Here is an 85360-nt window from a genome sequence, read left to right as displayed (position 1 = left end):
GCCCGGATCCGTGTGATCCCGGGCGACACACCAGCCCCGAATCCGCTGCCGCAGACACTTACCGCTTAACCTGCAGAAACAGGATCACGCGGAGATCGACTCATACACCACGTGCGTGGACGCGACCACGCGGCGCGACGGCGAGTGCTCGGGCACCTCGTATCCACCTGCATCCACCTGCATCCACCTGCAGGGTCACCTCGCCTGTCAGTCGAGGAGGCCGCCTCGGAGACGGCGACGACGGGCCCGGCCAGGCAGACGCACCAGGTTGCGGCGCACCGAGCCTCACCCTCAGACGGCTGGCGTGCGCCTCAACCGCTCCCAGGCTCACGTATTGGGCCGCGGCAACCTCCAGGTTGAACCGACCGTTCGCGACCACGACCACCTCCTGCTCGCGGGAGGTAACGGAATCCGGAACGACCCCGCACGTGACGCCTTCTCAGCATTAACCGCCTCGGTCCCGACACTTACCACTCGGCCTCAAAGCGGTGAGACGGCAGTCGAGTCATGCGCCAGGGATACGCCGACCACATGGCGCCCAGCTATGGGCCGGCCTGCTGCATGAAGATGGCATGCGATGCCAGCCAAGAGACCGGCCACCTGGTCGTATCCGATCCGGGTTCATTGCCACCTTCACGGCGTGGATCCGAACCGAGCAGCCGCATGTAATCCCGCACGGCGACCACGCCGGGCCGGTTTCCGCCCATGAGTCCGGCCGGACCTGCGGCGATCACCTATCGTGCCGGACCCCCCACAATCGCGACACCGGCGAGGGCGCGAGCCGTACAGAACACGGGCTACAGAAGCGAGCCGACCTTGGGGTCGTACTCCCAGTGCCACGGCTCGAAGGGATTGCTGTAGGCCCACTCAGGGTGAATCCAGCCGAACCGCTTACTGTTCGCCTCAAGCCAGTTGAACTCCGCCGACCGGAACCGCTCAACCCCGCCACACAGATCGACGGCCATCCCCAGCCCATGATTGCTACGCCCGGGAACGGCCGCGAACCCCGGTCGCCGGTAATAGACCGACTGCTGGTTGGCGAGACTCCGGTAACTGTCCGTGACGCAGATCTGCTTGCCGAACCGCCGGCGATAAGCCTCGCTCAAGCTGACGAACGCGATCGCCGCATCCGCCCGAAGCTCCTGCCCCTTCTGCTGGAGCGGGCACAGGTACTCCGTGGGGATCAGCCCATTGGGGAACTTGTCCGCCGACTTCACCTTCGTCGGGTCACACCCGAGAGCCGCCCGGCCCACTTTGTCGATCTTGATCCCCAGCTTGACCATGGCCTTGGTCAACGACTTCACGATCTTGTCCGACCGCTTCCTCAAGATGTCGATCTCCACCGCCACCTGAGCCTCACCCAGCAACTTCCCCGAACGCAGTTCCTGCGCCTCAGCCGCCAGCCGTTCCCGCTCCCCCTGCAGCCGCCCCGTATCCGCGACCACCTGGTTCCGCGCCGCGACAAGCTGCTCCATGCTGCCCATCGCCCGCAAGGTCGCCCCGTCCGACTGACCGGATGCGAACGGCGCGATCTCTCCCGCCCCCGCCTGCTGATAAAGAAGCTCCACCATGTCGGACAGCGGCTTCCGCACCTGCCCCAGGGCCTGATCGGCGTTACGCAACTCCTGCAGCTTGCTGTTCAGCTCCTTGTCGGCGTCGCTGAGCTGCTTCTGCCGCTTCTTCAGCGCCTTCGACGCCTCCTCGAGATCACGCGCCGCGATCTCGGCCTCTTTCCTGAGCTCCGTCAGGTTCGTCGGATCCTGCTTGACCAGGGAACTCACCCGCCCCCCGGCCCCGGCATCCGCCTGATCCTCGACACGGACCTCCGCCACACCCGGCACTTTCACCGAAACCGCCGGATCGGGCTCGTCAACCGCCTGACTCGCCGTCCCCTGAACCAGGGAAGTCATCACCGCGACTACCGCGACCAGGCACGCTGATCGAGGAGATGGCACCGTCGACTCCTCCGTTTGCGAACTCGTGACCTGAGCCAGGCACGCACGTTACTACAGCTCCCCGAGTGCCCGGGCCTGAGTAGCCAGAGCTGCAATGTTCCCTTTGCCCCATTCGCCACCTAGGTTCCATAATCTCACCCTCATACACCCCCTCACGCTCTACCCCACGCACCCCTTCACCCCCAGATACGCCACCACCCCCCATACCGTTCACTTCCACGTCAACCGCACAGACCCCGCATAACCCCATCTATCGGCCGCAGACGTCCAGCACCGCCCGGCATCAACGCCAGCACGAGCAACTGATCGAGGACCTGCCTTCGATTCCGGCAATTCGGGGACACCTCGTCGGAGCCAAGCAGCTCGGAGCCAAGCAGCTCGGAGCCAGGCAGCTCGGAGGCAGGCAGCTCGGAGCCAGGCAGCTCGGAGCCAGGCAGCGTCGCCCTAACGCGACCACTGGTACTGCTCCTGACAGACCTCCCACATCCACGTCCGCCGCCACTCCTCGGGACACTTCCCACGAGAGATTCCCTGCCGCCCCACCTCTCCCTTCCGAGACCACACCGATCCCTCCCGGGACCAGCCCGATCCCTTCCGGGACCAGGCCGACGATCCGCCCTCAGCCCGTCCGGACCACACCGACGAGTCCCCTCCAGCCCGAGGCAACACCGACCGCCCCCTCCCCCGAGGACGCACCTCACCCCAAGGCCGCCCGACAACTCCCCCCTGAACCGGCGCCACCAACCCCCCACCCGGAGCCCTCAGCGAACGCCCCATCAACCGCGCCGGCACCGACCGCCCATACTCAACATCCGCCCGCACCGGCCCACCCACCAACACCGGTTCCGGCACCGGCTCCCTCGCTGGCTCCGATACTGGCTCCGGCACCGGCTCCAACACCGCCCCTTCACCACCCCGCCCACCCTCAGACCGAACCGTCACCGCCACCGGGCCTCGCTCACTTTCAGACCGAGCCCCCACCGGTCCGCTCCCACTCTCAGACCGAACCACCGCCCCCACCGACCCACCGCCCACCTCATAACCAGCCATCTCACCCACCACCAACCCCCCACCCAGTACGGCCGGCACCACCATCGCAACCCCCAACACAACCACCCGCCCCCGCCGACCCGCCCGCCGTCTAATCACGGACCGTGACAGTAGCCACCCACCCCCATCAACACCCCCTCCGCTTGTCATGCCTTTACCGCAGCTCAGACCACCCATGACACCCCCACCCCACTCCATCCGCCCTCCCATTCACACAACCGCCTCCACTTTCGCTAGGCTTAGCCCAGGATCCCCGCCTCCGTAGCTCAGGGGATAGAGCACCGCTCTCCTAAAGCGGGTGCCGCAGGTTCGAATCCTGCCGGGGGCACCGATTTGATCAGGCGTTTCAGCCTCCGACCTGCAGCTTCTCCGCCGCAGGTCTTCTGCTTGGTGGACCTTGATAGGCAGTCGAGTGTGCCCGCAGGCAGCCACAGGACCATGATCGTGGGACATGTGCGGGATGATCTTGAGGGCGTTTCCCCAGGTCAGATCCTGATCCTGAGCCATTCTGGTCTCTGGCAACCCGCTACGACCGCCCGGCATGGGACGAACACAGCCGGTGATCGTGCCGAATACGTGCGTAGAATCCGAGCGTCCTTGCCGATGAGTTCGTCGCGAGCCACCACAGCCGTAGACGGTGGCGAGGTAGTTCAGGCTCTTACGGGGCAGGTCCGTCAACGATCAGGTCAGCCCAGCCGCCGCCGTTGAGGTCGTCGGCGCGCCACTTGCCCTTGGCCAGGCGAGGGGCGTGGGTGCTGACGGCCCGGCGATCTCAGTACAGTGTCGGAGTGGCAGGTGAGCAACTGAGTGCTCGGGTGGACAGCTGGATCTGGTCGGTGCGACTGACCAGGACTCGTTCGATCGCGTCCGACGCCTGCCGGGGCGGTCACGTCCGGGTCAACGGGGTGCGGGTCAAGCCCGCGCACGTAATCCGGGTCGGTGACGAGGTCCGACTGCGGCACGAGGGGCGCGAACGCATTGTGGTCGTCTCCCGGATTATCACCAAGCGCGTCGGCGCCGCCGTGGCCGCCGAGTGCTACGTCGACAAGAGCCCGCCGCCTCCTCCGCGCGAGGAGTCCGTGACGGTGGCCGTACGGGCTCGTGGCGCGGGTCGTCCCACCAAACGCGAACGCCGCAGCATCGACAGGCTGCTCGGGCGCCCGGTGGTGGAGGGGCGGAGCGCCGGGCCCGCTCCGGAGTGAACGGGCATGCTCGCATCGAACTTGATGCGCGACTCTCCCGCAGCCACCTCACCGGCGCTGTTCTCCGCCGGTTTTCTCGCCCGCCAGGAACAACGCCACCGGCGAGACCACGCAGGGCTCGGGGCAGTGGCGAGACTGGATCAAGTCCAGGACGACAGCGACCCGTTTGTGGCCGCGCCGTTTCGAACGAATGGTCACCCAAGCCGGAATGGCGCCCTGCTCCTCACCGATATCCCATGGCGGTTGATCCACAGCCACTGCCACGATGCCCCGATGCGCAATGAGACCGCTTACCACGACGCCCTCGGCCACTTCTTCGCCAAGAACGCCGACACCAGCCCCTACAACGCGCACACCGACAGACCCGCGATGCTCCAACTCGCGGGTGACGTCGCCGGGAGGAGAGTCCTCGACGTCGGCTGCGGGGCAGGGCATTACGCCGCCGAACTTGTGTCACGTGGCGCCGAGGTGGTCGGTATCGACGGCAGCGCCACGCTCCTGAACTATGCACGAGCACACGTGAACGGCGGGGCAGAACTACACCTCCACGATTTGGAAGAACCACTGCACTTCGCCGACGACGAGTCGTTCGACGGGGCCGTATGCGCCCTGGTGATCCATCACGTCACCAAGCGCGCGCAACTCCTGAACGAAATACGTCGCGTCCTGCGGCCCGGTGGCTGGCTCCTTGTCTCGACCACTCACCCGACGGCCGACTGGCGTCGCTTCGGCGGCTCGTACTTCGCTCACGAGTGGAGTGAGCTTCCTGTCGCAGACGGCGAGTTGTCGATCCGCTATGAGCGCGTACCGTTGGAGACATTCCTGGGCGAGCTGCTGGACGCGGGGTTCGCGCTGGAGCGACTCATCGAACCGCGCCCGGCGGCCGGCCTTCAGGAGATCGACGACGCTGCCTACGCCAAGCTTCACACCGCCCCGTGCTTCCTCGCCGTGAGGCTTCAACGTCCTTGATCATGAACGAGCCTCTCCCTTATGAAGAGCAGCATTCCGGCTCCGCGATCATCAGGCGGGCTCTCTGCTTCTCCCGCCTCTGCGAGAAGTCGAGCGAGCGCAGTCCTATCCACGAGAGCAGCGTACGCACGGCACAAGGCCTGGTACGCCTGCAAAATGACGTCGGCTGTGTGCTCAAGCCTTGGGTAGCCACCAGGGATCATCGAAGTCGCCGATTCTCGTCCGAAGCACGCGAGCGTCCTTCTTGGGCAGGGCATGAAGTACGGCATCCACGAGCGAACGGAGCTCGACGGGATCGGGGCAGCACAGCATTTCTCCGCAGGATTGCGCAGAATCGAGAAACCGATGCCATGGGTCGCGTAAGAGCAGCGACCAGGTGCGTAACGCTTCTTCCGCCGCACCGGGCCAATAACGGTCGTGCTCCAGACGGAGCACTACGATACGGCCCCGGTAGGACAGGCCCGGGATTGCGGGGGGTTTCGCGGTGGTTGCCGGTGAACGCCACGGACCGCCAGCGCGGATCTGTGCCGGACGCCTACGCGCCATGGACCTTTCGGATGATCGACATAGTGTCATCCTCCCACAGGCTGGGCTTCAGGAAACAGGTCCTGGAATGCTAAGAGGATTTAACAAATAGGTCAGCAGGTGAGGCGCCGCCAGCAGATGATCGCGGCGGCGAGGATCCACGGGGATTACTTGGCGGCCTTCTACTCCCGCTACCGTGTCGGCCACGACAACAGGTTCTGGGTGAGAATCGAGAACCGATTCCACCTCGAATCGGATTCAGCGAGGTGGAGATCGGTTCAACCCTGTTGCTGATCGGCAGGGTCACCGGCAGGCCGCTCGACCACGCCTGGCTGGAGGCCGAGCACCGGCGTTACGTCATCCCGTCATCGGCGCGACCCGTCTGGGCGCCGGACCCACCCGGCGGCCTCTTATCCGGTGAGCTCTGAGAGCGCTGGCCACACCTCCACGGCCGCGAAGGCGCCGGGAAGGGAGGACACCAGCCGGCCGTCCGGGGCGAAGGTCATGGTGCTCATCGGTATCCAGCCCGGCCCTGGCTCCGGCCCCATCACCGCGAGCGGTCGCCCACCCTGGTCCAGGATGAATGCGCGTCCGCCGTAGTCGACGGCGACCGTCCCGTCCGCCGGGTTCACCGCAGCCAAGCAGGTGTGCACCATGTCCTTGCTCGGAATCATGTTCACTCTTTCGTGCCGCGGTATCGTTCCCCAGCGCGCAAGGCGGCGATCGCCCTCAAGACCGCCCGCACACAGGTAGCCGTCGGCCGCCAGCACGCGATCGCGAGCGGAGTCCACCAGCACGGTCCGGATCCAGACTCCGCGGTCACTCGCGGGCGACCTCAGGGCGGGAACCTCGCGGTCGGCGTCCCGCAGCGTCCGGATCGGTGTGCCTTGGTGCAGGTCCCACACCACGACCGAACGATCCCAGGCCATCGTGACCACGCGGCGCTGGTCGGGGGTCACCGCGATCCACATCACCTCTTCGGTGCCCGGCAGCACGAACCTGCAGGAACCTGTGTCCAGATCCCACACCCGCGTGCCGTCCATGGCCGCCGTGACCACGACCTGACCAGCCGCCGAGATGGCCTGGATCGGGTGGGAGTGCCCGGGCAACTCCGTGATCACCGTCCAGTCGGTCGTGTCCCAGATCCGGATGCCGTACTCCCCGAAGGCGTGCATGCTCGTGGCCATCAGCCCACCATCCGGCGTCAACGAAGTCAGATCGACCCCCGGCGCGCCCGTTTCCACCCGGGTCTGCCCGCCGGTGGACAGCGATACTGTGAACAGCCGGCCGTAGGCGTCGACGACCACGCAGGTATCCCCATCAGGGAGAACCGCACGCGCCTCGGGGATGTGCGTCCGCTGGACCTTGATCGTGCGACGTGGTGTCAGGACTTCGATCATGGCCCTCTCCAGAGTCAGTCCCAACGCGCCGACCGCTGAGCCGGCCGGTGGTAATGAAGCTTCAACACTGCGTCAAGAGGATTCTCCTGCACACGGCGAATCCGCCAATAGCCCGCCAAGATCAAGGAAATCCGCCACGAAACTGAGACCCTACAAGGCCTGTGGATAAAGAGCTTCCCGGCACGGTAATCCCCGTAGCGACGGCCAAGGGCAAAGTAGCCGAGTGGATCCAGTAAGAACGGACCGGTGACCCGGCGAGATAGGCCGGGTCACCGGTCCGTGCAGCCCGTTCAGACCAGTAGCAGCGTCTTCCCCAGAGCGCTGCGCGCCGTGATCGCGGCGTGGGCGTCCGCGGCCCGCTCCAACGGGAAGGTCTGGCCGATGACCGGCCGGATCCGCCCCTCGGCCGCGAGCGACAGCGCCCTCTCGACCCGCTCCTTCGTCTCCGCCGGCGCGGAGTTCTCCAGCTCCATCAGGCCGGTCGCCCGTACCCCGCGCTGCTCGGCCGTGTGTGGATCGACCTGGGCGAACCCGCTGGACGTCCCGTAGCTCACGAACCTGCCGCCGTGGGCCACCGCCTCGAACGCCTCGGTGCCGAGCTGGCCGCCGGCGCCGTCGAGGACCACGTTCGCCCCATTGCCGCCGGTCGCGGCGCGGACCTTGTCGATCCACCCTGCTTCGGTGTAGTCGAACGCCTCCTCGGCGCCCACCTCCCGGACCAGCTCCAGCTTGCGCGCACCGCGAGCCGCGGCGATGACGCGAGCTCCGGCCGCGCGCGCGAGCTGCACGACCAACGTGCCCGTACCGCCAGCGGCCGCGGTGACCAGCACCCAGTCACCTTCCTTGATCCCGGCGGCGTCGATGATGTTCACCGCCGTGGGACCGTCGTGCAGAAGCGCCGCCGCCTCCGGGAGCCCCAGACCATCAGGCACCGGCGTCAGATCTTCGACGGCGACCGCGATCTGCTCCACATAGCCGCCACCCGATGTCCCCACAGCGACGCGGCGTCCCATCCAGCCGGGGTCGACGCCCTCCCCCACCGCGATCACTTGTCCGGCGCCACCATGGCCAGGCACGTACGGCGGGCGGAGCGGAAAATAGTCCTTGCCCGCGCCGCTGCGCAACAGCGTGTCGAGAAAGATGATGTCGGCAACGGACATGCCCACCACGACCTGCCCCGGACCCGCGACAGGGTCGGGAGCTTTGTCCACCTCCAGCACCTCGGGACCGCCGAATCGGTTCACCAATATCTGCCGCATGACCAACACTCCCCTCGCGCCGACCATCTCGACGTCTTCGCCGAGCAGTCTGCAACCTCAATCGGAGTTGAGGTCAACTCGGAGAACGGCGCGTCACCGATCAGCCAATGGCGATGCTTAACCAGGGCCGGAGACCAACGCGTAGGCGAATCCCTTGATCTCAACTCCGTACAGGTCTAGTCCGGCCCACGACACGAGGCGGCTCACGTCGTCACGGAGGTTGTCCAGGTGATGGAGATCCTGCATGGCGAGCGCTGACCGAGTGGCCGCCCGGTAGTTCGTCGGGAAGCCGATCCGGACCTTCTCCGGTGCGGCGCCAGACCCCGTCACCGCATCCCTGCCGCTCCGCCGGAGCATCGGTAAGGTGTCGCTCTCAAGCGAAAGGATCATGGTGCTGCGGTTCTCCCGATTATCGCGGTCAGCGTCGTCGGCATGGGTGGCGGCTGCGGCCGTCGCCGTCTTCCCAACATGGGAACTGTGGCGCGAGCGACGCGCGCTTGAGGAGTTCGACCGGACCCATGGAGAGCCCACCGTCTACGGGTACGTGTGTCAGTTCGGTAGCGGATCGACGCTGTCCCCACTTGCTCCACTGCGTCATGATCTCGACGCGATCATGATGATTTCGACGGAGTGGGCGGTTCCGGCGCTGGTGGTCTTCCTCGGCATTCTTGCGTGTCTCTGCGGGAGGGATCCTGGGGCCGTGGGGCGACGGGTGGCGGGGCTGCTCGTCCTGGCCGCGGCCATCGGACCTCTGGCATCGTTGTACAGCGATCGGGGGATCTGCCGCGAGACGATCCCGCTGTTCAGCGTCGACTGGCTCAGAGGGGCGGCCGGTGGCTGGGGAATCACCCAGCTGTGTCTCCCGGCGGCCGCGGCGCTGGTGTTCGCCGTGTCGCGGGCGACGCGGCCCCTCACCGCCGGCGAGCCGGGCGAGTCACAGGCCGGGATGGTGTGGCGTCGGCCGGTGGCGGCCCTGACCGACTATTTGATCGTCGTTGCGGTCATCAGCGCTGTCGCCGGGGCGGCCTGGCCCTTGATCGGTATGGGCTTCAAGATCCACATGGGAGACGGACTCCTGGAGCGGGTCGACGTGTTCCAGACCAGCGTGAAGCCCGCGGAACTGGCCATCTTGGCCGGGCTGTTCCTCTACGTCTGGATGCAGCACGCCCTGTGGGGGCGGACACTGGGCAAGCGGCTGCTGGGTCTGCGCGTCGTGGCTGCGCGGACGGGCGGACGATTGGGAGCGGGCAAGGCGGCTCTTCGCACGCTGTTCTTCCCCACTCTCGCCTTTGTCCCCGATATAGGACTGCCGTGTCTCCTCGTGGGCGGGCTGTGGATGCTCATCGATCCGGAAGGCCGTGTTCTTCATGACCGCTGGCTGGGCGCTGCGGTGGTGCGTGACCAGGTGAAGAACGCTCAGCCTCAGACATGACCGGCCATCATCCGCATGATCTTGCCAACGCGCTTGCCGTCAAACAGGTCTGGACTGTCCTGGACGACCGTGGGCCGAGGGGACCGCCCGAGCAGGCCCAAAGACGACAGTGGACGGTTGTGCCTTCACTGGGTGAAGGGCGTCTGAGGTTAACCGGTAGGACGTGTCCCCCGTTCTACTTCGCGCGTACGGTCACCTCTGCTCGCGGTGCGTGGAAGGCCAGGTACAGCGTGAAGGTGTACAGGGTGAACAGGTCGGCGCCATCCCAATCCAGGAGCTCGACCTGCCCAGGCGGGGCATCGGGGTGGGCGATCACACAGTCATGGCCCTCCTGATCCTCGCGCCACTCGACAAGGCGGACATCCTCGAATCGGAAGGCCACAACAGGCGTCTTCGCCAACTCGGGTGGAGTCCACAGAGGAGCGTAGACAAATTCCAGTTCCAGCACCGGCGGCCTGCCGGGCTGGTAGGTCAGGCGTCTGAAGTCGGTGTCGTGCAGGTAGACGTGGGCGCCGTCCTCGGTCCAGAACTCATACAGTCCTCCCATGGAGGTGACGCCACGATCCTTGTCCATGGTCACGCCGGCGAACTCAGTGACTGACATGAGGACATGGTCCCGCGGACCGAAACGCTCTAGGAAGCCCTAGAGATCATGTAGCGGCGGAACGCAGCGGGGCGAGACTGTGCCATAGAGCAGGGTCACGGTCCACTACCTCTCGTAAGGCTGGACAGGACAGGACTTCAGCGTGGATGTAGGTCAGGTCGGCCACCCACAACCGGTGCGGCGCGCGGGGGCAGCGAAGTCCCGCTCCACCAGATCGGCCGGGCGCGGACGCTGCGGCTCGGCGAGGCTGGGGCGTAGTCCGAGCAGCCTGCCATTCGCAAACCATGAAAGGATCTTCCGGCAAACGAGGTGGCCGGATGGGTGTCGGCGCATCCGGCACGACAGGAGAACGTAGTGAGTTCGCACCGCCCCGGCGCACTGCGCCCCGCTCATCCGGATGCGTTCTTCGCGGGCGGCATCCGGTTCGTCGGCTCAACCGGCCAATCGGTCGTCACCGAGATCCACGACAAGGGGGAGCTGGTGCTGCCGACCGGCGGCCTCATCGCCGGCGATCCCACGGGACTGGAGTTCCCGGAGGATTTCACGGCCTTCACGCAGACGGTTCCTTCCGGGCGCTATCCGCTGCGGCTGTCGGTCGTACGGTTCTCCGACAACCCCGACCACGTGCGGGTCTGCGCCGCCGTCCTCATCGTGCAAGACGTGCCGACCGTCCACTGGGAGCAGGCGTTGCTTCCCGGACAGGATCTCAGCAAACTCGGCGACGGCGAGTTCTTCGGTTTCGGGGTCGACGGCGCAATGGGGTGCCTGTTCGACGCATCGCTGCTGGACCACTTCGCCACTGTCCTGGAGGACCGCGAGGACGGCGCCGGCTGGGTCGAGTTGCTGTGCGGCGACGGGCCCGACCTGCTCGTCGGGGGAACCCGAACCGTGACACTGACCGGGCCCGCCGGCGAACCGGCCTTGACCGCCTTCGAGTCCGGTTTCGGCGACGGTGCCTACCCGGTGTGGTTCGGCCGCGATGACAACGGCTGGATCACCGCGGTGGTCGTCGACTTCCTCGTCCTCGACGCGATCGAACGCCTCGACCCGATCGGGCCGTGAATCACGCCGCCCTCGACCGAGCGGCCTAGCTCCCGGCGCAAGGGCTGCGGCCGGATCGTGTCGAGGCCACACTGCTCCGAGCCCATGTGCCCGTACGGCGGGTCGGATCGCCCGCTGGCACTTTGTCCGTGATCAGATCTGGCCGCCTCGCCACTTGCCGAGGAGCACCCCGGCCCCGCGGCGACGGCCGCCACCCCGCCCGCCACGAGCCCGCGGGGCAGCCCGAGATCCTGTCGCCGGCTGGCACCCCTGCACTAGGTCATACAGAAACGCAAGATCAACATAGTCTCTGACCAGCCGAAACCTCTGGCGAGGAGGGGCCGGCTCGGAAACTCCGGCTAATTAGAAGTACGACGTCCAGCCGGTTCCGATCGTCTGGCGGCTACCGAAGGTGTTTTTGCCCTTGCCGTTCCACAGGTACAGCGTGCCGCTGGCGGTCGCGGCGATGTCGGTGCGGCCGTCCTTGTTGACGTCGCCGAGGGACATCAGGGTGGGGGCGTACTGCCCCCAGCCCGGTCCGACTTGGATGGGCATGGTGAAGTCGTTGGCGCCCTTGCCGTTCGCGATGTGCAGGGCCCCGGTGTCCTTCTTGACCGCCATCAGGTCGCCGATGCCGTCGCCGTTGAAGTCGCCGGCGATCGGCGTGGTGAAGGCCGTCCAGGTGCCGGGGACTTTGTTCGCCTTGCCGTCTTTGGAGCTCACGACGTAGATGACGCCGTCGCGGCTGGCCGCGATGTCGGCGAGGCCGTCTTTGTTGACGTCGGGTAGGGCCGCCAAGGTTTCCGCGTACGGGCGGCCGTCGTATCCGAGCTTGACCTTCCCAGGGCTGCCAAACGCGTTGCCGCCCTTGCTTTTCCAGCCGTACAGTAGCCCGTCGCTCTTCTTGACCGCCATCAGGTCGGCGATGCCGTCCCTGCTGGCGTAGTCACCCGAGATCGGCCGGCCGTAGGCCGCCCAGCCGCCGCCGATCGTCTTCCGGCCGGAGAACTTGTTGTTCCCCTTGCCGTACCAGATGGTGAGCGCCCCGGTCTTGGTCGAGAAGATGTCGCCCACCCCGTCGCCGTTGAAGTCCGGGATGGCCGCTCCCTTCGTGCCGTTGGCCGCCGTCGCGTTCGCGGTCGCGGGCAAGATCACGGTTGACGCCGCCATCGCGACGCCCACCCCTGCTATGAGCGCCAGCCTGCCGAATCGCGTCCCCGTCATTGAACTTCACGCCTTCCAGTTGATTTTGTTGATTTTTCTTGTACGGCCCAGCAACCTACGAGACAGCGGTATATCGGCGGTATGCGCTCCGATCGGCAGGACACCATCACGCCCGCGCACAAACGCCTCTGCTCCGCAGCAGACCTCACCGTCTTGAGGCCCCCGGCACGACGGCCACCGATGGTGTCCGCCTGCCACGTGTTCCTGGCCTCGACGGTGACCGTCGTCGGATGGCAGCTGCTGGCCTTCACCCTGTACGAGGGGCTGATCTGCGCCTTCTTGCGACTCCGCAGCGGCGTCATCGCCGCCCTCGCGCACGGAATCGCAATCTTCCTGCTGGCCGGCGCGCTGATCTGAGCCGCCGAGCCGGCCCAGGCGTGAGCGTTCTCAGAAATGATCAGTCGTGCGAGCTCGAAGAACTTCAGCATGCGCGCTCAGGGAGCGTCACACCGAGAACTGCCATGCCCAGGCCGCACCCCCGCGATCGGCAACCGAGACGAGCACCTCCAGTTCAGTAGCCGATCGTGAAGCGCCGCTGGACGAAGCGGGGTAGTTCCGTCTCGTCGACAAGGGCGACGGCGGCATCCTCCGAGGAGATGCGGCTGCGTCCGTCAGCGTCGAGGACCGGCTGGTCGCCACCGATCCGGAACCGGCCGGTGCGCCGGCCGGGAGCGATGTCCTCCGCCGGGCTGAAGTAGGTCCAGAGCCGGTTGGACGTGCGCAGGACGTTCAGGGCATCCCGATGCCCGCGTACGGCGGCGGCGTACTCTCTCGGCAGCCCTACCTGATCGAGGCTCTCGTGCATGAGGTCGTCGGAGTCGGCTCGTACGAGGCCAGGCTCGATCTCCAGGCTGCCGGCGCCGCCGATCACGATCAGCCGGGTCCGGGGGTGGCTCTCCAGCGCCTTGAGCAGCGCTCGGGCGGCGGTGGCGTAGACCGTGGGATCGGCGATCGAACGCGACAGGGTGTCGGCGAAGTCATTGGCGGCGTTGCCGGGCTGGAATCCGCTGATCAGTACGTCCAGTCCGGGCAGAACCGCGGCGATGCTTTTGGCGTCGAGGACGTCAATGCTCCTCCAGACGACGTTCTCCCGCTCTTCGCTGATCCGGGTGGCATCGCGGGTGAACGCTGTGACGTGGTGCCCTCGGCCGATGGCCTCGGTGACGACGCGGCTTCCGATGCCGCCGGTGGCTCCGATGATTCCGATGTGCATGGGTCTCCCTATAAAGTCTGGCGTGAGGAAACTATACGGCGTGAAGTTTTTGCACGGCAACCAGTCCAGTGACGGTGTAGAGTGACTGCCGTGGGAGGCACGGGAGGACGCCGCGAACGGCTGCGGGCCGAGACGACAGCGGAGATCAGGCAGGTCGCGCTCAAGCTGATGGCCTCGGGGGGACCTGACGCGATCACGCTGCGGGCCATCGCCCGCGAGATGGGCATGACCGCCAATGCCATCTACGGCTACTTCGCCACCCGCGACGATCTGGTCACCACGCTGATCAACGAGGTGTACGCCGCGCTGGCCGACGCTGTGGACGCTGCATGGGCCGACGCTCCCGCCACGGACCCAGCTAGTCGGATCCAGACATGGGCGCGAGCCTTCCGGGGCTGGGCCCTGGCCAACCCCGAGGGATTTCGCCTCATCTATGGCGACCCCGTGCCCGGCTACCAAGCCCCCGAGGGCGGCGCCGCCCCGAACGCCGCGTACCGGGTCTGCACGGGCATCGCCGGCCTCGCAGCGGCCGCTTGGCCGTACGCCGAGCAGTTCTACGCGGACAGCGACTTCCAGTGGTCCGACTTCGACGGCGGGCTTCTCGGCAAGGTCCGCCCCGCGTACCCCGACCTGCCGCCGGCCGGCGTGGCACTCGCGCTGCGCATCTGGGGCCACCTGCACGGCCTGGTGTCACTGGAGATCTACGGACATCTGCGCACCCAGACGATCAGCCCTGACAAGCTCTTCCGAGAAGAACTGGCCCATCTCGTCCGGTCGCTGGGCATTGACTCCGAGGGATACCGGCCCGAGCCACCGAGGTAGCGCGCAGGAGAATCAGGATCGAAGACGCCTGCCCGGTGCGCCCGGCGAGTTTCTGCTCCGGCAGAACGCCGAACCTGGCTCATGAGCATCTCGTAGGCCCCGATCAGGGCGAAACTCGGCCATGCGGCGATCGCCCGGCCGATCAACGTGGGCTCGGCCACCGCAACGTCGGCCCCAAACTCGCCAGCCCACCGACCACCAGAAGCGTCCATGGCAAAACCCCGCCACCCCTGCCAAACCGGCCCATCAGGAGAAGCGACCCTTTACTGTCCTTCGAGGGGCTACCCCAGCTGGTTGCGCACTTCCTGGATGAAGTCCCACCATTCGCCGACGCGTCCACCTGTGAAGCCGTGACGCTTCAGCGTCAGTTGGAGGGTCCGCTTCAGCGGATGAGGCGACTGCATGATCGCCTCGTTCCGCCGCGCCAGACGGGTGAGCTGGCCCTGCGTGGGCGGTTGGTTGCTCTTCTGTCCGTTGCAAGGCCTGTGTGCAGGGGCAAGGTTCCAGATCGCGTCCAGGTCTATGTCTGCACCAGGCAAGAGCCGCTTGAACGAGTACGGGAACACGTGGTCGACCGCGACGTCATCGACGCCGGAAGTGAGCGGTTCGGCGCAGATGATGCAGCGGCCATGCTGAAACCCGATGACGGCCTCGGTAACCCCCGCGACCGAGCGCCGCCGTTCTTTGTCGGTTATCTGCAGCGCCTCCAAGTCGACAACGACCCCCTCCTCGACCAGGCTCCGGCCCACCCCGGCGGCGAAGGACGTTTCAACGATGCTCCACCGCGCGGCCAACTCCGCCTGCAGACTCGCCTTCTGCTCGGACAGAGCAACCTCGCGAAGATGGTCCGTCAGCTTGACCACACGTTCCCGAGAAGTGCCTGTCACTTCGTAGAAGCGGTGGGGCACTTCAGCGCCGCCGTCGCCACGCAGATTATGAAACTTCTGCATCACCATGGCGGGCATCGACTTCATCGCGGCAGCGAGCAATTTCTCACTTGGAGAACCGAGCCCTACGGACTCGGCTGCTTCCTCTCGAGCCACGGACAGGAAATCCGCTCCGCCGGCAACGACCCTCGGCGACGCCTGCGGCGCTTGAGCCAGATGCTCCACCAGACTCATCGCGTACGGCTTGGCCAAGTCCCTGAGGAGGATGTCGGTACGTCCCTCGGCGGCGGCGCCCAGCAATACCTCTCCCAAGGCGAACTTGTAGGTGCGCACGTTTGCGCCCATGAGCACCGCCAGTCGCCATGAGGAGCGAGCGGTCGGCTCTTCGCGAAAGAACTCCACAGTCATCCGTACACGCCACCCTTGATCATGACATCGACCGGTTTAGGGTAGTTCGCGATCATGGGGGATGCCACTGAGGCTCGATAGGCTCATAGGCCTTGCATGTAGACCTTGGATGGAGGGCGTCGGGGCATGGGCAAACTGGTACGGGACAACATTCCAGACATCATTCGCCAAAACGGCGGGGAGCCGGTCATTACCGTGCTCGACGAGGTCGAATACCGCAAAGCCCTGCTCGCGAAGTTGTTCGAAGAGACCACCGAGCTCAACGAGGCCTCCCCAGCCGAGGTGACGGGGGAGATCGCCGACGTGTATGAGGTTCTTCGCGCGCTAGCCGCGATCCACGGGCATGACTGGACTGTGATCGAAAAGGTGGCAGCCATCAAACGTGAGGAGCGCGGCGCCTTCCGTGACCGCCTCTACCTGGCGTGATGAGGCCATAGCGGCCGCGCCTGGGAGACTTCCCGCACTGCAATCCCATGAGTGTCACCGCCCTCCAGAGGTACACCGGCGCGCATCCGCGACGGCCCGCTTCTTCGGAGAGCCGGGCGCGGGTGCCAGGTACGGACCGATCGAACTCGGCATCCGTGAGGCCGTTGACTGTGCCATGTGCCATCCGGCCGTCCACGGGTCGTCGTAACGGGTCTGCCCGCCAAGCAGACCACCGCCGATCACGTCAACATCGCCCTCGACACCGCTCTTCGCTCCCGCCGATGGCCCACGCCGGGCCATCGGCTCAACACGAATACGAGCCCCCCGCACGGCGCAGCCAGCCCAAACCGTGTCTGTCCCTGGCGTGGGCTCCCCGGCCGGGGAGGCATTCTGCATACCTCAAAACTGTTTGCACTGTTATAGTGAATACCAAACAGCTGGAGGTCGGGCCATGTTCATCCGCACATCCCCTGAGGCTCCCCCTTACCTCGATCACGCCGGGCCGGGCAGGCTCCGCCGCCTGATCCTCACCGCAATCGGCCCGCTGCTCCTCCTGATCGTGCCCATGACCCTGGTCGCTCTGTACGGCGAGCACCTTCCCGACCGCGTCTACATCCACAACTGGGCCATCGACACCGATTACGAGCCCTGGCGCGGCTGGCTTTCCCAGCCCCTTTTCGGAGTGGCGCTATGGCTCGAAGCACTGATCACCGTCGCGTTCCTAGCCTCCTGGCGCCTACCCAAAGCCCAGCGCTGCCTGGTGGTCTGCAGCTTCTTCATCGGCGTAGCCATACCCGTCTCCGCCGCATTGTGGTGGCTGACCCTGATCAACGCGCCGGGAGCCGTTGCCCGGCCCCTCTGGCACCTTCCCGTGGAGATCGCAGTCACCGCAGGAGCCCTCGCGCTGGGCTGGATGGCGGCGGGCCCGCTGCCGCCGGCGCCCGAGGCGCACACCGCACCACCGCGGCACGCACCCACCATGACACTCGGCCCATGGCAGCGTGCCATGTTCGTAGCCTCCGCCTGGTCGACGCGCCGGCTGCTGGCCGCCGCAGTGATGGCCGCGGCCATCGCATGGGTCGCCTCCAACGGCCTCTCCGGATGGCAGGATGCGGCCCTGCTGGCCTTACTGACCCTGTGGTCGATTTTCGAGATGGCACAGACACGCACCCGGCTGCAAATCGACGGCTCGGGCGTAACAGTGAGGGTCCCTTGGCTGCCCATGCTGCGCCGTACCGTGTCCTACCCAAGCATCCGGTTCGCCGAAGCCATGAGCGAAGCTCCCCCCGGGAGATACAAACTGAACGACAGCGATGCAGGCTGGGGCGTCGTCAGCGGGAAAGGACCGGTGCTCGCCCTCGCCCTCGCCGACGGCCGCTACTTCATCTACTCCACACGCGAAGCGAAGACGGCCGCCGCCCTCGTCAACGGATGGCTGAACAGGCAACGACAAGGAGAGACGGCATAGTGCTCATCACCGTCGACCCCTCATCGGCCCAGCCACTCGCCGACCAGGTGGCCCGCTCCGTACGCGCCGCGCTGGCCAACGGCACCGCCTCACCCGGAGACCGGCTCCCCTCAGCACGCAACGTGGCCGCCACCCTCGGCATCAACCTGCACACCGTCCTACGCGGCTACCAGCAACTCCGCGACGAGGGCACGGTGGAACTACGCCGCGGCCGCGCAGCCGTCATCACCGGCACAGCCGACCAATACCGCATCCAACTCACCGCGGCAGCCGAAGAGTTCGCCAAGGCCGCACGGCACACAGGAGCCACCGAGAAAGAAGCACTCGACGCAGCACGAGAAGCCCTGCACGCCCTACAAGACTAACCAGATGACGAGAAGCCGCCCGACTCGTCCCCTCCCCTCCTGATGTGACGGGCGTCAATCCGGCCTCGCTCTGTCGCCATTACGTTCAATCCACCAACGTGACCGCGGTCTGGGTAGTGGTGCGGTTCTACGGCGAGTAGCGGCTAGCCATTGCTGCCACCCGGATACGTACCCGGGTGGCAGAGTCCGGTTGCTTATACGACCCACTGAGGCATTTACCTATACTTGCTCCTGTGCTTTACTTTCGCCGTGTAACCACACCCTTTGGGAGGGTTGCATGGGGGAATTCGTCGGGATCGATCCCGCGGGGGCCGCACAGCTGATTCAGCAGATGGAGAACGCCAAGTTCGTCCTGGGCCGCACCCGGCCGGGGTTGGAGGCGGCGATCGCCGAGGCCGACGCGGAATGGGCAGGCGGTCAAGGGACCGCCGCCATGCATCGGGCGTGGGCGTTCTTCCACGACTCTCAGCGTGAGCTGAAGTGGCGGATCGACACCATCACCCAGGTCCACGGGGGTCCCTCTGGCGGAAAGCTGCTAACCGCGCAGTTCCCGTTCAGCGGGGAGGCGCAGGCTGCCGCGGCCGGGAAGAACGCAGGGACCCAGATCGCGAGCGCCCTGTCTGCCTATCAGCACGACAACGCACCGAAGGACTGGCTCAAGGTGGAAGCCGCCATGACGGCGGCCAAAGGCGGCATCGGCGATCCCGCCTACGCCGCAGCACTGCTGGCGACTCTTGGACCAGTCGCCTTCCAGCAGTTGTTCCGTCAATGGAAGAACGTCAACGCGGCCGGACACGACCGGGGCCTGCCACCTGCCGTCAGGGAACGGGCCCGCGTATCGCTCGGAGTCATGGCGGGTGCCCTCGCCAGCGCCGACCGGGCCAAACGAGTCGGCGAGCCATGGCGCAAAGAGCTCCTGGAGAAGGGCGAACTGGACACTCTCTCCACCCTCGTGGCCCTGGCCGACCAGTCCGACACTTTCCTCAACCAGGTAGGCACACGCCTGCTGAACCTTCCTCTAATGGCGCGCCGGGCGCACATGTCAGACCCTGACTGGAACACCTACGCCTTGATGAAGGCATACGACGCCAACCCTAAGGCGTTTCAGCGGCTACTCGCCGAGCAGAAAAACACGGCGTTCTTGCTGCTTTTGCCAGACAGGGTGAAGATGAGCGGAATTCCAGACTTCCAGCCGACGCTGGCCAAAACGCTGGACAAGGCATTACGGCCTGGCGCAGGTGACAACGCGTTGCGCGCCCGGGCATGGGTCAACCTCATCAACGGTCTGGGGTATGAGGGCAGCCACGAAAGCGGCGGCCACTTCGACACCTTGAAGAACTCACCCATCAACGCGGTTCTCGCCAGGAACCTGGCGCCCTACCTGGGGCAACTCGCCTCGGTCCAGGCAGCGGCCACCTCACCCGCCTTGGTCAACGCGGTGACCCCTGGAGGTCCGTGGAACTCCGTTCGGCCGGATGTGGCGTCTCGATTCTTCGGCGCCGTCATGCAGGATCCCGCTGCCGTGAAGACCCTTACGCAAACCGCGCAGAACTTCGGGCGCAGGCTGGATATCGGCAGATTCCACCCCTTCAGCTCAGACGAAGCCGAACGCGCCACGTACACCAGACTCAGCGCACAGGCAGGAGGGCTCTCCAACCTCCTCCTCGGCGGCTCCACGTACGCGGAGCTGAGCGACGACCAGTACCGCGACTTCATCACCGACATAATGCTGCTACCCGTGGACTACGGGGTGAACAAGTACTGGAACATCGCCCAGCCATCCAAAGCCACCGCCAGGGATTACGGCGTCGACCAAACCAAGGGCACGATGGGCGACCTCATCAACGACTACTTCGATGACAAGACTCCTGCAACCGCTGAGAAGATCTCAGAGGCACTCATCGACCAACAGGTCCGACTAGTGGTCGAGTCGCTCAAGCAGCACGGCCAGAGGCCACTGACGCCTGAGGACGTGGACCAGGTACGGCAAGCATTTCGAGGTCGGCTCCACGAGGCCCTGGTCAACGCCCTGAAGGAGCGAGGAGGCTGACTACCACCGTGCCCAGCAAACAAGAGCTACTCCAACAGGCGGCCAAAAGAGAAGCCCTGGCCGACAGCTTCGACAGATATGGTCAAGATCTGGGTCTGGTATTCGGCCAAATACCAACGACACCGGCCCGGAACAACGCAACCTGGAAGGGCCCTGCCGCTGACCGGTTCACTCAGATGGCAGCGAAACTCGACCGGGAGGTGAATGAGCTGGAAGAATCATGCCGTGCCACCGCTAACAACCTACGCAAGCAAGCCGAACAGCTCCGCGCACAAGCGGCACAACTCCCGTCGTGACGTGGCCTCAGCCGCTGCGTTTGTAGCAGCCGGTCTTGCCGACCAGCACAATGTTGGGTTTCTGCGCCGTGCGAGCGGTCAGCACGAATGTCAACCCGGTCTCTGGATTATGAAGCACTGACACCCCCAGGTTCTGGTCACGAAGGTCAAGGTCATCCACGACCTCGTCATATCCCATCGACTCCAGCTTGCCCTGCATGAGACCCACCGCATTGAACGGTAATTGTTCGTTCGCCGGTCCCGTAAAGTCACCCGCCGCTCGGAAGAAGCGCTGCACCTCATCCGGAGTGCATGACCCAGACTCATCCGTATCGGCACGTTTCGTGGCCGTCGCCTGTCCTGATGTCCGAAGCTCGAAGGAACCAAGCAGCTTGTCACCATCGCTGATCAGGTGCTTAGCCGCCTCTTCCAGGGTCGGCTTCTCAGGTTCCGCCGTACACCCTGCCAACAGGGCGCAACAGACGAGCGAAACAACGACACATATTGAACGCGCGCCAGGGTGCACGACCTGGACCCTACCCGAACTCCCATCCGCCGTACATACGATGCGGATCTACCGATATCGATGCTGCCAGCCGAAGATCTCGGCCACGGTGACACTCTGTCACAACGAACGCGAAGCCCGACCACGTCGTCTCCGATGGCCTCGAACGGTGACCATCCTTCGCATATAGGAAAGGCCCCGGTGAAACCAGGGCTGCGTGGTCGTGCATCTCCCGATCACTCTTCAAGCGCGTGGTTGATCTTCCCGTTGATGGCCTCTCGCTGGCCGTCCAGGCACTTGGCCCGGTACAGGACCTCGACGTTGTTGCCGGCCCGAAGGGCGACCTCCACCGGCGCTCAGCCAGTGCGAGCGCCGCAAGACGTACGGCCCGGCCAGTGGCGAATTCACCTGCGCCTCGGCGAACACGAGGGTTCGTGCCTCCTGCCAGATGTAGGAGTAGGCGGAGTTGGAGTACGTGCGCCCCTTGGACGTGCGGAACAGCCAGCCATCGTCGGCCGTGCCGTATGCCCTGACGTGCTGGCGAAGGATAGTGACTAGGACGAGCAGAATCAGGAGGTCTTCGGCCGTCGCGATCGTGGCTCGAACGCGGCCTGCCCTCGGCGCGGTAGCGGGCGAGGAGCTTGGACACCCAGCCCTTGGACACCCTGTAGGAGCGGGCGACGTCTGCCTGAGAACGGCCTTCGACGATAAGGCGGAATGACAAGCCTGGCTTTCGACACAACGGCTCTTGATCGCAAGTGTTTCCCATGTCCTGAATCAGCACACTGTGAAGTGCTTCTCATAACGAGGAATTGTTGCGGTGTTGCTGAGCGGGAGGCAGTGTCGTAACCGCCGATGATCGGCATGCCTCTAGGACGTAGTCTTCTGTGATGCGGGCAGGGCTTGCCACAATATCTGTAATTAGCCATAAACATCGGCCATTGGCAGTCTACCAACTTCAGCCCCACCGATCTCTGAAACCGCCTTGGCGCCCACCAACAAGTCGCCTAAGATCAACCCAAGGCACTACCTCCTTGAGTCTCATGGCACCGCTGCGAGACTGCGGCCAGCATGTGGGGGACATGTGAGAAGCAGCGCCTTCATCGACCGAGCGGAACATGTGGGTGCACTGATGGAGCTGGTCGAGAGCGTCTGCTGTGGGCAGAGCCGCGCCTTGGCCATCGAAGGTCCGCTCGGGATTGGCAAGTCTGCCCTGCTCGACGAAGTCGCACGTCGGGCACAGAAACGCACGGCAAAACCGATTCTCCGGGTTATTCGCACCAGATGTCAGGCGTTTGTGGGCGAGGCCAATGCCTACGGGCCTGTGATAACTCTCTTTGACGCCCTTCAGCCGCCAAAGACCACTCGTCGCATCAAGCATGCGACAGTGCAGCATCTGCCGCAGCTCGTAGAGACGCTGCCTGCAGTGGGGCCGGCACTTGCGGCTGCGATGCGAATTACTCGATCGGCCATTGATTCCGGCTCTGTGCAGGGTGACAGTCTGCTGCCGTACCGGCAGAGCGCGGCCCATGGCATTGCATCGGCGTTGCTGGATGCCCTGGAGAGAGCGGGACCAGCGTTGGTACTGATCGACGATGTGCAGTGGATCGACCCCAGCAGCCTGTTGGTCTTCGATCATTTGATGGAGGAGTTCTGGGGCGGCCCAGTGGGACTTGTAATGGCTCACGAAACGGATCAGGACAGCGACTCTCCGCTCACGGGAGCAGCGGTCAGGGAGCTGCTCGATCGGTGGCACCTGCAGGGGCGCCTGGAGCGGGCTACGCTCGGTGCTCTGCCGGACGACGCTGTGGCTGAACTCGTACATCTCCACCATGACGGTCCCGTATCCCCAGCGCTACTGGCTCGGCTAAGTCGGCTCACCGGTGGGCGGCCCGCCTACATCACTCAATTCCTGCCACTGATCGGTACCGACAACGGGCTCGACGGCCCGCTACCAGACGCCCTGCACCGCGCAGTTCTGCGGCCGGTGTCGCGCTTGGAGCCCTCTGCTCGGGAACTGCTGATCACGGCTGCTACCCAGGGGCCATTCTTCCTGGCGTCAGTGGTGGCTCGGGCGGCCGATCGAGAGGAAGAGGAGGTTCAGGACCAGTTGCACTGGCTCTCGCGAGAGCGTGGGCTTATCACGGCGGTGCCGAGTCCTGACTGGGCGCCCGATGCTGACTGCTATCACTTCGACAACCTTCTGCTTCAGATGGAGCTGTACGCAGAGCAGAGTCCTGGCCGGTGTCGGCAACGTCATACGCGGATCGCCGAAGCGCTTATGGCGTTCAGCGGCGAGCTTCCACTGGTGGTCCGACTCGATTGCGCCCGCCACTTCCGCGCGGGCGCCCCACATCCGGTCTCTGGAGCCGAGCACCTCAAGCTGGCCCGTGATGTGGCGGTCAACGGCCTGTCCTTTGCCGAGGCGGAGTCACTTTGCCGCTTTGCGATCCACGAGATCGAGCGCCTGCCAGAGCAGACCGCTGACCGGGATTGTCTGCTGGCGAAGGCCATAGAGCTTCTGCTCAACCTCACCGAGGTGCACTGGCACGCACGGCGGCGTCCCGAGGATGACGACTTAGAAGGACTAGCCGCACAGGCAGAGGAGGCGGCCCGCCGCTGCGACGATCCAGTGCTGACTGCCCGCACGGTCATGCTCCGTGGCAAGGTCCTTCTACACACCCAGGGATTGCTGCCTTCCCTGGAGAAGCTAGGACAAGCAGTCGAGCTCGCCCGGGACACTGATGATCCTCTGGCGCTCTTCGTCGCCCTCGCGGAGTACGGACGCCAGCTGCCCAAGCGCGATTTAACCGACGGCCTTACGGTGCTCCGGGAAGCCCAACGGCTCTACGAGACCGATTCGCGGCTGCACGATCTGTCCGATCCGGTCCTTCGCCATGCCCGCAATCTCACCGACATGCAGCTCGGGGTTAACCTCTTCGACGCTGGAGATTTTGGTACTGCCCTGGAACATCTCACCGCATGCGTGGAACGGCTCCGCGAAGATCCACTCCGCGCTGAGCTGCCCATTGCGCTCAACTATCTTGCTCAGCTGAACTCGGCCATGGGGGATTCAGACGCGGCGGGGAGCATCCTGCGTGAAGCCCTCGCCTTCGAGGAAGACCGGGGTGGGCCCAGTGGCTGGCACGCCTACAACAGCGCCCTCCTCGCAAAACTGATGGCGCGCGATCCGGCCCGCCACCACGCCTGTCGGCCGATGCTCGCCGAGGCGTGGCGGGAGACCGAGGAGACCTGGCTGCTCAACCTGGTCCCCATCGTCCGCAATCTATACGCCGAAGTACTGCTTATGCTGGGTGACACCGATCCTGTGCTGCTGGACGAGGCGCTGCGACTGGCTGGAGACACGATCGAGGAGACCCGGCGAACAGGCATGATCCGAAGTGAAATCGCCGCGCTATCCCTATCTAGCAGGATCCGTCACTTGCGTGGCGAAACTGAAGCCGCCGCGACATTGGCCCGGGAAACACTCGGTATTCTCCAGCAAGTGGGGGATCTTCCCGCGCTTCGTACCGAAGAGGTCCTTCACCACGCTGCGGAGGTGCTGGAAGCCGTCGGTGATCATGAAGCTGCCAGTCGGCTACGCACGGACGCCCAAGGCCGCGTACGCCGTATCGCCGATACCCTCAAAGATTCAGCGCAACGAGGCCGTTACCTGCAGGAGGCACTGCTTAACTTCTAGATGTACGGCCGCGCCAACCTTGCCTCTATGCAAGCGCGTCCAGCCTGCCGAAATAGCCCGATCACATCAAGCCCCACTTGATGGTTCAGGTCAGTTGGCGCTGGTCATAACGCGGTGGTGACCCAACGCGGCGGACATGTGCGGGATCATTAGACGAGCGGTGCAAGCCGCACAGAGCTTTTTGCAGCTCATACCAGGCGACAAAGCAGTACCGCCCCCTCTTCTAAGTCGGTGCTCTGACGAGGTTGGCTTTGAGGCAAGCGAAGACAGCCGAATACAGCCTGCTCGCTGATCTGCGTCACTTGGAGATCCAAGCATCTGCCCAGACGGCAACTCCATTTGTGCTATTCAAGCAAGGTGACAGCAGTTGAGCCCTAAGCAAAAGGCGCAGGCCTCCAGTCACGTCCAACTTGAGCTTCTTTGTGTGCCCGACTCCCAGGTCATGCTGCACTAGCCTTTTTCCGTCCAAGAAAGCTTGAAATCGAATGCTGTACCCAGAAGGGGCCGAATCGGAAAGACCTATTAGCGTACCGAATTCCTTATGTTGACGATTAAGATCATAGCCAACATAGCTCTCGCTGTAACAGCTCCGCAGAGACAGGCTACGTTCGTACGTTTTTCCATTGACCTTCTGGCTACCGACACTCCAAGCGGGCCCCATCAAGCCGCCTTGCTCCCCTTCCACCGGATCCATATCGAACAGATATGCTCTAGTCGGGGTCGACTTCGCAACCGCTTTTACGCTCTGAGATGGTGCTACCGACGTCTGGATACTCGGGTGTCCGGTGTCGAGACTCCCAGGCGAGCTGCTGGGCTGTGGGCGCTGGAATTGAAGCCACCCTGTCGCAAAGGCACCGGTTGCCGCGATTACTGCTCCCAGGACTGTGGCGAGACCGGTAACGATGGCCGCCTTGACGGCGGGATCTCGCTTCTGGTCAGTTTCACCGCAGAACGTCATCGCGAGTGCCCAATGCTGGAATAGGAACCACCCTTCGAAGTGCGGAACAGTCGGCCATCGGCTGCTGTGCCGTACGCCTTGACGTGCTCGTGCAGCTTGTCGCAAGGGCGGGCGGGATCGGACTGTCAAGGTCTCCCCCGAATTCGTCCAGCGCTTGTTGCTGTGGCCTTGTTTTCTCCCAGACATGAGCAACCACACGCGGACTCAGGCATAGGTCCGCCGCTTCCTCCGGCCGGAGACCTGCGTAGATGCAAGCGAACATCGCCTTGAGCCCCGGACCTGCAAGTACGACCGGCCTTGGACAGAGTGTCCAGAAGCTTCTTCGCTCTCGCCTTTCTGGCTCACGTCCTTGCTTGACTTCATGTGTACATGAAGGCTCATCGTCGGGACATGACCAAGCAATCGATCGCCGTCACCCGAGTGGTCAATTCCTGCGTGCTGCTTGAGCTGGGCGGCCACACGGTGCTCACCGATCCGTGGTTCACCGAGCGATGGTGGCTGCGGCGCGGTGAACCGCTGGGCCTGGGGGTCTCCGAGTTGCCGCCGCTGACCGCCATCGTCGTCACCAACCGGGCCACCAACCACTGGGACCTACGCGCGCTGCGCCCGTTGCCGCGCAAGGACTCCACACCGCTGTACGTCCCCACCGCAGGAATGGCCCGCCGCGCCAGGGCACGGGGCTTCCGGCGCGCCGAAGAGGTGCGCTGGGGGCAGACCCGCGAGATCACGCCCGGCCTGACGATGCATGTGGTGCCCTCGGGGCGGACTCTGGTGTGGCCCAATAACGCCTACGCCTTCAGCACCCCCGACGCCCGGGTGTTCTTCGGCGGGGAGGCCGGCGAGGTCGAGCCGCTGGAGCGGTACCGCGCCGAGCACCCGCCCGTGGACCTGACCCTGCTGCCGGTCAACGGCCTGCAGCCGCGCTTCGGCCCACGCCTGGTGATGGACCCCGCTCGCGCCGTGGCCGGAGCCTCTGCGCTCGGCGCGGGAGTACTCGTTCCGGTGCACGACGCCCACGGGCGTGATCCACTCTCGAGGCTGTTCCGCACCAACGGGACCGCCGCAGACGTGATCGCCCTGGCCGGCCCGGACCTGCACGTGGCGGACCTGCCCACGGGCAAACGCTGGGAACTGGCACGCTGATCCCGTTGCCGCCGCCGATCTGGCCCCGGCTCGCCGTCGTGGAGGTCTAGTGCGGGTCCAGTAACGTTCACTGGCTCCAGAAGCCGTGATCGCCGAGGTCGGAGCCGCTTGGACCCGGCGAAGGTTGGTGGACACCGCTCTAGGAGTGCCGGGCAGGCGGCGTTTCGGCGGAGAGCGTCCTGGCCCCTCTTGGGGAGCGCGAGCCGTCCGGTCATCCGCATGCCGTCCCGCGCGTTGAGCCACAGCAACCACAGATTGACCGCAGGCGAAAGATCCCGCCATCGGCGGCGCGAAGAGCGGCAGAACGCAGGCGTGTACCGAGCCCCGCCCGCTACTCCTGAAGCGCGGCGGGCTGGTCGCCCTCCTCAAGGTTCGCGATCATGCGGCCGAGCGTGCGCATGAAAGCCTCGCGCTCCTCCCCGCCGACCCCCCGCAGGGCGCGAGCGTTGGCCTCCCGGGCGCCCTGGGTGAGCGCGGTCTGGATCTGGCGGGCCCGTTCAGTGAGCATGTAATGGGAGCGCCGCCGGTCTTGAGCGTCGGTGACGCGGACGACCAGGCCGTCGCGTTGCATGCGCTTGAGCGTGTGGGCCATCGTCGACTGGTCGATCCTGACCCGTTCGCACAGTTCCTGCTGGGTAAGCCCGTCCTCCTCGTACAACGCCAGCAACTGGGCGAACTGTCCCGGTGTCACTCCGGTGTCGGCGATGTTGATCCGCAACCCGTTGCCGAGCAGCCGGGCCAGGTGGTTGATCTGATAGCCGAGGGACGACTGTCGGGGCAGTGAGGTCACACACGTTCCTTTGCGCGGATCAACCGGCGGATGCGCGGCCACTGCCACATGGCCACGCCCGAGGCCAGCAGGACGGGCACGATGACCCAGCGTATCGCCGCATGGGCGGGGGAATCGGCAGGCGGTGCCAGGTAGATGTGACCGGTGATCGCCAGTCCGGCGGCCAGATGTACGGCGCGCTGGATCGTACGGATCTGCTTGGCCTTCATGGTGCCCCCTCCAAGTTTCCATGGCTTGCCATCTATTATATATGGCAAGCCATGGAAAATCGGGAAGTCCCGCCGGTCTCACGAGCCGAGCCGGGCATCCCGTACGGCAGGCTCGCGCGACTACGCGATCGACCGCCTGGGTGCCCAGCGGAGCCACCGGCCGGCGACGATCATTGAAGGGAAGCGCCCGATCGGCGCGGGCAGTGGGCTGGGAAGGGCGCGGAACCCCAGGGTTATCCCTCGAGGGAAAATACGGATCTTGAACGGTTGGCCGAGTGTGCCGGAGTATCGAGCCCGCCCCCTACCAACCGGAGCTCCCCCATGCGCAAATTCCTCGGCCATCCGCTGCCTCAGGCATTCGCCCTGCTGTTCGTGGTGCTGGCCGTCTTCTTCGCCCTGCAGGCCGTCCTGGTCGCGGTCTTACAGATCGGCCCTGAGGGCCTGACCCCGGCCTTGGGACTGCTGCTGGGCTTGGCGGGAGTGGTGGCAGCGCTCGTCACCGTTCCGCCGGCCCGGCGTATGGAGGGCGAGTCGCTCGCAGGCCTCGGCTTCCCGGCCAAGAACGCGGTCCGCCACCTGTTGGGCGGCATAGCGGTCGGCGCGGTCGTTCAGGCGTTGGTGTTCGGGATCATGGCCGTGGCGGGCTGGTACACCTTCTCGGCGGTCACGGTGAACGTCGGTTCGCTCGTCATCATGACGGTGCTCGCCCTGTGCGTCGCCTTCTGGGAGGAGTGGGCCTTCCGCGGCCTGCTGCTGCGGCTGCCGGAGAAGGCCCTGGGCTCCTGGTGGGCGCTTGTGCTCAGCGCCGTGGTCTTCGGGCTCATCCACGCGCCCAACGCCAACGCCACGGCCCTGACACTGGTCGGCATCACCGTGGCGGGCGGGCTCGTGCTCGGCGGCGGCTTTCTGCTGACCCGGTCGCTGTGGCTGCCCATCGGCATCCACACCGGCTGGAACCTGTTCCAGAACTCGGTGTTCGGGGCGGGATCGACCGGTGCCGGCGCCATCAGCGAAACCCCTTTGCTGCGCGGTCATGTCAACGGCCCGCAGCTGTGGGTCGGCGGCCCCGGTGATCCGGAGTCCGGGCTCGTCCTCATCCTGGTCGCCGCAGCCGTGGGAGCCGTCCTTCTCGTCATGGCCGTACGGGCGGGCCACATCCAGCCGCCGCGCCGGAAGACGGCTGCGGCTACCGTGTGACCGTGCAGGTGATGATCGCCGACGACTCCGCGTTGTTCCGCGAGGGCCTGGCCGTCCTTCTGGAACGCGCGGGTTTCACCGTCACCGGCCTGGCGGGCGACGGGGAGACGCTGGCGGGACTGGTTCGAGCCCGTCCGCCCGAGGTGGCGGTCGTGGACATCCGCATGCCGCCCAGCTATACGGTCGAGGGGCTGGAGCTGGCAATTCGGCTACGCCGGGAGCATCCGTCCGTCGCGGTGCTGCTCCTGTCCAACCATGTGGAGACCCATCACGCGGGAGAGCTCTTCGGCGGTGCCCCGCACCGGACGGGCTACCTGCTGAAGGATCGGGTCGGGGCGCCGGACGAGCTGGCCGACGCGCTGCACCGCGTGGCGGCCGGACAGACCGTACTCGACCCCACCGTGGTCGCGCGGTTGGTGTCCCGGCCCCGTGAGCCCGGCCCGCTCGACCGGCTCAGCCCACGCGAACGTGAAGTGCTCACCCTCGTCGCGGAGGGCAGATCAAACCAGGGCATCGCTGACCTGCTCGGACTCACGCAGAAGACGGTCGAAGGCTACGTCCGTGGCATTTTCGGCAAGCTCGGCCTAACGGACACGGCCGCCGACAACCGGCGGGTCCTGGCCGTCCTCCGCTATCTGCGCGGGTAACACGGCTCGCACGGTGGTTCCCGCCCCGGGCGGGCTGTGCAGCGAGAGACTCCCCCCGCACGCCTCCACCCTGTCGGCCAGGCCGCGCAGGCCTCCTCCCCGAACGGCACCCCCGCATCCGTCATCGGTCACCTCCACGGTCAGCAGGCCCTTGTCCAGCACAGCAGTGATCGCCACGGTTGCCGGGCCGGCGTGCCTGCTCGCGTTGGCCAGTGCCTCCGCGGCCACGAAGTACGCGGTGCGCTCGACCTGCGGCGCCGGCCGTACGGGCAGGTCGGTCCGTACCCGGACGGGCAGGGCGGCCCGCTCGGCCAGCGAGCCGAGCGCGGGACCCAGCCCAGCCTCGGCCAGCACCGCGGGGAACGCGCCGCGCGCCAGCTCCCGTAGCTCCTCCAGGGCCCGGCCCAGCTCGGCGACGGCCTGACCGAGGCGGGCCGGCTCGTCACGCGCCAGCCCCAGCAACAGCCGCACGTTGACCAGCCGCTGCTGGGCGCCGTCATGGAGGTCCCGCTCGATCCGGCGCCTGGCCTCATCGCCCGCGTCGAGGAGCTCGGCCATCCGGCGCGCCGCTTCCGTACGGCCGAGCACGACACGATAGGCCAGCGGCCAGACGATGTAACCCAGCACGACCAGGCTGTCCAGCAACCCGCCGGTGAAGTAGACCGCGAGTCCGCCGGCCTGCGCCAGGTTGCCCGCCTCGAGTGCCAGCACCAGCAGCATGAGCACCAGCCCGGAGAACGTGACGGCCGCGTTCCGTTCCTGCCGCGGCAGCCGAGACCAGCGCAGGTACACCGCCGCCGACAGCGCGACCACGTATCCGCCGGCCATCGCCACCCCGAAGAGGGCCAGCGGCGTCCCTCCTGTTCCCCAGCCGAACGCCTGAGCCAGGCAGAGGCACCCCCCGTCGGCCGGTTCTCCGTACGCCATCGACATCGCGGCGGAGAGGAGAGGCACCGCGTAGCCGAGCGCCACGACCCCTCGACGGAACGGCGTGTCCGCGCGGCCGTGTGGGAGCACGACCATCACGTGTCCGAGCAGTCCGTGCTGGAGGGCCGACGCCGCCGCGCCCAGCGCGAGACCCGCGGGCGTGCCCCCGTAGCTGACCCCGGTGGCCAGCCACATCACCCCGCTCCAGGCCAGCAACGATCCCACCGGACTGTCCGGCCACCGCACCCTCGCCCACAAGCCACCCGTCACCGCGGCAGCCCCCGCCGCATATCCCATGAACAGCAGCGGGACCTTCGTCACCACGAACTCCGCGCCGATCATGGCCACTGTTCCCAAGGCGGCGAGCACGACCGCGAGTAGGATGATCAGCCTGTGCACCCGACCATTGTGGAGCCTGGCCGGTGCCCGCCCACCCTGTTCCCTTGCAGACGCGCAGACGCGCAGACGGGCGAGCGGGCGACCACGGGTCCGACGGCGTTCCCCATGACGCCGATCTTGACGTCGACACGGAGGGCATCGGCTCGTGGCGACCCCATGCCCGGCCACCGACCCCCCGGACGCCCCGCGCACCGAGAAGCCGCCAGGCGCCGGGGAGCCGGGTCAGCGCAGAGTGGCGGTGAAGGTGCGGCCGTGGGCCCGCCGGGTCAGCGAGGGTGGCGGTGAAGGTACAGCCGTGGGCCTGGCGGGTCAGCGCAGAGTGGCGGTGAAGGTGCGGCCGTGGGCCCGCCGGGTCAGCGAGGGTGGCGGTGAAGGTACGGCCGTGGGCCTGGCGGGTCAGCGCAGGGTGGCGGTGAAGGTGCGGCCGTGGGCGTGGCGGGTCGCCGCCTGGATCAGGGTGCCGCCCGGCACGCGCCGTACCGTCACCCCCTCGTCGGCTGTGACGACGCGGAGGGGTGCGCCGTGCACGACGACGGTGACGCGGTCGCGTTTCATCGTGGGGTCGGAGAGGGCGACGACCGTGCGTTCGCCGGACTGGACGATGACCGAGGCGGGACCGTCGACGAGCAGGCGCTCGGCGTGGCGCGGGCCGTCGGCGAAGACGTTGGCGGCGACGATCCGCAGCGTCTTGTGCTTGATCGCTTGCACGTGCCGGTTGTTGGCCAGGACGGTCAGCGGGCCGTCCGCGTAGCCGCGCAGCCGGGTCTCGGTCGCGTTCGGGACCAGGGCGTAGGCGAGGGCGGGGGCGTCGCCGGTGGCGGGGTGGGCGACCGAGGCGGTGAAGACGTTCTTGGTCACGCTGGTGTCGGGATTGGCCGTGCGGACGGCTCTGCGGCTGCGGGTCACCGTCTCCAACCCGGCCGCGACGCGCTGTTTGGTGAAGAAGGCGTAGCCGACCGCGGTACGGCGGGTGCCGTTGGCGTAGCGCAGCCAGCGCGGCGGCGTGGTGTCGTCCGACTGCCAGGCCCCGCCGTTCCAGCCCTCGCCGGTGAGCACGACCGCGTCGCCGGGAGCGGCGATACGGCTGTCCACGGAGGTCACCGCGCCGCGACCGCCCTGACCGGAGACGCCTGCGGCCAGGACCACGATCTCGTCGTCGAGCATGAACCAGGACTTGGTCGCGCGGGCGTTCCGGTAGGCGACGAAGTCGTCGGGCAGGAGGCCCGCCTGCTTGGCGGTGTACGCGGCGTCGTCGGACTGGACCATGCCGGCCGCGCCGTACGCGCCGAGCGTCGCGCCGCCGGAGAAGGCGTTCTGAGCGCGGGGGAAGTACACGTAGGTGTTCTGGGACTCCGAGGAGGAGGTGAAGTTCAGCGGATGGCCCGGGTTCTCGTACCAGAACCGGCCGTACAGCTCGGGCACCGTCCGCCGCTCCTCCACCGGCGCGGTGACCCCGGCCAGGCGGTACGGCGAGACGGTCGTGTAGTAGTCGACGCCGAAGACTTCGCGCTGGTCCTCGCCCGCGAGGTAGAGATGGTACGCGCCGTCGCCCTGGAACCAGGGCATGAGGTTCTCGCCGTTCATGTACTCGTACTTGCTGATCCGGTCGGAGCTGCGCGCCAGGGCGAAGGCGTAGCCGGGACGCCGGTGGACGGTCCGGTCCATGGCGTTGAACGCCACGGAGCGCGCGGGCGGGTTCAGGTCGGCGGCCGGGATGGCGGGGTCAGCGCGAATGGCAGCGTAACGGGCGACGCTGATCGGGGAGACGAAGGCGGCGATGTCGGCGGCCGGCAGGTGCCTGACGTACTTCTTCAGGGCGAGCGCGCCGGCGCCCTCGACGTGGTCGGCCAGGTCGGCGATGGCCTCAATGATCACCCCGACGTCGGTGTAGCCGGTGTTGGTACGCGAGACCGCCCGCCCCTTGACGATCTCCATCATCCAGCCCTCGAAGATCAGCGGGGCGAAGCCGTCGGCGATCCAGCGGTACACCACGCCGGCCAGGTCCGAGGCGCCTCCGCTCGTCGCGCCCTCCAGCATCTTGAGGGTCTGCACGACACGGGACAGCAGGCTGCGCCCGTAGGAGCCGGTGTAGGCGACCGAGTGGTGCTGGATGAAGGAGCCGTCGCGGTAGTAGCCGTCGGTGACGCCGTGCTGGAGGTTGTAGGGGTCGATCGTGGCGAAGACGGTGGCCTGGTCGGAGATGGCCTTGCCGACGCGGGCGTCGTCGCCGGTGAGCGCGCCCTGCAGGATCCGGTTGGCGGCGATGTCGGCCAGGTTCGCCCCGGTGTGGAAGCGCGAGTCGAGGTCGACGTCGCCGTTCTTGCCGTTGCGCAGGTAGGCGTCCATCGAGGCGAGGTAGGTCGCCGTCAGGTCGGGCCGTCCCGCCCGCAACCGTTCCGCCAGCAGGATCAGCGTCCTGCTCACGTGGGTCGGGATGCCGATCTCCCAGTTGTGCCAGTTGCCGTAGTAGCCCTTCGACTGGTCGCCGAAGTAACGCTCGTGCAACCACGACAGGCCGTCGACGACCCGCCCCTGGACTGCGGTGTCATCGATGAGCCCGCCACCCGGTGTGCGGGTGGCGAGCGCGATCTCGTACAGGTACTGGAAGGCCAGGCGCAGGTTGGCGTCGTCGGTGCCGAGCTTCAGGCCGGCGAACAGCTCGCCATCGCCCGCCTGGTCCATGGCGGTCAGCCGCTGCCTGGCGGTGCTGACGATCGCCGCGAGCTTGCCGGCGACCTCGGGCCGGGCGTTGACCTCCGGGGTCCCCGCGAAGATCGCCACGGTGTTGGTGAGCAGCCGCGCGTGATCGATCCCCGCCATGGCACGCGAGGGGGAGGCTACGGTGAGCAGACCGGCGGCGGGGAGCAGGGAGAGAACCTGGCGACGAGACATGTGCGGCACGGCGGGCTCCAGGCCGTTGGGGGGTATGCCGGGCTTACCCTACATGATCCGTTTTCGTCGGCCAGTGCGGCGCCCACGAAACTTTCCCCGGTTCGAGCGGCCCCTGACCTCGGGCGATCACGCCTCCCGAAGGCGGCGAACGTCTACCTCTATGTCAAGCCGCTGCCCCTCTCCGGCGCACTTGGTCTACACCCCGAATCGAGGGATCAGCAGTTGCTCCAGCGCCCCCACTTGATGACGTGCACGGTCCTTGTACGGGAAAGGTCGTCCCAATCACCCCTGCGGATGCAGATGATGAAGTTGCCGTTCTTGTCGTACAGGCTCACCTGATCCTTACCGGGCTCTGCATAGCCTCGGTTCCATGCCGACGTGATGTTCTTGCAGACCCTCCACGTCGTGTTGGGCGTCGCGCACGGCATGTTTCCCTTGGTGTCGAACAGGCAGACGGAACCCTTGGAACAGCCGCCACTGGTACTGCTCGCCTGCGCCGGCGCGGCTAGTCCTACAGTGGCCAAGACTGCGGCCGCGGCGAGTACCGTAATGCGACGCATATATCTCCTTCAGAGGCGTATCGCTGACAACACGCATCCTTGGCCAGGAGGCTTTCGATTCGCTTTCGGCAGCGCTGAACGAGATCTGCAGCCGACGGCCCCGCAAGGACATCCCGATCGACCGGCTCCGCGACCGGGTGCTGTTCGAGACCGCCGAGGTCTGCGGCCTGTACGGCCCTTGAGGAACAGTGAAGAGAAACGTACGCCAAGGAATGATCTTGAGGATGGCCGAGGTCCTCCCGATCGTCCGGGCGTCGGGCTTGACGTGCGTTTCCGCGACGATGCGCTGCCGTTCTCCAGCTGCAGAGCCAGTGGGGACGGCAGCCCTTCAGGCGTGCAGGGCGTGCATCTCGGAAGTGGCGCTCGTCTGGCGGCTGTGCTCGAGGAGCTGCTTGTAATCGCTGGCGACGCCCCGGAGTAGCGTTTCGACTGCGTGCTCGATCTCCCTGTTGTCGACTGGGCGGTGACTGAACAGAGCGCGGTAGTAGACGAACGAGCCGATGAGGTCGAGGACGACGGCCGGGTCGACCTCCTCGCGCAGGTCGCCGCGCTCGTAGGCTCGGGCGAGCGTCCGCTCGACGGCCGCGCGCGGGGGGTCGAACAGTGTCGTCATGAACGCCTCCCGCAGCCCGCGGTCGCCGGCGCAGTCGGCGAGGAGCGGTCCGAGCACGTCTGGCGAAATGCATTGGAACGCCCGAGCGAACAGCTTCAAGCATTCGTCGAGGTCGCAGAGTGTGCAGCCGGTGTCTGGCGCCTTGACAGCGCCGAGGCGGGAGCCAAGCGCGGCGAGCACGAGGTGCGAGCGGCCCGGCCAGCGCCGGCGGATCGCCGGCTTGGTCGTCCCAGCTCGTCGTGCCACGTCCTCCAGACTCAGTCGGGTGTAACCGACGCTGAAGAGCGCCGCCAGTGTCGCCTCGAGCACCGCGCCGTCGATCGCGGCATCGCGCGGACGCCCGACCCGCACGGTGCCTGGGGAGGTCTCGCTTGCCGCCATCATCGCCTACCACCATACGGCAGTTGCGTTGCGGTCAGGAACGCAATTAGGCCAGCGTCACGTCTCCAGAAGAAGCGTCGTTGCACGCCTGGAGGGATTGCATTACGTTAGGTATCGAAACATTATTCAGCTTCGCCATTAGACGACGGAGCGAGAACCGAGGGCCGGCCTGGTCTCAAGCTGGCGCCGCACCGGCCGACCGAGGAGCACCAGGTATGTCCGTTAGCGCATCGCGGCCCATCGCCATGCGGGCCGGTCCGCGGGAGTGGATCGGCCTCGCCGTTCTGTCCGTGGCCAGCGTGTTGATCGCCATGGACAACACCGTGTTGTTCCTCGCACTGCCGCACGTCACCGCGGATCTCGGCGCCTCGGGACCGCAGATGCTGTGGATCCAGGACGTTTACGGCTTCCTCGTCGGTGGGCTGCTGATCACCATGGGCACGCTCGGCGACCGGATCGGGCGCAGGCGGCTGCTGGTCCTCGGCGCGGCCGGGTTCGGAGTGGCGTCGGTGCTGGCCGCGTTCTCCGCGAGCGCGGAGATGCTGATCGCCTCCCGCGCCGTCCTGGGCATCGCGGGCGCGGCGCTGGTGCCATCGATCCTGGGCATCCTGCACAACGTCTTCGCCGATCCGAAGCAGCGCATCGCGGCCATCTCGGTTCTGATGACCTGCTTCACAGCCGGTAGTGCGATCGCCCCCCTAATCGGCGCTTTGTTGCTGGAGAACTTCTGGTGGGGCGCGGTGTTCCTGGCCGCCGTCCCGGTGATGGCGTTGATCCTGCTGCTCGCGCCGATCTTGCTGCCCGAGTCCGCGGACCCCGATCCCGGAAGGCTCGACCTACCCAGCGTGGGCCTATCGGTGGTCGCCATCCTGCCGATCATCTACGGCGTCAAGGAGTTGGCCAGCCACGGCATGTCCTTGCCCGTGCTGCTCGGCCTGATGATCGGCGCCACCTTTACCGTGTTGTTCGTCCGCAGACAGAACCGGATGGACAGCCCGCTGCTGGACCTCCGGCTGTTTCGCGGCCGTGCGTTCAGTGTCGCGCTGGGAGCGTTGCTGGTGGGGCAGTTCGCGATCGGCGGAGTATTGTTCCTGATGCCGCAGTACTTCCAGTTGGTGCTCAACGAGTCACCGATCCAGGCGGGGCTGTGGCTGCTACCGGGAACCGGGATCTTCGCGCTGATGGCCCTGGTCATCCCTGCCATCGCGGCGAGACTGCCACGCGCATGGCTGATCGCAGGCGGCCTGATCGTCGCAGCTGCCGGGTACAGCCTGCTCGCCATGGTCGACACAGGGTCAGGAAACGGGAACCTGGTCGTGGCGATGGTGCTTGTCCTGGCCGGCATGGCCCCGCTGGTGCTGCTGGTTACCGACCTGGTGGTGGCCAGTGCTCCGCAAGACAAGGCGGGCTCTGCCGCGGCCATGTCGAGCACCAGCATCGAGCTCGGGCTCGCGCTCGGCGTCGCGGCTCTCGGCAGCGTCCTTGCCGCCGTCTACAGCAACGGGATGAGCGATGTGCCAGCCGGCGTGCCCGCGGAGAGCGCCGATGCCGCACGAGCAAGCCTCGCAAGCGCGAACGGCGTGGCCCAGCAGTTGCCCGACCCGGTAGCCACGATTGTGCTCACAACGGCCAGGGAGGCGTTCATCGCCGGGTTCAACGTCGTCGGCGTGATCAGCGCTATAACCGCAGTCAGCGCGGCGGTCGCGGTCGCTTGGCTGCTGCGAGACATCACCGCGATCGCTAAGACTGAACCGGCCAAGAACCCCACACCGTGAGGTCCTCAATCGCACCCAGGCACGACAAATGGGCGGCCCTCACGGCGCCTTCGCGAGCACTTCATCCCTGATCACCTTTCTGCCCCACGGCGTCAGCCGCTCCAGGGGAATGGCGGCGGAGAGCCGTCATGCGAGGCAGTATCGCCCTCGCGGGCAGCGAGCTGGGGTTTGAGCCGACCGCCTCCCGTCGTCGACCACCGCGGCGGACGCGAGCCCGGTTGGACTCTCCCCTTGTGGGAGCGTCCATGCTGGCGTGGTGAACGAGGGATATCTGCCGATCGGGCGGTTCGCACGGCTGTGCCGGCTCAGCGTCAAGCAGTTGCGTAACTACGACGAGCTGGGCCTGCTGACTCCGGCTCACGTCGATCCGGACACCGGGTACCGCTACTACCGGCCCGACCAGGCGCGCACCGCGCTGACGATCGGCCTGCTGCGGTCCCTGGACGTACCCCTCCCGTCGATCGGGCGGGTGCTGGCCGGTGAGCCGGAGGCGCTCGGCGGCGTACGCGACCGGATGGAAGCCGAACTGGCGCGCACCAGACGTAATTTCGCCGCGCTCGAACGCATCGTCTCCGACGGCCTGCCCCGCGCGGAGGTGACCGTCGTCCGCGAGGCCGCCAAGCGGGTCGCCATCGTACGGGACATCGCGTCACCGGAGCGGATCGGCTCCGTCACGTCGGCCTGCGTCGCCCGGTTGATCGCGGCCGTGGGCGAGCCGAAGGGCCCGCTGATCGGGCTGTTCCCGCTCGACATCACGCAGGAGGTCGCCGTGGCCGTCGCGATGGAGACATCCTCGGACGTCCCGGGGACGTTCTCGGACGTCCCGAGGACGTTCTCCAATGTTCCGGGTATTTCCTCAGATGTCCCAAGAACGTCCTCCGACGTCTCGAAAACTTTCGCGGACGTGCCGGGGACGTCCTCGGACATCCTGCCTGGTGGCCTGTTCGCCTCGGCGACCCATGTCGGGCCGTACGACCAGGTTGCTCTCACCGCGCATCCGCTGCTCGCCTGGGTGAGTGAGCGCGGGCACACGCCCTGCGGCCCGCTGCGCGAGGTGTACGTCACCGACCCCACGACCACGTCACCGGACCGACTGGTGACGCATCTGATGATCCAACTGGAGGACCCGCGATGAACTGGTATTCGGCTGCCGACGAGCCGGAAGAGGTCGAGTTCGGCCCGGTCCGCGGACTCTCGATCACGGGACAGGGCGAGCCGGCCGGGCCCGTTCACCTGACGAGCATTGCGGCGCTGTACGGCGTCGCCGGGTCGTTGCTCGGTATCGCGGCGGGTCATGGCCGCATGTTCGAGATGCCGTACCTCGAAGGCCGGTGGTGGGTCGAGGATGAGCGCCCGCCGTTCGACGTGCCGCGCGAGGAATGGTGGTGGCACCTGTTCCTGCGGCTGCCCGATTCGGCGGAGGCGGTGTGGGCCGACGAGGCACGTGAGGCCGCGGAGCACCCGGCCGCCGCCCGCGTGCAGCTTGTCACCTTCACCGAGGGTTTGTGCGTGCAGGCACTCCACTCCGGACCGTACGCCGAGGAGCCCAAGACCCTCGCCCTGATGGACGCCCACATGCGGGACGCCGGCCTCGTCCTGAACGGCCTGCACCACGAGATCTACCTGTCGGACCTGCGGGAGACCGATCCGGAGAAGATGCGAACCATCCTCCGCCACCCGGTACGGCCGGCGCGCTCCTGAGGAGGTTGAACGGCCTGGCATCGACCGATATGACGATGCCAGGCCGTTCGCCGACACCATGGGCGCCTGAACCATGGGACCCGGTGCGGCAACGGCCATGGCGGTTCGCCACCTGGAGGCCGGCGTCGGCCGTCGACCTGAAAGTTTCAGTCACCGTCGCGGCTGACCCGCAGTGCGGGGAGGCGTCAGGGGCGGATCCTTGACAGGGCCGATGTGGCCGCTAACGCTACCGAGGGCCAGCACCCCGAGACCGTCCCGAACGTCGCCGATTCGCTGATGTTATCGCTCACATCACTGAAGGGGCAGGCCATGATCCGTAGCACCCCCCGCGCCGCAGTGGTCGCCGTGATGATCTTTCTGGTCACGGCCCTGGGCACCTGGTGGCAGCCCACTTCCGCTGCCGCTCCCACGGTCACCAACCCCATCAAGTCGGTCAAGGGCGCCGACCCCTGGTTGCAGTACCACGAGGGCAACTACTACCTGATCAACACCACCTTCACCAACACGCTGGTGATGCGGAAGTCGCCGACGCTGGCAGGGCTGGCGACCGCACCGAGCGTCCAGGTCTGGCAGGACACGACGGCGTCCCGGGGCACCAACTTCTGGGCGCCGGAGATCCATCTGGTCAACGGCCGCTGGTACCTCTACTACTCGGCCGGCCAGGTCGGCGCCACCTGCTGCGACAGCCAGCGCACGCACGTGCTGGAGAGCGCCGGCGGCGACCCGCTGGGCCCGTACACGTACCGGAACATGCTGACCGGTTCCAACCTCGACCCCGGCGGCTGGCTCATCGACGCCAGCCTGCTGCGCCTCAACGGCGCGTTGTACCTCATGGGCAGCGGATCCATCGTAGGCAGCACCCAGAGCCTGGTCATCGCCCCGATGTCCAATCCGTACACGGTCAGCGGCGCGTTCAGCCGGATCTCCAGCCCGACGCTGAGCTGGGAGACCCAGGGCGGCACCGTGAACGAGGCGCCCGAGGCGCTCCAGCGCGGCGGCCGGACCTTCATCGTCTACTCGGCGAGCGCGTGCTGGGGGCCCGACTACAAGCTGGGGCAGCTCGCCTACACCGGCACCAACCCGCTCAGCGCCTCCTCCTGGACCAAGAAGTCCACCCCGGTGTTCCAGCGGTCGGGCTCCGTCTACGGGCCGGGGCACAACGGTTTCTTCACCTCGCCGGACGGCACCGAGAACTGGATCGTCTACCACGCCAACAACTCCGCCGGCGGCGGCTGCGACAACAACCGGACGACCCGCGTCCAGAAGTTCACCTGGAACGCCGACGGCACCCCCAACCTGGGCACCCCCGTCGCCCTGGGCGCCACGCTGACCGCGCCCTCGGGCGAGACCGCCGCCACCCCGACGAGCCACCGCCTGGTCAACCGCAACAGCGGCAAGTGCCTGGAGGTCGCCGGCTCCGCGGACGGGGCCGCCGTCCGGCAGTGGGCCTGCAACGGCGGGACCACCCAGCGCTGGCGGATGGAGGACCAGGGCGACGACACCAGCCGGCTGGTCAACGTGGCCTCCGGCAAGGTCCTCGACGTGGCGGACTGCGGAACCGCCGACGGAACCGCGATCCGGCAGTGGTCCTGGCTCAACAACACCTGCCAGCGGTTCCGCCTCGTCTCGACCAGCAGCGGCTGGATCCGGCTGGTCAACGCCAACAGCGGCAAGGTCGCCGACGTGGCCGACTGCGGAACCGCCGACGGCACGGCCGTACGACAGTGGTCGTGGCTGAACAACAACTGCCAGCAGTGGTCCATCCAACCCACCTGACCTGGTGAGGAGTGCAAGATGTCAACTCGCACCCTGTTCGCCGTCGTGACGGCCGTCGTGGTCGGCGCGAGTGTGGTGACGACCGCGGCGACCCAGAGCGCGGCCGACGCGTCCCGTCCGACCGTGGTGGCGACGCCCACAGTGCCGCCCGCGGCCTACCCCAACCCGGGCTATGTCACCGGGAACACCGACGCGCACGATCCCGCCGTGGTCAAGACGCCGAGCGGCGGCTACCTGCTCGTGCACACCGGCAACAACATCTCGATCAAGACCTCTGCCGACCGGACCGCCTGGCGCAACGCCGGGTCCGTGTTCCCCGGCGGCGCACCGTGGACCACCTCCTACACCGGCGGCAGCGCCAACCTGTGGGCGCCCGACATCACCTACCGAAACGGCCAGTACTACCTCTACTACTCGGCCTCGACCTTCGGTTCGCGCAACTCCGCGATCTTCCTGGCCACCAGCACGACCGGCGCGTCCGGTAGCTGGACCAACCGGGGTCTGGTGATCTCGACCACGAACTCGAGCAACCACAACGCCATCGACCCCAACCTCACCATCGACGACCAGGGCCGGTGGTGGCTCAGCTTCGGCTCGTTCTGGACCGGCATCAAGCTGATCCAGCTCGACCCGGCGACCGGCAAGCGGCTGGACGGCACGATGCGCGGCATCGCCCAGCGCACCGGCGGCAGCACCGCGATCGAGGCGCCGTTCATCGTCAAGCGGGGGTCGTACTACTACCAGTTCGTCTCCTTCGACACGTGCTGCAACGGCGCCGCCAGCACCTACCGCATCATGGTCGGCCGCTCGACCAGCATCACCGGCCCCTACCACGCCCGCGACGGCGTCGCGATGACCGCGGGCGGGGGCACGCAGATCCTGGCCGGGCACGGCAGCGTGCACGGCCCCGGCCACCAGGCGGTGATCAGCGACACCGACAGCGACGTGCTCTTCTACCACTACTACGCGAACAACGGCTCCGCGCGGCTCGGCATCAACCTCATCGGGTACGACTCGGCCGGCTGGCCCTTCGTCTACTGAGGTCCCGACAGCCGGTGATCACGCGTCTTTCGTGATCACCGGCTCGTAGTGCCGCATCTCCTGAATGTTCGACACATAAGGCTTGATCTCAGCGAAGAACTCCATGAAGTGCTCGCTGTGGCGGAACCCCTCCAGATGATCCTTGGCCGAGGTCCAGATGATCCGGAGAATGTAATGGTCGGACTCGTCCACGCAGCGTGACAGCTCGTAGTCGAGGCACTGAGGAGACTTCTCCAACGGCACGACCGCCCGGCGATAGGCGGCCTCGAACTCCGCGTTCTCGGCGACCTCATAACGGATGTACTCAACGATCATTCTCGGTCTCCAGAGCTAGCAGGGCGGCCTCGATGGACCGGTGAAACGTCGGAAACGCGCAGATCATGGTACGTAGCGTCGCCACGGGGACGCCCGCGTGCACGGCGACGGTGAGCGCGCCGAGCAGTTCGCCGCCGGACGGCCCCGCGCTGGTGGCTCCGACGAGCACGCCGCCGGACTCCACCAACTTAACGAATCCATCGTTTCCTGGCCCATGTATCCAGCCACGGGTCGACTCCGACATCGGCACGGTGGCGACCCGCACCGCGAGCCCCCGCTCACGGGCCTGCGCCTCGGTCAGGCCGACGGCGCCGATCTCGGGGTCGGTGAAGGAGACCCGCGGCACGGCGTGGTGCCGCGCACCGGGGCCGGGAAGGCCCAGGACGTCGCGGACCACGATCCCCGCGTGGTACATCGCCATGTGGGTGAAGCCGCCGCCGGCCGCGTCGCCGACGGCCCACACGCCGGGCGCGGCGCGCATCCGATCGTCGACGGGCACGGCGCGGGCGTTCCCGTCGAGACCGATCCTGCCGAGGCCGAGCCGGGTCAGGTCGGCCCGCCGCCCGGTGGCCACGAGCAGCCGTTCGGCGGTCAGGGTCGCCCCGCTGTCGAGCCCGACCTCGAACCGCCGCCCGTCGCCGCGCACCCTCGCGGCGCGCGCGCCCAGCCGTACGTCGATGCCCTCCCTGGTGAACACCTCGGCCACCACCTCGCCCGCCTCCGGCTCCTCGGCCGGGAGCAGCCGGGGGCCGCCCTCGACCACGGTGACGTACGCGCCGAAGCGGGCGAAGACCTGGGCCAGCTCGGCGCCGATGGCACCACCGCCGAGCACGATCAGCGAGCCGGGGACCCGCTCGGTCTCGATGGCCTCACGGTTGGTCCAGTACGGCGTGCCGGCCAGCCCGGGAACCGGCGGGATGACCGGTTGGGAGCCGGTGGCGATGACGATCCCGCGCCGCGCCCGCAGGACGTGACCGCCCGGTGTGGTCGCGTCGCCGGTCACGGTGACCTCGCCGAGGCCGGTAATCGTGCCGGCGCCGCGGACCAGGTGACCGCCGAGGCCGGTGAACCTGGCCACGGCGATCTTGTCGTCCCAGTAGGTGGTGGCCTCCTCGCGGATGCGCAGCGCCACCGGGGCCCAGTCGGGGACGACGGTGGCCGTACCGGGGATGCGCCGGGCCTCGGCGAGCATGCCGGCGGCCCGGACCATCATCTTCGATGGCACACATCCCCAGTACGGACATTCACCGCCGACCAGCCCGGCCTCCACGCCGGCCACGGACAGCCCGGCCTCGGCGAGCCGTCCGGCGACCTCCTCGCCCCCGGGCCCCATGCCCAGCACGACGACGTCGAAGTCCCGGTGTTCAGACGACGGCACTGTCGCCTCCAGCCCGGACGGACCGGACGCTGCCGGCCAGGGCCGCGGCGCAGACGGCCGCGACCACCCCGACGAAGATCGCGGTCGCCTGGTGCAGCCCGACCTGGTCGGTGATCAGGCCGGCGCTGATCGAGGGAACGCTCATCGCCAGATAGGCCACCACGTAGACGCCCGCGAGCAGTTCTCCCCGGTGCGCCGGCTCGGCGAGCGCCGCCATCGAGCGGAACACCCCGAGGAACGCCAGGCCCCAGCCGAGCCCGAGCACCGCCGTACCGAGGAAGAAGATCACCGGCCAGTTCACGGCGAGGGTCAGCAGGATCGAGCCGAGACCCGCCAGCAGCAGCACCAGCCCCAGGATCAGGGAACGGCGTTCCGACCAGTTGTGCGCGACCAGCTGCCCGATCGTGGCGACGCCGGCGAGGATCGCGATCACCAGCCCGCCGAGCAGCCGGTCCCCGCTCTCCAGCAGCTTCATCACGAGGGACGGCCCCAGCGAGAGGTAGAACCCGCCGACCGCCCAGATCGCGATGAGCCCGAGCGAGAGCAGGGCGAACCTGGAGTGCACCGCCTTGGGAATGTGCACCCGGTGCGGCCGGAAGCCCCCGCCGGTACCGGTCACCGTCTCCGGCATCATCCAGACCCCGGCGAAGATGACGGCGAACCCGGCGAGCATCAGCACGTAGACCAGGACGGTCGGCGCGGGCGCGTACTGCACGAGCACCCCCGCGCCGATCCCGCCCAGGGCCAGGCCGAGGGTCGGGCCCGAGGCGTTGACGAGGGTTCCCCTGCCGGGCGCGCCCGGCGGCGTCAGCTCGATCAGCGCCGCGCCCATCGCGCCGGTCGCCAGGCCGACGGCGAGTCCCTGGACGGCCCTGGCGACCAGCAGGGCCGCCACTCCCTGCGCGGTGATGAAGATCACCATGCTGACCATCATCACGGAGAGCGAGATGAGCAGCACCCGGCGGCGTCCGATGGCGTCCGACAACGAGCCGAACGCCAGCAGACCGGCCAGTACGGCCAGCGCGTAGATCGCGAACACCACGGTGAGCACGGCGTCGGAGAATCCCCAGCGCTGCTGGTAGAGCCCGTACATCGGGGACGGAGCGGAAGCCGACAGCAGCATCAGCACCAGCATCGTGCCGACCAGCCAGAACGCCGTGTCGCCCGAGATCTGGCCGCGGCGCGCCGCCGGGCGACTGCCCACCCCGGTCATGAGATGTCGACCCAGATCGACTTGACCTGCGTGTAGCTCTCCATCGACTCGGGCCCGCACTCACGCCCGAACCCCGAGGACTTGAAGCCGCCGTACGGGGTCGTGCTGTCGTACTTGTTGTAGGTGTTGATCCAGGTGGTGCCGGAGTGGATCGCGTGCGCGACCGTGAGGGCCTTCTTCAGGTCGCGCGTGTGCACGCCCGACGCGAGGCCGTACTCGGTGTCGTTGGCGATCTGGACCGCCTCCTCCACCGTCGTGAACGGGATGATGCTGAGCACCGGCCCGAAGATCTCCTCCTGCGCGATCCGCATCCGGTTGTCCACGTCGGCGAAGATGGTCGGCAGGAAGTAGAGCCCGGAGGCGGACCCGTTCCGCTGGTACGGCCGGCCGCCCACGGTCAGCCGGGCGCCCTCGTTCACGCCGACTTCGACGTAGGACGAGACCTTGTCGAACTGGCCCTGGTGGGCGAGCGGGCCGAACATGGTGGCGGGGTCGAGCGGGTCGCCGGGGAGCAGCGACCCGGCACGATCGGTGAGCCGTTGCACCACCTCGTCGTAGATGGGCCGTTCGACCAGCAGCCGGGACCCGGCCGTGCAGATCTCGCCCTTGTTGTAGAAGATCCCGAAGAAGGCGTACTCCAGCGCGGCGTCGAGGTCGGCGTCGGCGAAGATGATGTGCGGCGACTTGCCGCCCAGCTCCATCGTCACCTTCTTCAGGGTGTCCGCCGAGTTCCTGATGATCGCCTTGCCGACCTCGGTCGATCCGGTGAAGGCGATCTTGTTGATCCTCGGGTGCTTGGACAGCGTCTCGCCGAGTTCGACGCCGGGACCGGTGATGACGTTCATGACGCCGTCGGGGAAGCCGGCCTCCGCGAACAGCTCCGCCATCTTCAGCGCCGTGAGCGGCGTCGCCGGCGACGGTTTGTGGATGACCGTGTTGCCCGCCGCCAGCGCCGGAGCGATCTTGGTGAGGGCGAGGAGCAGCGGGAAGTTGAACGGGGTGATCGCCGCGACCACGCCGAGCGGCTGCCGCAGGGTGTAGTTGAGGGTCGGGGTGTCGGCGCCGCGGGTGGAGCCGTCGAGCTGGGTCGCCATGCCGGCGTAGTAGCGCAGGAGCTGGATCGCGATGGGCACGTCCACCGAACTGGAGAACATGATCGGCTTGCCCATGTCCACCGTCTCGCGGTAGGCCATCTCGTCGGCGTCCCGTTCGACCAGGTCCGCGACCCGGTACAGCAGCCTGGCCCGTTCGTGCACCGACATCCGGGGCCACGGCCCCTCGTCGAACGCCCGCCGCGCCGCGTCGACCGCGGCGTCCGCGTCCGCCTCGCTCGCCTGCGCGATCTGGGCGATCTCGGAGCCGTCGGCGGGGTTGATCGTGGGGGCCGTCTGCTTGTCGAGAGCGGCCCGCCACTTGCCGTCGATGAAGAGCCGTCCTTCAGTGATCACGTAAGAGGTCACGGTCTGTCCCATCTCCTTGGGCAGGTCCGAGACAGGGCCATTTCAGATCGCCCGGTCGCGAGCACGGGCGACCGCCCGTTTCGCGAGCACGAGGGCGAGGTGGGCGCGGTACTCACCCGAGGCGACGTCGTCGGACTCGAAGACGTCATCGAGCGGCAGCCCGGTGGCCCTTTCCGGAATAGCGGTCATGGCACGTTCAAGTGCTGGCAGTCGGCGGGCGGGCGTGCGCCCGCCGCAGACGGCCACCTTGCAGGTGTCGATCGCTCCATCGGCACGGAAGGTCACGCTCACCGCCACCCCGCAGAGCGAGGTGAGGGTCGCGGGTTCCGGCTGCCTCTCGTGCGCGCCGGAGGCGGTCGCCGCCGAGACACCCACGGCGGTGATCACCTCGTCGGGCGCCAGTCCCGGGGTCGCCGGGTCGAGAAGGTCCTCGACGGAGATCCGCCGATGCCTCCCGTCCCTGCTCCGGATGTGTGTCTCCGCGTCCAGGACGATGAGCGCCGCCGCCACATCGGTCCCGGCGAGCACTGCGCCGCCGATCGTCCCTCTGTTCCGCACCTGGGCGTCCGGCAGGGTCGCGGCGGCGTCCGACAGCAGTCCGTGGACGTGCGACTGCCGCACGAGGGGATCGGCGACCAACTCGGTGATGGTCGTCATGGAGCCGATCTCCAGCTCGCCCCGGGGGCGGCGGCGCACCCCGCGCAGTTCCGCCAGTCTGCCGAGATCGACGAGCAGCGGCACCCGTCTCACCCGGCTCTTCAGATCGAGGATCAGGCTGTGCCCGCCGGCCAGCGGGCGAGCACCGGGATTGGCGTGCAGGGCTTCCAGCGCGTCGTCGAGACTGGACGGCGCCGTGTATTCCAACCGCTCCATGGTCACCCCTTGGCCTCGTTGATGGCACGCCAGATCTTCTCCGGGGTGAACGGCATGTCGATGTGCCGGACTCCCAGCTCGCGCAGCGCGTCGCAGACCGCGTTGGCGACGGCGGCGGTCACCGGCACGGTCGCGATCTCGCCCGCGCCCTTGACGCCGAGCGGGTTGTGCGGCGAGGGCGTGACCGTCCGGTCCAGTTCGAGCGGGGGCAGGTCGTGCGCGCGCGGCATGGCGTAGGTGGTCAGGTCCGCGCTGAGCAGGGCGCCCGTCGCGTCGTATCTGGCCTGCTCCATCAGCGCCTGGCCGAGGCCGTGCACGATGCTGCCCTCGAACTGGCCGGTCACCACCATCGGGTTCCCGACGGGGCCGACGTCGTGGACGGCGGCGTAGTCGACGACCTCCACCTGGCCGGTGTTCTCGTCGATCTCGACGACGGCCACGTGCGAGCCGAACGGGTAGTTGAAGTCCGGCGGGTCGAAGAAGGTCGTCACGTCGACCGTCGGTTCCATGCCGGGGGGCAGGCTCCAGCCGTACCACAGGGCCATCGCCATGTCCTGGAACGACTTGGCGGCGTCCTCCTTGCCCTGCACGGTGAAGGTGCCGTCGGCGTACTCGATCAGGTCCTCCGACACGCCCATGAAGTGCGCGGCGGCGGTCCGCATCTTGGCGATCACCTGTCTGGCGGCGATCGCCACGGCGGGGCCGCCGACGCTGTAGGAGCGGCTGCCGTAGGTGCCCTGGCCGTACGGGGCCTTCCGGGTGTCGGCCTGGGTCACCACGATGGCGGCCGGATCGATGCCGAGTTCGTCGGCGGCGATCTGGGCGAAGGTGGTGGTGTGGCTCTGGCCGGTGGAGGTCGATCCGATGGTGACGGCCACCTCGCCGTTGGGGTGGACCCGGATGTTGGCGCTCTCCCAGGTGCCGCCGAGCATGCCCTCGGCCTGCATCCGCGTCGAGGGGCCGACGCCGCAGATCGCCACGAACGAGCCGACGCCGATGCCGAGCAGTTTGCCCCGCTCCCGCGCCTCGCGCCGCAGCACCTCGGCCTTGTGATAGCCGGCGAGTTCGAGGGCGCGGCGGAGCGCGGCCGGGTAGTCGCCGGAGTCGTAGGTCCAGCCGAGGCCGTTGTCGTAGGGGAACCGGTCCGGCGGGACCATGTTCCGGAGCCGGACGTCGGCCGGGTCGGCGCCGATCTCCCTGGCGTACAGGTCGATCACCCGTTCGGTGATCATGGTCGCCTCGGCGCGGCCGGAGCCGCGCTGGGCGCCCAGCGGCACCGTGTTGGTGAACACCGCGTGGACCTCGCAGAAGGCGCTCGCGATCTCGTAGGGCCCGGTGATGCTCCGGCCCATCAGCGCGGTGGCGACGCCGGGACCGATGGTGGAGGGATAGGCCCCGAGGTTGGCGTAGCTGGTGCAGCGCAGTCCGGTGATCCGCCCGTCGCGGGTGCCGGCCAGGGTGATGTGCTGCCGGTGGTCACGGCCCTGGACGGTCGAGCGCATCAGGCCCTCGCGGGTGTCGGCCCACCGCACCGGACGGCCGAGCTTGTGCGCGAGGTGCAGGACCAGCGGCATGTCGGGATAGAGGTAGCCCTTGGTGCCGAAGCTGCCGCCGATGGGCGGCGCGATGACCCGGAGCTTGTTGAACGGGATGCCGAGGACCAGCGCCGACAGCAGGAACCGGTGGTTGTGCGGCGACTGGGTGGTGGCGTAGAGGGTGTACTCCTCGGTGATCGGGTCGTAGTCGCCGATGGCGGCCCTCGGCTCCATCGGGTTGTTGATCGTCCGCTGGTTGTAGAGGTCGAGTTCGACGACGACCTCGGCCGCGGCGATGGCCGCGTCGGCCGCCTCGGCGTTCCCGCAGGTCCACAGGGCGTTGAGGTTGTTCGGCACCGCCTCGTGGAGCTGCGGCGCCCCGTCGGCGAGCGCCGCCTGCGGCTCGGTGACGGCGGGCAGCGGCGTGTAGCCGACGACCACCGCCCGAGCCGCTTCGTCCGCCTGCTCGACGGTCTCGGCGACCACGGCGGCGACCGGTTCCCCGATGAACCGCACGACGCCGTCGGCCAGGACCGTTCCCGCCCCCGGCACGCCGTACGGGTGCGGGGGGAAGTGGCTCTCCACGCCGCCGGGGATCCAGATGCACGGCATCGGCATGAGCGCGCCGGCCAGGTCCTCCTGGGTGACGACGGTGACCACGCCGGGCATCGCCGCCGCCTGCGCGGTGTCGATCGAGTCGATCCGCGCGTGGCCGTGCTCGCTGCGCACGAACGCCAGGTGCAGCATGCGCGGCAGGCTGATGTCCGCGGTGAACGCCGTCGCGCCCCGCAGCATCCCGGGAACCTCGCGGTCCTTCAGGTCCGCACCGAAAGCGGTCATGGCTTGCCCCCCACGACTTTCCGTACGGCGCGCAGCACGCCGCCGTATCCGGTACACCTGCACATGTTTCCGGCGATCCCCGCACGGATCGCCTGCTCGTCGGGCGCGGGCTCGTGTTCCAGGAGGTCGGTCAGCGCCATGACCATGCCGGGGGTGCAGAACCCGCACTGCACCCCGTGCTCCTCCCACAGCGCCTGCTGCAGCGGGGTCAGTTCGCCGTTCGCCACGCCCTCGACCGTGGTCACCTCGGCCCCGTCGGCCTGTACGGCCAGCACCTGGCACCCCTTCACCGACCGGTCGCCCAGCTGTACGACGCAGGTGCCGCACTGGCCGGTGCCGCAGCCGACCTTCGCGCCGGTCAGGCCGCAGGTGTCGCGGAGCATGTCCACGAGCAGCACATGCGGGAGCACGGTCGTCTCGACCGACACCCCGTTGACCATCAGGGAGATCTGCATGTGACTCACTTCGCGGCCAGGCGCTTCACGAAGGTCTCGGCCAGCGCGGTGGACGAGTACGGGTTCTGGCCGGTGATCAGGTTGCGGTCCTCGACCACGTGGGAGTCCCAGATCACCTCCGCCTTCTCGTAGCGGGCGCCGAGCCGTTCCAGCTCGACCTGCAGGACGAAGGGGAGCAGTCCCGACATATCAGTGACCAGTTCCTCATCGTGTGAGAAGGCGGTCATTCGATACCCCTCGAAGGGCCAGTGGCCCTCGGAGTCGCGCAGCGGGAGGAGCGCCGACTGGCCGTGGCACACGACGGCCAGCGGCTTGCCGAGTTCGACGATCCAGCGGACCACGCGGGTCATGCCGGCGTCGTGCGGCATGTCCTCCATCGCCCCGTGACCGCCGGAGATGTAAACACCGGCGTATCCGGCGAGCTTCTCCTTGGTCAGGGCGGCGACGTTCATCGGCTCCTTGAGGGGGCTCAGCGACCCGATGACCTGGTTGTAGTGCTCGACGTTGGCCTCGTCGTGGTCGGGCGAGCCCTTCGGCCTGGTCAGGCCGACCACGAAGGGGGTCAGGCTGCCCTGGTCGGGCGTCGGCTGCTCGCCGCCGATGGTGGCGATGTCGACGTCGTGGCCCTCGGCGACGAGGCGCTCGTACGGGACGACGAACTCTTCGGCCCAGAACCCGGAAGCGTGCTGTCTGCCGTCGAGCAAGCCGAGAGTCTTTGCTTTGGTCATCAGAATCAGTACGTTCGCCATGATGCGTCACCCTTCTCTTTCCGGGCATTTCGCCATCACGATGGCCGCCGTCCCCGAGGGCGGCAATGGCGAAACGATGAGGCAGGCTCACTTGATTATCTAGACGGCGCGACTTTGTGACATCAGCGGAATACTGCTAAGAATTACGCCCTACGCCATTGGCCGGACTTGAAGACCGGTACCAGAATCAACCCATGAACCTCCCATTCCCCCGATGGTTCGCCGAACAGGTCGAACCCGTTCCCGACCACGAGGAACTCCGGGTATCCACGCTGGAACTCTTCTTCGACTTGGTGTTCGTTTTCACGGCCACCCAGCTCACGGTCCGGCTCGCGGGAGACTTCGGCAGCCTCCCTCAAGTGCTTCTGATGTTCGGCGTGATCTGGTGGATGTTCGCCAGCTACGCCTGGGTGACCAACGCCGTCCCCCCGCGCCGGATCACCCGGCGGTTCTTCATGATGCTCGCGATGGCGGGCTGGCTGATCATCGCTCTGGCCGTGCCCACGGCCTTCGCCGAGAACGGCACGGTGTTCGCGCTCGGACTGCTCGGCGTCGTGATCGTCCACGGACTGCTCTACCTGCAGTCGACCCGGCGCTTCCTGCGGATGTTCAGCACGAACCTCACCGGCGCGGTGCTGATCCTGATCGCCGCCGGGGTTACGGACGGCCTCAAGTACGCCTTGTGGATCGCCGCCCTCGTCGTCATGTGGGCTTCGCCGTACCTCACGGGGCAGAAGGGATTCCCGTTACATCCGGGACATGTGGCGGAGCGGCACGGGCTGGTGGTCATCATCGCCCTCGGCGAGTCGGTCGTCGCCATCGCCGTCGGCATCGAGAGCGCGGGCGGGCCGCTCAGCGCGCCGACCATCGGCACCGCGCTCATCGGGCTGACGCTCAGCGCCAGCCTGTGGTGGGCCTACTTCCACGCCGACCTCGAACGGGCCGAGATCGCCCTGATCCAGGCCACCGACCAGGTACGACGCACGCGCATGGTGCTCTTCGGCTTCTTCTACGCACATGTCCCGATCCTGCTCGGGATCATCATCCTGTCGGCCGGCGTGAAGAAGGCCGTCGCGCACCCCGGCGACCCGATGTCCCTCGGCGCGCAGCTCGCGCTGGCCGGCGGGGTGGCGCTGTTCCTCCTCGGATCGGTGGCGTTCCGGACGCTCCTGGGCCTGCCGGGCAAGGCGCTGCGCACGATCACCGCAGCACTCATCCTGGCCACGATCCCGGTGGGCGGGTTCTCCGCGGCCCTGCAACTCGGCCTCATCGTGGTGATTCTCGTGCTCGCGCTCGGCACGGAGGCGCGGTCCCCCGTCCACCAACCCGCATGAGTGTTGTCATGAACCTCGGCAAGTATTACCCCATTTCTGGACAGCCCACCCCCTATCGGTTTCCGTGAGGAAGCGCGATCCGGCGCGAAGCGGGGTCATCGACGACACGCATGGGGAGAGAAATGTCCGCTATTCAACTTCCGGCACTGCTCGACAAGCAGATCGGCCAACTCAAGGCCCACGACCTCGACGCGATGATTAGGAACTACCAGGAAGACGCGGTCGTCATGCGCCCCGGCGCGACCGCCCGCGGCAAGATCGAGATCAGGGAATTCTTCGCCGAGTACCTCAAGATGGAACCGAAGATCGAAGAGATCATGGTCGCGGAGAGCACCGAGGACATCATCCTCTACTACGCGACGATCCGGATCGGCGACGAGGTCCACAACGACGTGGGCACCTGGATCCTGCGGAACGGCCTGATCTGGCGGCAGACCGCGGTCCTGGTCTCGCAGGCGTAACTCACCCCCCGCACCACACTTCTGGCGGCACCGGCACGTCCGGTCACCGCCGGAAGTGTCCTGCCCAAAGGCCGTTCTCCGACCGGCCATCGATACGCAGGGAGTCCAACGTGACCAAGAAAATCCTCATCATCCTCTCCGAGTACGGCTACTGGGGCGAGGAACTCGTCGGGCCGCTCGGCGTTTTCGACGACCGAGGCTACGAGTCGGTGATCGCGACCCCCACCGGCCGCCGGCCGCAGGCACTGCCGCCGAGCATGGACGCCGGCTTCTTCGACCCGCCGCTCGGCCGCTCGGTCACCAGCGAGGCCATGGCCAAGCTGGTACGCGAGGTGGACCAGTCGGACCGGCTGGCCAAACCGCTCGACCTGTCCACCTGGCTCCCCGAGCGGCCCTACATGAGCGCCCCGAACTACCTGCGGGAGCTGGAGGCGCACCACCGCGCGCTCGACGAGCTCCAGCACACCATCGCCGACTACGACGCGATGCTCATCGTCGGCGGCAGCGGCCCCATCGTGGACCTCGCCAACAACGAGCGGATCCACGCCCTGATCCTCGCCTTCCGGGCGGCGGACAAGCTCGTCGGAGCCGAGTGCTACGGCGTCGCCTGCCTCGCGTTCGCCCGCGACTGGGACGACCGCAAGAGCATCATCTGGGGCAAACACGTGACCGGCCACTGCAAGGAGTACGACTACAAGGACGGCACCGGCTTCGTCGGGGTGGACTTCAACATGGGGCCGCCGCCGTACCCGCTGGAGTACATCCTGCGTGACGCCACGGGACCCGAGGGCCGGTACCACGGCAACGTCGGCCACCCCATCTCGGTGATCGTCGACTACCCGTTCGTCACCGGGCGGTCCACGCCGGACTCCGTCACCACCGGCGAGAAGATGGTGGCGGCCCTGGAACACGGCCTGCGCCGCTACGGCTGGTAGCCATGGCCGCCACACGCACCGGCACGTCGGCGCTGCTCGAACAGCTGCGTGCCGACGGGATGACGACGATCTTCGGGAACCCGGGCACGGTGGAACAGGGACTCCTCGACGCGATCAGCTCCGCCGAGGGGTTCCGCTACGTGCTCGGCCTCGCCGAGGCCCCCGTCGTCGGGATGGCGGACGGCTACGCCCGCGCCACCCGGCGGCCCACCCTGGTGCAACTCCACTCCGGCGTCGGGCTCGGCAACGGCATCGGCATGATGTACCAGGCGATGCGCGGCCACGCGCCGCTCGTCGTGATCGCCGGTGAGGCGGGGGTACGCTACGACGCCTTCGACGCCCAGATGGCCTCCGACCTGGTGGGCATGGCCCGCCCAGTGACCAAGTTCGCCACCCGCGTCATCGACCCCGGATCGGTGCTGCGGGTGCTCCGCCGGGCCGTGAAGATCGCCTCGACGCCGCCCATGGGACCGGTCTTCGTGTCCCTGCCGCTGGACGTGCTCGACGCGATCAACACCGAGCCGGTGCTGCCCACCGTGATCCCGCAGACCCGCACGGTGCCGGTGCCCGAGCTGATCGTCCGGGCCGCCGACCTGCTGGCCGGCGCGCAGCACCCGATCATCGTGGCGGGCGACGGCGTGGCGGAGGCGGACGCCCAGCCCGAACTCGCCAAGGTGGCGGAACTGCTGGGCGCGGGAGTGTGGCTGGCCGACACCTCGGTGGTCAACATCGACGCCGGGCACCCGTTGCACCGGGGGCCGCTCGGCCACATGTTCGGCGAGGTCAGCGCGGCGGCCGTGGGCAACGCGGACGCCGTCCTCGTGGTGGGCACCTACCTCTTCCCCGAGGTGTTCCCGCTGCTGGACTCGCCGTTCGCGACCGGCGCGCGGGTGGTGCACATCGACCTGAACGCCTACGAGATCGCCAAGAACCACCCGGTCGATCTCGGCCTGGTCGCGGACCCGCAGGCCACGCTCGCCGCCCTGGCCGCCGAACTGGAACGACGGAACGGGCCCGCGAAGCGCCTCGTGACGGCGGCTCCGGCCGCGCGGCCCCAGGGCACCAGCGTCTACGAGCAGTTCCTCGCCGAACTCGCCGAGCAGGTCCCCGACCCGATCATCTTCGACGAGGCGCTGACCTCCAGCCCGGCGCTGGTACGCCAGTTCCCCCCGCGCGGGATCGGACGTTACTTCCTCACCCGGGGCGGTTCGCTCGGGGTCGGCATCCCCGGCGCGGTCGGCATCAAGCTCGCGATGCCGGACGACGTGGTGATCGCCTTCACCGGCGACGGCGGCAGCATGTACACCTTCCAGGCGCTCTGGACCGCCGCCCACCAGCGGATCGGCGCGAAGTTCGTGATCTGCAACAACGGCCGGTACCAGCTGCTCAACGAGAACATCGCCGTCTACTGGAGAGAGCGCGGCATCGCGCCGCACCCCCTCCCCTCCTCCTTCGACCTGAGCGGGCAGGCCATCGGGTTCACCGAACTGGCCCGCGGCATGGGTGTCCAGGCCGTACGGGTGGCCACACCCGAGGACGTGGGCCCGGCCGTCAAGCGCATGCTCGCCGACGACGAGCCGTTCCTGGTGGACGTCGCGGTGGACGTCAGAAAGGACTGATCGACGTGAATCAACCGACCCCCTCCGACGGGGCCGTCGCGGAATGGGTGGCCAACTGGTACCGGGCGCTCGACCGGCACGAGGACATCGAGCAGCTCTGGAACTACCTCGCCGGTGACGACCTGGTCATGGTCTTCCCCGAGGGCACCTCCCGCGGGCACGACGACTTCCGCAAGTGGTACGAGACCGTGACGAACCGCTTCTTCGACGAGCAGCACCAGGTGACGTCGGTGGAGGTCGGGGCGTGGCGGGACGGCGTCGCCGAGATCAAGGTCGTCGTCAACTGGCAGGCCCGCGTCTGGAACCCGCCGGCGGCCAGGAGCCTCTGGCTCGGCTTCGACGCCTACCAGACCTGGGAGATCGACGGCCTCCGGATCAGGAAGTACGTCGTCGACCGCCTCCAACCGATGCCGGGGAGCGCTGAACTGTGAAGACGAGAGAGACGATCGACCTTTACTACGAGTACGCCAACGCCGGTGACTGGTCGCGCTGGTGCGACCTGTTCACCGAGAAGGCCGTGGTGGACGAGCAGCTCGCCGGGCGCCTGGAGGGCCGGCAGACGCTGCGCGACGCCGTCGCCGGATTCCCCGCGATGTACAGCGCGTTCAAGAACGAGCCCCGCCACGTGGTGGTCAGCGGCGACCAGGCCGGCGTGGTGTCGCACCTGAGCGCGGTCACCGCGACCGGCGGGGAGTCCATCGAGGCCGAGGTGATGAACTACTTCAGGCTGGAGAACGGCCTGATCGCCTACATGGCCAACTTCCACGACACCCTGCCCTTCCGCGGCCCGCTCGGGTTGGACGGATGATGGCCGCGGCCGAGGAGTACGACTACATCGTCGTCGGCTCGGGCGCGGCAGGCTCGGTGCTGGCCCGCCGGCTGGTCGAGTCGAGCGACAGCTCCGTGCTGCTGCTCGAAGCGGGCGGCAGCTGGATCCCGGCCGGGGTCGACACGGCGCCCCTCTGGTTCACCCTGCTGGGCTCCGAGATCGACTGGAACTACGAGAGCGTGCCCCAGCCGGGGCTGGGCGGGCGCCACACCCACGAGCCGCGCGGCAAGATCGCCGGTGGCAGCAGCAACCTCTACATCATGATGCACATCCGGGGGCACCAGTCCGACTTCGACAACTGGGCCTACCAGGGTGCCGCCGGCTGGTCGTACGCCGACGTCCTGCCGTACTTCCAGCGGCTGGAGAACCAGGAGGACAAGACCTGGGAGGGGACCGGCAGCGGCGGTCCGCAGACCGTCACCAACGCCGGCCTGCACGACCCCAACCCCTACTCCCAGAGCTTCCTCGACGCCTGCGCCGAGCTGGGACATCCCAGCGTGTCCGACTTCAACGGGCCGTCCATGCTGGGAGCGGGCTGGCACCACGTCAACGTCGAGGCGGGACGGCGCAAGGGCGCGCTGCACTGCTTCCTGGAGCCGATGCTGGAGCACCCCCGGCTGACCCTGCGCACCGACGCGCCCGCGACCCGGCTCATCATCGAGAACGGGCGGTGCGTCGGCGTCGAGTACCGGCAGCAGGCTCCCGCCGCCGAGCAGGGCGAGGGCCGCAGGCTCACCGGCCGTGCGCTGGGCCCCGCCGAACCCGGCCTCCGTCAGGTCCGGGCCAGGCACGAGGTGATCGTGTGCGCCGGCGCGATCGAGTCGCCCAAACTGCTGATGCTCTCCGGCATCGGCGACCCCGCCCAGCTCCGCGAGTTCGGCATCGAGGTACGGCAGGCGCTGCCCGGCGTGGGCGCCAACTTCCACAACCACGTCCTCACCGGCGTCATCCAGGAGACCAGGGAGACGGTCCCGGTCGGGGCCAACAACCTGTCGGAGGTGGCGCTGTTCACCGTCTCGCAGAGCGGCATGGTCGCCCCCGACCTGCAGATCGCGTTCGTGCACGTGCCGTTCGACATCATCGTCGGGCAGCAGCACCCCAACGCGGTCAGCATCCTGCCCGGCGTCGTACGGCCCGCCTCACGCGGCTGGGTCAGGCTCGCCTCCGCCGACCCGCTCGCGCCGCCGCTGGTCAACCCCAACTACCTGGGCGACAGCGCCGACGTGGACCGGATGGTCCAGGGCGTCGAGCTGGCCAGGGAGATCTTCGCGACCAGGGCCTTCAGCAAGGTGCTCACCGGTGAACTGCTGCCGGGTCCCGCGACGAGCGGGCGGGAGGCGCTCACCGCCTTCGTCCGCGAACGGGCCGACACCTATCACCACCAGGCGGGCTCGTGCCGGATGGGGATCGACGACCGTTCCGTGGTGGATCCGAAGCTGCGGGTCCACGGCATCGAAGGGCTGCGCGTCGCCGACGCGAGCGTGATGCCCGCGGTGACCTCCGGCAACACGCACGCCGCCATCCAGATGATCGCGGAGCGGTGCGCCGACTTCATCCTGGGAGGTTCCCATGGCTGACCTGCGAGGTGCCCGCATCGCGCTGCTGCTGGAGAGCGACTACTACGAGCCCGAGATCTTCTACTACCAGCGCCGCTTCGCCGAGGAGGGGATCAAGCTCGACATGCTCACCCGGTTGTGGGGGCAGTCGGAGATCACCTTCACCGGGCACGAGTACCGGGCGCCGCTGGTCGTGAACCAAGGGCTGGAAGGACTCGGCGACGGCGAGCTGCGCTCCTACGACGCGATCATCGTCCCCTCGGGCATGGTCTCCGACCGGCTGCGGTACAGCGAGAAGCCGCTCGACCTCGCACCCGCGACCGAGCTGATGAAGCGGGCGTTCACCATGCCCGAGGTGATCAAGGGCGTCATCTGCCACGGCATGTGGCTGCTGGCCAAGGTTCCGGAGACGGTCCGCGGCCGGCCGGTCACCTGCCACAACAACCTCGTCGGCGACGCGCTCAACATGGGTGCCGAGTACCGCGACGAGGACGTCGTGATCGACCGTGACCTCGTCACCGGGCGCAGCGGCGCGCACTGCCACCTGTTCGCCCGTGCCCTGCTCGGCGAGATCGCCGCACGGAGGGCCGCATGAGGTGGTCGCACGCCGCTCTCAACTGCCGTGACATCGACACGACCGCCGAGTTCTACTGCCGCTGGCTCGGGTTCGCCCGCGCGGCCAGCTTCCCCGTCGGCGACTCCAAGATCCTCTTTCTGCGCAAGGGCGACGCCTACCTGGAGCTCTTCCAGGCCGGCGACGGTACGGCGGGCGGCGACGGCCCGACCGCGCCGGGAACGCTCCGGCACATCGCCATGCAGACCGACGACATCGACCGGGTCCTGGCCGAGATGGGCCCGCAGGCACAGGTCTCACTGGGACCACTGTGCTTCGACGAGTTCATCCCCGGCTGGCGAACCGTGTGGATGAGGGATCCCGACGGCGCCGTCGTCGAGATCAGCCAGGGCTACAAGGACCAGCTACCCGGAGGAGGAGCAGATGCCGAACAGCATTGACTTCCGCTTCAGCGACCTGCTGGCGGGCAAGGTCGTCTCGCCCGTCGACAACCAGGGAACGTTCCGGTTGACCACGGCGGACGGCCGCGAATTCAGCGTCACCGTGGACGAGAACACCTCCGCCGAGGTGCTCCGCAACCTCGAACACCCCTACCTCGACGCCGGCGCGCACCGCGACGACATGCTGACGCCGGGCCGCCCGATCTTCGCCTACGGCATCCACTACCCGGAGGCCGACGGGCAGAAGTTCACCGCCAAGCGGCTGGTCTTCCTCGGCCCGCAGGCGGACACCTACCGGTTCGAGGAGCCGGACTGGTGGATCCACCAGCTCGACCGCATCGCCGCCTTCTACCGCAGAGCCCAGTTCGGCACCGGCCCGATCGACTACCGCCAGTACCGCACGGAGATCCGGCTCGACGGCCAGAAGACCGCCAGCCACATCCAGGAGACCGACACCGTCTCCCGCCTGGTGTACGGCATGGCCTCGGCCTACATGCTCACCGGCAAGGACGAGTATCTGGAAGCGGCCGAGCGCGGCGTCGACTATCTGCGCGAGCACATGAGGTTCGTGGACACCACCCACAACGTGACCTACTGGTACCACGGCGTGGAGGTCCTGGAGAGCCGGCCGGAGAAGAAGCTGTTCACCTCCGAGTTCTCCGACGACTACGACGCGATCCCGATGTACGAGCAGATCTACGCCCTCGCCGGCCCGATGCAGACCTTCCGCATCAACGGCGACCCCCGGGTCCTGCGGGACGCCGAGGGCACCATCAAGCTGTTCGACAACCACTACCGCGACTACAAGGGCGGCGGCTACTTCAGCCACATCGACCCGATCTTCATGGACCCGCGGCACCCGTCGGTGGCGCCCAACGACGGCAGGAAGAACTGGAACTCGGTCGGCGACCACGCCCCCGCGTACCTGATCAACCTCTACCTCGCGACCGGTCGCGAGGAGTACGCCGACATGCTGGAGCGCACCTTCGACACCATCATGGAGCACTTCCCCGAGGACGACCGCAGCCCGTTCGTCCAGGAACGTTTCAACGAGGACTGGAGCCCCGACCGGCAGCACACCTGGCAGCAGGACCGCGCGGTCGTCGGCCACAACCTCAAGATCGCCTGGAACCTCATGCGGATGAACTCGCTGCGGGAGAAGAAGACGTACCAGGAGCTGGCCGAGAAGATCGCGCAGGTGATGCCCGAGGTCGGCAGCGACCAGCAGCGCGGCGGCTGGTTCGACGTCGTCGAGCGGACCAGGCCCGCCGGGGAGCGCTGGCACGCGTTCACCTGGCACGACCGCAAGGCGTGGTGGCAGCAGGAGCAGGCGATCCTCGCCTACCTGATCCTGGCCGGCACCACCAAGAACCCGGACTACCTGCAGGAGGCCCGGCAGGCGTCGGGCTTCTACAACACGTTCTTCCTCGACCACGACGAGGGAGCCGTCTACTTCAACGTACTGGCCGACGGCATGCCGTACCTGCTCGGCACGGAGCGCCACAAGGGCAGCCACTCGATGAGCATGTACCACTCCTCGGAGCTGTGCTACCTCGCCACCGTCTACACCAACCTGCTCGTCCGGCAGCAACCGCTGACCCTGCACTTCAAGCCGCTGCCGGACGCCGACCGCCGGCTGCGGGTCGCCCCCGACCTGCTGCCGCCCGGGTCGGTCCGGATCGAATCGGTGGAGATCGACGGCCTCCGTCACGACAAGTTCGACAGGGACGCGCTCTACGTCGACCTTCCTGCCTCGCAGGAGCGGCTGCCGGTCCGCGTGACCCTGGCCCCTGTGTCAGCCAGGTAAGGAACGGGAGACGAGATGCCCACGCGAACACTCGACGTCACGGTGTCGAAGGAGGGTGAGCTGGCGGTGGTCGCGCTCACCGGCGATCTGGACAGCAGGACCGCGCCGACCGTGCAGGAGCACGTCGGCGCGGCACTGACCGAGTCACGCCTGCTCGCACTGGATCTTTCCAACCTGCGCTACATGTCCAGCGCCGGGCTCCGGGTCATGCTGCTGTCGTACCGCCAGGCACAGCGGGCCGGCGGCGAGATGGCCGTGGTGGGACTGTCGGACGAGCTGCGCATGCTCATGAGCGCCGTCGGTTTCCTCAGCTTCTTCACCGTCGCCGACAACCTCGCCGACGCCACCAAACTGCTGACGGAGGACCGATGACCCTCGATCGGATCGATGCCTACCCCACCCACCGGATCGCCGGATTCCCGGTACGGCACGGCAACCCGCTGCTGCCCGGGGCCACCTTCATGCACGGCGGAGTGAACTTCACCGTCTGCTCGGAGAACGCCACCTCGATCAGCCTGACGCTCTTCAAACGCGGTGAGAACGCGCCGTACGCGGAGATCCCGATCCCCGAGACGTTCCGCACCGGCCACGTCTGGGCGATCACGGTCTACGACCTGGAGACCCTCGAGGACCTGGAGTACGGCTTCCGCGCCGACGGTCCCGGTGAGAACTGCAACCCGGACCGGATCCTCTCCGACCCGTACGCCAAGCTGGTGGCGGGCCGGGAGGTCTGGGGCGAGGAGCCGGACTGGTCGCAGCCCTACCAGCACCGGTCCCGGCTGATGTTCCACGACTTCGACTGGGGCGACGACGTCTCGCCGCGCACGCCGCGCGAGGAGCTCATCATCTACGAGACCCACGTGCGCGGCTTCACCCAGCATCCCAGTTCGGGGGTGACCGCGCCGGGGACGTACGCGGGACTGCGGGAGAAGATCCCCTACCTGAAGTCGCTGGGGATCAACGCCATCGAGCTCATGCCGATCTTCGAGTTCGACGAGTTCGAGAACTCCAAGATCAACCAGAGCACGGGCGAGCGCCTGTACAACTTCTGGGGCTACTCCACCATCTCCTTCTACGCCCCCAAGGCCGGCTACGCCGCGAGCGGCAAGTACGGCATGGCGGGGGACGAGCTGAAGGCGCTGGTCCGCGAGTGCCACAGCCAGGGCATCGAGGTGATCCTCGACGTCGTCTTCAACCACACCGCCGAGGGCAACCACGACGGCCCGACGATCTCCTTCAAGGGACTGGACAACGACGTCTGGTACATGATGACCCCGGAGGGTTATTACTACAACTTCAGCGGCACCGGCAACACGATGAACTGCAACCACCCGGTGGTCCGCGGCTTCGTCCTCGACTGCCTGCGCTACTGGGTCACCGAATATCACATCGACGGGTTCCGGTTCGACCTCGCCGCCATCCTGTCCCGTGACGTGGACGGCACGCCGCTGCCGAACCCGCCGCTGCTCCAGGAGCTCGCCTACGACCCGCTGCTGCGCGGCTGTGTCCTCATCGCGGAGGCATGGGACGCCGCCGGTCTCTACGAGGTCGGGTCCTTCCCCAACTACCACCGCTGGTCGGAGTGGAACGGCCGGTACCGGGACGGTGTCCGCCAGTTCGTCAAGGGCGACACCGGCAAGGTCGGCGAGATGGCCACCCGCTACGTCGGCTCCCCCGACCTCTACGCCGAACGGGCCACCGCCGCGTCGATCAACTTCATCACGGCGCACGACGGCTTCACCCTGTACGACCTGGTCGCCTACAACGAGAAACACAACGAGGCGAACGGCGAGGACAACAGGGACGGCGGCAACGACAACGCCAGCTGGAACTGCGGCATCGAGGGCGAGACCGACGACCCGGAGATCAACGACCTGCGTCGCCGGCAGATCAAGAACTTCCTCACCCTGCTGCTCACCAGCCAGGGGATCCCGATGATCCTCGCCGGCGACGAGCGGGCCCGCACCCAGTGGGGCAACAACAACGGTTACTGCCACGACAGCGAGCTGAGCTGGGTCGACTGGACGCCCAACAAGCTCACCAACGAGCTGGTACGGCTCACCGGCAACCTCACCCGCTTCCGGGCGGCGCACCCGGCCGTCCGCACGCCCGAGCACCTCACCGGGCGCGAGGTGATCCCCGGGCTGCCGGAGATCAGCTGGCACGGGGTCAACGCCTACGCGCCCGACTGGTCGGAGGGGAGCCGGCTGATGGCGGTGATGCGCTGCGCTCCGCTGGACGACGGCGTCGACTGCGTCTACGTCGTGGCGAACGCGCACTGGGAGCCGCACAACGTGGAGCTGCCGATGCTGCCGGACGGAACGCTGTGGCGGATCGCCGTGGACACCGGGGCGACCGACGACAGCTTCCCGCCTGGAGAGGAGCCGATCCTGGGCGACCAGCACACCCTGAAGGTCGGCGGCCGCTCGACCGTCGTGCTCTGCACGCGAATCGCGCAATAGCCCGAAAGAGAGGGGATTCCAGATGTTCCAGGCAGACCTCACCATCACCGGTGACATCATCACCATCCAGATGAGCGGCGAGCTCGACGCGTCGTCGGCGCCGAACTTCCACAAGATCCTTCAGCAGGCGGCGACCCGCTCCCCCAAACAGCTGATCCTGGCGATGAGCAACCTCGTCTACATCGCCTCCGCCGGCGTCAGGGGCCTCGTCTTCGCCAGGCAGAAGATGGGCGACGACGTGGAAGTGGTCGTCGAAGGCGCCAACGAGAGCGTCGCGGACACCATCCGGATGACCGGGATGGAACACGCCATCACGATACGAGAGACGTTCTCCGCCTGACGGCCAGGTCATGACGACCCTACGGGTGCCCGCGACCGTCGCCTCGCTGGCGACGGTGGCGGAGTTCGTCGGCCGAGCCGTAGCCGCGGCCGGCCTCACCGAGAAGGATGCCTACCGGCTCCGGCTCGCCACCGACGAACTGGTCACCAACGTCATCATGCACGGCTACCCGGTCGGCGGAGCCGAGGAGATCGAGTTGCACGCGACGGTCGGGCACGGCCGGGTACTGCTGCTCATGGAGGACTCGGCCGCCGAGTTCGATCCCACCCGCCAGCAGCACCGGGTCCCCTCCGTCGATCCCGACGACATGCGCGTGGGGGGATTCGGGCTGGTCCTGGCCCGGATGAGCGCGGACCGGCTCAGCTACGAACGCATCGGGGATCGGAACCGGACGATCATCATCGTCCGGCGGTCCGACCGCGCCCTGATCGACCACGAGGACCGCTGACACACCATGGACGGGCTGAAGCTGCTGGTCGTCGGGAGGCACGGGGAGCCCGGCGACACCGAGACGAGCGAGCTCACGAAGATCCTCGCCGACTGCGACTGCCAGCCGGTCGTCTCCTCCCACCCGGAGATCCTCGCCGGGCTGCACGACGGCCTCGAACCCGATCTCCTGCTCCTGCACGCCGAGCTGACCACGCGGGAGGTGGCGGTGCTGCGGGAGCGGTGGCAGCACCTGCGCACCCCGCCGGGTGTGCTGATCTACTGCGGATCCGACCACCTGCTCCTCGACCCGCATCTGGAGCAGGGACTGGACTTCCTGCTCCCGCCGTTCACGTCGGCCCTGGTGCGGACCCGGCTCGCGCTGGGAAACCAGAGCCGCTGCCTGGTCCGCACCGTCGACGAACTGGACCCGTCGATGAGCCTGCTCCTGCACGACCGCGACCTGAAGATCGGCAGGCAGATCCAGCAGGGTTTCCTGCCCGCCGAACTGCCCTGCCCGCAGGGCTGGGAGGTGGCGGCCGGATTCGAACCGGCCCGCGAAGTCTCCGGCGACTTCTACGACGGCTTCACCATGGCCGGCGGACGGCGCTCGGCGTTCCTGGTCGCGGACGTCTGCGACAAGGGGATCGGCGCGGCCCTCTTCATGGCGCTGATGCGCACCCTGCTGAGATACTCCGCGCAGAATCTCTGGTCCGGCGCGCTGGCACCCTTCCTGATGCCGACCGACCAGGTCTTCCTCGGCTCACCCGGCATCGGCGCGGTCCCCCTGCTCGCCTCGGTGCGCGGCGCCAACCAGTACCTCACCGCCAATCACCTCCAGCAGGCGTACTTCGTCACGTTGTTCTTCTGCGTGGTGGACCCCGCCTCCGGCCGGATCATCTACATCAACGCCGGGCACAACCCTCCGGTGCTGCTCCGCGCCGCCGGGGGCCACCGCCTGCTCAGACCGACCGGGCCGGCCGTCGGGCTGTGGTCCGACGCCGTCTTCACCATCGCGAGCGTCACCCTCGCGCCGGCGGACGCGCTGTTCGTCTACACCGACGGCGTCACCGAGGCGAGGAACCCCGCCAAGGAGCTGTACGGCCTGCCCCGCCTGGTCAAACTGCTGACCAGTATGCCGGGCGCACCGGCGAACCTGCTGGTCAGCGGGGTCCTGGAGGACGTGCAGGCGCAACGGGGCCGGGCCGCGCAGTCGGACGACATCACGATGCTCGCCCTCCGGAGGTGTTGGTGACCTACAACCAGGCACGAATCGTGACCGTCTCCTCGCCGTACGGCGGGACCGGCAAGACGTCCATGGCCGTGAACGTCGGGGCCCTGGCCGCGCGCAACGGCCTGCGGGTGGCCATCGTGGACACCGCCATGCAGTCACCCGGCCTGGCCAACGCGCTGGGGGCGGCGGCGGCGAGGTCACTCGCCGACTATCTGTCGGGAGACTGCGAGATCACGAACACCGTCCTGCACCTGCCGCCCGAGTCCGCCGGCGAGGGCGCGCTGTTCGCCGTGGCCGCCTGCCGCGGCCAGCAGAACGCGGTGGGCGCGCTGGTCGGCGGCTACGATCCCGGCCTGCTCGTCGAGGGCTGCCGCGAGCTGATCGACTGCCTGGATCTCGACCTGCTCCTGCTGGACACCCCGCCCGGCCTCAACACCGAGGCGATCGTCTGCATGGGCATGGCCGACGCCAACCTGCACATCGACCGGATCCGCGGCCAACGGTCGCTGCAGGGGCTGCCGCCCTCGCTGCTGGTGGTCAACATGGTGCCGGAGCCGATGACCGACCTGGAGGTGCTCGACAACGCCCGATCCGCCTACGGGAACGTTCCAGTCGTCATTCTCCGTTATGTCGCCGAGTTCGCCGCCATTCGGCCGGGCGAGGTGTTCGTGTCCGTCCATCCCGCGCACGAGGTGGCGCTCAGGATTCAGTCGCTCACCCGGGCGTTGACCGGTCGGTCACTACCCGAGTACACGCCGCACACTTATATATTTTAAGCTTTCCATCATATTAAGGCTGACCGGTTTAATGGGAGGAAAGCGCATTCCTTGCGCGTGCGATTGGGCTGCCGCCCACTTCCAGGTCGCTTCTCGACAGGATCACCGGTCAGATGTATTTTGAGCTGTGGCCCTAAACAGGGCACCTGTGGACGTATCGGAAAGGGGTCGGCCAACAGGATTCGGCCCACCTTGGGGACTCAGTTCTCGGCAACTTGGGGTACAGAACATCCGACATCGAAAGGGGGCTGCGGTGTGGCGTCAGGCGAACAGGGACATAGCCGACTCGAACCGTCATCGCAGATCGCCAGCATAATACGGGAAGAATCGCTGCAGGAGTTCTGTGAAGAACTTCTGGCACCGCTGAGCAGGCGCGACCAGCGACGGTGGGGATGGATGTATATTCGGGGCCTCCTCCTTTCCGCAGGCCGTAAGTCGATGAGCAACATAGCCGCGACTTCACAGCAGCCGGCGTCCCAGCAGAACCTGCAACAGTTCGTCAGCAACTCGACGTGGCCATGGGAGGAGGTCAGGCGGCGACTGGCACGGATTGTCTGCCAGAATCTCAAGGCCACGGCCTGGGTTATTTCACCTCTCGTCATCCCCAAGGCAGGAAACAATACGGTCGGCGTTGACACGCAGTTCATCTCGCACCTGGGAAAGCTCGTCAACTGCCAGCGGGCCCTCGGCATCTGGTTCGCCAAACCGGGTGTGAGCTGCCCGATGGACTGGCATCTGATCCTGCCTCCGAACTGGACGGACGACGCCTTCCGGCGGCGGCGCGCCGCCATCCCCGCGGACATCAAGAGCACGCCCGCCTGGGGAATCGGCGTCGACGCGCTGATCACCATCATCAATGACTGGGGACTCCCCATACGTCCTGTGGTCATGGATGCGCGCGAGGCCGAGGCGACGGAAATGATACGCGAACTCCAGCGGCTGCACATCCCTTTCATCGTTCGGGTCAACCGAATGACTCAGTTCGTGCAGGCCGCTCGTAACGGAACCCGCAGAAGCAGTGACGACCAGCACTCGGCGGAATCGCTGGCCCGGTTCCTGAAAGAACAGCGCAGGGTCGTGCAGTGGCAAGATAGCGAGCAGGGCTCACAACAGGGCGTGCTGGCCGCCGCCGTCCATGTCGATCTGCCGGACGAGGGCCGGGTGGAGATGAACCCTCCCAGCCCCGCCTTCGTACCGATAAGTAATGAACTGTCATCGGGGCAACCGACGTTCGTCCTCATCGCGGAGTGGCGGGACTCGGTTCAGGGCAGGCCGAGCTTCTGGGTTTCCAACATCACCCGTATGTCGGTGGGCTCGCTGCTGAACTGCGCGAACCTTACCCGTCAGGTCTATCGGGACCAGGAGCAGATCAGCAGGCGCGTCGGTCTGTACGACTTCGAGGGTAGGTCATTCAACGGATGGCACCGGCACGTCACCCTCGTCTCGGCGGCGCACGCGTACGTCTCGCTCAATTGCCTGCACCCGCTCTTCAACGGCTTTCCGGAAATGCGGAGCATGCCGCTGGCGTGGAATGCCAGATCGCCCTGGCAGGAGACCTGAATTGTAATACGGTGTGAACATCTGCGAACAGTTCTGTCAGTGAACACCAGGTCAGAATCGATCGAGGTCACGTGATGACGGACGACAAGCTGAGTGCGCTGCTCCGAGACGTCCTGCGACTGGAGCGCGACATCAGGCGACACCCGGGCTTTTCCGAGGAGACCGCACGCCGGCTGCGCGACAGCGTGATCGCGCCGCTGCGCGGGGTCGCCGGAACGCCGGCGGACGGCGCCGACGACTCCGGCCCGCCGGAGACCCGGCTGTGGACGCTGGCCAGGACCGCGACGGAGCTGCGGGTCCAGGCCGCCGGTCAGGCGAGCACGGCGCTGAAGGAGGCCACCGCGACGCTCCAGGCGTTGTCCCTCCAGGCGTCGCACGACGAGGACGCCGGCACCGCCGAGAAGCGCCTCGCCGAACTCCGCGACCTCTCCGCCGGGCTCGACAGCGAGATCGAGGTGGCGCGGGACGGCCCCTACCTCGCCACCAACGTCGAACTGCACACCTGGCTGGGCGAGCCCCTCACCACCGCCCCGCAGGTCGCGCTGTGCCGGTGCGGCGCCTCGGCGGCCAAGCCGCTCTGCGACGGCAGCCACACCCGGACCGGCTTCTCCGGCGACAAGGATCCCAAACGGGTCCCCGACGAACGCGAGGCCTACCCGGGAGTCCAGGTCACCGTGCTGGACAACCGCGGGACCTGCGCCCACTCCGGGTTCTGCACCGACCGGCTCGCGACGGTGTTCCGGCTCGGCCAGGAGCCCTTCGTCGCGCCGAGCGGCGGCCGGATGGACGAGATCGTCTCGGCGGTCCGCGCCTGTCCCTCCGGCGCGCTGAGCTTCGCGCTCGACGGGCGGGAGCAGCGCCAGGTGGTCGACGAGACCAGGAAGCCGGCCATCGAGGTCTCCAAGGACGGGCCGTACCGGATCACCGGGGCGATCCGCCTGGTCGAGGACGGCGGCGCCGAGCCGCAGCGCAACCAGGGAGCCTCGCTCGAACACTACAGCCTGTGCCGCTGCGGGCACTCACTGAACAAGCCCTTCTGCAGCGGCATGCACTGGAACACCCCGTTCAAGGACCCGGTGCGCGACCCCGACGTCGAGGAGACGCTCTTCGAGTGGGTCGGCGGCCTGCCCGCGCTCACCCGGATGACCCGCCTGTTCTACGAGAAGTACGTCCCGCAGGACCCGCTCATCGGCCCGCTGTTCGCGAGCATGGCCCCGGATCACCCGATCCGGGTGGCCAAGTGGCTCGGCGAGGTCTTCGGCGGCCCGCACGCCTACACCCACGACTACGGCGGCTACGACCGGATGATCTCGCAGCACATGGGGAAGGGCCTGACGGAGGACCAGCGGGCCCGCTGGGTCTCGCTCATGTGCCTCGCCGCCGACCAGGCGGGCGTGCCGAACGACGCGGAGTTCCGCGCCGCCTTCGTCGCCTATCTCGAATGGGGCTCGCGGATCGCGGTGGAGAACTCCCAGACCGCGGCCAAGCCGCCGAAGAGCATGCCGGTGCCGCGCTGGTGGTGGGTGTGCAACGCGACCCCCGGCGCGCGGGTCTCCGCGCTGGCCGTACAGGAGGAGGAAGAGCCGGTGACGCTCCCCGCCCCCGGCGACGACGTCAGGTACGGGGAGCACATCAAGCCCCTGTTCAGGGCTCGCGACCGGAATGCCATGAAATTCGCCTTGGATTTGTGGTCCTATACGGACGTGAAATCGCATGCGCCCGAAATTCTGAGCCGTTTACGCAGCGGTTCCATGCCCTGCGACGGCGCCTGGCCCAAGGACCGGATCGCCGTATTCGCGCGCTGGCTGGAGACGGACATGCCGGAATAGCCGGGCGGTCAGTAACCGCGGACGCGGGTAAGGCGTATCCGCAGGGGCACGGGATACGCCTTCGCGAACACGTCGACGCTGCCGCTGATTCGCGCGATCCCCTCGCGATACTTCTCCAGATAGTCTGGATAGTGGATCACCGGCGGGTTGCCGGCCACCGGCTCGGCCTCGCCGGTCAGCACGATGATGTCGCCACCGGCACCGTCTCCGTCGAAGTTGAAGGAGACCCGCGGACGCTCCCTGACGTGGTCGAGCCGCTTCGCGTCGGCCCGGTTGTAGACCAGGACCCCGTCGGCGCCGTCCCAGAGGAACCACACCGGATTGGGCTGCGGCGTGAGGTCGCGCCCCACGGTCGTCAGCCAGATCACCGTCTCTTCCCCAAGCCGCCGACGCACACGCTCACCGAAGGGAGAGGAGTTTCCTGGAATAACATTCATCGGCCCATCGTAGGCCAATGAAGCGCGTCGATACAGCTCGCTCTCCCTGCTGTTCAACGTAATTTACACGAACCGTTCGATGACACACGACCACGTGCCGTCATATTAAGTTTAACGTTATTCGGCGACCGCACACCGCCGTCTCACCACCATAGGCTGGGGCATCACCACAGCCCTCGCATCGCCATGACCCGAGTACCACCACGGCCGTCGCATCGCCAAAGCCGGAGCACCACCACAGCCCTCGCATCGCCATGACCGGAGCACCACCACGGCCGTCATATCGCCACAGGCGGGGGGCTGCCATGGCTGAGGCGCTGTTCCGGTTCCAGGGGTTGTGCGATGAGCCTGCCGATGGGGTCCGAGCCGGCTGGCCGACCCTGTGGCATCCGCGCATCCGGCCGGCCGGCGACAGGACACCGACTCCGCGCAGGGAGGTTGTTTTATCGTTTTTCGATGCTATGGTGATGGCGTTCTTATTGAAAAACGATAAGGAGTGGTTTAGGTGAGCACACCTTCACCATCGCGGGAAGCGCCGCCCCCGACGAAAGACCGCTGGTTCGGCCGCCTGCACGTGCTGCTCCAGACCGGAATCGTGTTCGGCCTGCTGGCAGTCGCCGCAGGGGTGCTGGCGAGCGTCCTGACGGCGCTGCCGGGCTCCCACTACAAGGACTACGGAGTCCAGGGCCTGTGGCCGGCCAAGGCGGAGGTCACGCTCGACGGGGCGCTCACCCCCGGCACCGAGGTCGTCGAGACGTCCATCAGGATGAGCCTGCACAACGCCGACCACGCCCCCGTCGTAGCGTTGCTGAACCTGCTGGACTCGCTACCCGGCATGCTGACGGCGCTGCTGACCCTCTTCTGGCTGCTGCGGATCACCACCTACTGCCGCTACAGCGACCGGGCCCTGTTCTCCACGACCACCGCCTCCTACCTGCGGAAGATCGGTTCTGTCCTCATCATCGGATCCCTGGTGTCCTTCGCGCTGAGCGCGGCGGCCAAGGCCATCGCGACCGGCCTCATGACCACCGGCGGCTACCTGCTGCCGGCGCTCGACGACCTCCCGGTCGGGGTGATGTTCGTCGGGGTGGGGGTGTTCGTGGTGGCCGAGGTCATCCGGCGCGGGCTCGTCATGTTCGACGAACTGGAGGGCACGATCTGAATGCCGCCCGGTGAATCCGGCGGCAGCATCGTGATCCGTCTCGACGAAGTCCTCGCCGCCCGGGGGATGACCCTGACCGAACTCTCCCAACGTGTCGAGGTGACCATCGCCAACCTGTCGATCCTCAAGACCGGCAAGGGAAAGGCCATCCGCTTCTCCACCCTCACCCGCCTGTGCGAGGTCCTCGACTGCCAGCCCGGCGACCTCCTCCACTACACCCCGCCGTCGCCGGATGACGCCTGACCGCCGCCGCCCCGAACCGTCCCCGGCGAACACCGGCGTCGGTACCGAAGATCCACGCCGGCATTCCAGTCGTTACGGCGGCCGGCCCCCTCACCTGAGTAGCGTGAACCCACGGACCGCGCCACGTACGGCGCGCGGTGCCGGCGTGGCATGCCGTACGACGTAGGAGGAAATCCCCCCATGGAGAACTTCATCCGGGTAAGGGCAGATCGCGGTGGGTCTGAGGTGGTCGTCTGGTGGACCGGAGACGTCTACGCCTGGACCCCGTACGGCGGGCCGCACCACCTGTTCGGCTTCGAAGGGATCAACCTGGCCCGTGCGGTCACCGTGGAGGGCGGCTACGAGTTACTCAGCAGGGAGGCGGCGTTCTACCTCGACCCGCGTTCCCGGGAGATCCTCGACGAATGGGACAACCCGATCAGCGGTGAACGGGTCGATGTGCTGCAGGTGTGGAACGACCCGGTCAACCAGCGGTGGCTGGCCGACGGCCCGCGGGGTCCGTTCCGGGTGCCGGTGACGCGGATCGGCGAGAACATGGTGTTCAACACCGACATCCTGCTGGCCTATCCGTCGCCGCTGCCGGTCGCCGAGTTCCCCGACAACTCGGGCGACGACACCTACCGGGCGATGGAGCTCTTCCAGTTCTTCGCCAGGGCCGCCGACGTGGAGGATCCGGCGCGGGAGAACGTGCCCTGCACCTTCTCCTGGTCGCGGGTGTCGCCCTGGCTGCCCTGGATGCGGATGGCCGACCGGCCCGGCGCGCTGGTCTACCACTGCCGGGGCGCGAAGATGGCCGACTGGGAGGCGGTCCCCGAGCACGTCCGCACGTACGTCGCCGAGCACCGGCCCGAGTTCGCGCACGCCCCCGAGAGCTGGTCGGCCCCCAACGAGACGAGCTGGACCTACTACAAGAAGCACACCGCCGGCTGAGACGGCCCCACCCCCTCGGCGCGGGTAACATGCGGCAATGATCCGATCCGCGACTCCAGCTGACATTCCGGCGATCATCGAGATGATCCGTGACCTGGCCGAATACGAGAAGGCCCGGCACGAGGTCCACACCACGGAAGACCAGCTCCAGGCCGTCCTCTTCGGTGCCGACCCCGCCGTCTTCGCGCACATCGCGGAGGACGACGGTACCGGCGACGTGGTCGGCTTCGCGCTGTGGTTCCGCAACTTCTCCACCTGGCGGGGCGTCCACGGGATCTACCTCGAAGACCTGTACGTCCGCCCGGACAGCCGGGGCGGCGGCCACGGCCGGGCCCTGCTCACCGGGCTGGCCCGGATCTGCGTGGCACGCGGCTACCAGCGGCTGGAGTGGTCGGTGCTCGACTGGAACGAGCCTTCGATCGGCTTCTACAAGTCGCTCGGCGCCGTCCCGATGGACGAGTGGACGACTTTCCGCCTCACCGACGAATCCCTGCGCCACCTGGCCGAATAGCCGACGACGAGCAACGGGCATCGGCTGCGCCGCCGGCGCGCTGTGGCGCCCGGGACACGGGCACCACAGGCGCGGTGCGACCGCCTGGGTGCGGCGGGAGGCTAGCGTGCCCACATGGGGCCGAGGAACGCGCCGCCGGTGGCGTCGAGCACGTTTCCGGTGATCCAGCGGGCGTCGTCCGAGGCGAGGAATGCGACGGCGTCGGCGATGTCGGCCGGCCGGCCGATCCTGCCGAGCGCGGTCAGGCCCGCCAAGACGGTCCGGGTCTCGGGGTTGTCCAGGGTGTCGGTCACCTCGGTGTCGGTGGCGCCGGGGCTCACCGTGTTCACCGTGATGCCGCGTTCGCCGAGCGCGTTCGCCAGCGTCCGGCTCATGACCTCCAGGGCGCCCTTGGTCATCGCGTAGGCGATCTGGCCGGGCAGGGCGACCCGCGTGGCGAGCGAGGAGATGGTGACGATGCGCCCGCCGTCGGGCATCAGCGGCAGTGTCGCCTGGATGAGGAACAGCGGCGCCTTCACGTTGATCGCGAAGACCTCGTCGAACTGGCCGGGGGTCAGCCGATCGACCGACCCGGCCCGCACCGTGTCCTGGTTCCCGCAGGCCGCGTTGTTGACCAGGATGTCCAGCGGCCGCCCATGAAGGCCCGCGGTCAGGCCGGTGAGCAACGTCCGCACGTCGCCGTCCGTGCCGAATTCCGCCTGGACCGGGAAGGCTTCGCCACCGGCCTGCTCGATCGTGGCCACCGTCTCCTTGGCCGCGTCGGCGTCACGGCTGTAGTGGACCGCCACCAGCGCGCCGTCCGCGGCCAGCCGCTGGGCGATGGCTCGGCCCATTCCCCGTGAGGCGCCGGTCACCAGCGCGGTCTTGCCCGTCAAGTCCGTCATATCGATCTCCTGGTCAGTGCTGGGCGATGACCACGAGGCTGGCAGGAACCGCTCACCACGCACCCACCACTCACTCACCACCCGCACACCGCCCTTCACCGTCCACCGGCGTTGAACGCGGCCACCGCGGCCAGATCCTCAGCCGAGGCGGCGGCGGCCGGGCGATCTCCGTACGCGCGCGCGGTGGCGAGGGCCTGCCGGTAGCGGAAGCGGGCCTGGCCGGCGTCCTGTTCGGCCTCCGCGACCCGGCCGAGGCCGGTGAGGATCCGCCAGCGCGTCCGCGCGGCGCCCATCGATGCCCGGGCGCAGCCTCGCAGCGCCCGGTCGTACAGCTCGCGGGCGGCCGGCAGATCGCCGCGCAGGCGCGCGACGTCCGCGAGCCCGCGCTGGGCACCGGCCTGGGTCTCGGGCGTTCCGGTACGGCGGGCGAACTCGATGGCGCGCTCGTACTCCGCGCGCGCGGCGAGCAGCCGGCCGGCGTCGGCCAGCCCGTCGGCGTTCCTGACGAGCAGCCTGGTCAGGTCTTCCACCGCGCCCAGCCGTCCCGCCAGGTCGATGGCCTCCGCCATCAGCGCGGCGAACTCCGTCTCGTCCGCGAGCCCGGCCAGCTGTTCCAGGGCGGCGAGGACTCCCCAGCGGTCCCCCGTCCCGCGGAACCCCTCCAGCGCGGCACGGAACGCCCGCTCGGCGGTGTCCCGCTCGCCGCCGAGGAGGCTCCTGGCCCCTGATTCCAGGCGGGTGAACGCGTGAGACCACGGATCGGCGGGGACCTCCCCGTCCGCGCGGCAGGGGCCGTTCACCATGAGCCGCAGGACGCGCAGGAACGGGTATCGGAGACGCCGATCGGCAAGGCGCTCCAGATGATCGCGCAGTCGCTGATCGTGCACGTTGTCGGCGACCGCGGCGTGCGCCAGGCACAGCGTGTACTCCTCTTCGAGACCGGCGGGCGGCTCGTCGCCGATCGTGATGAGCAGGCCGGCGGCCACCACGGCTCGCTCTCCGGGCAGTCCCCGCAACTGCCCCTGCCACGACAGGGCGGCGAGCAGGCGGAGCCCGAGCGTGGGGTCGGCCCCCGCCGCCCAGTGGAGCGCCGCGTGGAAGTTGCCGCGTTCGGCGTCGAGGCGGGCCAGCCACGTCAGCTGGTCAGGGCCGCGCAGGTGCGGCTCGGCGACCCGGGCCAGTTCGAGGAAGTACGCCGCGTGGGCCGCCCTCACCTGTTCCCGCTCGCCATCGCCGGCCAGCCGCTCGGCGCAGAACTCATGGACGGTCTCCAGCATGCGGTACCGGCCCCCGCCGGCCTCCACCAGGGACTTGTCGACGAGGTCGGCGAGCAGTTCGACGACCTCGTCCTCGGACGGCCCGCAGACCCGGGCGGCCGCCTGGAGCGGCGCGCCGCCGCTGAAGACCGTCAGCCGCGCGGCCAGCGCCTGTTCGGGGCGGCTCAGCAGGTCCCAGCTCCACCCGACGACCGAGCGGAGCGTCCGGTGTCGGGGCGCCGCCGAAGGATCGCCGCGCGACAGGAGCCGGAACCGGTCGTCCAGCCGGGCCTCGACCTCCTCGAGCGTCAGCGACCGCAGCCGCGCGGCCGCGAGCTCGATCGCCAGCGGCAGTCCGTCCAGCGCCCGGCAGACCCGCAGCACCGCGTCGACGTTGGCGTCGTCGATCAGGAAACCGGGCCGCACGGCGGCGGCCCGGTCGGCGAACAGTCGCACCGCCGGATGGCCGAGCGCCTCCGGGCCGCCGCCGTCCAGGGGCAGCGGCGGGACCGGGTGCAGCGTCTCCCCGGTGAGGCCCAGCCTCTCCCTGCTGGTGACCAGGATCCGCAGGTCCCGGCAGGCCGCCAGCAGCCGACGGGCGAGCGTGGCGACCTCGGCGACGACGTGCTCGCAGTTGTCCAGGACGAGCAGCACCCGCCGATCGGCCAGCCCCGCGATCAGCCGTTCCACGGGGTCGAGCGGACCGGACAGCGCGGGCACCAGCCCGGCCTCGCGCAGGCCCAGCGCGTTGATCAGGACCTGCGGGACGGCCGCGCCGTCGGCGAGCGGGGCCAGGTCGACGAAGCGGACCTCATCCTGCTCCCGCCCGGCTGCCTCGACCGCCAGCCGGGTCTTGCCGACCCCGCCGGGCCCGGTGAGCGTGACCAGACGTCGCTCGCCGAGCAGCGCGCGGACGCGTCCGAGGTCGCCGTCGCGCCCCACGAAACTGGTGAACTGGGCCGGAACGCCGCCTCCCGCCGGCTCGGCGGGCGAGGGCCCGGCGCGCAGCACCGCCAGGTGCACACCGCCGAGCTCGGGGGAGGGATCGACACCGAGCTCCTCCGCCAGCGTCCGCCGCGCGTCTTCGAACACCTGGAGCGCCTCGGCCTTCCGGCCGCTCCCGTACAGGGCCCGCATGAGCTGTCCGCGCAGCCGTTCCCGCAGTGGATGCGCCGCCACGATCTCCGGCAGCTCGGCCGCCAGGTCGCGGTGCTCACCGTCCGCCAACCGCGCCTCGACCAGGTCTTCGAGTACGGCGACCCGCAACTCCTCCAGCCTGGCGGCCTGCTCCCCGGCGAAGGGCGCGTCGATGACGTCGGCCAGCGCCGGCCCCCGCCACAGACCCAGAGCCTCGCCCAGGAGCCGGGCGGCGCCAGTGTGATCTCCGGCGGCGAGCACCTGCCGCCCTTCGCCGGCGAGCCGCTCGAATCGGTGCACGTCGACGTCGTCGGGATCGACGAGCACCCGGTATCCGGCGGGACCGAACTGGAGCAGATCCCCTGTTTCGCCCGCGGCTCCGAGCCGGTGGCGCAGCCGGGACACCTGGGACTGCAGGGCGTGCGCCGCACCGCTCGGCGCCTGCGGGCCGTACAGGCCCTCGACGAGTCGCCGCACGCCCATCGTCTGGCCCGCGTTCAGCAGCAGCAGCGCCAGCAGCGCGCGCAGTTGCGGTCCGCCGGCGGCGACCGTCTCGCCATCGGCGGACCACACTCCCAAGGCCCCCAGGACACCGAACCGCACGGCAGGCAGGATGGTCAGGCGCCGGTGCGGGCGGGGAGAGGTCGTGGGTCCGCGGGGCGGGCCTTCATGCCGACGATCAGCGGCTGGGCACTCGGCCTGCGCTGTGCGATCATCGCTCCCCCCATCGATCGGTCCACTGGCAGCAAGCCTATTGGCAGGCGGCGAGAGTCCAGCGGGGGCCGTGGGGGGTGTCCTCCACCACGACGCCGCCGGCGAGCAGGGCCTCGCGCAGCGCGTCCGCCGCGCCGTACCGGCCCTGTTCGCGTAGGTGCGACCGGACCGTGAGCAGCGGTTCGACCAGCGGGGCGAGCCGGTCGCGCGGGTCACGCGGGTCGGCCAGGCGGCCGAGGCCCGAGATCAATCGCCGCAGCACCTCGCGCGCCTGGTCGACGCCGCCCTCGTCCTCTTCAGTGTCGGCCGCCCATTTCGTGATGTTCCCCTCCAGATCGAGTACGGCCTGCGTCGCGGCCTCGGTGTCGCCCGCGCCCATGGCCTCCTCGAAGCGCCGGCCGCACGCGCCGGTCACCTCGGCCAGGGTGATCTGCGACATGGGGGTCGCGGGCGGCGGCTCGGGGGCGGCGTCCAGCGTCCGCCCTTCGATCAGGGATCGGAGCCGCGCCAGGTCGAGCACGGTGCCGGCGGGCAGCACCGCCTGCGAGCCGGCGCGCCGGACGGTCAGCCCTCCGCGCCCGCTCACCCGGATCTCGCCGGTCAGCAGGTCGGTGACGACAGCGGTGTGCTCGTCGATGCCCAGCACCGCGGCGTCCGGGGGGAGGTCGCGCTCCATCCGGGAGAGCCGCCGCTCGCCGAGGTAGCAGAAGCGGGTGTCGTGCGTGCCGCCTTCGGCGTTGTCGTAGTGCGGGATCACCACCGCGCGCAGGCCGAGCACCCCGAGCAGGTCCAGCCCTTCGCGCCAGTGGGGCTCGGCGCCGACCTTGTAGATCTCGTACACCGGCACCGTCGCGAGGCCCGCCGTACAGGCCGCCGCCGAGGCCAGCACGGTCGCGCCGGCCCGCGCGCGGATCCGGGCCCGCAGGTCGCCCGCGACCTCGGTCTCGTTCCACCGGTCCAGCGCGTAGGTCGGGCTGCCCGGACCGGAGAACACCCAGTCGGCCGTGCCGACGTCCGAGCCGGCGGTCACCGTCAGGCCCACGCTGTGCGCGAAGTATCGCCGCGCGCGAGCGGAGATGTCGGCCGCGTTCTCCTGAAACGCGTACGGCGTGTCCAGCAGTACGGCCCGCGGCCCGCCGCCGAGCCGGTGGACGACGGAACGATGGATCTCGACCATGGTCGGGCTGGTCTCACCCGATCCCATGAGCACCAGTATCCCGGGCCGGTCCCCCATGCGCGCTCTCCCTCTTTCGACCCGCTTCTCTCCTCCAGCCACCCACAGAAGGGCCGCCACGGCAATAGCGCTAATGCTTGTGGGATGCTGTTGCGTACTGGTCGCAGATGAGTGAGGGAGACAGGTGGAACAGCACGTGGCGGTCACGGTCGAGGCCCTGGTCCTGCGCGCGGACCACGGCGGCGGCTGGGCCTACCGCCGTCTCGTCACGACGCCGCAGCGGGGAGAGAGCCCCGACGAGGCCGCTCGCCGCCTGTCGGGCGTCGCCGGCTCGTCGAACGTGGTCCACTCCACGAGCTGGCGCTACCGGCCCGAAGGCCAGGTCGTGCTGACTTATGCGATATGCCCTGATCCGGCGCCCGAGCTGCCGGCCACCGGCCTGCCCCGGCTCGACATCGCCCGTGGCAGCTCCGCGTCGGCTCCGTCACCGGAGGACCTCGGGGTGCCGAACGTGGTCGCGCACGCCATCCGGCACCTGGCGTTCCTGATGGACACCGACCCGATCGTGCGGGAGGCGCTGCGGGAGGTCCCGGAGATCGCGGCGGCCCTGGACGGGCTCAGTCTCGCCCCGGCCGGCCGGTTCGATCCCACTCCCGCTTGAAAGACTGGCTTGCCTGACCGCCTTCGGGGTGACACGTTCGAAGTGACCTGCCGTCGAGCCGTGGGGGTGCTTCCGGCCGTGGACGTTCCTAAGCTGCCATTCGATCGCAACGATCCTCTCGACGTTCCGGAGGAGTATCGCGCGTTGCGGGTCACCGCGCCGGTGACCAGGGTTCGTACCCAGACGGGCGACCTCGCCTGGCTGGTCTCCGGCTACGAGGAGGCTCGGCAGGCGTTCGCCGACCCGCGGCTGGGCCGCTCGGCGCCCGACCCGGAACGCGCGGCCAGGATCTCCAACTCGGTGCTGCTCGGCGGGCCGCGCGGCGACGTCGCGACGGAGAAGGCCGAGCACGAGCGAATGCGCCGGATACTCGCCCCCGCGTTCTCCGCCCGCCGGATGAACGCGCTGCGGCCGCACGTTCAGGAGCTCGTCGACGAACTGCTCGACCGGATGGCCGAGCGTACGCCGCCGGTGGACCTGCGGGAGACGCTCTCCCTGCCGCTGCCCGTACTGGTGATCTGCGAGCTGCTCGGCGTGCCGTACGACGACCGGGAGTACTTCAGGAAGCTCGCCGACGCGATGGGCGACCTGGGCGACCCGGTGCGGGCGGGGGCGGCACTGGCCGAACTCGGCGAGTACGCCCGGCGGATCGTGGACGGCAAGCGCGGCGCTCCGGCGGCCGACGTGTTCTCCGACCTGGCCACCATGGACGCCTCCGAGGAGGAGATCTCCACGCTGGCGGCCGGGCTGCTGTTCGCCGGGCACGAGACGACGGTCAACCGGATCGACTACGGCGTGCTGCTGCTGCTCCGCAACCCGGCCCAGCGTGACGCGCTGATCGCCGATCCGGGGCTGGCCGACTCGACGGTGGAGGAGATCCTCCGGATGGCCGCGCCGGGGCACCACGGGCTGCCGCGCTACGCCCACGAGGACGTGACGATCGGCGGGGTGGCGATCGAACGCGGCGAGGCGGTGCTGATCTCCACCGCCGTCGCCAACCGCGACGAACGGGCCTTCGTGGAACCCGACCGGTTCGACATCGGCCGGGCGCCCGAGGATCCGCACCTGTCCTTCGGCTACGCGGCCAGATACTGCCTCGGGGCGAGCCTGGCCCGGGTGGAGCTGCGCACGGTGTTCGGCTCCCTGTTCCGCAGATTCCCCACGCTCGCGCTCGCGATCCCCTTCGAGGAGCTGCGGGAACGCGAAGCCTCCCTGACCGGTGGAGTGACCCGTATCCCGATCACTTGGGAATGACTCCCGATCACTACTTAATGTGATAGCAATATAGCTATCAGTGACCGGTAAGGCGTCCGGGGCTGAGTCGTATCCAAGCCGTGGAGATCGTCATGCTGGTAAGCATATTCGCCGTGGTCGCGGCCATGGGCGTGGTGGGAATCACCGCCATCCTGTTCAGGAAGCTCGACAAGGGGTCGGACGACCGCGATCCCGGCGGGCCGTCCAGCGGGCACGCCGGGGCGATGCTGTCCGCGCTGTTCCTGCTGGTGTTCGCGATCGCCATCATCGTGCCGTGGACCACGGCCGACACCGCCAGGCAGAACACCTTCGCCGAGAGCCAGGCCGCGGTGGAGACCTACTGGGCGGTCGCCGGTCTGCCTCCGTCCGTCGAGGCCCAGTTGCGGACCGGGCTGCGCGACTACGTCGACTTCGTGGTCGACGCCGAGTGGCGGATGATGGCCGGGGGCCGGCTCTCCAGCGAGGGCGCGACCCGCCTCGACACACTGCGGAACCAGGTCACCGCCGTGCAGGTGAACGACGACGACACGGCAGACGCCAAGACCCTCGTCCTCGATCACATCAAGGACATGTCGGCCGCCCGCAACCAGCGCGCCGCCGACGCCCAGACGACGCCGCCCGCCGGGCTGCTCACCCTGACGATCCTGACCGGTCTCGTCGTCATCCTCTTCCCGTTCCTCGCCGGTGCCCGGCCGCGTGGCCTGACGATCCTGCCGCTGCTGGCGATGGCCGCGATGCTCGGCTTCGGCATCTACATGACCTGGGACATCTCACACGTCTTCGCCGGGGCGCTGGCCGTCGGGCCCGACGCCTTCCTCAACGCGCTACAGGAGTTCCAGCGCATCGCCGGGGGCGCGTGACCATGCGAGTCCGCCGCGCGCCACTGATTCTCGCGGGGACGTTACTCCTGCTCTGCGTGGGCGAGCCCGCGATTGCCTCGCCCGGCCCGCCGGGGATCACGGTCTGCCTCGACGTCGACGCGCTGGTGCGCCTGGAGATCCAACTGGGCCACTGCTCACCGCCGCCCCCGCCTCCTCCGGCGTCGCTGCCCCCGTCCCCCTGCGAGTGCCCCTCACCGGCCCCCACCTCGGAGCCCACCCCTTCGCCTCCGCCCAGGCCGACTCCCACTCCGACCCCCACTCTGGCCCCCGAACCGACCCGAACCCCGACACCACCCACGACCCCGACCCCGCCTCCGACTCGACCCCCGATCCCGAGACCCGAGCCGACGCGGGCGCCTCAGCCCGTGGTCGTCGACCTGCCACCGAAATCACGGCCGACTCCCCGACCCACCCCGAGCCCCACACCCACCCGCACCCAGGCAGAGGCCCCGAGGCTGCGCGCCCAGCCCCAAGAGGCTCCCCAACGCCGCCGCAACCCGCTCTCCACGGTGCTCCTCATGGTCATCCTGACCACGGTCATCGCCTCCGCCACCGCTGTGGCCTTCGGCGCCATCAGATGACGGACGTGCCGGCCCGTTGCCCGGGCACCGGGCCGGCAGCCGATCCCGGCCTCGGCCCGGGCAGGCCGTACCCGGGCCGTTGTTCTCCGGCGTCCGCCGACGTGGCCGGCGAGCGCTGGTTAGACGCACCAGGCCACGTCGGATGTCACACGGGCGATCGTCCCCACCGTCCGGTGAAGGTGCGCACCGGGGGTGGGGCGTGTCCGGAGGTCGCTCGGGGTCGTCGCTCAGGCTCCTGGCTCGGGCCCGTCGCTCGGGGTCGTCGCTCGGGGTCGTCGCTCGGGGTCAGAGTCTGCCTGCGAGTTCCCGGTAGGTCTGACGGATGAAGAGCAGGCGTTCCAGCTGGAATCGCGATGGCTCGTCGGCCCGTGTCTCGCGCCCGCGGTCGGACCAGAAGGCCGCCTCCGGCACCTCCTCCTGGCCGGGCGGGATGAACTTGATGACCTCTTCGATCGCGGCGGCGGCCGTCGCCAGGGCCTGCCGTGCCTCGGCGGGCTCAGGCGGCACGTTGCCGGCCGTCAGGTCGGCCACCCAGAGCCACTCCCCCGCGTCGAGCAGCCGCGACGGCTCCCGGCCGCCGAACGTCGGGAAGGCGACGCCGGTCACCTCCCGCTCCGGCAGCCCGAACAGGAAACCCCGCTGCGCGCCGCAGCCCTCGCACCTGCCGGTGTAGCTGACGGTCGGCTCGCCGTCGGTTTCGACCGGCGCGTGCTCCCAGGCCGTGTCGACCGAGCCGCAGCCGTCGCATGGATGCAGGTCGAGGTACAGGTGTGCCTCGTCCCTGCTGCGCGCCACCGTGTACGCCATCGTGGTCCTCTCCTCCCGTCCGGCACCTCACCGTGATCCTGCCCGGCACCTCACCGTAATCCCGTCCGGCACCTCACCGCGATCCTGCCCGGCACCTCACCGTGATCCTGCCCGGCACCTCACCGTGATCCTGCCCGGCACCTCACCGTGATCCTGCCCAGCGCCTCACCGTGATCCTGCCCAGCGCCTCACCGTGATCCTGGCCGGCACCTCATCGGCCGGGCGATGTCGGCCGGGCCAGGTCCCATCGACATGGCCACGTCCCAGTCGGCCGGGCCGGTCACCGCCTACGCGGCTCTCGTGATCAAGGACGGCTCGGCCATGGCGGCGATCACGCGGGCTCCAGCTCGGGGATGCGCAGCTTCACGCCGGTCGGCAGGTTGGTGGCGTCCGGGCCGATCAGGTCGCGATTGGCCTCGTAGATGACCTCCCAGTAGCTGCCGCTGCCGTAGACCTCCTGAGAGATGTCCCAGAGTGTGTCGCCGGGGACGACGGTGTGGTTCTCGGGCTCCGGCTTCTCCGGCTTCTCGGGCTTCTCGGGCTTCTCGGGCTTCTCGGGCTTCTCCGGCTTCTCCGGCTTCTCCTCTTTCTCCTCGGGGTTGAGGTTCTGCGGCCGGCGTCCACAGGTGCAGGGCTTGTCCGGCGGGCACTCGCAGGGCTCCTCCTCTTCCGGCGGGTACCAGCCGGTGGAGTTGCTGATCCGGCGCATCCGGTCCCAGAACTCCTCCTTCGTCTCGGGCTGCGTGGCCGGCCTGCCCGGCTGACCGGTGGGGGCCGGCGGCTGGTTGATGAGGCTGCCGAGGCCACCCGTCGGAGCCGTCGGCTGTCCGATCTCCCAGGGCGGCACCGGGGGGGTGTGGCCGCGTCTCCGGAGGGCCTCCGCCAGCTCGTTGATCTGCTGCTCGTAGGCGTGCCGCTCATCGGCCGTGCGGGCCGCGCTCCACTTGTTCGCCAGCTGCCGGTGCTCGCCGTACCGGGCTGACAGGTACTCGTCTCGCTTGTCCGCTCGGGTCGCCCACGACAGGGAGCGGCGGATGACGCCCTGGGCGGGACGTTGCGCGACCGTGCTCGTGCCGCCCCGGCGCGGCTGGACCGCGCCCTGCTGCGGCGTGCCGGCGCTGGAGGGCGTGCCGGTGCTGGACGGGGTGCCGGTGCTGGACGGGGTGCCGGTGCTGGAGGGGGTGCCGGTGCTGGAGGGGGTCGCCGGTGAGCCGATCGGCCCGCCGGACAACTCGCCGGCGATGTGCTGGGCGAAGTCGCCCTTGCCCGGTGCGGAGTTGTTCAACCAGCGCTGGTACATCGCGCGCAGGTCGGCCTGAGCCTGGTCCGCCTGGGCCAGCACGCCAGGGGCCAACCGGCTGAACGCCGAGGCGAACCCGCCGTCGGGCACCTTGCTGCGCAGCTTGCCGTCCGGGGTGGCGACGTAGGAACGTACGGTGCCGTCGGGGTCGCGCGCGTCGAGGCGGACGTCGGTGTCCAGTTCGCGCGCCAGCAGCCGGGCCCGGGTCACCGGGCTCGCCTGACCGGTCCAGCCCGACTCCGCGGTGACCCGGACCTCCGCGTCCGGCCGCCCGCCGGCGGGCAGCTGCTTTCGCGCGGCTTCGGCCACGTCCTGGTGGAGGGTGGCCGGGTCGGCGTCCGGGCGGCTCTGCACCTCGGTGAAGAGCAGGTCGAGATCGATCGGGGGCGTGCCCACCGGCGTCCGCCGCCACCGCGCCCGCCAGCCGGAACGCTCGGGCTCACGGGTGACCTCCAGGTCGAGGTTCCAGCCGTGATCGCGCCGGCCTTCGGTGCCGCGCTGGGTGTCCATCTCTCTCAGGCCGGACTCGAAGACCGTCAGATCGGCCTGACCGGTCGTGGCGTTCGACACCTCGATCCGCTTCTTGGACTTGGTGGACAAGTTGCGCTTCACGGCCTTCCGCTCGCCCGTGATGTCGAACGTGACGGGCACCTTGATGCTGGCGGCGGTGCTCTTCTCGAAACGGCTGGTCTCGTTGCGGTTTCCGCTGCTGACCGCGGTTCGGATGGACATCTTCCAGCCGGCGGAGCGGGTGCGCTTCAGGCCGAAGAAGCTCGTGATCCGGCTGAGAGAGTAGCTCCGGCTCTGATCGACGACGATCTCGATGATGCGCTGGATCCGGCGCACCCTGCCGATCTCGGTGTCCTTGCGGCCCGAAACCATGACGTGCCGGTCCTTCGGCCTGGCCTTGATGGTCACCTCCACCACCACGCCCGGCTTGTTCGCGTGGGTGATCCGAAGGGTCGCGGATCCCTCGGTTTCGAGCATGTTGCGGAAAGTGGCGGCCGTCTGCATCTCCGTCAGGTGGTGCTCCAGCATCGCCTGGACGCCGCGGACGCCCTTCGGGCCGAGCATGCCCTTGTCGGCCAGCAGGTCATAGACCGCCTGGTACAGCCCATCGGCCTCCAGGCCGTCCACCATGAAGGCGTCCGGCAACGTTATCGGCCGGGGGTCGGGGGTCGGGGACACCTTCGGCGGGTTGACCATGTCGGCGTCGACGACGCGGGTCATGACTCCGTCGAGCTTGACCACGACGGGCTCGCGCTTGGCCTCGCCCTTCGTGTCCTGTTGCGCGTCGAGCGTCTCGCCGACCGTGACGGTGACCTTGATCGGGTGACGGACCTTCTTCGTGTCGAACGTGGCGACTCGTTCCAGCTCGGTCCACTGCTCGGCCTCGGTCGACGAACTGGAGCTGCCCTGGCCGACCGTCCCCGACACGGTGGAGCCGAAGCTGAACCCGGAGTCGGCGTCCATCGACCCTTTGATGTCCATCGACCCTTCGACGTCCACGTTGTACGTGGACGACTTGTTGGACGACGTGGTCTCGCTGGAGTTGATGTACCGGTAGCGCTGCTGGATGAGGCCGCCCTTGAAGGTGCCGAGCAGCTCGACCTCCTTGCCGTCGAACGTCACCACCAACCGGATGGGCAGGTCTCCCGCCAGCACGTGCAGATTCCCCCGCGGGTTGGTCGCGTTGCGGGCCATCATCGCCCACCAGTGATCGCCCGCGTACCCCTCGAACAGGCTGTCCCGCAGCGCCGGATTCGCGGCCAGCAGTCCCCCCGTGTAGGCGTCGACGGCCGCCGACACGATCTCGTGCATGTCGACGGTCTGGTCCGGCTGGCCCTCCATGCTCAAGACGATCTCCTTGGGCCAGGACTGACCCATCGCCGTCTGAAGGAGTTCCGCGAGCTCCACCATCTCCGGACCCATCGCCCGGTCGATGGTCGCCAGGAGCTCCAGCCGCTGGTCGACATCACGCACCCGCCGGATCTGCCGCCGGGTGTCCCTGTCGATACCGGGCGTCAGCTCCAGGAGCTTGTTGGTCAGCACCTTCGCCGTGTGCTCGGCGGACAGCTCGGGCTCGGGAGCCCCGTCCTTTCTGGCGGCTGCCAGTTCCTGGAGGTAACGCTGGACCAGCTGGATCCGGGTGCCGCGGTCGATCTCCAGCTGGCCGTGCAGGAACCGCTCCACCGCGTCGGCCACCAGATCCAGCGGCAGCTGCTGCTTGCCCTGGGCGTACATCTCCAGGACATCCTGTTCGGGCTTCGCGAAGAGGTACCCGCCGTTCTTCGTCTCGATCGTCTCCTTCGTGTCGGAGCCCACCTCACTGATCACGATGGTGGTCGCCAGCTCCGCCGGGAAGACATAGGCGTCGTCAAGGCCGATGACCAGGGGTTCCATTCCCCAGGACGGCCCCTCCCGTACCGAACTGCTGGTGCCCTTCGAACCGGATCTGCCGCCTGCGCCGCCGAACTTCGGCTCCTCGGCCTGGCTGAAGCCTCCGCTGAGCGAGACGTTCGTGTCCCGGCCGCCGGACCGGCCGGAGGACGTGCCCTGGTCGCCGAGCGCGAGGTGGATGTCGCCGACCACCATCGGACCGTGCAGGGGACGTCCCGACTCGCCGACCTGACCCCTGA

75 protein-coding genes and 1 tRNA gene (1 of these 76 running past the window's edge) are annotated in these 85360 nt (G+C 68.1%); 46 read left to right on the top strand and 30 right to left on the bottom strand.

The window, feature by feature from the left end; genetic code table 11:
- Nucleotides 1-797 precede the first annotated feature (797 nt).
- A complete protein-coding gene (locus MBA17_RS40235; protein ID WP_238503023.1) occupies nucleotides 798-1910 on the bottom strand; it encodes a D-alanyl-D-alanine carboxypeptidase family protein in 1113 nt (370 codons plus the stop codon).
- Between the two features lie 1350 nt (nucleotides 1911-3260).
- Between MBA17_RS40235 and MBA17_RS40230 the strand changes: the two genes are divergently transcribed.
- From MBA17_RS40230 to MBA17_RS40215, 4 genes are all read left to right on the top strand, one after another.
- Nucleotides 3261-3333: transfer RNA gene (locus tag MBA17_RS40230), tRNA-Arg, on the top strand.
- Nucleotides 3334-3793: 460 nt separating this feature from the next.
- Nucleotides 3794-4207: an RNA-binding S4 domain-containing protein gene (locus tag MBA17_RS40225; protein ID WP_238503022.1), complete on the top strand. Its 414-nt coding sequence runs from the start codon at nucleotides 3794-3796 to the stop codon at nucleotides 4205-4207.
- Between the two features lie 6 nt (nucleotides 4208-4213).
- Nucleotides 4214-5176: a class I SAM-dependent methyltransferase gene (locus tag MBA17_RS40220; protein ID WP_238503021.1), complete on the top strand. Its 963-nt coding sequence runs from the start codon at nucleotides 4214-4216 to the stop codon at nucleotides 5174-5176.
- A gap of 791 nt (nucleotides 5177-5967) precedes the next feature.
- Nucleotides 5968-6129 (top strand): hypothetical protein, encoded by a 162-nt coding sequence (locus MBA17_RS40215; RefSeq protein ID WP_238503020.1) that lies wholly within the window; start codon nucleotides 5968-5970, stop codon nucleotides 6127-6129.
- On the opposite strand, the gene MBA17_RS40210 is transcribed toward MBA17_RS40215, so the two are convergent.
- From MBA17_RS40210 to MBA17_RS40200, 3 genes are all read right to left on the bottom strand, one after another.
- Nucleotides 6112-7101, bottom strand: coding sequence for a WD40 repeat domain-containing protein (locus MBA17_RS40210; RefSeq protein ID WP_238503019.1), 990 nt, complete (start codon nucleotides 7099-7101; stop codon nucleotides 6112-6114). The two genes, MBA17_RS40215 and MBA17_RS40210, sit on opposite strands and share 18 nt — an antisense overlap.
- A 290-nt stretch (nucleotides 7102-7391) precedes the next feature.
- Nucleotides 7392-8360: a zinc-binding dehydrogenase gene (locus MBA17_RS40205; RefSeq protein ID WP_238503018.1), complete on the bottom strand. Its 969-nt coding sequence runs from the start codon at nucleotides 8358-8360 to the stop codon at nucleotides 7392-7394.
- A gap of 117 nt (nucleotides 8361-8477) precedes the next feature.
- Nucleotides 8478-8750 carry a hypothetical protein gene (locus MBA17_RS40200; RefSeq protein WP_238503017.1) on the bottom strand — a complete coding sequence of 91 codons (273 nt, stop codon included), beginning with the start codon at nucleotides 8748-8750 and terminating at the stop codon, nucleotides 8478-8480.
- On the opposite strand from MBA17_RS40200, the gene MBA17_RS40195 reads away from it, so the two are divergent.
- Complete coding sequence (locus tag MBA17_RS40195; RefSeq protein WP_238503016.1) at nucleotides 8749-9792, top strand: RDD family protein; 1044 nt, start codon at nucleotides 8749-8751, stop codon at nucleotides 9790-9792. The genes MBA17_RS40200 and MBA17_RS40195 overlap by 2 nt on opposite strands.
- Nucleotides 9793-9967: 175 nt before the next feature.
- Here the strand turns inward: MBA17_RS40195 and MBA17_RS40190 are convergent, their stop codons facing one another.
- On the bottom strand, nucleotides 9968-10396 hold the full coding sequence (locus tag MBA17_RS40190; protein WP_238503015.1) for a hypothetical protein: 429 nt from the start codon (nucleotides 10394-10396) through the stop codon (nucleotides 9968-9970).
- A gap of 354 nt (nucleotides 10397-10750) precedes the next feature.
- Between MBA17_RS40190 and MBA17_RS40185 the strand changes: the two genes are divergently transcribed.
- Nucleotides 10751-11458 (top strand): DUF4241 domain-containing protein, encoded by a 708-nt coding sequence (locus MBA17_RS40185; RefSeq protein WP_238503013.1) that lies wholly within the window; start codon nucleotides 10751-10753, stop codon nucleotides 11456-11458.
- 342 nt (nucleotides 11459-11800) lie between these two features.
- Here MBA17_RS40185 and MBA17_RS40180 read toward each other — a convergent pair whose 3' ends face one another.
- Nucleotides 11801-12661 carry an FG-GAP repeat domain-containing protein gene (locus tag MBA17_RS40180; RefSeq protein WP_238503011.1) on the bottom strand — a complete coding sequence of 287 codons (861 nt, stop codon included), beginning with the start codon at nucleotides 12659-12661 and terminating at the stop codon, nucleotides 11801-11803.
- A gap of 81 nt (nucleotides 12662-12742) precedes the next feature.
- On the opposite strand from MBA17_RS40180, the gene MBA17_RS40175 reads away from it, so the two are divergent.
- Entirely contained in the window at nucleotides 12743-13018 is a 276-nt protein-coding gene (locus MBA17_RS40175) for a hypothetical protein (protein ID WP_238503009.1), read from the top strand.
- Nucleotides 13019-13172: 154 nt separating this feature from the next.
- On the opposite strand, the gene MBA17_RS40170 is transcribed toward MBA17_RS40175, so the two are convergent.
- Nucleotides 13173-13874: an NAD(P)-dependent oxidoreductase gene (locus tag MBA17_RS40170; protein ID WP_238503007.1), complete on the bottom strand. Its 702-nt coding sequence runs from the start codon at nucleotides 13872-13874 to the stop codon at nucleotides 13173-13175.
- Between the two features lie 90 nt (nucleotides 13875-13964).
- Between MBA17_RS40170 and MBA17_RS40165 the strand changes: the two genes are divergently transcribed.
- Nucleotides 13965-14696, top strand: coding sequence for a TetR/AcrR family transcriptional regulator (locus tag MBA17_RS40165; RefSeq protein WP_238503005.1), 732 nt, complete (start codon nucleotides 13965-13967; stop codon nucleotides 14694-14696).
- 281 nt (nucleotides 14697-14977) lie between these two features.
- On the opposite strand, the gene MBA17_RS40155 is transcribed toward MBA17_RS40165, so the two are convergent.
- Nucleotides 14978-15991 carry an HNH endonuclease gene (locus MBA17_RS40155; protein WP_238503003.1) on the bottom strand — a complete coding sequence of 338 codons (1014 nt, stop codon included), beginning with the start codon at nucleotides 15989-15991 and terminating at the stop codon, nucleotides 14978-14980.
- Between the two features lie 126 nt (nucleotides 15992-16117).
- On the opposite strand from MBA17_RS40155, the gene MBA17_RS40150 reads away from it, so the two are divergent.
- The 4 genes from MBA17_RS40150 (at nucleotide 16118) to MBA17_RS40135 (ending at nucleotide 20300) form a co-directional block, all read left to right on the top strand.
- Entirely contained in the window at nucleotides 16118-16417 is a 300-nt protein-coding gene (locus tag MBA17_RS40150; RefSeq protein ID WP_238503002.1) for a nucleoside triphosphate pyrophosphohydrolase, read from the top strand.
- A gap of 565 nt (nucleotides 16418-16982) precedes the next feature.
- Complete coding sequence (locus MBA17_RS40145) at nucleotides 16983-17885, top strand: hypothetical protein (protein ID WP_238503001.1); 903 nt, start codon at nucleotides 16983-16985, stop codon at nucleotides 17883-17885.
- Nucleotides 17885-18250, top strand: a complete 366-nt coding sequence (locus MBA17_RS40140) for a GntR family transcriptional regulator (protein WP_238503000.1) — start codon at nucleotides 17885-17887, stop codon at nucleotides 18248-18250. The genes MBA17_RS40145 and MBA17_RS40140 overlap by 1 nt, the downstream gene beginning before the upstream one ends.
- Before the next feature lie 277 nt (nucleotides 18251-18527).
- The gene (locus tag MBA17_RS40135; protein ID WP_238502999.1) at nucleotides 18528-20300 is read left to right on the top strand and encodes a hypothetical protein; all 1773 of its coding nucleotides are present in this window, start codon (nucleotides 18528-18530) and stop codon (nucleotides 20298-20300) included.
- 303 nt (nucleotides 20301-20603) lie between these two features.
- On the opposite strand, the gene MBA17_RS40130 is transcribed toward MBA17_RS40135, so the two are convergent.
- Nucleotides 20604-21101 (bottom strand): hypothetical protein, encoded by a 498-nt coding sequence (locus MBA17_RS40130; RefSeq protein WP_238502998.1) that lies wholly within the window; start codon nucleotides 21099-21101, stop codon nucleotides 20604-20606.
- A 1063-nt stretch (nucleotides 21102-22164) separates the two neighbouring features.
- Here MBA17_RS40130 and MBA17_RS40125 point away from each other — a divergent pair.
- Complete coding sequence (locus tag MBA17_RS40125) at nucleotides 22165-24780, top strand: ATP-binding protein (protein WP_455432946.1); 2616 nt, start codon at nucleotides 22165-22167, stop codon at nucleotides 24778-24780.
- A gap of 298 nt (nucleotides 24781-25078) precedes the next feature.
- Here the strand turns inward: MBA17_RS40125 and MBA17_RS50755 are convergent, their stop codons facing one another.
- Nucleotides 25079-25441, bottom strand: a complete 363-nt coding sequence (locus tag MBA17_RS50755) for an NPCBM/NEW2 domain-containing protein (RefSeq protein WP_455432947.1) — start codon at nucleotides 25439-25441, stop codon at nucleotides 25079-25081.
- Nucleotides 25442-26128: 687 nt separating this feature from the next.
- Here MBA17_RS50755 and MBA17_RS40120 point away from each other — a divergent pair.
- Nucleotides 26129-26881, top strand: coding sequence for an MBL fold metallo-hydrolase (locus MBA17_RS40120; protein WP_238502996.1), 753 nt, complete (start codon nucleotides 26129-26131; stop codon nucleotides 26879-26881).
- 331 nt (nucleotides 26882-27212) lie between these two features.
- Here MBA17_RS40120 and MBA17_RS40115 read toward each other — a convergent pair whose 3' ends face one another.
- A complete protein-coding gene (locus tag MBA17_RS40115; RefSeq protein WP_238502995.1) occupies nucleotides 27213-27671 on the bottom strand; it encodes a MarR family winged helix-turn-helix transcriptional regulator in 459 nt (152 codons plus the stop codon).
- Nucleotides 27668-27880 carry a hypothetical protein gene (locus tag MBA17_RS40110; protein WP_238502994.1) on the bottom strand — a complete coding sequence of 71 codons (213 nt, stop codon included), beginning with the start codon at nucleotides 27878-27880 and terminating at the stop codon, nucleotides 27668-27670. Before MBA17_RS40110 ends, MBA17_RS40115 begins: the two co-directional genes overlap by 4 nt.
- 321 nt (nucleotides 27881-28201) lie before the next feature.
- On the opposite strand from MBA17_RS40110, the gene MBA17_RS40105 reads away from it, so the two are divergent.
- Both MBA17_RS40105 and MBA17_RS40100 read left to right on the top strand, forming a co-directional pair.
- Entirely contained in the window at nucleotides 28202-29077 is an 876-nt protein-coding gene (locus tag MBA17_RS40105; protein ID WP_238502993.1) for a CPBP family intramembrane glutamic endopeptidase, read from the top strand.
- A gap of 11 nt (nucleotides 29078-29088) precedes the next feature.
- Nucleotides 29089-29724: a response regulator gene (locus MBA17_RS40100; RefSeq protein ID WP_274386709.1), complete on the top strand. Its 636-nt coding sequence runs from the start codon at nucleotides 29089-29091 to the stop codon at nucleotides 29722-29724.
- Here MBA17_RS40100 and MBA17_RS49955 read toward each other — a convergent pair.
- From MBA17_RS49955 to MBA17_RS40080, 4 genes are all read right to left on the bottom strand, one after another.
- Nucleotides 29662-31050, bottom strand: a complete 1389-nt coding sequence (locus tag MBA17_RS49955; RefSeq protein ID WP_455432945.1) for a sensor histidine kinase — start codon at nucleotides 31048-31050, stop codon at nucleotides 29662-29664. The genes MBA17_RS40100 and MBA17_RS49955 overlap by 63 nt on opposite strands.
- A gap of 396 nt (nucleotides 31051-31446) precedes the next feature.
- The gene (locus tag MBA17_RS40090; protein WP_238502990.1) at nucleotides 31447-33942 is read right to left on the bottom strand and encodes a polysaccharide lyase family 8 super-sandwich domain-containing protein; all 2496 of its coding nucleotides are present in this window, start codon (nucleotides 33940-33942) and stop codon (nucleotides 31447-31449) included.
- 215 nt (nucleotides 33943-34157) lie between these two features.
- Nucleotides 34158-34502 carry a hypothetical protein gene (locus MBA17_RS40085; RefSeq protein ID WP_238502989.1) on the bottom strand — a complete coding sequence of 115 codons (345 nt, stop codon included), beginning with the start codon at nucleotides 34500-34502 and terminating at the stop codon, nucleotides 34158-34160.
- 328 nt (nucleotides 34503-34830) lie between these two features.
- Nucleotides 34831-35499, bottom strand: a complete 669-nt coding sequence (locus MBA17_RS40080; protein WP_238502988.1) for a TetR/AcrR family transcriptional regulator — start codon at nucleotides 35497-35499, stop codon at nucleotides 34831-34833.
- 287 nt (nucleotides 35500-35786) lie between these two features.
- On the opposite strand from MBA17_RS40080, the gene MBA17_RS40075 reads away from it, so the two are divergent.
- From MBA17_RS40075 to MBA17_RS40055, 5 genes are all read left to right on the top strand, one after another.
- Nucleotides 35787-37271, top strand: a complete 1485-nt coding sequence (locus MBA17_RS40075) for an MFS transporter (RefSeq protein ID WP_238502987.1) — start codon at nucleotides 35787-35789, stop codon at nucleotides 37269-37271.
- Nucleotides 37272-37527: 256 nt separating this feature from the next.
- Nucleotides 37528-38406, top strand: coding sequence for a MerR family transcriptional regulator (locus tag MBA17_RS40070; RefSeq protein ID WP_238502986.1), 879 nt, complete (start codon nucleotides 37528-37530; stop codon nucleotides 38404-38406).
- Complete coding sequence (locus tag MBA17_RS40065; protein ID WP_238502985.1) at nucleotides 38403-38972, top strand: GyrI-like domain-containing protein; 570 nt, start codon at nucleotides 38403-38405, stop codon at nucleotides 38970-38972. The genes MBA17_RS40070 and MBA17_RS40065 overlap by 4 nt, the downstream gene beginning before the upstream one ends.
- A 309-nt stretch (nucleotides 38973-39281) precedes the next feature.
- On the top strand, nucleotides 39282-40748 hold the full coding sequence (locus MBA17_RS40060) for a family 43 glycosylhydrolase (RefSeq protein WP_238502984.1): 1467 nt from the start codon (nucleotides 39282-39284) through the stop codon (nucleotides 40746-40748).
- Between the two features lie 18 nt (nucleotides 40749-40766).
- Nucleotides 40767-41789 (top strand): arabinan endo-1,5-alpha-L-arabinosidase, encoded by a 1023-nt coding sequence (locus MBA17_RS40055; protein WP_238502983.1) that lies wholly within the window; start codon nucleotides 40767-40769, stop codon nucleotides 41787-41789.
- Nucleotides 41790-41807: 18 nt separating this feature from the next.
- On the opposite strand, the gene MBA17_RS40050 is transcribed toward MBA17_RS40055, so the two are convergent.
- The 8 genes from MBA17_RS40050 to MBA17_RS40015 are packed head-to-tail and all read right to left on the bottom strand — an operon-like array spanning nucleotide 41808 to nucleotide 50607.
- Nucleotides 41808-42104: a putative quinol monooxygenase gene (locus MBA17_RS40050; RefSeq protein ID WP_238502982.1), complete on the bottom strand. Its 297-nt coding sequence runs from the start codon at nucleotides 42102-42104 to the stop codon at nucleotides 41808-41810.
- On the bottom strand, nucleotides 42094-43482 hold the full coding sequence (locus MBA17_RS40045) for a dihydrolipoyl dehydrogenase family protein (protein ID WP_238502981.1): 1389 nt from the start codon (nucleotides 43480-43482) through the stop codon (nucleotides 42094-42096). Before MBA17_RS40045 ends, MBA17_RS40050 begins: the two co-directional genes overlap by 11 nt.
- The gene (locus MBA17_RS40040) at nucleotides 43469-44686 is read right to left on the bottom strand and encodes an MFS transporter (RefSeq protein ID WP_238502980.1); all 1218 of its coding nucleotides are present in this window, start codon (nucleotides 44684-44686) and stop codon (nucleotides 43469-43471) included. The genes MBA17_RS40045 and MBA17_RS40040 overlap by 14 nt, the downstream gene beginning before the upstream one ends.
- 5 nt (nucleotides 44687-44691) lie before the next feature.
- Nucleotides 44692-46155, bottom strand: a complete 1464-nt coding sequence (locus MBA17_RS40035; protein WP_238502979.1) for an aldehyde dehydrogenase family protein — start codon at nucleotides 46153-46155, stop codon at nucleotides 44692-44694.
- Nucleotides 46156-46197: 42 nt separating this feature from the next.
- Nucleotides 46198-47028 carry an FAD binding domain-containing protein gene (locus MBA17_RS40030; RefSeq protein ID WP_238502978.1) on the bottom strand — a complete coding sequence of 277 codons (831 nt, stop codon included), beginning with the start codon at nucleotides 47026-47028 and terminating at the stop codon, nucleotides 46198-46200.
- Between the two features lie 2 nt (nucleotides 47029-47030).
- Nucleotides 47031-49403: a xanthine dehydrogenase family protein molybdopterin-binding subunit gene (locus tag MBA17_RS40025; RefSeq protein ID WP_238502976.1), complete on the bottom strand. Its 2373-nt coding sequence runs from the start codon at nucleotides 49401-49403 to the stop codon at nucleotides 47031-47033.
- Nucleotides 49400-49858 carry a (2Fe-2S)-binding protein gene (locus MBA17_RS40020; protein WP_238502975.1) on the bottom strand — a complete coding sequence of 153 codons (459 nt, stop codon included), beginning with the start codon at nucleotides 49856-49858 and terminating at the stop codon, nucleotides 49400-49402. The genes MBA17_RS40025 and MBA17_RS40020 overlap by 4 nt, the downstream gene beginning before the upstream one ends.
- Before the next feature lie 5 nt (nucleotides 49859-49863).
- Complete coding sequence (locus tag MBA17_RS40015) at nucleotides 49864-50607, bottom strand: type 1 glutamine amidotransferase domain-containing protein (RefSeq protein ID WP_238502973.1); 744 nt, start codon at nucleotides 50605-50607, stop codon at nucleotides 49864-49866.
- Between the two features lie 194 nt (nucleotides 50608-50801).
- Here MBA17_RS40015 and MBA17_RS40010 point away from each other — a divergent pair, with 194 nt between their 5' ends.
- From MBA17_RS40010 to MBA17_RS39925, 18 genes are all read left to right on the top strand, one after another.
- Nucleotides 50802-51941 carry a low temperature requirement protein A gene (locus MBA17_RS40010; RefSeq protein WP_238502972.1) on the top strand — a complete coding sequence of 380 codons (1140 nt, stop codon included), beginning with the start codon at nucleotides 50802-50804 and terminating at the stop codon, nucleotides 51939-51941.
- A 122-nt stretch (nucleotides 51942-52063) separates the two neighbouring features.
- Nucleotides 52064-52402: a nuclear transport factor 2 family protein gene (locus MBA17_RS40005; RefSeq protein WP_238502971.1), complete on the top strand. Its 339-nt coding sequence runs from the start codon at nucleotides 52064-52066 to the stop codon at nucleotides 52400-52402.
- Nucleotides 52403-52512: 110 nt separating this feature from the next.
- Entirely contained in the window at nucleotides 52513-53337 is an 825-nt protein-coding gene (locus tag MBA17_RS40000) for a type 1 glutamine amidotransferase domain-containing protein (protein ID WP_238502970.1), read from the top strand.
- Nucleotides 53338-53339: 2 nt separating this feature from the next.
- Nucleotides 53340-54956: a thiamine pyrophosphate-binding protein gene (locus MBA17_RS39995; protein ID WP_238502969.1), complete on the top strand. Its 1617-nt coding sequence runs from the start codon at nucleotides 53340-53342 to the stop codon at nucleotides 54954-54956.
- Nucleotides 54957-54961: 5 nt separating this feature from the next.
- Nucleotides 54962-55387 carry a nuclear transport factor 2 family protein gene (locus tag MBA17_RS39990; RefSeq protein WP_238502968.1) on the top strand — a complete coding sequence of 142 codons (426 nt, stop codon included), beginning with the start codon at nucleotides 54962-54964 and terminating at the stop codon, nucleotides 55385-55387.
- Nucleotides 55384-55764, top strand: coding sequence for a nuclear transport factor 2 family protein (locus tag MBA17_RS39985; protein ID WP_238502967.1), 381 nt, complete (start codon nucleotides 55384-55386; stop codon nucleotides 55762-55764). The genes MBA17_RS39990 and MBA17_RS39985 overlap by 4 nt, the downstream gene beginning before the upstream one ends.
- On the top strand, nucleotides 55761-57362 hold the full coding sequence (locus MBA17_RS39980) for a GMC family oxidoreductase (RefSeq protein WP_238502966.1): 1602 nt from the start codon (nucleotides 55761-55763) through the stop codon (nucleotides 57360-57362). The genes MBA17_RS39985 and MBA17_RS39980 overlap by 4 nt, the downstream gene beginning before the upstream one ends.
- Entirely contained in the window at nucleotides 57355-57936 is a 582-nt protein-coding gene (locus tag MBA17_RS39975) for a DJ-1/PfpI family protein (protein WP_238502965.1), read from the top strand. The genes MBA17_RS39980 and MBA17_RS39975 overlap by 8 nt, the downstream gene beginning before the upstream one ends.
- A complete protein-coding gene (locus MBA17_RS39970) occupies nucleotides 57933-58355 on the top strand; it encodes a VOC family protein (RefSeq protein WP_238502964.1) in 423 nt (140 codons plus the stop codon). The genes MBA17_RS39975 and MBA17_RS39970 overlap by 4 nt, the downstream gene beginning before the upstream one ends.
- The gene (locus MBA17_RS39965; protein WP_238502963.1) at nucleotides 58339-60162 is read left to right on the top strand and encodes an AGE family epimerase/isomerase; all 1824 of its coding nucleotides are present in this window, start codon (nucleotides 58339-58341) and stop codon (nucleotides 60160-60162) included. Before MBA17_RS39970 ends, MBA17_RS39965 begins: the two co-directional genes overlap by 17 nt.
- A gap of 15 nt (nucleotides 60163-60177) precedes the next feature.
- Nucleotides 60178-60534 (top strand): STAS domain-containing protein, encoded by a 357-nt coding sequence (locus MBA17_RS39960; protein ID WP_238502962.1) that lies wholly within the window; start codon nucleotides 60178-60180, stop codon nucleotides 60532-60534.
- Entirely contained in the window at nucleotides 60531-62624 is a 2094-nt protein-coding gene (glgX, locus tag MBA17_RS39955) for a glycogen debranching protein GlgX (protein ID WP_238502961.1), read from the top strand. Before MBA17_RS39960 ends, glgX begins: the two co-directional genes overlap by 4 nt.
- A gap of 22 nt (nucleotides 62625-62646) precedes the next feature.
- Nucleotides 62647-62964, top strand: coding sequence for an anti-sigma factor antagonist (locus tag MBA17_RS39950; protein ID WP_238502959.1), 318 nt, complete (start codon nucleotides 62647-62649; stop codon nucleotides 62962-62964).
- A 10-nt stretch (nucleotides 62965-62974) separates the two neighbouring features.
- On the top strand, nucleotides 62975-63412 hold the full coding sequence (locus MBA17_RS39945) for an ATP-binding protein (RefSeq protein ID WP_238502957.1): 438 nt from the start codon (nucleotides 62975-62977) through the stop codon (nucleotides 63410-63412).
- 6 nt (nucleotides 63413-63418) lie between these two features.
- Complete coding sequence (locus MBA17_RS39940; RefSeq protein WP_238502955.1) at nucleotides 63419-64645, top strand: PP2C family protein-serine/threonine phosphatase; 1227 nt, start codon at nucleotides 63419-63421, stop codon at nucleotides 64643-64645.
- Entirely contained in the window at nucleotides 64642-65400 is a 759-nt protein-coding gene (locus tag MBA17_RS39935) for a MinD/ParA family ATP-binding protein (protein WP_238502953.1), read from the top strand. The genes MBA17_RS39940 and MBA17_RS39935 overlap by 4 nt, the downstream gene beginning before the upstream one ends.
- 255 nt (nucleotides 65401-65655) lie before the next feature.
- Nucleotides 65656-66960, top strand: coding sequence for an IS701 family transposase (locus MBA17_RS39930; protein WP_455432944.1), 1305 nt, complete (start codon nucleotides 65656-65658; stop codon nucleotides 66958-66960).
- A 74-nt stretch (nucleotides 66961-67034) separates the two neighbouring features.
- Nucleotides 67035-68789, top strand: coding sequence for a CDGSH iron-sulfur domain-containing protein (locus MBA17_RS39925; RefSeq protein ID WP_238502952.1), 1755 nt, complete (start codon nucleotides 67035-67037; stop codon nucleotides 68787-68789).
- A gap of 8 nt (nucleotides 68790-68797) precedes the next feature.
- On the opposite strand, the gene MBA17_RS39920 is transcribed toward MBA17_RS39925, so the two are convergent.
- Entirely contained in the window at nucleotides 68798-69226 is a 429-nt protein-coding gene (locus MBA17_RS39920; RefSeq protein WP_274386688.1) for a TIGR03667 family PPOX class F420-dependent oxidoreductase, read from the bottom strand.
- A 505-nt stretch (nucleotides 69227-69731) separates the two neighbouring features.
- On the opposite strand from MBA17_RS39920, the gene MBA17_RS50750 reads away from it, so the two are divergent.
- The 4 genes from MBA17_RS50750 (at nucleotide 69732) to MBA17_RS39900 (ending at nucleotide 72072) form a co-directional block, all read left to right on the top strand.
- Nucleotides 69732-70388 carry a DUF2975 domain-containing protein gene (locus MBA17_RS50750; RefSeq protein WP_238502950.1) on the top strand — a complete coding sequence of 219 codons (657 nt, stop codon included), beginning with the start codon at nucleotides 69732-69734 and terminating at the stop codon, nucleotides 70386-70388.
- Nucleotides 70389-70631: a helix-turn-helix domain-containing protein gene (locus MBA17_RS39910; RefSeq protein WP_238502949.1), complete on the top strand. Its 243-nt coding sequence runs from the start codon at nucleotides 70389-70391 to the stop codon at nucleotides 70629-70631. It abuts the gene before it with no gap.
- Between the two features lie 180 nt (nucleotides 70632-70811).
- Nucleotides 70812-71561 carry a DUF1838 family protein gene (locus tag MBA17_RS39905; protein WP_238502948.1) on the top strand — a complete coding sequence of 250 codons (750 nt, stop codon included), beginning with the start codon at nucleotides 70812-70814 and terminating at the stop codon, nucleotides 71559-71561.
- Nucleotides 71562-71598: 37 nt separating this feature from the next.
- Entirely contained in the window at nucleotides 71599-72072 is a 474-nt protein-coding gene (locus tag MBA17_RS39900; protein WP_238502947.1) for a GNAT family N-acetyltransferase, read from the top strand.
- Nucleotides 72073-72173: 101 nt separating this feature from the next.
- Here MBA17_RS39900 and MBA17_RS39895 read toward each other — a convergent pair whose 3' ends face one another.
- From MBA17_RS39895 to MBA17_RS39885, 3 genes are all read right to left on the bottom strand, one after another.
- The gene (locus MBA17_RS39895; protein WP_238502946.1) at nucleotides 72174-72956 is read right to left on the bottom strand and encodes an SDR family NAD(P)-dependent oxidoreductase; all 783 of its coding nucleotides are present in this window, start codon (nucleotides 72954-72956) and stop codon (nucleotides 72174-72176) included.
- Nucleotides 72957-73051: 95 nt separating this feature from the next.
- Nucleotides 73052-75952, bottom strand: coding sequence for an ATP-binding protein (locus MBA17_RS39890; RefSeq protein ID WP_238502945.1), 2901 nt, complete (start codon nucleotides 75950-75952; stop codon nucleotides 73052-73054).
- A 148-nt stretch (nucleotides 75953-76100) separates the two neighbouring features.
- Nucleotides 76101-77297 carry a CysS/YqeB C-terminal domain-containing protein gene (locus tag MBA17_RS39885; protein ID WP_238502944.1) on the bottom strand — a complete coding sequence of 399 codons (1197 nt, stop codon included), beginning with the start codon at nucleotides 77295-77297 and terminating at the stop codon, nucleotides 76101-76103.
- A gap of 124 nt (nucleotides 77298-77421) precedes the next feature.
- Here MBA17_RS39885 and MBA17_RS39880 point away from each other — a divergent pair, with 124 nt between their 5' ends.
- The 3 genes from MBA17_RS39880 (at nucleotide 77422) to MBA17_RS39870 (ending at nucleotide 80012) form a co-directional block, all read left to right on the top strand.
- Entirely contained in the window at nucleotides 77422-77898 is a 477-nt protein-coding gene (locus tag MBA17_RS39880; protein ID WP_238502943.1) for a hypothetical protein, read from the top strand.
- Nucleotides 77899-77976: 78 nt separating this feature from the next.
- Nucleotides 77977-79152 (top strand): cytochrome P450, encoded by a 1176-nt coding sequence (locus MBA17_RS39875; RefSeq protein ID WP_238502941.1) that lies wholly within the window; start codon nucleotides 77977-77979, stop codon nucleotides 79150-79152.
- Nucleotides 79153-79244: 92 nt separating this feature from the next.
- The gene (locus tag MBA17_RS39870) at nucleotides 79245-80012 is read left to right on the top strand and encodes a bestrophin-like domain (RefSeq protein ID WP_238502939.1); all 768 of its coding nucleotides are present in this window, start codon (nucleotides 79245-79247) and stop codon (nucleotides 80010-80012) included.
- A gap of 887 nt (nucleotides 80013-80899) precedes the next feature.
- On the opposite strand, the gene MBA17_RS39865 is transcribed toward MBA17_RS39870, so the two are convergent.
- Nucleotides 80900-81421, bottom strand: a complete 522-nt coding sequence (locus tag MBA17_RS39865; RefSeq protein WP_238502938.1) for a hypothetical protein — start codon at nucleotides 81419-81421, stop codon at nucleotides 80900-80902.
- Between the two features lie 331 nt (nucleotides 81422-81752).
- Nucleotides 81753-85360, bottom strand: partial view of a WXG100-like domain-containing protein gene (locus MBA17_RS39860; RefSeq protein WP_238502937.1) — the final stretch only. It continues 5758 nt past the right edge of the window; 3608 of the gene's 9366 nt are visible here — the last part of the coding sequence; the start codon falls outside the window, past its right edge; the stop codon is at nucleotides 81753-81755.

Origin of the sequence: Dolomitihabitans soli (assembly GCF_022213955.1) — a bacterium.
In the GTDB taxonomy this organism is placed as follows: domain Bacteria; phylum Actinomycetota; class Actinomycetes; order Streptosporangiales; family Streptosporangiaceae; genus Streptosporangium_A; species Streptosporangium_A soli.
This window is presented reverse-complemented; position numbering and strand designations above follow the sequence as displayed.

What these genes read in the sequence shown, in the direction of transcription:
- MBA17_RS40120 (WP_238502996.1), top strand. Translation starts at nt 26,129, where the DNA reads ATGACCAAGCAATCGATCGCCGTCACCCGAGTGGTCAATTCCTGCGTG.
- MBA17_RS40200 (WP_238503017.1), bottom strand. Translation starts at nt 8,750, where the DNA reads ATGATCCTTTCGCTTGAGAGCGACACCTTACCGATGCTCCGGCGGAGC.
- MBA17_RS40100 (WP_274386709.1), top strand. Translation starts at nt 29,089, where the DNA reads ATGATCGCCGACGACTCCGCGTTGTTCCGCGAGGGCCTGGCCGTCCTT.
- MBA17_RS40135 (WP_238502999.1), top strand. Translation starts at nt 18,528, where the DNA reads ATGGGGGAATTCGTCGGGATCGATCCCGCGGGGGCCGCACAGCTGATT.
- MBA17_RS40060 (WP_238502984.1), top strand. Translation starts at nt 39,282, where the DNA reads ATGATCCGTAGCACCCCCCGCGCCGCAGTGGTCGCCGTGATGATCTTT.
- MBA17_RS40050 (WP_238502982.1), bottom strand. Translation starts at nt 42,104, where the DNA reads ATGATCGTTGAGTACATCCGTTATGAGGTCGCCGAGAACGCGGAGTTC.
- glgX (WP_238502961.1), top strand. Translation starts at nt 60,531, where the DNA reads ATGACCCTCGATCGGATCGATGCCTACCCCACCCACCGGATCGCCGGA.
- MBA17_RS40090 (WP_238502990.1), bottom strand. Translation starts at nt 33,942, where the DNA reads ATGTCTCGTCGCCAGGTTCTCTCCCTGCTCCCCGCCGCCGGTCTGCTC.
- MBA17_RS40175 (WP_238503009.1), top strand. Translation starts at nt 12,743, where the DNA reads ATGCGCTCCGATCGGCAGGACACCATCACGCCCGCGCACAAACGCCTC.
- MBA17_RS39975 (WP_238502965.1), top strand. Translation starts at nt 57,355, where the DNA reads ATGGCTGACCTGCGAGGTGCCCGCATCGCGCTGCTGCTGGAGAGCGAC.
- MBA17_RS39895 (WP_238502946.1), bottom strand. Translation starts at nt 72,956, where the DNA reads ATGACGGACTTGACGGGCAAGACCGCGCTGGTGACCGGCGCCTCACGG.
- MBA17_RS39995 (WP_238502969.1), top strand. Translation starts at nt 53,340, where the DNA reads ATGGCCGCCACACGCACCGGCACGTCGGCGCTGCTCGAACAGCTGCGT.
- MBA17_RS40065 (WP_238502985.1), top strand. Translation starts at nt 38,403, where the DNA reads ATGAACTGGTATTCGGCTGCCGACGAGCCGGAAGAGGTCGAGTTCGGC.
- MBA17_RS40055 (WP_238502983.1), top strand. Translation starts at nt 40,767, where the DNA reads ATGTCAACTCGCACCCTGTTCGCCGTCGTGACGGCCGTCGTGGTCGGC.
- MBA17_RS39885 (WP_238502944.1), bottom strand. Translation starts at nt 77,297, where the DNA reads ATGGGGGACCGGCCCGGGATACTGGTGCTCATGGGATCGGGTGAGACC.
- MBA17_RS40180 (WP_238503011.1), bottom strand. Translation starts at nt 12,661, where the DNA reads ATGACGGGGACGCGATTCGGCAGGCTGGCGCTCATAGCAGGGGTGGGC.
- MBA17_RS40025 (WP_238502976.1), bottom strand. Translation starts at nt 49,403, where the DNA reads ATGACCGCTTTCGGTGCGGACCTGAAGGACCGCGAGGTTCCCGGGATG.
- MBA17_RS50755 (WP_455432947.1), bottom strand. Translation starts at nt 25,441, where the DNA reads ATGGGGCCCGCTTGGAGTGTCGGTAGCCAGAAGGTCAATGGAAAAACG.
- MBA17_RS40190 (WP_238503015.1), bottom strand. Translation starts at nt 10,396, where the DNA reads ATGTCAGTCACTGAGTTCGCCGGCGTGACCATGGACAAGGATCGTGGC.
- MBA17_RS39870 (WP_238502939.1), top strand. Translation starts at nt 79,245, where the DNA reads ATGCTGGTAAGCATATTCGCCGTGGTCGCGGCCATGGGCGTGGTGGGA.
- MBA17_RS40030 (WP_238502978.1), bottom strand. Translation starts at nt 47,028, where the DNA reads ATGGAGCGGTTGGAATACACGGCGCCGTCCAGTCTCGACGACGCGCTG.
- MBA17_RS40085 (WP_238502989.1), bottom strand. Translation starts at nt 34,502, where the DNA reads ATGCGTCGCATTACGGTACTCGCCGCGGCCGCAGTCTTGGCCACTGTA.
- MBA17_RS40015 (WP_238502973.1), bottom strand. Translation starts at nt 50,607, where the DNA reads ATGGCGAACGTACTGATTCTGATGACCAAAGCAAAGACTCTCGGCTTG.
- MBA17_RS39940 (WP_238502955.1), top strand. Translation starts at nt 63,419, where the DNA reads ATGGACGGGCTGAAGCTGCTGGTCGTCGGGAGGCACGGGGAGCCCGGC.
- MBA17_RS40155 (WP_238503003.1), bottom strand. Translation starts at nt 15,991, where the DNA reads ATGACTGTGGAGTTCTTTCGCGAAGAGCCGACCGCTCGCTCCTCATGG.
- MBA17_RS39905 (WP_238502948.1), top strand. Translation starts at nt 70,812, where the DNA reads ATGGAGAACTTCATCCGGGTAAGGGCAGATCGCGGTGGGTCTGAGGTG.
- MBA17_RS40210 (WP_238503019.1), bottom strand. Translation starts at nt 7,101, where the DNA reads ATGATCGAAGTCCTGACACCACGTCGCACGATCAAGGTCCAGCGGACG.
- MBA17_RS40150 (WP_238503002.1), top strand. Translation starts at nt 16,118, where the DNA reads ATGGGCAAACTGGTACGGGACAACATTCCAGACATCATTCGCCAAAAC.
- MBA17_RS40080 (WP_238502988.1), bottom strand. Translation starts at nt 35,499, where the DNA reads ATGATGGCGGCAAGCGAGACCTCCCCAGGCACCGTGCGGGTCGGGCGT.
- MBA17_RS40220 (WP_238503021.1), top strand. Translation starts at nt 4,214, where the DNA reads ATGCTCGCATCGAACTTGATGCGCGACTCTCCCGCAGCCACCTCACCG.
- MBA17_RS40020 (WP_238502975.1), bottom strand. Translation starts at nt 49,858, where the DNA reads ATGCAGATCTCCCTGATGGTCAACGGGGTGTCGGTCGAGACGACCGTG.
- MBA17_RS40195 (WP_238503016.1), top strand. Translation starts at nt 8,749, where the DNA reads ATGGTGCTGCGGTTCTCCCGATTATCGCGGTCAGCGTCGTCGGCATGG.
- MBA17_RS40235 (WP_238503023.1), bottom strand. Translation starts at nt 1,910, where the DNA reads ATGACTTCCCTGGTTCAGGGGACGGCGAGTCAGGCGGTTGACGAGCCC.
- MBA17_RS39865 (WP_238502938.1), bottom strand. Translation starts at nt 81,421, where the DNA reads ATGGCGTACACGGTGGCGCGCAGCAGGGACGAGGCACACCTGTACCTC.
- MBA17_RS40010 (WP_238502972.1), top strand. Translation starts at nt 50,802, where the DNA reads ATGAACCTCCCATTCCCCCGATGGTTCGCCGAACAGGTCGAACCCGTT.
- MBA17_RS39980 (WP_238502966.1), top strand. Translation starts at nt 55,761, where the DNA reads ATGATGGCCGCGGCCGAGGAGTACGACTACATCGTCGTCGGCTCGGGC.
- MBA17_RS40205 (WP_238503018.1), bottom strand. Translation starts at nt 8,360, where the DNA reads ATGCGGCAGATATTGGTGAACCGATTCGGCGGTCCCGAGGTGCTGGAG.
- MBA17_RS40110 (WP_238502994.1), bottom strand. Translation starts at nt 27,880, where the DNA reads ATGAAGGCCAAGCAGATCCGTACGATCCAGCGCGCCGTACATCTGGCC.
- MBA17_RS39920 (WP_274386688.1), bottom strand. Translation starts at nt 69,226, where the DNA reads ATGAATGTTATTCCAGGAAACTCCTCTCCCTTCGGTGAGCGTGTGCGT.
- MBA17_RS39945 (WP_238502957.1), top strand. Translation starts at nt 62,975, where the DNA reads ATGACGACCCTACGGGTGCCCGCGACCGTCGCCTCGCTGGCGACGGTG.
- MBA17_RS40105 (WP_238502993.1), top strand. Translation starts at nt 28,202, where the DNA reads ATGCGCAAATTCCTCGGCCATCCGCTGCCTCAGGCATTCGCCCTGCTG.
- MBA17_RS39960 (WP_238502962.1), top strand. Translation starts at nt 60,178, where the DNA reads ATGCCCACGCGAACACTCGACGTCACGGTGTCGAAGGAGGGTGAGCTG.
- MBA17_RS40005 (WP_238502971.1), top strand. Translation starts at nt 52,064, where the DNA reads ATGTCCGCTATTCAACTTCCGGCACTGCTCGACAAGCAGATCGGCCAA.
- MBA17_RS39900 (WP_238502947.1), top strand. Translation starts at nt 71,599, where the DNA reads ATGATCCGATCCGCGACTCCAGCTGACATTCCGGCGATCATCGAGATG.
- MBA17_RS40170 (WP_238503007.1), bottom strand. Translation starts at nt 13,874, where the DNA reads ATGCACATCGGAATCATCGGAGCCACCGGCGGCATCGGAAGCCGCGTC.
- MBA17_RS39970 (WP_238502964.1), top strand. Translation starts at nt 57,933, where the DNA reads ATGAGGTGGTCGCACGCCGCTCTCAACTGCCGTGACATCGACACGACC.
- MBA17_RS40145 (WP_238503001.1), top strand. Translation starts at nt 16,983, where the DNA reads ATGACCCTGGTCGCTCTGTACGGCGAGCACCTTCCCGACCGCGTCTAC.
- MBA17_RS39950 (WP_238502959.1), top strand. Translation starts at nt 62,647, where the DNA reads ATGTTCCAGGCAGACCTCACCATCACCGGTGACATCATCACCATCCAG.
- MBA17_RS39965 (WP_238502963.1), top strand. Translation starts at nt 58,339, where the DNA reads ATGCCGAACAGCATTGACTTCCGCTTCAGCGACCTGCTGGCGGGCAAG.
- MBA17_RS39910 (WP_238502949.1), top strand. Translation starts at nt 70,389, where the DNA reads ATGCCGCCCGGTGAATCCGGCGGCAGCATCGTGATCCGTCTCGACGAA.
- MBA17_RS39925 (WP_238502952.1), top strand. Translation starts at nt 67,035, where the DNA reads ATGACGGACGACAAGCTGAGTGCGCTGCTCCGAGACGTCCTGCGACTG.